Annotated in this window: 89 protein-coding genes, 4 tRNA genes and 8 pseudogenes (1 of these 101 only partly in view); 21 read left to right on the top strand and 80 right to left on the bottom strand. The window is 36.3% G+C overall.

Going from position 1 to position 115343, the window contains the following annotated elements; genetic code table 11:
* A protein-coding gene (locus BWD162_RS02190; protein ID WP_078705252.1) for a DEAD/DEAH box helicase crosses the window boundary here: on the top strand, positions 1–1242 show its 3' portion. The gene continues 162 nt to the left of window position 1, outside the view; 1242 of the gene's 1404 nt are visible here — the last part of the coding sequence; the start codon falls outside the window, past its left edge; it ends in the stop codon at positions 1240–1242.
* A 76-nt stretch (positions 1243–1318) separates the two neighbouring features.
* On the opposite strand, the gene gltX (BWD162_RS02185) is transcribed toward BWD162_RS02190, so the two are convergent.
* The 6 genes from gltX (BWD162_RS02185) to rpiA form a co-directional block, all read right to left on the bottom strand.
* On the bottom strand, positions 1319–2701 hold the full coding sequence (gltX, locus tag BWD162_RS02185; protein WP_078705251.1) for a glutamate--tRNA ligase: 1383 nt from the start codon (positions 2699–2701) through the stop codon (positions 1319–1321).
* 10 nt (positions 2702–2711) lie between these two features.
* Complete coding sequence (locus tag BWD162_RS02180) at positions 2712–4388, bottom strand: NAD+ synthase (protein WP_078705250.1); 1677 nt, start codon at positions 4386–4388, stop codon at positions 2712–2714.
* A gap of 122 nt (positions 4389–4510) precedes the next feature.
* Complete coding sequence (locus tag BWD162_RS02175; protein WP_078705249.1) at positions 4511–5890, bottom strand: class II 3-deoxy-7-phosphoheptulonate synthase; 1380 nt, start codon at positions 5888–5890, stop codon at positions 4511–4513.
* 76 nt (positions 5891–5966) lie between these two features.
* Positions 5967–7355 (bottom strand): glutathione-disulfide reductase, encoded by a 1389-nt coding sequence (gene gor, locus BWD162_RS02170; protein ID WP_078705248.1) that lies wholly within the window; start codon positions 7353–7355, stop codon positions 5967–5969.
* Positions 7356–7553: 198 nt separating this feature from the next.
* On the bottom strand, positions 7554–8108 hold the full coding sequence (locus BWD162_RS02165) for a DUF2059 domain-containing protein (RefSeq protein WP_078705247.1): 555 nt from the start codon (positions 8106–8108) through the stop codon (positions 7554–7556).
* Positions 8109–8197: 89 nt separating this feature from the next.
* Positions 8198–8902, bottom strand: coding sequence for a ribose-5-phosphate isomerase RpiA (gene rpiA / locus BWD162_RS02160; protein WP_078705246.1), 705 nt, complete (start codon positions 8900–8902; stop codon positions 8198–8200).
* Positions 8903–9419: 517 nt separating this feature from the next.
* Between rpiA and bfr the strand changes: the two genes are divergently transcribed.
* Entirely contained in the window at positions 9420–9902 is a 483-nt protein-coding gene (gene bfr / locus BWD162_RS02155; protein WP_078705245.1) for a bacterioferritin, read from the top strand.
* Between the two features lie 112 nt (positions 9903–10014).
* Here bfr and BWD162_RS02150 read toward each other — a convergent pair.
* A pseudogene (locus BWD162_RS02150) lies at positions 10015–12287 on the bottom strand (ComEC/Rec2 family competence protein).
* 111 nt (positions 12288–12398) lie between these two features.
* Between BWD162_RS02150 and gltX (BWD162_RS02145) the strand changes: the two are divergent.
* From gltX (BWD162_RS02145) to BWD162_RS02120, 6 genes are all read left to right on the top strand, one after another.
* Positions 12399–13826 (top strand): glutamate--tRNA ligase, encoded by a 1428-nt coding sequence (gene gltX / locus BWD162_RS02145; protein ID WP_078705244.1) that lies wholly within the window; start codon positions 12399–12401, stop codon positions 13824–13826.
* 256 nt (positions 13827–14082) lie between these two features.
* Positions 14083–15372, top strand: a complete 1290-nt coding sequence (gltA, locus tag BWD162_RS02140) for a citrate synthase (RefSeq protein ID WP_078705243.1) — start codon at positions 14083–14085, stop codon at positions 15370–15372.
* Between the two features lie 418 nt (positions 15373–15790).
* Positions 15791–16543, top strand: a complete 753-nt coding sequence (locus BWD162_RS02135) for a transporter substrate-binding domain-containing protein (RefSeq protein WP_078705242.1) — start codon at positions 15791–15793, stop codon at positions 16541–16543.
* Positions 16544–16614: 71 nt separating this feature from the next.
* A complete protein-coding gene (locus BWD162_RS02130; protein ID WP_078705241.1) occupies positions 16615–17334 on the top strand; it encodes an ABC transporter permease in 720 nt (239 codons plus the stop codon).
* Positions 17334–18041: an ABC transporter permease gene (locus BWD162_RS02125; RefSeq protein ID WP_078705240.1), complete on the top strand. Its 708-nt coding sequence runs from the start codon at positions 17334–17336 to the stop codon at positions 18039–18041. Before BWD162_RS02130 ends, BWD162_RS02125 begins: the two co-directional genes overlap by 1 nt.
* A gap of 79 nt (positions 18042–18120) precedes the next feature.
* The gene (locus BWD162_RS02120; protein WP_078705239.1) at positions 18121–18900 is read left to right on the top strand and encodes an amino acid ABC transporter ATP-binding protein; all 780 of its coding nucleotides are present in this window, start codon (positions 18121–18123) and stop codon (positions 18898–18900) included.
* Between the two features lie 18 nt (positions 18901–18918).
* On the opposite strand, the gene lpxB is transcribed toward BWD162_RS02120, so the two are convergent.
* The 13 genes and pseudogenes from lpxB to BWD162_RS02055 form a co-directional block, all read right to left on the bottom strand.
* The gene (gene lpxB, locus BWD162_RS02115; protein ID WP_078706117.1) at positions 18919–20103 is read right to left on the bottom strand and encodes a lipid-A-disaccharide synthase; all 1185 of its coding nucleotides are present in this window, start codon (positions 20101–20103) and stop codon (positions 18919–18921) included.
* Complete coding sequence (locus BWD162_RS02110) at positions 20096–20968, bottom strand: LpxI family protein (RefSeq protein ID WP_078705238.1); 873 nt, start codon at positions 20966–20968, stop codon at positions 20096–20098. Before BWD162_RS02110 ends, lpxB begins: the two co-directional genes overlap by 8 nt.
* 2 nt (positions 20969–20970) lie before the next feature.
* Positions 20971–21794, bottom strand: a pseudogene (lpxA, locus tag BWD162_RS02105) (acyl-ACP--UDP-N-acetylglucosamine O-acyltransferase).
* A 10-nt stretch (positions 21795–21804) separates the two neighbouring features.
* Complete coding sequence (gene fabZ, locus BWD162_RS02100; RefSeq protein ID WP_078705237.1) at positions 21805–22284, bottom strand: 3-hydroxyacyl-ACP dehydratase FabZ; 480 nt, start codon at positions 22282–22284, stop codon at positions 21805–21807.
* 1 nt (position 22285) lies between these two features.
* Complete coding sequence (gene lpxD, locus BWD162_RS02095; protein WP_236824125.1) at positions 22286–23341, bottom strand: UDP-3-O-(3-hydroxymyristoyl)glucosamine N-acyltransferase; 1056 nt, start codon at positions 23339–23341, stop codon at positions 22286–22288.
* Between the two features lie 59 nt (positions 23342–23400).
* Positions 23401–25797: an outer membrane protein assembly factor BamA gene (gene bamA / locus BWD162_RS02090; RefSeq protein ID WP_078705236.1), complete on the bottom strand. Its 2397-nt coding sequence runs from the start codon at positions 25795–25797 to the stop codon at positions 23401–23403.
* Between the two features lie 225 nt (positions 25798–26022).
* Entirely contained in the window at positions 26023–27177 is a 1155-nt protein-coding gene (rseP, locus tag BWD162_RS02085) for an RIP metalloprotease RseP (protein WP_078706115.1), read from the bottom strand.
* Positions 27178–27193: 16 nt separating this feature from the next.
* Positions 27194–28008 (bottom strand): annotated as a pseudogene (locus BWD162_RS02080) (phosphatidate cytidylyltransferase).
* An 820-nt stretch (positions 28009–28828) separates the two neighbouring features.
* Positions 28829–29389, bottom strand: coding sequence for a ribosome recycling factor (gene frr / locus BWD162_RS02075; protein WP_078705235.1), 561 nt, complete (start codon positions 29387–29389; stop codon positions 28829–28831).
* A gap of 36 nt (positions 29390–29425) precedes the next feature.
* Entirely contained in the window at positions 29426–30145 is a 720-nt protein-coding gene (pyrH, locus tag BWD162_RS02070) for a UMP kinase (RefSeq protein WP_078705234.1), read from the bottom strand.
* 149 nt (positions 30146–30294) lie between these two features.
* Positions 30295–31218 (bottom strand): translation elongation factor Ts, encoded by a 924-nt coding sequence (tsf, locus tag BWD162_RS02065; RefSeq protein WP_078705233.1) that lies wholly within the window; start codon positions 31216–31218, stop codon positions 30295–30297.
* A 107-nt stretch (positions 31219–31325) separates the two neighbouring features.
* Positions 31326–32105 carry a 30S ribosomal protein S2 gene (gene rpsB / locus BWD162_RS02060; protein ID WP_078705232.1) on the bottom strand — a complete coding sequence of 260 codons (780 nt, stop codon included), beginning with the start codon at positions 32103–32105 and terminating at the stop codon, positions 31326–31328.
* A 161-nt stretch (positions 32106–32266) separates the two neighbouring features.
* A pseudogene (locus tag BWD162_RS02055) lies at positions 32267–33090 on the bottom strand (cell envelope integrity EipB family protein).
* Between the two features lie 140 nt (positions 33091–33230).
* Between BWD162_RS02055 and BWD162_RS02050 the strand changes: the two are divergent.
* Positions 33231–33692, top strand: coding sequence for a RidA family protein (locus tag BWD162_RS02050; protein WP_078705231.1), 462 nt, complete (start codon positions 33231–33233; stop codon positions 33690–33692).
* A 136-nt stretch (positions 33693–33828) separates the two neighbouring features.
* Complete coding sequence (locus BWD162_RS02045) at positions 33829–34251, top strand: HIT family protein (RefSeq protein WP_078705230.1); 423 nt, start codon at positions 33829–33831, stop codon at positions 34249–34251.
* A gap of 8 nt (positions 34252–34259) precedes the next feature.
* Here the strand turns inward: BWD162_RS02045 and clpA are convergent.
* The 3 genes and pseudogenes from clpA to BWD162_RS02035 form a co-directional block, all read right to left on the bottom strand.
* Positions 34260–36619, bottom strand: a pseudogene (gene clpA / locus BWD162_RS02040) (ATP-dependent Clp protease ATP-binding subunit ClpA).
* A 13-nt stretch (positions 36620–36632) separates the two neighbouring features.
* Positions 36633–36820: pseudogene (locus tag BWD162_RS07850) on the bottom strand (ATP-dependent Clp protease adaptor ClpS); the annotation flags it as partial.
* A complete protein-coding gene (locus BWD162_RS02035) occupies positions 36758–36991 on the bottom strand; it encodes an ATP-dependent Clp protease adaptor ClpS (RefSeq protein WP_236824124.1) in 234 nt (77 codons plus the stop codon). The pseudogene BWD162_RS07850 and the gene BWD162_RS02035, both read right to left, overlap by 63 nt.
* Before the next feature lie 235 nt (positions 36992–37226).
* On the opposite strand from BWD162_RS02035, the gene BWD162_RS02030 reads away from it, so the two are divergent.
* Together BWD162_RS02030 and BWD162_RS02025 are read left to right on the top strand one after the other, a co-directional pair.
* Entirely contained in the window at positions 37227–38576 is a 1350-nt protein-coding gene (locus tag BWD162_RS02030) for a D-alanyl-D-alanine carboxypeptidase (protein WP_078706114.1), read from the top strand.
* Between the two features lie 32 nt (positions 38577–38608).
* Complete coding sequence (locus BWD162_RS02025; RefSeq protein WP_078705229.1) at positions 38609–38887, top strand: hypothetical protein; 279 nt, start codon at positions 38609–38611, stop codon at positions 38885–38887.
* A 481-nt stretch (positions 38888–39368) separates the two neighbouring features.
* Here BWD162_RS02025 and BWD162_RS02020 read toward each other — a convergent pair whose 3' ends face one another.
* From BWD162_RS02020 to BWD162_RS01955, 14 genes are all read right to left on the bottom strand, one after another.
* Positions 39369–40766 (bottom strand): L-serine ammonia-lyase, encoded by a 1398-nt coding sequence (locus BWD162_RS02020; protein WP_078705228.1) that lies wholly within the window; start codon positions 40764–40766, stop codon positions 39369–39371.
* A 353-nt stretch (positions 40767–41119) separates the two neighbouring features.
* Positions 41120–41797: a nitroreductase gene (locus BWD162_RS02015; protein ID WP_078705227.1), complete on the bottom strand. Its 678-nt coding sequence runs from the start codon at positions 41795–41797 to the stop codon at positions 41120–41122.
* 618 nt (positions 41798–42415) lie between these two features.
* Positions 42416–46627, bottom strand: a complete 4212-nt coding sequence (gene rpoC, locus BWD162_RS02010) for a DNA-directed RNA polymerase subunit beta' (protein WP_078705226.1) — start codon at positions 46625–46627, stop codon at positions 42416–42418.
* A 164-nt stretch (positions 46628–46791) separates the two neighbouring features.
* Positions 46792–50940, bottom strand: coding sequence for a DNA-directed RNA polymerase subunit beta (gene rpoB, locus BWD162_RS02005; protein ID WP_078705225.1), 4149 nt, complete (start codon positions 50938–50940; stop codon positions 46792–46794).
* Positions 50941–51219: 279 nt separating this feature from the next.
* Positions 51220–51591 carry a 50S ribosomal protein L7/L12 gene (gene rplL / locus BWD162_RS02000; RefSeq protein ID WP_078705224.1) on the bottom strand — a complete coding sequence of 124 codons (372 nt, stop codon included), beginning with the start codon at positions 51589–51591 and terminating at the stop codon, positions 51220–51222.
* Positions 51592–51694: 103 nt separating this feature from the next.
* Complete coding sequence (gene rplJ / locus BWD162_RS01995) at positions 51695–52213, bottom strand: 50S ribosomal protein L10 (protein ID WP_078706113.1); 519 nt, start codon at positions 52211–52213, stop codon at positions 51695–51697.
* A 364-nt stretch (positions 52214–52577) separates the two neighbouring features.
* On the bottom strand, positions 52578–53276 hold the full coding sequence (gene rplA / locus BWD162_RS01990; protein WP_078705223.1) for a 50S ribosomal protein L1: 699 nt from the start codon (positions 53274–53276) through the stop codon (positions 52578–52580).
* Between the two features lie 4 nt (positions 53277–53280).
* Positions 53281–53709: a 50S ribosomal protein L11 gene (gene rplK, locus BWD162_RS01985; protein WP_078705222.1), complete on the bottom strand. Its 429-nt coding sequence runs from the start codon at positions 53707–53709 to the stop codon at positions 53281–53283.
* A 152-nt stretch (positions 53710–53861) separates the two neighbouring features.
* On the bottom strand, positions 53862–54392 hold the full coding sequence (gene nusG, locus BWD162_RS01980; RefSeq protein WP_078705221.1) for a transcription termination/antitermination protein NusG: 531 nt from the start codon (positions 54390–54392) through the stop codon (positions 53862–53864).
* A 17-nt stretch (positions 54393–54409) separates the two neighbouring features.
* On the bottom strand, positions 54410–54625 hold the full coding sequence (gene secE / locus BWD162_RS01975; protein WP_078705220.1) for a preprotein translocase subunit SecE: 216 nt from the start codon (positions 54623–54625) through the stop codon (positions 54410–54412).
* A gap of 217 nt (positions 54626–54842) precedes the next feature.
* Positions 54843–54918, bottom strand: a tRNA-Trp gene (locus tag BWD162_RS01970).
* A gap of 47 nt (positions 54919–54965) precedes the next feature.
* Entirely contained in the window at positions 54966–56141 is a 1176-nt protein-coding gene (tuf, locus tag BWD162_RS01965; RefSeq protein ID WP_078705219.1) for an elongation factor Tu, read from the bottom strand.
* 173 nt (positions 56142–56314) lie between these two features.
* Positions 56315–56388 (bottom strand) — tRNA-Gly (locus tag BWD162_RS01960).
* Between the two features lie 26 nt (positions 56389–56414).
* Positions 56415–56498, bottom strand: a tRNA-Tyr gene (locus BWD162_RS01955).
* Positions 56499–56698: 200 nt separating this feature from the next.
* Here BWD162_RS01955 and rlmB point away from each other — a divergent pair.
* A complete protein-coding gene (gene rlmB, locus BWD162_RS01950; protein WP_078705218.1) occupies positions 56699–57529 on the top strand; it encodes a 23S rRNA (guanosine(2251)-2'-O)-methyltransferase RlmB in 831 nt (276 codons plus the stop codon).
* Here rlmB and BWD162_RS01945 read toward each other — a convergent pair.
* The 7 genes from BWD162_RS01945 to BWD162_RS01915 form a co-directional block, all read right to left on the bottom strand.
* A complete protein-coding gene (locus BWD162_RS01945) occupies positions 57519–58256 on the bottom strand; it encodes a rhomboid family intramembrane serine protease (protein WP_078705217.1) in 738 nt (245 codons plus the stop codon). The genes rlmB and BWD162_RS01945 overlap by 11 nt on opposite strands.
* A 121-nt stretch (positions 58257–58377) precedes the next feature.
* Positions 58378–58881: a hypothetical protein gene (locus tag BWD162_RS01940; protein ID WP_078705216.1), complete on the bottom strand. Its 504-nt coding sequence runs from the start codon at positions 58879–58881 to the stop codon at positions 58378–58380.
* 90 nt (positions 58882–58971) lie between these two features.
* Positions 58972–59397: a DUF2155 domain-containing protein gene (locus BWD162_RS01935; protein WP_078705215.1), complete on the bottom strand. Its 426-nt coding sequence runs from the start codon at positions 59395–59397 to the stop codon at positions 58972–58974.
* A gap of 83 nt (positions 59398–59480) precedes the next feature.
* A complete protein-coding gene (locus BWD162_RS01930; protein ID WP_078705214.1) occupies positions 59481–59876 on the bottom strand; it encodes an NADH:ubiquinone oxidoreductase subunit NDUFA12 in 396 nt (131 codons plus the stop codon).
* 193 nt (positions 59877–60069) lie between these two features.
* On the bottom strand, positions 60070–61569 hold the full coding sequence (gene gatB / locus BWD162_RS01925) for an Asp-tRNA(Asn)/Glu-tRNA(Gln) amidotransferase subunit GatB (RefSeq protein ID WP_078705213.1): 1500 nt from the start codon (positions 61567–61569) through the stop codon (positions 60070–60072).
* Positions 61570–61696: 127 nt separating this feature from the next.
* Positions 61697–63124, bottom strand: coding sequence for a trigger factor (tig, locus tag BWD162_RS01920; RefSeq protein WP_078705212.1), 1428 nt, complete (start codon positions 63122–63124; stop codon positions 61697–61699).
* Positions 63125–63256: 132 nt separating this feature from the next.
* Positions 63257–63339 (bottom strand) — tRNA-Leu (locus BWD162_RS01915).
* A 178-nt stretch (positions 63340–63517) separates the two neighbouring features.
* On the opposite strand from BWD162_RS01915, the gene trmFO reads away from it, so the two are divergent.
* On the top strand, positions 63518–64918 hold the full coding sequence (trmFO, locus tag BWD162_RS01910) for a methylenetetrahydrofolate--tRNA-(uracil(54)-C(5))-methyltransferase (FADH(2)-oxidizing) TrmFO (RefSeq protein ID WP_078705211.1): 1401 nt from the start codon (positions 63518–63520) through the stop codon (positions 64916–64918).
* Between the two features lie 475 nt (positions 64919–65393).
* Here the strand turns inward: trmFO and BWD162_RS01905 are convergent, their stop codons facing one another.
* The 7 genes from BWD162_RS01905 to BWD162_RS01875 all read right to left on the bottom strand — a co-directional run bounded on the left by BWD162_RS01905 (position 65394) and on the right by BWD162_RS01875 (position 76533).
* The gene (locus BWD162_RS01905) at positions 65394–65672 is read right to left on the bottom strand and encodes an HU family DNA-binding protein (RefSeq protein WP_078689623.1); all 279 of its coding nucleotides are present in this window, start codon (positions 65670–65672) and stop codon (positions 65394–65396) included.
* A gap of 245 nt (positions 65673–65917) precedes the next feature.
* Positions 65918–68341: an endopeptidase La gene (gene lon / locus BWD162_RS01900; RefSeq protein ID WP_078705210.1), complete on the bottom strand. Its 2424-nt coding sequence runs from the start codon at positions 68339–68341 to the stop codon at positions 65918–65920.
* Positions 68342–68519: 178 nt separating this feature from the next.
* Positions 68520–69794, bottom strand: coding sequence for an ATP-dependent Clp protease ATP-binding subunit ClpX (clpX, locus tag BWD162_RS01895; protein WP_078705209.1), 1275 nt, complete (start codon positions 69792–69794; stop codon positions 68520–68522).
* Between the two features lie 218 nt (positions 69795–70012).
* Positions 70013–70645: an ATP-dependent Clp endopeptidase proteolytic subunit ClpP gene (gene clpP, locus BWD162_RS01890; RefSeq protein ID WP_078663128.1), complete on the bottom strand. Its 633-nt coding sequence runs from the start codon at positions 70643–70645 to the stop codon at positions 70013–70015.
* Positions 70646–71537: 892 nt separating this feature from the next.
* On the bottom strand, positions 71538–72914 hold the full coding sequence (trkA, locus tag BWD162_RS01885; protein ID WP_078705208.1) for a Trk system potassium transporter TrkA: 1377 nt from the start codon (positions 72912–72914) through the stop codon (positions 71538–71540).
* A 3-nt stretch (positions 72915–72917) separates the two neighbouring features.
* Positions 72918–74273 (bottom strand): nitrogen assimilation response regulator NtrX, encoded by a 1356-nt coding sequence (gene ntrX / locus BWD162_RS01880; RefSeq protein WP_078705207.1) that lies wholly within the window; start codon positions 74271–74273, stop codon positions 72918–72920.
* 37 nt (positions 74274–74310) lie between these two features.
* Positions 74311–76533 (bottom strand): sensor histidine kinase NtrY-like, encoded by a 2223-nt coding sequence (locus BWD162_RS01875; RefSeq protein ID WP_153300983.1) that lies wholly within the window; start codon positions 76531–76533, stop codon positions 74311–74313.
* Positions 76534–76702: 169 nt separating this feature from the next.
* Here BWD162_RS01875 and rirA point away from each other — a divergent pair, with 169 nt between their 5' ends.
* Both rirA and BWD162_RS01865 read left to right on the top strand, forming a co-directional pair.
* The gene (gene rirA, locus BWD162_RS01870; RefSeq protein ID WP_078705206.1) at positions 76703–77116 is read left to right on the top strand and encodes an iron-responsive transcriptional regulator RirA; all 414 of its coding nucleotides are present in this window, start codon (positions 76703–76705) and stop codon (positions 77114–77116) included.
* Positions 77117–77183: 67 nt separating this feature from the next.
* The gene (locus BWD162_RS01865; RefSeq protein ID WP_078705205.1) at positions 77184–78377 is read left to right on the top strand and encodes a bifunctional 2-C-methyl-D-erythritol 4-phosphate cytidylyltransferase/2-C-methyl-D-erythritol 2,4-cyclodiphosphate synthase; all 1194 of its coding nucleotides are present in this window, start codon (positions 77184–77186) and stop codon (positions 78375–78377) included.
* 445 nt (positions 78378–78822) lie between these two features.
* Here BWD162_RS01865 and BWD162_RS01860 read toward each other — a convergent pair whose 3' ends face one another.
* The 14 genes from BWD162_RS01860 to tpiA all read right to left on the bottom strand — a co-directional run bounded on the left by BWD162_RS01860 (position 78823) and on the right by tpiA (position 92196).
* A complete protein-coding gene (locus BWD162_RS01860) occupies positions 78823–79284 on the bottom strand; it encodes a type II toxin-antitoxin system RatA family toxin (protein WP_078705204.1) in 462 nt (153 codons plus the stop codon).
* A gap of 11 nt (positions 79285–79295) precedes the next feature.
* Positions 79296–80249, bottom strand: coding sequence for a lipoyl synthase (gene lipA, locus BWD162_RS01855; RefSeq protein WP_078705203.1), 954 nt, complete (start codon positions 80247–80249; stop codon positions 79296–79298).
* A gap of 76 nt (positions 80250–80325) precedes the next feature.
* Complete coding sequence (gene lpdA / locus BWD162_RS01850; RefSeq protein ID WP_078705202.1) at positions 80326–81786, bottom strand: dihydrolipoyl dehydrogenase; 1461 nt, start codon at positions 81784–81786, stop codon at positions 80326–80328.
* Positions 81787–81834: 48 nt separating this feature from the next.
* Complete coding sequence (locus BWD162_RS08050; protein WP_257787964.1) at positions 81835–81963, bottom strand: hypothetical protein; 129 nt, start codon at positions 81961–81963, stop codon at positions 81835–81837.
* Between the two features lie 58 nt (positions 81964–82021).
* Positions 82022–83356: a pyruvate dehydrogenase complex dihydrolipoamide acetyltransferase gene (locus BWD162_RS01845; RefSeq protein WP_078705201.1), complete on the bottom strand. Its 1335-nt coding sequence runs from the start codon at positions 83354–83356 to the stop codon at positions 82022–82024.
* A gap of 16 nt (positions 83357–83372) precedes the next feature.
* The gene (locus tag BWD162_RS01840) at positions 83373–84725 is read right to left on the bottom strand and encodes a pyruvate dehydrogenase complex E1 component subunit beta (protein WP_078705200.1); all 1353 of its coding nucleotides are present in this window, start codon (positions 84723–84725) and stop codon (positions 83373–83375) included.
* Positions 84726–84741: 16 nt separating this feature from the next.
* Entirely contained in the window at positions 84742–85782 is a 1041-nt protein-coding gene (gene pdhA / locus BWD162_RS01835) for a pyruvate dehydrogenase (acetyl-transferring) E1 component subunit alpha (RefSeq protein ID WP_078705199.1), read from the bottom strand.
* 130 nt (positions 85783–85912) lie between these two features.
* Positions 85913–86242, bottom strand: coding sequence for an FtsB family cell division protein (locus tag BWD162_RS01830; protein WP_078706112.1), 330 nt, complete (start codon positions 86240–86242; stop codon positions 85913–85915).
* A 155-nt stretch (positions 86243–86397) separates the two neighbouring features.
* Positions 86398–86796, bottom strand: a complete 399-nt coding sequence (locus tag BWD162_RS01825; protein WP_078705198.1) for a TM2 domain-containing protein — start codon at positions 86794–86796, stop codon at positions 86398–86400.
* Positions 86797–86916: 120 nt separating this feature from the next.
* Positions 86917–88185 carry a phosphopyruvate hydratase gene (gene eno, locus BWD162_RS01820; RefSeq protein ID WP_078705197.1) on the bottom strand — a complete coding sequence of 423 codons (1269 nt, stop codon included), beginning with the start codon at positions 88183–88185 and terminating at the stop codon, positions 86917–86919.
* Between the two features lie 65 nt (positions 88186–88250).
* On the bottom strand, positions 88251–89102 hold the full coding sequence (gene kdsA / locus BWD162_RS01815) for a 3-deoxy-8-phosphooctulonate synthase (RefSeq protein WP_078705196.1): 852 nt from the start codon (positions 89100–89102) through the stop codon (positions 88251–88253).
* 36 nt (positions 89103–89138) lie between these two features.
* Positions 89139–90767: a CTP synthase gene (locus BWD162_RS01810; RefSeq protein WP_078705195.1), complete on the bottom strand. Its 1629-nt coding sequence runs from the start codon at positions 90765–90767 to the stop codon at positions 89139–89141.
* 129 nt (positions 90768–90896) lie between these two features.
* Positions 90897–91352 carry a preprotein translocase subunit SecG gene (gene secG / locus BWD162_RS01805; RefSeq protein ID WP_078705194.1) on the bottom strand — a complete coding sequence of 152 codons (456 nt, stop codon included), beginning with the start codon at positions 91350–91352 and terminating at the stop codon, positions 90897–90899.
* 79 nt (positions 91353–91431) lie between these two features.
* On the bottom strand, positions 91432–92196 hold the full coding sequence (gene tpiA / locus BWD162_RS01800) for a triose-phosphate isomerase (protein ID WP_078705193.1): 765 nt from the start codon (positions 92194–92196) through the stop codon (positions 91432–91434).
* 153 nt (positions 92197–92349) lie between these two features.
* On the opposite strand from tpiA, the gene BWD162_RS01795 reads away from it, so the two are divergent.
* The gene (locus BWD162_RS01795) at positions 92350–94236 is read left to right on the top strand and encodes a peptidylprolyl isomerase (protein ID WP_078705192.1); all 1887 of its coding nucleotides are present in this window, start codon (positions 92350–92352) and stop codon (positions 94234–94236) included.
* Positions 94237–94340: 104 nt separating this feature from the next.
* Here BWD162_RS01795 and BWD162_RS01790 read toward each other — a convergent pair whose 3' ends face one another.
* The 9 genes and pseudogenes from BWD162_RS01790 to nagZ form a co-directional block, all read right to left on the bottom strand.
* The gene (locus BWD162_RS01790) at positions 94341–95201 is read right to left on the bottom strand and encodes a phytoene/squalene synthase family protein (protein ID WP_078705191.1); all 861 of its coding nucleotides are present in this window, start codon (positions 95199–95201) and stop codon (positions 94341–94343) included.
* Positions 95198–95584, bottom strand: a complete 387-nt coding sequence (locus tag BWD162_RS01785; protein WP_078705190.1) for an Mth938-like domain-containing protein — start codon at positions 95582–95584, stop codon at positions 95198–95200. Before BWD162_RS01785 ends, BWD162_RS01790 begins: the two co-directional genes overlap by 4 nt.
* Positions 95585–95982: 398 nt before the next feature.
* Positions 95983–96441 carry a preprotein translocase subunit YajC gene (gene yajC / locus BWD162_RS01780; protein WP_078705189.1) on the bottom strand — a complete coding sequence of 153 codons (459 nt, stop codon included), beginning with the start codon at positions 96439–96441 and terminating at the stop codon, positions 95983–95985.
* A gap of 1127 nt (positions 96442–97568) precedes the next feature.
* Positions 97569–98759: a M23 family metallopeptidase gene (locus tag BWD162_RS01775; protein WP_078705188.1), complete on the bottom strand. Its 1191-nt coding sequence runs from the start codon at positions 98757–98759 to the stop codon at positions 97569–97571.
* A 166-nt stretch (positions 98760–98925) separates the two neighbouring features.
* Positions 98926–99585, bottom strand: a complete 660-nt coding sequence (locus tag BWD162_RS01770) for a protein-L-isoaspartate(D-aspartate) O-methyltransferase (RefSeq protein ID WP_078705187.1) — start codon at positions 99583–99585, stop codon at positions 98926–98928.
* A 136-nt stretch (positions 99586–99721) separates the two neighbouring features.
* Complete coding sequence (serS, locus tag BWD162_RS01765; protein WP_078705186.1) at positions 99722–100999, bottom strand: serine--tRNA ligase; 1278 nt, start codon at positions 100997–100999, stop codon at positions 99722–99724.
* 39 nt (positions 101000–101038) lie between these two features.
* Positions 101039–101776, bottom strand: a pseudogene (gene tatC, locus BWD162_RS01760) (twin-arginine translocase subunit TatC).
* Positions 101777–102352: 576 nt separating this feature from the next.
* Positions 102353–102636, bottom strand: a pseudogene (locus BWD162_RS08125) (twin-arginine translocase TatA/TatE family subunit).
* Positions 102637–102864: 228 nt separating this feature from the next.
* Positions 102865–103899 carry a beta-N-acetylhexosaminidase gene (gene nagZ, locus BWD162_RS01745; protein WP_078705184.1) on the bottom strand — a complete coding sequence of 345 codons (1035 nt, stop codon included), beginning with the start codon at positions 103897–103899 and terminating at the stop codon, positions 102865–102867.
* A gap of 501 nt (positions 103900–104400) precedes the next feature.
* Between nagZ and BWD162_RS01740 the strand changes: the two genes are divergently transcribed.
* From BWD162_RS01740 to pgsA, 3 genes are all read left to right on the top strand, one after another.
* Complete coding sequence (locus BWD162_RS01740) at positions 104401–105252, top strand: 23S rRNA (adenine(2030)-N(6))-methyltransferase RlmJ (protein ID WP_078705183.1); 852 nt, start codon at positions 104401–104403, stop codon at positions 105250–105252.
* A gap of 436 nt (positions 105253–105688) precedes the next feature.
* Positions 105689–107674: an excinuclease ABC subunit UvrC gene (gene uvrC, locus BWD162_RS01735; protein ID WP_078705182.1), complete on the top strand. Its 1986-nt coding sequence runs from the start codon at positions 105689–105691 to the stop codon at positions 107672–107674.
* A 75-nt stretch (positions 107675–107749) separates the two neighbouring features.
* Positions 107750–108331 carry a CDP-diacylglycerol--glycerol-3-phosphate 3-phosphatidyltransferase gene (pgsA, locus tag BWD162_RS01730; protein WP_078705181.1) on the top strand — a complete coding sequence of 194 codons (582 nt, stop codon included), beginning with the start codon at positions 107750–107752 and terminating at the stop codon, positions 108329–108331.
* A gap of 316 nt (positions 108332–108647) precedes the next feature.
* Here pgsA and ndk read toward each other — a convergent pair whose 3' ends face one another.
* The 4 genes from ndk to BWD162_RS01710 form a co-directional block, all read right to left on the bottom strand.
* Entirely contained in the window at positions 108648–109070 is a 423-nt protein-coding gene (gene ndk, locus BWD162_RS01725) for a nucleoside-diphosphate kinase (RefSeq protein ID WP_078705180.1), read from the bottom strand.
* A gap of 1796 nt (positions 109071–110866) precedes the next feature.
* Entirely contained in the window at positions 110867–111040 is a 174-nt protein-coding gene (locus tag BWD162_RS07655; protein ID WP_153300982.1) for an autotransporter domain-containing protein, read from the bottom strand.
* A 1059-nt stretch (positions 111041–112099) separates the two neighbouring features.
* Positions 112100–112258, bottom strand: a complete 159-nt coding sequence (locus tag BWD162_RS07650) for a hypothetical protein (protein ID WP_153300981.1) — start codon at positions 112256–112258, stop codon at positions 112100–112102.
* A gap of 222 nt (positions 112259–112480) precedes the next feature.
* Positions 112481–112696, bottom strand: a complete 216-nt coding sequence (locus BWD162_RS01710) for a hypothetical protein (RefSeq protein WP_078705177.1) — start codon at positions 112694–112696, stop codon at positions 112481–112483.
* A gap of 471 nt (positions 112697–113167) precedes the next feature.
* Between BWD162_RS01710 and BWD162_RS01705 the strand changes: the two genes are divergently transcribed.
* Complete coding sequence (locus tag BWD162_RS01705) at positions 113168–114457, top strand: MFS transporter (protein WP_078705176.1); 1290 nt, start codon at positions 113168–113170, stop codon at positions 114455–114457.
* Here BWD162_RS01705 and BWD162_RS01700 read toward each other — a convergent pair.
* Entirely contained in the window at positions 114454–114678 is a 225-nt protein-coding gene (locus BWD162_RS01700) for a hypothetical protein (RefSeq protein ID WP_078706111.1), read from the bottom strand. The genes BWD162_RS01705 and BWD162_RS01700 overlap by 4 nt on opposite strands.
* A 211-nt stretch (positions 114679–114889) precedes the next feature.
* Positions 114890–115336, bottom strand: a complete 447-nt coding sequence (locus tag BWD162_RS01695; protein ID WP_078705175.1) for a DNA polymerase III subunit chi — start codon at positions 115334–115336, stop codon at positions 114890–114892.
* Positions 115337–115343 lie beyond the last annotated feature (7 nt).

Below are 115343 nucleotides of genomic sequence, written 5' to 3'. Positions count from 1 at the left end.
GGTAAAACAGCTTCATTCGTACTCCCTATGCTTACATTACTCGAAAAAGGCCGTGCAAGGGCAAGAATGCCCCGTACTCTTATATTAGAACCAACACGAGAACTTGCAGCCCAAGTTCAAGAAAATTTCGATAAATATGGAGTGAATCATCATTTAAATGTTGTTCTTTTAATTGGTGGGGTTTCTTTTGAAGATCAAAATCGCAAACTTGAACAGGGTGCCGATGTTCTTATAGCAACACCAGGACGTCTTCTTGATCATTTTGAACGTGGTAAATTACTTTTGATAGGCACTGAAATTCTTGTTATTGATGAAGCCGATCGTATGTTAGACATGGGCTTTATCCCTGATATTGAACGTATCTGTAAACTAACCCCGTTTACCCGCCAAACTTTGTTTTTCTCAGCAACAATGGCACCAGAAATTACAAAATTGACAAAACAATTTTTACATTCTCCCATCTGTGTTGAAGTTACAAAAGCATCATCAACAGCTACAACAATTACACAACGTCTTGTCAAATCTGGAAGCAAAGCGTGGGATAAAAGAGCTGTTTTGCGAGAACTTATTTATAATGAAGGTGATGAACTTAAAAATGCTATTATTTTCTGCAATCGGAAAAAAGATATTTCTGAGCTTTTTAGGTCACTTACCAAATACAATTTTAGTGTAGGTGCACTTCATGGCGATATGGATCAACACTCACGCATGAATACATTAGCTGATTTTAAAGACAATAAACTCACACTTCTTGTTGCTTCTGACGTTGCCGCCCGTGGGCTTGATATCCCAGATGTCAGTCATGTTTTCAACTATGATGTACCAACACATGCCGAAGATTATATTCATCGGATTGGCCGTACAGGACGTGCAAAGCGTAGCGGAAAAGCTTTTACGATTGTTACAAAAGATGATCAAAAATATATCAGTGCCATTGAAAAAATAAGTAAAGAAAAAATTGAATGGCTTAATGGGGATCTTTCTACTTTATCTATCAGTGATCAGACAAATGACTCTATTGTAAAAACAAAATCTGCAAAACTTTCAAAGAAATCCACCCCTAAAAAACACACTGATCACACTAAAAAAGCATCAAAAAAAGATAAAACATTTCATAGTGAAACTACAAAAAATAAAGTAAATTCATCCGAGCTATCCTATTCAGAGAAAGATCAAAATCATATTCCCCTTGGGTTTGGTGCTGATATCCCAGCATTTATGCTCATAAAAACCCGTTCTTAAATCGCAAATTTGATTATTGAGAATAACGATAAGATCGATAAAATATTTTTAAATTGTTCTGTACTGAGTAATTTTCTTAAACAGTCAGTCTATTTACGACTTTTTCACGCCCTAAAAGCTGTAAAAGTTTACCCATTTCAGGACCATATTCCATTCCAGTAAGTGCCTGACGCAATGGCATAAATAAAGCTTTCCCTTTACGGCCTGTTTTCTCTTTTAATGCCGTTGCCCAAACTTGCCAGCTTTCATTATTTAATACACCTTTCGGTAGCAAATCAATAGATTGGCGTACAAATGCGTGATCTTCAGGAGAAATCGCCTTGAAATTTTGACCATCATGCATATCACCATGAATAATTGTCCACCATAAAGCTGCATCATTCACTTTATCAATATTATTTCTTATCGCATTCCAAAACTCTTCTACCTTTTCTCCATCAATAGAAAGCTTCTCAAGCCGCTCTTTAACATCCTCATACGTCAACTCATGAACAAAATGACTATTTAAAGAAAGAAGATCAACAGAATCAAATTTTGCAGCTGATTTTGATGTATTTTGGAGGTCAAAATGCTCTAAAAGAGCAGCTTGATTAGGATAAATTTGCACATTTTGTGATGTTCCAGTCAAAACAGAAAGACATTGAACAACCATCGATTCATACCCTTCTTGTCGTAAAGAACGAACAGAAAGGTCATTGTTACGTTTTGAAAGCCCTTTTCCTGAAATCGTAGTCAACAAATTAATATGCCCTAAAGTCGGTGGCTTTACACCGAGAGCTTTAAAAATAGCAATCTGTGCACCTGTATTGGTAATATGATCATCACCACGAATAACATGTGTAATAGCCATATCTATATCATCCACTACAGAAGGCAGTGTATAAAGATAACTCCCATCCTCACGAATTAAAACGGGATCTGAGATAGAAGCTAAATCAATCAGCTGCTTTCCCTTTACAAGATCATCCCAATGAATTTCTGTCCGTTTTGTTTGAAATGGATCATTTTCAAAATTAGGTAAAAGAAAACGCCAATGGGGTTTACGGCCTTGAGATTCAAAGTTTCTTTTATCTTCTTGGGTCAATTTTAACGCATCACGATTATAAACAGGAGGTAGCTTGCGCGAAAGTTGGATTTTGCGGCGCCGATTTAATTCTTCCGCCGTTTCATAACAGGGGTAAAGAAGACCACGTTGTTTAAGAGTTTCTGTAACCTCATTATATCGACTAAATCGTTTAGATTGATAATGAATTTCATCTGGCCTAATACTAAGCCACTCAAGATCAACCATAATACCATCAATATATTCTTGTTTAGAACGTTCAACATCTGTATCGTCATAGCGTAAAACAAATGTGCCATTACATGCTTGCGCATAAAGCCAGTTAAATAAAGCAATACGGGCATTGCCAATATGAATATAACCTGTTGGAGATGGGGCAAAACGAACTTTTATCATTAAACAATGCTCAACTTTTATCGCGAAAACGATTGATAATAGGATAACGACGGTCACGTCCGAAGCTTTTACAACTGATTTTTACACCAGGTGCAGACTGTCGCCTTTTATATTCAGCTAAATAAAGCAAGTATTCAACTTTCTCAACCGTTTCTCGTAAATACCCACATTGAACAATTTCACTAACACTCATGTCATCTTCTACAAGAGATTGTAAAATATCATCTAAAATAGGATAAGGAGGAAGAGAATCCTCATCTTTTTGATTTTCCCGTAATTCCGCGGAAGGTGCTTTCATGATAATATTAGATGGAATAACAACTCCTTTTGCCCCCAATAAATTCTGCAAGTGATTTTTATTACGCCATTTCGCTAATGCATAGACCTGCATTTTATAAATATCTTTAATAGGGTTAAAACCACCATTCATATCCCCATAAAGTGTTGCATACCCAACGGCCATTTCTGATTTATTACCTGTTGTAACCACCATTGAACCAAATTTATTCGAAAGGGCCATTAAAATAGTTCCACGTGTACGACTTTGAAGATTTTCTTCTGTAACGTCAGGCTTCAACTCTAAAAAAACAGGTGCTAATGCATTCAAAAAGCTCTCAACAGGTTGAATAATCGGTATGACCTCGTAATGGCACCCTAAAAAACGCGCGCAATCTTCAGCATCCCTCAACGATTCCTGTGAAGTATAATGATAAGGCATCATTACAGCGCGAACTCTTTTAGCTCCAAGAGCATCTACTGCCATTGTTGCGCAAAGTGCTGAATCAATCCCCCCCGAAAGGCCAAGAATAACATCTTGAAAACAATTTTTGTTAACGTAATCTCTTAAACCTAAAACACAAGCCTGATAATCCGCAGCTAATCCACTGAAAAGCTCTTCATTAGGACCAGAAATACATTGCCATCCGGTAGATTGTCGTTGCCAGTGACTTAAAGCAATATGGCTCTCAAAATGTTTCATCTGAAATGCTATTTTGCCTTGTCCATTCAATGCAAAAGATCCTCCATCAAAAACTAACTCATCTTGACCACCAACTTGATTAGCATAAATAATAGGCACACCCGATTGAATAGCTTGCGCTCGAACAATATCTAAACGTTTGAGCGTTTTATGACGCTTATAAGGAGACCCATTAGGAACAAGAATAATCTCAGCTCCTTTATTGCTAAGCTGCTCACAAATAGAGGAATCACTCCAAATATCCTCACAGATCACAATCCCGAGTGTTACTCCACGGTAAACAATAGGCTCAAGACATGCATCAGAAGAAAATACACGCTTTTCATCAAATTCAGCGTAATTAGGCAAATCAAACTTTAAACGTTCAGCAACTATTTGCCCATCGTTAAGAAGCATAACGCCATTATAAGTAGCATCATCACGTCTTAGTGGAACACCAATAACAATACCTGGTCCATTTTTTGTTATTTTTGCTAATTTCTGCACAGCATTTTCACATGCCTTTATAAAAGCAGGCTTAAGCACAAGGTCTTCCGGTGGATAAGCACTTATAAAAAGCTCAGTTAATAATACAAGATCAGCGCCTTGTTCCTGAGCTTCCTGATGTGCCATTACTGCGAGAGTAAAATTTCCTTCAATATCACCGATAACAGGATTTAATTGGGCAACCGCAACCCGAAAATCATTCTCTATAAGTTGTTGTGTCATTAAATCAATTTAGTGTGACTATAGCTTAGTTTCAATCACCAAAGCATTCCTTTTATTAAAAAGCGCTTAATTCTACAAACAGAAAAGTATTAATTATAAATCATGCTAGGTGATTTCCCTCTTTACGTATTTGACTCAACAGTTAATGAATTAGCATCACGATTCTTTTTAAGAAGCTCAGCAACGAGAAAAGCTAATTCTAATGCCTGATTCGCATTCAATCGTGGATCACAATGAGTATGATAGCGATCAGAAAGATCTTCTGCTGAAATAGCATGTGCACCACCTGTACATTCAGTCACATTACGACCAGTCATTTCAATATGAATGCCACCTGGATAAGTTCCTTCCCTCTGATGTATCGAAAAAAAACTTTCGACTTCTTTTAAAATACAATCAAAGGGACGAGTTTTATAACCATTTGCCATAATTGTATTGCCATGCATTGGATCACAAGACCATAGAACATTGCGTCTCTCACGCTCAACTACACGAATTAGTCTAGGAAGATAATTCTCAATCTTATCATAACCAAAACGCACAATGAGAGTAAGCCTACCTGGTTCATTCTTAGGATTAAGAATATCAACTAATCTCAAAAGCTCATCAGGATCAATAGAAGGACCACATTTTAATCCAATAGGATTTTTAATACCGCGGCAGTATTCAACATGCGCATGATCAAGTTGGCGCGTACGATCACCTATCCATAACATATGACCAGATGTCGCATACCAATTTCCAGAATTTAAATCAATTCGCGTTAAAGGTTCTTCATAATTCAGCAAAAGCGCTTCGTGGCTTGTATAAAAAGATGTTGTATATAATGAAGAATTTTTTTTGGCCGTAATTCCTATTGAACGCATAAAATCTATTGTTTCAGAAATACGTTTTGCTAACAACTCATAACGTTCACCTTGCGGGCTATTGGCAACAAAACTCAACATCCATTTATGAACATTTTCTAAGTTAGCATAACCACATTGTGAAAAAACACGCAACAAATTGAGCGTTGCAGCCGATTGACGATAAACCATCAACATTCGTCGCGGATCAGGAATACGAGAATCTTTGTCAAATTCAATGCTATTAATAATATCACCCCGATAAGCAGGGAGCTTATCTTTACCTTTGCTTTCTATATCAGAAGAACGTGGCTTGGCAAATTGACCTGCAATACGACCAACTTTAACAACTGGCTTAGAATTACCAAAAGTTAAAACAATCGCCATCTGTAAAAACACACGAAAAAAATCACGGATATTATTAGCTGCATATTCTGCAAAGCTCTCTGCACAATCACCACCTTGTAACAAAAAGGCCTGACCTCTAGCAACTGCTGCTAATTTATCTTTCAAATCACGAATTTCACCAGCAAAAACTAAAGGGGTATATCCACGCAGTTCATTTTCGATATTAGCTAATAGAGATTGATCTGGATAAGTTGGAACTTGCTTAATTGGCCTTTCTCTCCAAGATTCAGGTGCCCATTTCTTTACCATCGTAACTCTCTCTAAAGCCCCTCCATGCAGATTATAGGATAAAAGCCTTAAGCCAGTTCACCACAGTACCCAACGTTTAATTTTCCAACTTTTTTCCATTTTCATAAATATAATTTGGTTCATACATCGTTACCAGTTCTTCTACTGCCGTTGGATGCACTGCCATAGTTTCATCAAATATATCTTTTGTTAGTCTTCCTTTGAGAGAAATTCCAATAAGCTGTGCTATCTCACCAGCGCCCTCGCCTAAAATATGTGCACCAACAACGATACGGCTTTCACCATCAACAACAAGTTTCATAAACATCTTTTCTGGATTGCCGGAAAGAGTATTGCGCATAGGACGAAATAACGTACGATAAACTTCAACACGTTTATAACAGTGTATTGCATCCTCTTCTGAAAGACCAACTGTTCCGACCTCCGGTTGCGAAAAAACAGCTGTCGCAATTAAATCATAATCAGGTATAGTTGGAGTGTCCTTAAATGCAGTTTTAATAAAACACATTGCCTCATGGATAGCGACAGGTGTTAATTGACAACGGTCAGTCACATCACCAACAGCCCAAATATGGGGTATATTGGTGGTCATTTTTTCATCAACAATAACTGCACCAATTTCATTAAACTTAACCCCCGCCCTCTGAAGCCCTAAACTTACAGTATTCGGTACACGTCCCGTAGCAAACATAACCTGATCAACGCTAATAGTTTGCTCATCCGACAAAATAGCATCATAGCCATTACCGTTGGTTTTAACTTGAGAGACTGTTGCCCCATAAACAACAGAAATCCCCTTTTCAATCATTGCATCACTTAATAACTGCCGCAAATCATAATCGAAATTACGAAGAATTAAATCACCATGATGGAGCAATGTTGTTTTTACGCCTAATCCATGAAAAATATTAGCAAATTCAACACCAATATACCCCCCACCAATGATTACTATTGATTTTGGTAATTCTTTAAGGTCAAAAATCTCATTAGAAGTAAGACATAAATCGCTACCTATTATAGTATTTGATAAAGTCTTTGCCCCTGTTGCGATTAAAATCTTTTCTGCTGTTACTCGTTCACCTGTCGCAGAAAGTTCTAAGGTGTGATCGTCAACAAAAACAGCACGACTTTCATAAATATGAACGTTATTATTTTTTAATTGTTTTCGATAAAGCTCTTCTAGTCTTGATATTTCTTTGTTTTTAGCTGCAACTAATTTTTCCCAGTTAAAAATTGGATCAATACATTGCCAACCAAAACCAACACTATCACTGAATTCTTGTGCATACTTTGACGCATAAACAAATAATTTTTTTGGAACACAACCACGAATAACACAAGTACCCCCTATGCGGTATTCCTCCGCTATAGCTACACGCTTACCAAGCCCTCCCGCAAGACGAGCAGCACGTACACCGCCAGAACCGCTCCCAATAACAAATAAATCAAAATCGAAAGATGCCACAAATTATTCCTTCCCATACACCATTATTATACCATCCAGGTTATTAATCTTTATCACTGAATGAAAGTCTTTTTTGTCTTTAATAAAATTTTTGTATAGATACGATACTTAAAAAGCATTTATTTTCGTTAAAAACGAGGGTAAAATTGTTACTTTTGTAAGATAAAAAACATTGATAATTATATATTACCAATAAAACTATTTTGAATCCGTTGAGGAATCAGGCTTTGAAGTAACAGATTTATTCAAACCGAGTACCTCAACCATTTCTTTTTCTACATTTTTTACAAGATCCTGCATAACAGTAGAACGCCACTTATCAAAGACAGAATAAGAATCACGTGCAACATTTGGAACTTCTGTTAAAAACTTTTTACCAGCAGCAGAATTATAAAATGCTGCAATTGTATCTAGTTCTTCCTGACTAAAATGTTTTACATATACATGAGCAATTTCTTCTTCCAAATCAGCACGTCGTTTAGCCAAAGTAAGTGCTTGCTTATCGACAATTTCAGAAATAATTGTTGCTAAATTTGGATCGTCATTTATTAGCTCACTTTTAAGGTTATATGCAGCACTTGGCAAAAAATTATTAAATTGATCGGTTGCTTGAATGACTTTGATCATCTTTCTTGCGGAATCTAAATGCTGGGCTTTCACATCTTGCGCATAAACCATCCCGATATTCATAATAAAAACAGCAACTATGCTAAGCAATATCACAAAACGTTGCAGAAAAAATGTAGTTCTCATTCAATTATTACTCCATAATTATATTATTTCTATTCAAAATTTTAATAGTCTTTTATTATAACCAATACATCAACATTAACTTATTTCATTCAAAAATCACATGGCTCTAAAATTTTTATTGTACCGTCTGCCATCGCTATAATTGAACGCGAAGCCAACCCCAAAAAAAGACCGTGCTCAACAACACCAGGAATTTCAAATAATGCATCTGATAATATTTTGGGCTGCATAATGCATCCCCAAAATGCATCAAGAATAAAATGACCTTCATCTGTTTCAAAAGGAACATCTCCATTCATCCGCAACCTAATTTGCCCCGAAAACCCTAGATCATCAGCTACTTTTTCAATTGCTTTACGTGTAGCGCTCATACCAAATTGATTAACTTCAATTGGCAGTGCAAAAGAACCCAGCGTTTTTACCACTTTTGTTTCATCTGCAATAACAAGCATTATACGAGATGCTGCTGCTACAATTTTTTCACGTAACAATGCTCCACCCCCTCCTTTAATTAAGGCCATATTAGGACCAATTTCATCAGCCCCATCAATATCAAGATCAAGTTCAGATATTTGTTCTAAAGTAGTGATAGGCACTCCGTATTTAATACATAATTGTTCAGAATAACGTGAAGCGGCAACACCAACCACACGCAGACCATCTGCAACACGTTCACCAAGTAGACGAATAAATTCATTGACTGTAGAACCAGCTCCTATACCAAGCCGCATATCATCTTGAACAAATTCAAGTGCTTTAGTAGCCGCCATCTTTTTTAATTTTTGAGAATCCATGAACACTTTTCCTGTTACCGATTATTTTTAATCATTACGAATTAATAACAAAAAAGCACTCTGTTTCCTCAATTCCCGCAGACTTATTTGCCATTTTCCGTTGAAAAATATCAGTTATTATAGCAAAATATATCACTCTATAGAATACAATGATTAACTACACCTTCTTTGAAGTTTGTTTATATTTTCTTCATTTAGTAAACAATTTTAGCATAAATCTTCATTATTAAAATTTATAGTCATACATTCCTGCAAAACTATTAGTCAGTTAGATAATGAAAAATCGTCTCTTTTCTTTCTGAAAAAATGTTGGTCATTGATTACAGCTCATAAAAAATTATATAATTTAATGAGGTAATATAAGAAATGTTGAGGTTATTTTTCTAATATTGTAGAAATTATCATTAAGGTAATAGAAAATTATTCTCGTAAACATAATTAGGCAGGATAATACATCACTCTCTTATTTTAGTTATGTCCATCCATTAAATAAACCAATATAGGGAAATTAAATACCATGAAAGGTCATCCAGAAATCATAAAGCAGCTCAATGAAGCCCTTGCTCTTGAGATTAGCGCCGTTAATCAATATCAGTTACATTCTTGCCTGACAGAAAGTTGGGGTTACACAAAATTAGCTGAAATAGAACGTAAAGAAGCCACAGAAGAAATGAAACATGTAGATAGAATTGTTAAGCGTATAACTTTTCTTGAAGGGTACCCTAACCTCGAATTTCCTGCACCGTTGCGTATTGGAAAAAACCTTAGAGAAGTTTTAGAATGCGATCTTAAAAGTGAGTATGGTGCTCGAGAATCCTATCTTAAGTCGTGGGAAATTTGTTCTAAGCTCTCTGACCATGTTTCAAAGAAGTTATTTGATGAATTGCTTGAAGATGAAGAGAATCATATTGATTTTCTTGAAACTCAGATTCAACTTCTTAACACTATTGGAGAAGAAAGATACAGTCAACTCAGTGTGAGTTTTTCTGAATTAGAGTAAAATTTGCTTCAATGTATTTTTCATAAAACTAGCTGTTACGTTAGAATGTTTTTGAAATATAACTTTATTTTAGAGTTTCTAAAATAGAGTTATATTTTTTGATATGATCACTCTATGATCGTTGAAAATTTTGTCTATGTATATTCCAAGGTCTATGAAACCCGTTAGAAGACCAAATAATACTCCCGCTTTTAGTCATCATAACACTTCCTCGTGATAGTAATTGTTGAAATGTAAATGTTATCGGTGCAATCTTGTCACATGTTTGGTTGCTTATTGTAGATGCTTCAATTATGATATCTGTGTTTATACACTGATCTGTTTTTCCATGTAAAACAGAAACTTTTAATCCGTTTTCTAATAAAGCTGTACAAACATTATTATTACAAATAAATTGTCCGTTGAGCGATGGACCATTTTTCGTTGGTTTAATAGCATTTTGTGCAGAGAATGAATTTGCCCACACAGATAATGTAAACTTAGAGGCATCGTAACGATCAATATATAATTTTCTTTCATTAATGATCCCCACAAGGCTTATATTATTCGCTATGATTAGTTGCACGGGGGAGGACACCATACAAACAAAAATACCTATAAGAATAAAAATACTAAAAAAGAATCTGATAGGTGTTTTGAAAAAAGTAAGGCCAACTAAGCCTAAGCTTAATAAAACCAATGCAGATAATGGCATAAATCCAGGGTGAAAAGCAGGAGAAATAGCTGTTACAGCATAAGCAATTTTTGTTACAAGAGAGATACCAAAACCCATAATCTGTAGTGGCAACCATTCAAGCCCTACAAGCATTGCAAATGCCGCTATTAACCCAAACGGCATAACAAAAATGAAGACAATAGGTAAGGCTAAAATATTACTGATCATGCCAAGTGGCGCCACATTTGCAAAGTGATAAGCAGCGTAAATTCCACTACTAGAACCTGCTACAAGTGAAGACACACAGATTGAAACAAGTGGTGAGAAAACAAAACGAAGTACTCCACCTCCAACATAAGAAGGTGTCGTTCTTCCTGTATAAGCGGATCGTCTTTCACTCCACCAACCAAAAGCAGCAATTAAAGCTGCAGTTGCAGAAAATGACATTTGAAAACTAGGACTTAATATTGCATGGGGAATAGTAGCTACAGTTACCAAACCAGCAATAGCGAAATTGCGCGTTGTCACAACAGAACGATTACATAACACAGCAATCAACAGAACAGAAACCATCACAAAGCTTCTTTGCGCCGCTATATTCATGCCAGATAACACCAAATAAAAAGCTGTTATCATTAATGCAACGACAGCAGCAAATTTCTTAACTGAATAATAAGATGAAAAAATAGGAAAAAGGGCTAAAAAACTCCGAATAATGGTAAGAACCATACCGCTAAGAAGAGCCATATGCAAACCTGATATTGACAAAATATGAGCTAACCCAGCTATACGCAATGCTTTATTAGTATCCTTTGAAATACCACCCCTTTGCCCAGTTATCAAAGCAGCAGCAATTTGTCCTTCCTCTCCACCAACTGCTGCATTGATTTGTTGAGTCATTGTTATCCGTAAATTTTCAATTTTTTGTAAGACTCTATCTAATATTGTATTGGGCTGTGTAACTGATGTCTTAATTGGTTTTCCCAGATAAATTCCGTAAGCACCAATTCTTTTAAAATAATTATGGAAACTAAAATCATAACTTCCTGGGCGTACAGGTCCAGACAAAGCACGAAGTCTTACTTTCCCATACAATCCATCACCGGAAGCTAATCCATATGGCAAATATTTTGCTATTAAACGAACACGATCAGGTGCATGACGTAACATTGGTTTTTCTGTGTTTAAGACATCTACATTTAAACGGAATCCTCCTTTTTCTATTGGTTCTATAGAAACAATTCTCCCTGTTAATGTGGTAGAAACATCGCTGTCTAACATTGTTGTAGACATACGCCAGGTTTCTATCTTTGCCGCTAAAGCACCCAATATAATACAAAATAAAAAACCAGTTATGAGCCACATTCCTCGATAACGGCGTAAGATACACAACGCTCCAAGAAATGTACTAATCAATATAATAAATTGCTTCCAACTTGGTTCTCGATCCAAATTGAAATAAAAAATAACACCTGTGGAAAAAATATTAAAATTAATAAGAAAAACAGTCCAAAAGAAATTTCCTTTTGTATGCAGTCTGTCAACCACCTCCAGAAGATATTTATATTTTCTTTTAAAAATGTGAGTAAATAAACGCTTTGCCTAGTACAAATGATACTATCTATACTATTACGAATAGAAAAATCGTCCTGCTGTATTAGATCCAAACTTTTCTCTTTCGATAAGTTTCTCCTTGAAAAACCATCATTAACTTTGTTTGAACCTAACATCCGCAAATCCCCACTTTACTCGCAATGCGGCTATTGCACACCCTATTGGCTATGCTAACATAATCTTTTTATAAAATCCTAAAAATAACATCTTAATTAAAGGATATATCCGTGCCTGTTATTACCCGTTTTGCACCCTCACCCACAGGTTTTCTTCATATTGGTAGCGCCCGCACTGCTCTGTTTAACTGGCTTTATGCAAAACATAACGGTGGCAAAATGCTTCTACGTATTGAAGATACAGATCGAGAACGTTCAACAGAAGCAGCAGTTAAAGCTATTATAGATGGTTTGAACTGGATGGGACTCAATTATGATGGGGTTCCTATCTCACAATTTGAACGAGCAGAACGCCATCGTCAAATTGCTGAACAATTAGTCAAAGATGGCAAAGCTTATTATTGTTATGCTTCACCCGAAGAATTAACTGAAATGCGTGAAATTGCTCGTGCAGAAGGCCGCCCACCACGTTATGATGGACGTTGGCGCAACCGTGATGTATCTGAAGCTCCCAAAGGGATTAAGCCTGTTATTCGCATTAAAGCACCACAAGATGGTGAAACAATTTTACACGATCGCGTTCAAGGAGATATTCGTTTTCCTAACAAAGATCTGGATGACTTTATCATTTTACGTTCTGACGGTACCCCAACTTACATGCATGCTGTTGTTGTTGATGATCATGATATGGAAATAACACATATCATTCGTGGGGACGATCATCTCACAAATGCAGCCCGTCAAACAATTATCTACAATGCAATGGGATGGGATATCCCCATTATGGCGCATATCCCACTTATTCATGGTGAAAATGGTGCAAAATTGTCAAAAAGACATGGTGCATTAGGTGTCGATGCCTATCGAACAATGGGATATCTTCCTGACGCTTTACGCAATTATCTTGTCCGTTTAGGCTGGAGCCACGGCAATGATGAACTTATCTCTACTGAAGATATGATTTCTTGGTTTGATATTAATGATATTAACAAAGGTGCTGCTCGTTTTGATTTCAAAAAACTAGATGCCATTAATGGGCATTACATTCGTATGAGCAACGATCAAAGTCTTTTTGATGCTGCTCTTAGTATTTTGCCAGAAATTGAAGGCGGTTTAGAAATCATGAAAAAACTTGATGAACAAAAATGCGCCCAATTTCTAACTGCAATACCAAATTTGAAACAACGTTCGAAAACACTGCTTGAGCTCATTAATGGTGCCTCCTTTATCTTTACACAAAGACCATTACCTCTCGACGAAAAAGCTAAAACACTTTTAAATGGAAATGGTAGAACCATCTTAAAAGGAGTCTATCTTGCCTTAAAAACATGCTCCAATTGGAATTCAGAAACGCTGAATGAAATTCTTCGAAACTATGCACAAACACAACAGCTTAAATTTGGAGATATTGCCCAACCATTGCGAGCAGCTCTCACAGGGTGTGCATCATCCCCTGGAGTTTTTGATGTTCTTACTTTATTGGGACGAGATGAATCTCTGAATCGCATCAATGACCAAATTATTTTATCCGAATGTTAATTATATGGATATAGTGAATATTATAAAAATCGAAAGTACAAACATCTTAATGCAAATTGAAATTATTTTTTAACTTAAAAAATTGAAATACATATTTATTAAAACTGAAAATAAAAAATATTTTTAGATTGCATAAACTAACTTTTAGAGTAAATCTATTCTTAATATAAGTAGGGAAATCTTTAACTATACACCTCCTTATCCGACAAAGCGGCGTCTCGACTTTAAGAGATGAAGGATCTGAAAGGAATATTTAATGTCTGAGAATAAAGCATATATTATCGTAAATGATAAAAAAATAGAATTGCCAGTGCATAAAGGAACCATTGGGCCTGATGTAATTGAAATTACTTCTCTTTATAAAGAAACTGATAGTTTTACTTATGATCCTGGGTTTACCTCAACCGCTTCTTGTGAATCAAAAATCACTTATATTGATGGTGATGAAGGAGTATTACTTTATCATGGTTATTCTATCGACCAATTAGCTGAAAACGGAGATTTCCTCGAAGTATGTTATCTTTTGCTTTACGGTGAATTACCAACTAAACAAGAAAAAGCTGATTTTGACCGCCGGATTATGCACCATACAATGGTGCATGAACAATTTTCACGCTTTTTCCACGGATTCCGTCGTGATTCTCATCCTATGGCAGTTATGGTCGCTTGTCTTGGAGCCATGTCTGCATTTTATCATGACTCCATTGATATTACAGACGCAAAACAAAGAATGATCGCTTCTATTCGTCTTATCGCAAAAGTTCCAACTCTTGCTGCTATGGCTTACAAATATAGCATTGGACAACCTTTCATTTACCCACGTAATGATCTTGGTTATGCTGCAAATTTCCTTCACATGTGTTTTGCTGTTCCTTGCGAAGAATACAAAGTTAATCCAGTTCTTGCACGAGCTATGGATCGAATCTTTACTCTACATGCAGATCATGAACAAAACGCATCCACATCAACCGTACGTCTTGCAGGTTCATCAGGAGCTAATCCGTTTGCGTGTATTGCAGCAGGTGTTGCATGCCTTTGGGGACCAGCTCATGGTGGTGCTAACGAAGCATGCCTAAAAATGTTACAAGAAATAGGTTCTATTGAAAAAATTCCTGAATTTATCGCACGTGCAAAAGATAAAAATGATCCTTTTCGCCTTATGGGCTTTGGCCACCGAGTCTATAAAAATTATGATCCTCGTGCAAAACTTATGCAAAAAACCTGTCATGAAGTTTTAAAAGAATTAAACATTCAAGATGATCCACTGCTTGATATTGCTATGGAACTTGAAAAAATTGCTCTGAATGATGAATACTTTATTGAAAAAAAGCTTTATCCTAATGTTGATTTCTATTCCGGAATTACATTAAAAGCTTTAGGCTTCCCTACCGAAATGTTTACTGTTCTTTTTGCATTAGCACGTAGTGTCGGTTGGGTTGCGCAATGGAAAGAAATGATTGAAGATCCAGCGCAAAAAATTGGCCGTCCGCGTCAACTTTATACAGGTTGTGCCGCACGTAAATATGTTGCTCTAAACAATCGATAAACTTAAAAAAATAAAAAAAACCAATCACTAAGGCCTCAATTCATTGAGGCTTTATTTTTGAATATTTAAAGATTTTATAATTGCTTAAACAGCATTAAGGCCAAAACATTTAACAAATTTTGCTTAAAAAGCTTTTTGCAAAAGCATAATACCGCTGTTGAAATCACATCCGCTCTGCGTCATAAAATAATAGAGTTTAACTACTTCAGATTAATAATTTGTACCACAGTAGATTTATTATAATAAGTATTTTATCATACTGATATTTAAAAGAGAAAATAAAAACTCTCATGAAAAATATTTTATACTCTTAGCAAAGTAAATATCAATAAATTTTTGCATTGCTCTCAATAGAGTTTACAGATTATAAAAATATGTGATGATTTGACATCTTGCTGGTACTCAACAGGAGAACATAATGAAATTATTAGCAATAATTCTTATGGCAAGTGTAACGCTATTTACTCAATTAGTAAACGCTAAAATACTGAAAATTGCAACTGAAGGCTCTTATCCCCCCTTTAGTTATATTGATTCAAACAATAAACTCCAGGGTTTTGATATTGATATATCTTATGCACTTTGTGAAAAAATGGAAGTTGAATGTTCAATCATTCTTCAAGATTTTGATGGAATCATTCCCGGTCTTCTTGCAAAAAAATATGATGCTATCATTGCATCCCTAGCTCCTACACAAGAGCGATTACAAAAAATTGACTTCACAGATTCTTACTATAGAACAGCATTGGCTGTAATTATTCCTAAAGATTCACACATTAAAGAAATCTCAGTGGAAGCATTTAAAGGCAAAAATCTTGGTGTACAATCAAATACGACACAATCTATGTATGCAGAAGATAATTATGCCTCTAAAGGAGTGAATATTAAACTTTATCCTACAGCAATAGAAGTAAATCGTGACCTTTTAAGTCATCGCCTTGATGTTGTTATTCTTGACAAACTACAAATACTAAGCTGGCTTGAAAATGAAGGTAAAGAATGTTGCCGACTTTTGGGAAGCATTGAAGAAACACAATTGCCTATTGCTATTGGCATACGTCAGAATAATGATGACCTTAAAAACAAGTTCAATGAAGCTATAAAGAAAATCCGTATGGATGGAACATATGACAAAATTAGAAAAAAATATTTTGAGGTTGATATTTATTAAAAACTGGAAATTGAATCCGCTATTTATACTTCTAGAAAATAATTATCCATACCTTTATTAGGAGCACGAAAATGATCGAAAATTTGGCATTGCTATCACTTAGCAATGGGGGGTGGGGTGTGGTTATACTTTCTAGTGCAGGAATAACACTGTCATTAGCCTTATGTAGTGTACTTTTAGGCCTTCCTTTAGGTCTTCTAAATGCAGTAATGATTCAATCTAATATCAAGATACTAAAAGTTATAGCTACTCTATTTTCATCAGTATTCCGTGGATTACCAGAACTTTTAACCTTATTTCTTGTGTACCACGGCTTACAAAATCTGATTCAAGCTATATTAGACTATTTTAATATCGAAACAACATTTAGCATTAACGCTTTTACTGCCGGTGTTCTTGCACTTAGTATGGTTTTTGCAGCTTTTTCTTGTGAAGTTTGGCTTGGAGCATTCAAAATTGTTGATAAAGGTCAATATGAAGCAGCTAAAGCTCTAGGTTTTTCGTGTTCTACTACATTTTTTCGGATTGTCTTTCCTCAGCTTATTCGCAATGCCTTACCAGGGCTTTCTAACACTTGGCTTACTTTGCTCAAAGATACATCTCTTGTTTCAACCATTTCACTGGTCGACCTAATGCGGCAAACTAATTTAGCAGTTGCTGCAACTAACAAACCCATGTTTTTTTATTTTGTGGCGTGTTTACTCTATTTATTATTTTCAGCAATTTCTTCTACATTCTTACGTTACTTAGAAACACACACTCAAACAGCCTATCTAAAAGGTCTAATCTGATGATTCCTGAGTGGCTCCATTTTCTTTTCAATCCTAAACTCTTAAGCTATTATAGCCCAAGACTTATTGATGGTCTTATTGTTACTCTTGAGCTGACTTTTATTTCCTGCTTTATTGGTTTTTTTCTCGGAATACTTATTACGCTTGCACATTTATCAAGCAACAAGCCCTTACAATATTTATCACGTGCTTATACCTATTTTTTCCGTGGTTCTCCTTTATTAGCGCAATTATTCCTCTTTTATTATGGTCTTGGATCAATGAGCGACTTTTGGCAAAAAATCGGTTTATGGTGGTTTTTTCAAAATGCATGGTATTGCTGTCTTTTCATTTTTGCACTCAATTCAGCTGCCTATCAGGCTAAAATCTTTATAGGAAGTTTTCAATCTGTAGCAACTGGACAACATGAAGCATCAAAAGCTTTAGGGTTGAGTAACTCTACAACATTTTTTAGAATTCTTATTCCTCAAGCAATGATTCTAGCATTGCGCCCTTTAGGAAATGAGTTTATTTTAATAATTAAATCCAGTGCTATAGCTTCATTAATAACTATTTATGATTTAATGGGTATTGCTAAGCTGATTTATGCACGCACATTTGATTTTCAAGTTTACGTTTGGGTTGCTATTATTTATCTTTTTATCGTTGAGCTCATTTATGGTTTTATTGTTCTTATCGAACGCCGTCTAACCCGACATTTACGTTAAATGAGACATGGCACAAAATTTTCACCTAACTAAGATGCTAAATGAATTGATTAATTCATCAATAAGAGAACACAACAAAATGAATCTGGAAAATAAAAATAATAAGCCTGTAAATACCGCTAAAAATCCAATTATTTCTATTCAGCATTTAAATAAATGGTATGGAACCTTTCAGGTATTACATGACATCAATCTCCATGTAGAGATTGGTGAACGTATTGTTATTTGTGGCCCTTCTGGATCAGGAAAATCAACTTTAATCCGTTGTATTAATCAATTGGAAAAGGCACAAGAAGGGTCAATCCACATTCATGATGTTGATATTCATACTGCTCCCATACAACAACAAAAAGCTGTCCTACGTATAATAGGAATGGTCTTTCAAAACTTTAACTTGTTTCCTCATATGACTGTCATACAAAATTGTATTTTAGCACCTATGACAGTTCAAGGACTCTCAAAAAAACAAGCAAAAGAACGAGCAATTCGTTACCTTACAGACGTTGGTATTGAAAAGCATTGTGACAAATATCCTTTACAATTATCTGGTGGGCAACAGCAACGCGTTGCTATTGCCCGTGCACTTTGTATGGAACCTAAAGTGATGCTCTTCGATGAGCCAACGTCAGCTCTTGATCCAGAAAGTGTCGGAGAAATTTTAGAAGTTATGGCTCAACTAGCAAATACAGGGATAACGATGCTCTGTGTTACCCATGAAATGAATTTCGCTCGTGAAGTTTCAGAAAGAATACTTTTTTTAGAAAACGGGAAAATTATTGAAGATACAGCATCTAATATATTTTTTACTAATCCTAAAAGCCAACGTGCTCGTGAATTTCTTGCTAAAATTAAACATTAATTATTAGCATTATTTTATCTATACTTCTAAATGCTCCGATTTTTTCTTGAGAAAGTTTATGATCACTTGAGCCGCGATAACTCCTGATGGCAACTCGGTTTTCATTCTCTCTTCTATCATATCAAAAGCATCTAACTGCGCTTGTCGTAATAAACGATTATACAAAAGTTGCTCTATCTGTCTTGCTAACGTACCAGGTCGTAAAAATTCATTGAAATATTCTGGAACAACAGGTTTATCAGCAATAATATTTGGAAGAGCAGCACTCCATAATGTTATTTTTGGAAAAATGAATAATTTAGATAAATAGTCAAGTTTATAACAAAGTACCATTGGAATTCTTGCTAAAGCTAATTCAAGGGACACCGTCCCAAGTGCTGCAAGTGCAACACTAGCATCCGTAAAAGCATGCCATTTTGCATTCTCACCAGCAACAATCTCGACCTCGTTTTTCCAATCTTGCACTAAAAAACGAATTTCATCCATCAAACATGGTAAAGTCAATATAACAATCCGTAAATTAGGGACACGTTGTTTAATAATTTCCACTGTTCTTCCAAAAATAGGCATTAAATGACGAATTTCAGAACTACGTGATCCCGGCAAAACAATCATTGTAGGTAATGATACTTGTTCAAAAGGCAAACGTTTTTTTTCTAATTGAACAGTCAAGAGCGGTGGATAAGTTAAAAGGCGATGTCCAACATAGGTAGTAGGTGGCCCTTCTAAATCCCTCATAATCTTTTTTTCAAAAGGAAAAATTGCTAAAATATGATCAACAAATTTGCGCATAGCTTTCGCACGTTCCGGTCGCCATGCCCAAACAGTTGGTGCAACATATTTAATAATAGGAATAGAAGGCGCTAAAGTGCGCACTTTTTTTGCAACACGATGAGTAAAATCAGGGCTATCAATAATAATTAAACAATCAGGTTGTTCTTGTGCAATAAATTCGGATAAATTGCGAATATGCATTAGTAATACTGGCAATTTTTTTAATACTGCCCCCAAACCTATTAAAGCAAGATCATCAGAATTAAAAACACTTTTTAAGCCTAGTGCCTTTAAATGCCTCCCTCCCACACCAATCAAATGAATATTACGCCCTATCTTATGAGATAAAGAAGAAATCAAATCTGCTCCGAGTAAATCACCAGATTCTTCGCCTGCAATAATAGCAATTTTAAAAGAACGATCATTCATCATCAAACTTTTCAAATGTTTCTATAAACAACGAATGTTTGTTAGCTTCTTCTATTGTTTCTCTTAAAGACAATATCAGACTTCTATTTGCCTCTACTGCAATGCCAACCAATCCACTTTTTGCAACATTAATTACTGTCGTAGGCCCGATTGATGGCAAATCAACCCGGTGATCTTGTTGTGGTTTTGCTGATTTGACAAGAACACCACCTTTCAACGGAATTTGATTTCTTTCTCGCATTTCATAGACTCGCCGTAACATATTATCGGTTCCTTCTGCACCCTCTAATGCAACAACTCGACCATTAATAGCTACAGCTCCTTGTCCGACATCTAGTTGACCTAAAAGCCTTGTTGCCTTAGCCGCTAATCGAATATCCATACTTTCGTTTTGAGTAGCACGCCGCGATGTTAAATTAAATTCTATCGGAGCTAATAGATCCGGTAGCACTTCATGAACACCAATAACTTGAAAACCACGCGCTTCAATAACTCGTATACAGGCTTTCAATAATGAATCATCCCCACTCCCTAATACCTTTAACAACTTAGGTAAAGCCAATAAAATCGTCCAATCAGGTCGTAATTGTAAAAGAGTCGGCCGCTTTTTTACACCACCTGCCAAAATAACATTGCAAATCGCAGCTTTTTTTAAAGCCTTAAACAACCGCGCTAACTCTCCAATCGATAGTTCGCAATGTTCATAGTTATATAATGTAGCGTCTGCTTCACCACGCAAAAGTACAAGAAAAGGCTTTTGTCCACTTTCTTCAAGTGCCCGAGCAACAGTAACGGGTAAAATACCATTTCCCGCTATAATGGCAACTCTACCGGAAAGAAAACTTCTGTTACCGGAAAAAGACATTTTTAACTCTTATCTGAGCGCATTGTATCACTTTCAAATCGAGGTGTACAATAAAAGCGCTTTCCTCCTTCTTGAATAAAATTAACTATATCAACTACAGATTGAAATGTAGAATAAGAAGAAAAAACATCATTTACGCGTTCTTTAAGCGGTTTATAATGATCAAAAAGCATATTAACTGCATGACGTAATGTATGAATTTCTTTACGTTTAAAACCAGCGCGTTTCATACCGATAATATTTAACCCCGAAAATTTTGCTTGCACGCCAACAGCCATCCCATAGGGAATTAGATCACCAACCAATGCAGATACACCACCAATAAATGCATGATGCCCAATACGAACAAATTGATGAACACCAGAACCACCACCGATAATAACATAATCGCCAACTGTAACGTGACCACCAATCATTGCATTATTTGCAAATGTTACACAATTTCCTACATGACAATCATGTGCAACATGCGCATAAGCAAAAATTGACAATCATTACCAACAATCGTGGTACCTATACTTGAATCGGACCCCCTGTGCATTGTTACACCTTCACGAATCGTGCAATTTCTACCAATAGAAAGCGTTGTATCACCACCTTTATGTTTATTATTTTGTGGATCTGCACCTAAAATTGCATGTGGAAATACTTTACTATTGGCCCCCAACGTTGTTTTTCCCATTACTACAACGTGACTCATTAAATTGCATCCATCGCCGATAACAGCTTTGGGACCAATATGACAAAATGGTCCAATTAACACATTCTCACCAAGCTGTGCTCCCTCCTCTACAAAGGCAGTCGGATGAATTTTTGTACCAGACATTTTTAAATTCCTATTTCACTGTTTGCTCTGATTCGACAATCATTGCAGAAACTTCCGCTTCAGAAACGCAAATACCCTCTACTTCTGCAACACATGAAAAACGTCTAACACCGGATCGCTTTTTTAACAGTTGAACATGAAGCTTTAATTGATCACCAGGTACAACTGGTTTACGAAATTTTGCATTATCAACAGTCATAAGGTAAACTAAGCCTGTTTTTTTATCATCTAATTTTAAAAGTGAAATAGCTCCTGCTGTCTGCGCCATAGCTTCTAAAATTAACACACCAGGCATAACTGGTTTTTCAGGAAAATGCCCCATAAAATAGGGTTCATTAATTGTCACATTTTTAATACCAATAGCTTTTTGATCGCCATCAATTTCAATGATACGATCAATCAACAGAAACGGATAACGATGCGGTAGTATTGACAATAATTTATCAATATCTACAGTTTCTAGACTTTTGATCTCTCCCGTGTTGATCATATCAACGTTTCTCCCTTTTGACTTTACCAATACTACGCAGTGCCGCCACTTCACGAAACCACTGTTTAAATGGTCGTGCTGGAATGCCACCCCATTTTTCACCATCTGGAATATCATTCATAACGCCACTGCCAGCAGCAATTTGAACACATTCACCTATCGCAATATGATCTGCGACTCCAACACTTCCACCAAGCCGAGACATATCACCTATAGATGTACTTCCAGCAATTCCACATTGAGCAGCAATAAGGCAATAACGACCAATTTTTACATTATGAGCAATTTGTACTAGATTATCGATTTTGCTTCCCTCACCGATAATTGTATCTTCGAGTGTTCCGCGATCAATCGTCGTATTTGCACCAATTTCTACACCATCTTGAATGATCACACGACCAAGATGTGGAATTTTTTCAATTCCAGCAACACCATTAACATAGCCAAAACCATCCTGCCCAACACAAACACCAGGATAAAGATAAACTCTATCACCTATTAAAGAGTATTGAACTGTAACTTTAGGAGCAATATAACATTCACGTCCAATACAGCAATTTTCTCCAATAACAGCAGTTGATGAAACAAGTGTACCTGAACCAATTTCAACATTTTTACCAATAACAGCCCCCGCTTCAATACACACATCATGTTCAAGTTTAGCACTTGGATGAATATGTGCATGTGGTGAAATTTCTTTTTTGCCAAACCAAGGTACTGGCTTAACAGAATCAGGAAATAAAATGCGTCCAATCTGAGCAAAATCACGTTGCGGCGTTGATGTCACCAAAACTGCAATAGATTTAGGAATTTTAAAAGCAATATCATTTGTACAAAAAACAGCAACTGCAGAACTTCTTAATAAAGTATCAGAAAATTTTTGATTCTCTATAAAAACAAGAGAACCTTCCTCAGCACTTTCAATAGAAGAAAGGGTATTTATAACTGTATTAGAAAACTCTGGATTAAGAAGTTTTGCACCTGTCAGCTCTGCAACATCAGCGACTGTCAACCGCCGAGAGGGCGTAAAAAAAATGCACCCGCCATCTACAAACACTCTTTCCTAGCCTATTTATTTTTTACTGAAATTTCCCCTCCTCCCAGAGAAAATTCAAATTAGAACTTAGTAGAAATACCAAACTCAAATTTCTGCACTTGATCACCTTTTTGCTGAGTTATTGGCCAAGCATAATTAACACGAAGAGGACCAAATGGAGATTCCCACATCAAACTAACACCCGCAGACGTACGCCATGCACTCCCTGTATCTGTAACCGGCATTTCATTTTGAAGAACAGGTTTATAATTATGGCCATAGAGCGTTGCAGCATCTGCAAATACAGCACCACGAAAGCCTAAACTTTCAGGTACAATAGGTATAGGAAACTGTAATTCAGCAGTTGCATTCATATATGTTTTACCACCTAAGAAATATGCTTCACCACTATTAGAAACCTGACGAGGACCAATTCCGTTATATTTGAACCCTCGAATCATATCAGTACCGCTTTTAAACATATCAAAGATACGGACACCATCTTTACCTATTGCGTGGATATAACCACTACCAACAGAAAGCAAACTAACAAGATCCATCTCATCAGAAAGTGTCTTGTACATCATTGCCTTACCAGTCGTTTTTAAGAATTGAGCGTTTCCACCCAGCCCTGCATATTCCTGCGTAGCACGAATGTATAAACCATCATGCGGATTATTCATATCATCAATAGAATTATAGGTCAGACCATAAACAATGGACGAGCGCCTCCAAGGGCTATGTTTTGCAGCTTGAACAATCGCACCAGAATATTTTCCATATAATTCTCTTATGACATCATCATTAGTTAAATCATAACCTTTACCAAAATCATATTCTTCCTGCACATAAGAATAACCTAAATTGGCAGATAATTGTTCAAAAATTGATACACCAAACCGGAGCGATCCCCCTGTTTGTCGTACATCGTATGCATTATCAGCACGATAAGTACTGCGGAAAATATCAACACCAGCAGACAAACGATAGCCTAAGAAATGAGGCTCAACAAACGAAAAATTATAATTACGAGACTTCTCTTGTCCAGCGCCCAAACTCAATCGAACATATTGACCACGTCCACCAAGGTTACGCTCGGTAACAGAAACCTCAAGAGACATACCTGGAGTATTACCCCCTGTTGTATAACCACCTGAGAAAGAAAGATCTCCTGTCGGAACCTCTAAGACATCTACAATCAATACAACCTGATCAGATTCATCAGTTGGAACCATCGAAATATTAACCGCTTTGAAAAAGCCTAAATTTTCTAGTCGACGCTTTGCCCGTTGCACTAATGTTTGATTATAGGCATCCCCCTCATTTAAATCAATTTCACGACGAATAACATAATCTCGAGTTTTTTCATTACCACGTATTTCAATTCGCTGAACATAAACCCGCGGCCCCTGTTCAATATTATAAACAATTGAGATTGTACGATTTGTAAAATCACGATTTCCTCGTGGATCAACTTTAGCAAACGCATACCCAGAATCAGCAACTTTATTATTAATAATTGCAACAGATTTTTCAACATATGCTGCACTATAAATAATACCTGGACGGGTTTTAAGTGCTTCTTTTATGAATTGGGTATTAATTCCCTCAATATCACTTTCAACCTGAACATCACCAATTTTATAACGTTCCCCTTCATCAAGAACGAAATTAATTTTATAACTATTACTCTTTTCATCAAAAACTACTTTAGATGAAACAATCCGAAAATCTGCATAACCACGATTATAATAAAAACGACGTAATGCCTCTTCATCTGCAGCCAAACGCTCTTCATTATAAACATCACCTCTCATCAATAATGAGAATATTCCTGAAGGTCTTGTTGAAATAACATCGCGTAAGCGGCGCGTTGCAAATGCATTATTCCCTTCAAATGTAATATCGGCAATTTTCGTTTTCTGACCTTCAACAACGTTGAAAACTACATTCACACGCCCTTTCCCTAAATCAATAGTCTGAGCTGTGACAGCAACATTTTTTCGACCAACAGTACTATAAGCTTCCCGAATTATCCTTATATCAGCTGAAAGCTTAGCAGAACTAAAAGTTTCATTCGGTTTCAAAGAAATAAAACGTTTAAGATCAGAATCTTTGAGTGTTCTATTCCCTTGAAACAATACCTGATTAACTACTTCATATTCTTTAACTGTAACAATCAGCTTATTGCCTACCTGATTTATTTTAATATCATAGAACAAACCTAACGCAAAAAGACGTTTCACTGCAGCATCAATATCGTCACTCGCTAAACTTCTTCCAATTACAATTTGTATGTTATCCCGAATTATCTGAGCATCCACAAATTTATTACCATGAACTTCAATAGAATGAATGACAGATGCTTGTGCTTTTTCAACCACCAAAATTGACGTAACGGCTACTGTTGAAGCAACTAAAACTATAGCTAACACCAACATAGATGCTGCGCTAAGAAGTTTCGAATTTGTAGTCATTAGTTTCTTTACCTTAATCTTTTTCTTTAAACATGATATCTCAAAAAATATGTATAAAACAATTTTTTATTCAACGAGACTCTCATGTTCCATCCATTTATTTTTTTCTGACTATAGCATATAATGCCATAATATTTCGCAGATATAGTAAATCTATGGATATGGCAAACAGCTTTTAATCTCCATTTTTTCACCATTATCTAATTTACAAAGCATTTTCTATAATTAATAACCAAACCAACAAAAATAATCATTAAATAGTGCAAAAATCATAAACAGGAAAACAACAAAGAAACCTATATGGAAAATAATTTCCTGAATTTTAATTGGCACTTGCCTTCCGGCAACAGTCTCAATTACATAAAATAATAAATGCCCACCATCAAGTGGAGGAATTGGAAAAAGGTTAATTAGGCCAATGCCAATTGATAGAAAAGCTGCAAAATTCAAAAGAGAGATAAATCCTGAATCACTAATCTGCCAAGCAATCTTAACAGTCTTAGAAGGGCCACTTAACTGGCAACGATCTTCTCGCCCCTCCATTAAACGACTAACAAAAAAAACTGTTTGAGTAATAATAAATGCCGCGCGCTTTGATGCCTCTCTTACTGCTCCCAAAAGATTATAACGAATATGTTTCTCATAAGCTTGATCCAAACGCGTAGGATTAACTGGATCAATAGGTGCTCCCACACCGATCATGCCAACCCGGATCCGATTACCAAATCCATCATCCCTTTCAGTTACCGTTGGTGTAATAACTGTCTTAAACACCTGCCCCATACGTTCTAATTTAAACTCTATGGGATCTTCACTATGAAAAGTCACATAAGTTATTAAATCTTCAAAACTTTCAACCCGCTGACCATCCATTTCAATAAAACGATCACCTAATACCAAACCCGCTTGAATAGCGGGAGCATTTTCCACCAATGAACCAACAATAGGTTCAATAACGACGCGCCCATAAGAAAAGAAAAAAAATGTTAAAACAATAATACTAAAAAGAATATTAAATAAGGGACCTGCAAAAACAGTTGCTGCTCTTTTCCATGCATGAGCACTCGCAAATGAACCATGTACTTGTGGAAACGATTGTGATGATAGCACACTTGTCCCATCTTTATCCCCTACAAATTTCACATATCCTCCCAAGAGAATAAGTGCTAAACGCCACTGTGTGCCATGTTTATCTGTATAACTGAATATTTGTGGCCCAAACCCAAGCGAAAAAATTGATACCCTAATACCGCACCATCGTCCAATAAGATAATGTCCTATTTCATGTACAAAAATGATAACTACAATAACGAAAACAATACCTACCCCCCTTAAAAACAAATCACCTACACTAGATATAATATGATGAAAAAATTCCAAAATACCCTCCCCCAATTTAAATTATACAAAAGAAATTAAAAGGTGTGTTCATACCAGACATAAATGAACCAATGATATACAGAAAAAAAGCGGCACCAACTAAACCATCCATACGATCCATAAATCCACCATGTCCAGGTAATAAAGAACTAGAGTCTTTAATAGAAAATCGCCTTTTCAGCCATGATTGCCCTAAATCACTTATTTGTGAAACAATTGATAAAATTAAAGCAAGTAATGGTATAAAAAAAATTATTGGGCTTTTGTCAAAGGCCCAAAAAGCAACTAATATACCCCCCAAAATTCCGGCAAGCGTACCACTAACCGCTCCTGACCATGTTTTATTAGGTGAAAACCGCGACGCTAATTTCGGACCACGAAACGCACGACCTCCAAAATACGCAATAATATCTGTTCCCCATACGACCACAAATAAAAAAATAACTACCCAAAATCCTAATGCTTCATAACCTCGTAAAAAGGATAGAGCCACCACAGGAACAGATGCATACAAAAAACCACAAAAAACCCAACAAATACTCTTAAGAGATCCAATACTTAACAGCGCTGCAAAAACTACCAAAACGCCAAAAATCAATAAAGCAGGTGCACTTAAAATTAAAAATAAACCAAAAACCAAATAAAAAAAACCGGCTAATATTTTTTGTGAAGTGCTCCATTTTTCTTCAGTAATATTAACCCATTCATAAAGAATGAAGCCTCCAATTCCCCACACAAATAAAAAAATACCGCCCCTCCAAACCATGTTAAGCACAAAGCAATAGTGCCAAAAACAAAAGCTGTCAGAATACGAGAAACAAGATTAGACAAAACGATCTCCAAAGAATCCAAAAAAGGTATAAAACAAAAACCAACATGAGCAAAAATTCTACCCATGCGATATGTATATATTCATATTTTTTTAAGTTTTACCGACACTGATTACAAATTATTTAAAAGTAGTGCCCACGAAACTAATAATCTTAAGTTACAGTCGCCTCAAAAGTTTGTTTATTAAAACAAAACTAAAAATAAAAATACAATTCAGAACGTACTGCCTGATACAAAAAATTAGAAAATTGCTATTCACTACTTTTGCAAATAATTAATCAGGACCCAACATCTGTTTCGTATCCAGATCATTTTTCTGCCGAAACCATCTGTACTTACTCAGAAGATAGAAAAACATCAGAAACTAATCTAGACGAGATAACAGAGTGTTTAACTCATTTATTGTACTCCCCGTTTAAAAGTAACGATAAGATTTAGATCTTTAATCTTGTGTTGTATACTCTGTATTCACAAGCACTTCTAAAATACCTTACGAAAAACTTAATCGATTACCCACAATATAAGCACGAACATTTCTTATTATGCAGATCAATAAGATCATACTTAATAAAAATCTTTAATAATCCCATTCAGAATTTAGTTAGCAAAAAATCGCCTTAGTTAATTTTCAGATAAAAACACAAAAACTACCAACGATTTCAAACCCACTCTTCTTGCATGGCATACAATACAATAAAGAACGTCTATTTTTGATGTTTTGTTATCAAAGTTAATTGTTATACGTGCCCATCAATCCTTTTCCATTCACAATAATGACAGTATAATACAAATATAACATTATTTTTTAAACAAAAATAAATTAAACTTGCATAATATCTGTTTCTTTCACACTCAAAATCTTATCGATATCTGTAATGGTTTCATCTGTAAGTTTTTGAACTTTTTCAGATAAATTACGGGATTCATCTTGGCTAATTTCACCTTCCTTTTCTAATTTTTTCAAATTATCCATACCGTCACGACGAATATGACGAGTGGCAACACGAGCTTGTTCTGCATATTGATGTGCAATTTTTACTAGCTCCTTACGGCGTTCTTCATTTAATTCAGGTATAGGAATACGCAAATTCACACCATCTGTAATGGGATTGAAACCAAAGCCAGAATCGCGAATAGCGCGCTCCACAGCCCCTACCATCGTTTTATCCCATACAGAAACTGAAAGCATACGTGGCTCTGGAACAGAAATATTGGCAACCTGTTGTATAGGTACAGTAGAACCATAAGCTTCAACTGTTAATGGCTCCAATAAACTAGCTGAAGCTCGCCCAGTTCGCAAACCGCTCAATTCGTGTTTAAAAGCTGAAACTGCACCATCCATGCGACGCTTCAGATCATCCATCATCGATGTAACATTCATATTTCTATCTCCTTTAATTACGCCCTGAAAATTATTTTATTCCGATACTATTGTAAATCGACCCGTTCCATTCAATACCTTAACCAAACCACCTTCTTCATGAATAGAATAAACAATAATCGGTACATTATTTTCACGCGCTAAAGTTACCGCTGTCGTATCCATAACAGACAATCCCCATTGTAAAATTTCAACGTATGTTAATTGATCAAAACGCTTAGCCGTAGGATCTATCTTTGGATCAGCAGCATAAATGCCATCCACTTGCGTTCCTTTCAATAAGACATCTGCCCCAATTTCTGCCGCGCGCAAAGTAGCAGCAGAATCAGTAGTAAAAAATGGATTACCTGTACCACCAGCAAAAATAACGACTTTCCCCTGATTCATATAGCTTATTGCCTTACGCTGCGAAAAACTTTCACAAATTTGCGGCATCGCAATCGCAGACAGTACAACCGTTTCGACCCCCAATTTCGTTAATGATGTACGTAAAGCTAAAGAATTAATAGCTGTAGCAAGCATTCCCATATGGTCTCCAGTTACACGATCCCCACCCCGCGAAGCAACAGCAACCCCACGAAAAATATTACCACCACCTATAACAATAGCGACTTCCACACCCATTGCCCGTACTTCAGCAATATCGGAAGCAATACGATCCGCAACTGATACATCAATTCCAAAACTTTGCCCCCCCATAAGTGCTTCACCAGACACTTTTAATAGAATACGTTTATATCGAAAAGCTAACGTCATCCATGATCTCCTAAAGAGCACATTTATTTTCTCTACTTTCGATACACTAAGGGCACCACCTTGTCACGTGATGCCCTTTAAATTAGCTATACTTTTTCATATTAATAGTATAAATTTTTGGCTTTTGCCCAACAATTTTACAAAAACAATTAGCTCTTTGCTGCAGCCGCAACTTCCGCAGCAAAATCAGTTTCTTCTTTTTCCACACCATCACCTAATGCAAAACGAATAAAACCAGTGATCGCTGCTGGTGCCCCAATTGATTTTTCAGCATCCCTCAAAGCAGCTTCAACAGTAACATCAGGATTCATAACAAAGGCTTGAGAAAGCAAAACAACCTCTTCGTAAAATTTACGCATACGCCCTTCTACCATTTTTTCAATAATATTTTCAGGCTTTCCAGATTGACGTGCTTGATCTGAAAAAATTGCTTTTTCACGCTCAATAGCGTTAACATCAACATCCTTTGCTGTTAACGCTAATGGACTGGTTGCAGCAATATGCATTGCAACCTGACGACCAAAAGCAACAGCAGCATCTTTATCTCCAGAAGTTTCAATAGCAACGATAACTCCAAGTTTGCCAAGACCATCAGCCACACTATTATGAATATAAGTAGCAACAACACCATCTTTAACAGACAGTTTAACCGAACGACGCAACGTCATATTCTCACCAATTGTGCCGATTGCATCTTTAATTGTTGCATCTATAGTCTTTTCAGAGCCTGGATAAATAGATGCAGACACAGATTCAACACTACCCTGAGTATCCAAAGCAGCAACTGCTACATTACGCACAATTTCCTGAAAAGCATCATTACGCGCAACAAAATCTGTCTCAGAATTCACTTCAACCAAAACAGCACTTAACCCCTTAGATATCGCACCGATCAACCCCTCAGCTGCTGTACGCCCAGCTTTCTTATCTGCTTTAGCTATTCCCTTTTTACGGAGCCAATCAACCGCAGCCTCCATATCACCATTAGTTTCCGCCAGAGCTGTTTTGCAATCCATCATACCAGCCCCTGATAGTTCGCGAAGTTCTTTTACTTGTAAAGCAGTAATGCTCATATTAAGCCTCTTTATCTTATAACGGCAAAAGCGCGCATAGACAAAACCCTCTGCACGCTTCAACCTCTTTCGTTTAGAAAATAAATGCCTCAACAGGCATTTTCAAATCAAGATTCCACAACCGAAGAAACCGCATCTTCCAAAACAGGCTCCACAGGCATATCAGCCTGAGCTCCTATATCAATATTCATCGCACCTTGCTGACGAGCAATACCATCAAGAGCAGCACGTGCAACAAGATCACAGTAAAGAGAAATTGCACGCGAAGCATCATCATTACCTGGAATCGGATAATCAATACCATCAGGATCACAATTTGTATCAATAATAGCAATCACAGGAACACCTAAACGCTTTGCTTCTTGAATAGCAATATTTTCTTTATTTGTATCAATAATAAACATAAGATCCGGAACAGACCCCATATCCTTAATACCGCCCAGCGCACGATTCAATTTCTCACAATCACGTTCAAGATTTAACCGTTCTTTTTTAGTAAAGCCTTGCGCTTCAGCGGTCAGAATTTTATCAAGTTTACGTAAACGGTGTATTGAATTAGAAATTGTTTTCCAATTTGTTAGCATACCGCCAAGCCAACGCGCGTTAACATAATATTGGGCTGACCGACTAGCTGCATCAGCAATAATATCAGATGCCTGTCGTTTGGTGCCAACAAATAAAACACGACCCCCGTGTGCAACCGTATCTGAAACAAGTTTAAGCGCCTGATACAAGAGCGGAACAGTCTGAGCAAGATCAATAATATGAATATTATTACGCTCCCCATAAATATAGGGAGCCATTTTCGGATTCCAGCGCTGTGTCTGGTGCCCAAAATGCACACCTGCTTCTAAAAGCTGGCGCATTGTAAAATCTGGTAATGCCACAATTTTATCCTTTCCGGTTTAACCTCCGCGAAAAAAGTAAAAAGATTTACTACCGGTGGACACTTGAATAATTTTTTCTACAAGTACCCGAATTCCGCGTGTGGAATAAAAATATCATACTAACATTTGACTTTTTTTCAAGTCATTTTCTGCACAATCATTTAATGCTTGCAAATATCAGAATTCTTTTCAAAATCGAGTAGTTTAAAATTTTTCAATTTTGCGCGTATCGAAAAATCCCCATAATCTATAAGCAGGTCTCGCATAACACCATTTTCATATAAAAGAAAGCTGGTACGATAAAGAGGTAAACCATCTTTATTTTTTGTATCATCAAAATAAGAAATTGTAACAGGCCAATGACTCTCCTCACTTAATTTTCCTAATTTTTTCGTTTCAGAATCAGATATTAACCTCTTTTTGTCTCCAATAACTATACTTTCTTTTATCACTTCATTTGCATTGTCTGTTCCATCAAATACAGCTGTGTGATAAAAATGACGAGCTGCTTTTGCCTGCTGAATAATAGTTTTCAATTGCATAATTGGAAATTCAGCTGTCGTAAGTTTATAAACATCCTCTTTTGGCTTTTTTAATTTAACTATAATTCCATCTTTAGTACGCTCAGCCACCCCTTCGATATTATCTGAAACCTCTTCTCCAATTTTATTTTGAACATTAAAATGGAATTCATGACTATTACCTGTTTCATAACTAGTTATTTGTTGATCCGTTAAACGTATTGGTGCATCTTTCATATAAATACGGTTCACAAAGCGGGACCTTGTGGTATAACCCTGACATGTTGAGCCTGTAAGCTCATAAACCATCCGCCCAGAAACTCCTAGGATCGACATTTCATTAGAAACACTTTCAAGCTGGAAATCATAAACAGCTCGATGAGGCACTAAAAAATAGGCTCTTCAGCTCCTGCGGAACATAGGAGAACATTGTATAAACCTATCATAAATAATAGCTTGATTATTTTTGACTTCCAATTTTTTATTCTGCACACAATCATATAAAAAATTAAAAAACTCCCCTTAAATCATTTCAATACATTTCTTTAAACTAGAAAATAGTTTATGAGATACACTATATCATAGAAAACAGGGAAGTTAAAATATGACCAACTCAATTGAAAGTCGTTTAAAAAAGTTTGGTATTGTTATTCCTGAAGCAACACAACCCATTGCAAATTACATACCAACATCACAAATTGGTAATCAACTTTTCATTTCTGGTCAGTTACCACTGTCTTGTGGAAAACCAGTAACAATCGGAAAAGTTGGTGCAACTGTCAGTGCTGAACAAGCAAAAAAATCAGCAGAAGTATGTGCTCTTAATATCCTTGCACAAATAAAATTAACCCTTGGTGATTTAACTAAAATAAAACGTATAATAAAAATCACCGTCTTTGTTGCAGCAGATCCTAATTTTACTGATATACCTCTTGTCGCTAATGGAGCTTCTGATCTATTTGTCAATATTCTCGGTGAAGTGGGTAAACATGCTCGTTCTGCTGTCGGGGTCTGCACTCTCCCTATGGGAGTTCCTGTAGAAGTAGAAGCTATTATAGAAATCTAGCATTTTCATAAATATCAATATCTGCGCAAAAATCGAATATTACAAATTGCTTATTGCAGTTTATATTTTTTAATCTTAAAAAAACAATGTAAATTAATTCTATTTCTAGATAAATACTACTGAAAGAAAATGCTTTATGAAACAAGTGTATGATAATAATAATATTTTTGCTAAGTTGATTCGTAACGAAATTCCTTCCGTTCGTGTCTATGAAGATAATGATGTTATTGCGTTTATGGATATCATGCCCCAAGCTCCAGGACATACATTAGTTATTCCCCGAAAAAGCTGTAGAAATTTATTAGATGCAGATACGGAAATATTGTTTTCAGTCATTAAAGTTGTTCAAAAAATTGCTAATGCTGTTAAAATAGCTTTTCAAGCGGATGGTATCACAGTCATGCAATTTAATGAAGCAGCTAGTCAACAAACCGTTTATCATCTTCATTTCCATATTATACCGCGGATGGAAGGAGTAGAACTTAAACTCCATAATGATGTCATAACGCCTACAGAAATACTCAAAGAACATGCACAAAAAATCCGATCAGTTCTTTAAAAATGGCTTTAAGTCGTAGAACTCTTTTTTCTCACATATCTTGCAGAATTCAATAAACCCTTGTGAGCTTTATTACCATTTGAGCCAACAGAAGGGTCAGAAGATAAAATTTCTAATTCTAATTTTTCTCTATCACCACTTAATTTATGCGTAAATACGCGAACCATACCACCAGTACGCAACTTTCCAAATAAAATTTCATCAGCTAACGGCTTTTTAATATGTTCTTGTATGATACGACTCAACGGACGTGCTCCCATTTGAGTATCATACCCTTTACGAGCAAGCCATACCATTGCAGACTCGCTGAATTCAAAAGTGATTTCTTTATCAACCAATTGTGCTTCAAGTTGGAAAATAAACTTCTGCACAATTTGACTGATTGCTAATCGAGATAAAGGTGCAAATGGAACAATAGCATCTAACCGATTACGAAATTCTGGTGTAAATAATCGGTTGATAGCTTCTATATCATCACCATCACGGTGTACTTTACCAAATCCAACAGCTGATTTTGCCATATCCGAAGCGCCAGCATTGGTTGTCATAATTAAAATGACATTGCGGAAATCAATTTTTCTACCGTTATGGTCTGTTAATTTACCATAATCCATCACCTGCAATAAAATATTAAATAATTCTGGATGAGCCTTTTCGATCTCATCTAACAATACAACAGCATAAGGATTCTGATCAACAGCATCTGTGAGAAGACCACCTTGATCAAACCCTACATAGCCCGGAGGAGCTCCTATCAAACGTGCTACTGTATGCCGTTCCATATATTCCGACATATCAAAACGCAACAACTTAATCCCTAAAGAAGATGCCAGTTGTTTCGCAATTTCAGTTTTCCCAACACCTGTTGGTCCCGAAAATAAATAACTTCCTATCGGTTTTTCTGATTCACGCAATCCTGCTCGTGCTAGCTTTATGGACGATACAAGCATTCCAATCGCTTGATCTTGTCCGTAAACAACATGCTTGAGTTCTTTCTCAAGCTTTTCAAGGATTTTACGATCATCATTAGAAACTGTTTTTGACGGAATTTTTGCTATAGCTGCAACTGTAGATTCAATTTCTTTAACACCTACGCTTTTTCTTCTTTGTTTTTTTGGCAAAAGCATCTGTACAGCACCACTTTCATCAATAACATCAATTGCTTTATCCGGCAATCGACGGTCAGCTATATAACGTGAAGATAACTCTACTGATGCTACCATTGCTGCATCAGTATATTTAATTTGGTGAAATTCTTCAAAATAAGGTTTTAGTCCTTGCAAAATTTTAATCGCATCAGCGACAGATGGCTCATTAACACTAATTTTCTGAAAACGACGCGTCAAAGCTCGATCGAGTTCAAAAATTTTTCGATATTCTCTATAAGTTGTCGAACCAATACATCGAATCATACCTGAAGATAATGCAGGTTTTAAAAGATTTGCTGCATCCATATACCCCCAGACGTAGCTCCTGCACCAACCAATGTATGAATTTCATCAATAAATAAAATAGCACCCGGATACTGTGCTAATTCTTTAACAATTCTCTTTAACCGCTCTTCAAAATCACCACGATAGCGTGTGCCAGCAACAAGCCCCCCCATATCAAGAGAAAATATTGTTGCATTCAACAAAATCTCGGGCACTTTTTCATCAACGATGCGTCTAGCCAACCCCTCAACTATGGCCGTTTTTCCAACACCAGGTTCACCAACTAACAGTGGATTATTTTTTGACCTTCGACATAAAACCTGCATTATTCGTGAAATCTCTGTGTCACGACCAATTAATAAATCAATTTTTCCATTGCGCGCTTTACAATTCAAATTAACACAATAAGTAGCAAGTGCACTTGCTACTTTGTCATTGTTTTCCAAAACATGCTGATCTAACTGTTCTTCAAGATCCTCAAGTAATAGAGACAACTCATCATCACGTATAGCACCATGTGAAATGAAACGCACAGCATCATAGCGCGTCATTCCCATTTCTTGAAGAAAATATGCTGCATGACTTTCACGTTCAGAAAAAATTGCAACAAGAACATTTGCCCCCGACACTTCATCTTTTCCCGCTGATTGAGCATGAATCACCGCGCGTTGAATAACACGCTGAAAAAATGCTGTTGGTTTTGTATCTTTATTGGTTTTGATTTGTACATCCAACTCCGATTGGATATAATTAGTCAAACGCTCCCGTAACTTTTCTAAATCGACCTGACACGCATGGATCACTGAACTTGCATCAACATCATCTAATAAAGCAAGTAAAAGATGCTCTAATGTTGCATATTCATGCTGCGCTTGAGCAGCAATTGTTAATGCACGATGCAAAACCTCTTCAAGGCTGGGTGTAAAAGATGGCATAACCCTCTCACTTCTATTCCATTACACATTGTAATGGATGTTCATTTTGACGTGCACATTCCATAACTTGCACAACTTTCATTTCAGCCACTTCATAGGTATAAGTACCGCATTCACCTATCCCATTTTGGTGAACATTTAACATAATACGTGTTGCTTCCTCAAAACTTTTTTTAAAAAATTCTTTAAAATAAAAACAACAAAATCCATAGGTGTGTAATCATCATTCAGTAAAAGAACACGGTATAATTTAGGTTTTTGAAATTTTGATTTAATTTGAGGTATGATAATAGTATCATATTTATCTTCACTCCAGCTCTTGCTCTTTCTATTTTGCATAGTATAAAATATGAGTTTTTTAGTTAATATCATTATCATTTTCCATGTAGTATGCTTTTTATTAATTTAAAATCCTTTCATAACCATTGTAATACTTAAGTGTATGAAAAATAAAACTTTCTTTTAAGATCAGATTTAAGTCAAATAGAGAGACTCACAAAATAACCTTTATAAACAAATTAGTAACATCATTCATTTAAATTGTGTTAAGCTAACTGCAACAAAAAAGATCTTGATGCGATTATTTGGCATAAATAAGGTATTACAAGTGTATATTAACTGGCGAAAAATTGCACCTTTCTACAAAAGAATAGTTGCTGTTTTTATTGTTTTAGCTATTTCTTATTCTTCAGTGAAAGCTACTCCTAAAGAAGCTTACCCTGATAAATACGCGGCTATTGTTATAGATGCACATACAGGAAAGACCTTATTTCAAGCCAACGCGACTTTAAAACGTTATCCTGCCTCTTTAACAAAAATGATGACGTTGTACATGCTCTTTGAAGCTATGGAAGTACGTCGCGTAACACCAAATACGCCCATCCCTGTCTCAGCTTACGCAGCAGCACGCCCACCAACGAAAATAGGCTTTAAAGCAGGTCAAACAATTTCTGTAGAAGAGGCCGCCAAAGCTCTCATTACAAAATCAGCAAATGATGTTGCTACTGCTGTAGGGGAATATCTTGGTGGCAGTGAACCAAAATTTGCTCGAATGATGACAGTAAAAGCCCGTAAACTTGGTATGACGAATACTCGTTTTGCAAATGCTTCAGGTCTTCCAGATGCCCGCAATTATTCTACAGCAAAAGATATGGCCACTCTAGCATTAGCTTTGCGCAAACATTTTCCCCAGCAGTACAAACTGTTTAAAACAACGAGTTTCTCTTTTCGTGGCAAAACAATTAACAACCATAATAAATTAATAAAAACAATAAAAGGCGTTGACGGAATTAAAACAGGCTATACACAAATGTCAGGTTCTAATTTAGCCACATCAATGCATATTGAAGGACGCTCCATTGTTGCTGTGGTAATGGGAGGAAAATCATCTACAGAGCGTGATATTCATATGACTAACTTGTTGAACCGGTATTTGTCAAAAGCAAGTCGTAAGAAAGCGAATGAATATTTAGTAGCTATGGTATCCTATAATTTACCCACTGGAGCAGCCATCCCTATACCTGTCGCTAAAACAAATCAAACTGACTTAGATGATGATGTCTCCGCACTTCTAACAGCACTTGCAGCGCAACCTAATGAGTTAAACACAGCTATAGCTGCTGTAAATCAGGTGATTATACCAACTCCTAATCCTCACAAAACCACATCTGTAGAGATAGATAAAATCATCACTGCTTCTTTATCTACAAGTGGTGGATGGGCCATTCAAATTGGTTCTCTTCCCAGTAAAGAACAGGCAAATACTCTGCTTTCAAAAGCCAAGAATACAGCTTATTCAGCTTTAAAACATACATCTGCACATATGCAACTATTTGAAAAAAGTGGACATCGTTATTATCGTGCCCGGTTTGTTGGTTTTCAATCAAAAAAAGCTGCGCATGATGCTTGTTCTACTTTAAAGAAAGCAAATTTTAACTGCTATACTGTAATCTATTAAAAGTTTTTGAATTCTGCATTAAGGATAGTGCCATGACACATAACGTTATTTCCCCATCTCTTAAAAAGGGAAAACAGTTGAAGCAATCACCCCTCCTCTCACTACGTTCTCTTCACGATGCCGCAACTAAACTTGCTAATTTAAAGCACACCCCAACGGTGTCAAACACGCATTCTCTTGTTAGTCTTCTTATTTGTCAAATAAATCGAAATCGTCGTTTAGCTACACCTCCTGTACGCATTCACTTACGGGTTGCGAGTCACACAGGAAATATACCTGTCAAACTCCGTTTAGGAGCAACAAATACTTAATTCTATTACCTATTTCTTATAGGAAAAATACTTGATCAATAATAAAGTATTTATTCACCATGTGAGATTTTAAAAAAATTTAAAGTGCACGGTTTTTATTTTTAATTTACAAAGATTCCAGCATGAATTTCTGTTTTTACTGTTTAACATTTTATCTTTAGTGTTTGAATAACACTCTTCTTAGAAGACGCAAAAATATCAAAACTATCCTACCAATACAGAATCTAACATCAAGCGGTATATTGTTTACCTTTATTATATAAATAAGAAAACATCTATGAAACGATAATAACAACAACACCGAATGTTGGTGCTAATGATTTACTAAAAAGAAATTCCTCTGATCATTTGCTGCTTCACTTAAACGATATCCCCTTATCAAAGTCATGCTCTTTCAATACATAAAGTACTCTTAAAAAAGTACTATTTTTTGATGCATAAATAACTAATCATTTTACCAAATGAAGCACCCTTATATAGCCTAACATGATGTAACATTGCGTGCAAGGCCACCTTTACTTGTCTCTTTATAGCGCTCACTCATATCATAGCCTGTTTGGCGCATTGTTTCAATACAAGCATCAAGAGAAACAAAATGTGCTCCATTACCATGTAAAGCAAGAGAAGAAGCTGTTACGGCCTTAACAGCACCCATAGCGTTGCGTTCAATACATGGAACTTGTACAAGGCCAGCGACTGGATCACATGTCATTCCTAAATGATGTTCAAGAGCAATTTCAGCAGCATTTTCAACTTGAGCGGGTGTACCACCCAATGCTGCTGTCAATCCTGCTGCTGCCATTGAAGATGCTGTCCCCACTTCACCCTGACAACCAACTTCTGCACCAGAAATAGAAGCATTATGCTTAATGATACCGCCAATAGCTGCTGCTGTTAACAAAAAATTATGCATCCCTTCTCGATTGGAACTATTATTAAATTGCAGATAACAACGTAGAACAGAAGGTACAACACCAGCTGCACCATTCGTCGGTGCAGTGACAATACGGCCACCAGCTGCATTTTCTTCATTTACTGCTATAGCGTATACAGAAAGCCAATCATTGATCCAAAGTGAGTAGTTACGATTTTTTTTCTGATCTTCTAAAAGCTCTTGATATAGTTTTTTGGCACGTCTTGGAATGCGTAACCCACCCGGTAACTCACCTTCTTGTGAAAGCCCCCTATCAATACAATCTGACATAGCTGAACAAATCTCATCGAGTGCAGTATCAAAAACAGCATGCTCCATCCTTGTTTCTTCATTGATACGCTTCATTTCAGCAATCGAAAGGCCTGAATTTTCTGCCATTAGTAACATTTCACTCGCCGAATCAAAAGGATATGGCACCTGAGATGTCTCTAATTTTGTATTATAATTCACATCATTTAATTCATTTTCGGTTACCACAAAACCGCCACCAATAGAATAATAAATCCGCCGTAAGAGGATATTCCCATCAGAATCAAGCCCTTCAAATGCAAGACCATTAGTATGCCCAGATAAAACTTTTTTTCGTTCAAAAATAAGATCATTCTGCAAATCAAAATGATAAGCAGGGTGGCCTGTTGGTTGCACCTGTTTTTCCTGTTTAACTTTTTCTAAAAGAATCCCCATATTATTAGGATCAACAGTAGACACTTTTTCTCCCAACAATCCTAATATAATAGCTTTATCTGTAGCGTGACCAACACCAGTAAAAGCCAAAGAACCGTGAAGATAAACACGAATTCGAGAAATCCTCACATGAGATGAACAAGATAAACTCTCTGCTAGAATTTCTTGCAAAAACATATTAGCAGCCGTCATTGGCCCCATTGTATGAGAGCTAGAAGGGCCAATACCAATTTTAAAAAGTTCAAAAACAGATAGAAACATCACTTACCCCAAAACAAAATGCAGATTTTGAGTATAAGCTTTTTTATTATTTTTGTCTCATTTAAAATCAAATTGTAAGATAAGCTAAAAAAATGACAGCAATAAATATTAACGTTGCGCGCCTTGCCACCATCCAACAGTTTTTCTCTATATTATCTTCCATCTTCGACCTTTGAGAAATTAATTAGTTATCCAAAATACCACTATTTTAATGCGAAAAGTTTAATAAAATAAGTGCTAATATGCAATATTAAAGTAAAATGGAAGCTATAAATTTCATTGAAATATTCCTTATAATGCCTCAAATTTTTAAATTAATCACCCAATACATAAAAACGTTGTATTAAAAAAAATCAAACAAAACGTACAAAATTTTTGATCGGTTCGCGTTCAGTTTCAAAATTGTTTTCTGGAGCGTTGACATCGCGATAACCAAGCGCCATACCACATATAAGACGCCGCTCAGAAGACACTGATAAAAGTGTACAAATTTGTTTATGGTAATCGGCAAAAGCTGCTTGAGGGCATGTGTCTAATCCAAATCCACGCGCTACTAACATAATTGTCTGCATAAACATACCTAAATCAAGCCAACTACCAAGTTCCATATCCTGATCCATTGTAAACAAGAGTCCAACAGGTGCACCAAAAAATGAAAAATTTCGCGCATGTTGGCGAAGCATTTTTTCTTGTTCACCTTTCTGGATTTCAAGACTTTTATAAAGATCCAAACCAACCTTTCGACGCCGAGAAAGATAAGGCTCTCGCCATTGGCGAGGATAATAACGATATTCACGCTCTCCTTTTACACCTGATAGTACAAGCCGTGAAAGTTCTTGCCCTACTTTTTGCAACATATCCCCTGTTATAACAATTACTTGCCAAGGCTGAAGGTTTGCTCCAGATGGTGCTCGCGCTGCGAGTTTTAAAATTTTCTTGACTGTTTCCTGCTCAACAGGTTGGTTAGTAAAAGCTCTAATTGATTTTCGTGACAAAATAGATTGAAAAATATCAAAAGTAGAATTGGTCATTGCTTTTACTTCCCCCCCCCCGACAAGAAAATAAATTGAAATACCATTGCTGTCTAATAAAAAAATTTTCTATAACAAAGAAACAATATAATGCACTTAAATAAAACATACTCGCTTCTAAAAATTTGAGTTATGTTTCACATATTTTTCTATTATATCAACTCACGAAAATCTACAAATTCTTACGTATAATGACACATCTTATTTTTTTATTGCTAGCTTTAACTTCTAACTTTTTCACCACTAACACTTCTCTGGAAAAAGACAATACAGAAAGTTTAACTAATTATTTTCGTAAATGCATACCTAAAATCAATTTTTTAGATCATACGAGACAATTTTATCGTTTTTTAATCCCCCTATCTCATAACCTTTCATAGAAAATACTAGTCGATATGGATTTTCTATTTGATTGCACAACAATTGAAACTTTATAGCTAAACAATAAGCATTACTGATATTATTATCAATTAATATAAAAAAACTAAACTATAATTGCTTATAATTTTACAGTCATATATTATTAAGAATAATCTACTATTTCTGCATTTCAAAACTAAAGAAATACCTGAAAACTCAGGCATTTTCCTATTACCCTTTGGCATATATTAATCAAAATTATTCAACAGCGGCATTAGTCGTCATATCCGTTAACATAACTTTGCTCTCTTCACTATGATTAGATTTGCGCTGTTCATCTACGATTAAATCATCACGAATCGCGGCAATACGACGAATTTGAGCAATTGTGCCACCTGTACCTGCAGGAATAAGCCGACCAACAATAACATTCTCCTTCAACCCTTGCAAAGTATCAATCTTTCCAGAAACTGCTGCTTCAGTAAGTACCCGAGTTGTCTCCTGAAACGACGCCGCTGAGATAAAGGATGGCGTCTGAAGAGATGCTTTCGTAATTCCAAGAAGTATAGGGTTACCAGATGCAGGCTTTTTACCTTCCGCAATTAGATTATCATTGATTTCATCTAATTCAATACGATCAACATTATCACCTGGAATATAACTAGAATCACCAGATTCCGTAATTTCAACCTTTTGCAACATTTGACGAACAATCACTTCAATGTGCTTATCATTAATCAAAACACCCTGTAAACGATAAACTTCTTGAATTTCATTAACAAGGTAAGACGCCAAAGCCTCAACACCCTTAATTGCTAAAATATCATGAGGTGCTGGGTTGCCATCAAGAATATAATCACCTTTTTCAATCTGATCGCCTTCTTGTAAATGAAATAGCTTACCCTTTGGAATTAAATATTCTACTGGCTCAAGATTTGTATCATTTGGTTCAATAATAATACGGCGTTTATTTTTATAACCACGACCAAACCGAACTGTACCACTGACCTCAGCAATAATAGCGTGATCTTTTGGACGCCGCGCTTCAAAAAGCTCAGCCACACGTGGCAAACCACCCGTAATATCTTTGGTCTTAGCACTTTCCATTGGCAAACGAGCAATAACATCTCCCGCCTTAACGTAAGAACCAAGCTCAACAGAAAGGATAGTATCCACTGACATCATGTAACGAGCTTCACCCCCTTTGTGCAACTTAGCAATACGCTCACCTTTTTTATCTGCGTGAATGATAATTGCTGGTTTTAATTCAGCACTGCGTGGATTAGCACGCCAATCAATCACCAAACGCTTTGTAATCCCTGTAGATTCATCAGCTGTTTCAGTTACTGATAAACCATCAATCATATCTTCAAAACCTATATAGCCATCAACTTCAGTAAGAATCGGTCGAGTGTAAGGATCCCACTCTGCTATACGTTGTCCACGTTTAACAACATCACCATCATCAACAAAAATGCGTGAACCATAGCTAACACGATGCACAACACGCTCTTTACCAGTTTCATCCTTGACAATAACAGCCATATTGCGCCCCATAACCACCAAATGGCCTTCAGAATTGCGAACTACATTACGATTACGTAGTTCTACTGTACCTTCATAAGACGCTTCAAAATAAGATGAATCAACAACCTGCGCCGTTCCCCCTAAGTGGAATGTACGCATGGTAAGCTGCGTTCCTGGTTCACCGATTGACTGAGCCGCAATCACACCAACTGCTTCACCCTGATTGACCGGCGTTCCACGTGCCAAATCACGACCATAACATTTAGCACAAACACCAAGACGTGTTTCACAAGTCAAAGCAGAACGAATCTGAACAGACTGAATTCCAGCTTCTTCAATCCTAGCGACATCAGCCTCTTCAATCATCGCACCACCTTGAAGAATAACTTCACCAGAAACTGGGTGTAAAATATCAAAAAGTGCTGTACGACCGAGGATTCTTTGGCCAAGCGATGCAACAACTTGTCCTGCATCGACGATTGGCTGCATAGTAAGACCTTTTACAGTACCACAATCAACTGCTGAAATAATAGCATCTTGCGCAACATCAACAAGACGTCGTGTTAAATAACCAGAGTTAGCAGTTTTCAATGCAGTATCAGCAAGCCCTTTACGAGCACCATGGGTCGAATTAAAATATTCGTTAACAGTTAAACCCTCTTTAAAATTAGAAATGATCGGTGTTTCGATAATTTCACCGGATGGTTTTGCCATTAATCCACGCATACCAGCTAATTGCCTCATCTGATTAGCAGATCCACGCGCACCCGAATGTGACATCATGTAGATTGAATTCATTTGCCGCTGAGAACCTGTCTTTGGATCAAATGCAACAGCCTGAATACGCTTCATCATTTCATCCGCAATGCGATCAGTACATTTACCCCAAGCATCCACAACTTTGTTATATTTTTCACCCTGTGTAATTAAACCATCATTATATTGTTGCTCATATTCCTTAGCCAAAGCTTCCGTTTCTGCAACCAAACGTGACTTGCTATCGGGGATAACCATATCATCTTTACCAAAAGAAATACCAGCACGACAAGCATGAGAAAAACCAAGCTGCATAATACGATCACAGAAAATAACCGTTTCTTTTTGTCCACAATGCCGATAAACTTGATCAATTATTTTAGAAATGTTCTTTTTAGTCATCTCCCGATTAACAATATCAAATGAGATATTTGGATTTTTAGGTAAAAGCTCACCAATAACCAAACGACCTGGCGTTGTGTCGTAGAGTTTGGCAACCTCTTTACCATTTTCATCTATATTTTTAAAACGGCCTTTTATCTTCGTATGAAGAGTCACAACCTTGTTCTCTAAAGCATGATATAATTCCCCCATATCAGCAAACGCCATCCCTTCACCTGGTTCTTTTTCAGAAACAATTGAAAGATAATAAAGACCAAGAACCATATCTTGTGATGGAACAATAATTGGCGCACCATTGGCTGGATGTAGAATATTATTAGTCGACATCATTAAAACACGAGCTTCAAGCTGAGCTTCGAGTGAAAGAGGAACATGCACTGCCATTTGATCGCCATCAAAATCCGCGTTAAAAGCCGTACATACCAATGGGTGAAGTTGTATTGCTTTCCCTTCAATCAAAACAGGCTCAAAAGCTTGAATCCCTAAACGATGAAGTGTTGGTGCACGATTTAGCAAAACAGGATGTTCACGAATAACTTCATCCAAAATATCCCAAACTTCCGGATGTTCTTTTTCAACAAGCTTTTTGGCTTGTTTTACAGTCGATGAATAGCCTTTTGCATCAAGTCGCGCATAAATGAATGGCTTAAATAATTCGAGAGCCATTTTTTTGGGAAGACCACATTGATGCAATTTTAATTCAGGCCCTGTCACAATAACAGAACGGCCTGAATAATCAACACGCTTCCCAAGTAAGTTTTGACGGAAACGCCCTTGCTTACCTTTTAGCATATCTGAAAGTGACTTTAACGGACGTTTATTTGCCCCAGTAATCACGCGTCCACGGCGACCATTGTCAAATAATGCATCAACCGCTTCTTGTACCATACGTTTTTCATTGCGTACAATAATTCCAGGAGCACGTAGCTCAATCAACCGTTTCAAACGATTGTTACGATTTATAACACGTCGATAAAGATCATTTAAATCCGACGTTGCAAAACGACCGCCATCAAGCGGAACCAATGGACGTAAATCTGGTGGAATCACCGGAATTGTTTTCATAATCATCCATTCTGGTTTATTACCAGATTCAAGGAAGCTTTCAACAATCTTGAGACGCTTAATCAGTTTTTTTTGCTTTAATTCCGAAGTCGTGTCAGCCAATTCGACGCGTAAATCATTCGCTATTTTATCCAACTCCATTGCAGCAAGAAGCTCATAAATAGCTTCTGCACCAATCATAGCAGTAAATTGGTCCTCTCCAAATTCATCAATAGCCAACATATACTCTTCTTCGGAAAGAAGCTGGTGTAACTTGAGCGATGTTAGACCTGGTTCGGTAACAATATAATTTTCAAAATAAAGAATTCTTTCGATATCCTTTAAAGTCAAATCTAAAAGAGTAGAAATACGACCTGGTAATGACTTAAGAAACCAAATATGGGCGACCGGAGCTGCAAGTTCAATATGCCCCATACGTTCACGACGTACACGCGAAAGAGTAACTTCTACACCACACTTTTCACAGATAATACCTTTATATTTCATACGTTTATACTTGCCACATAGACACTCATAGTCTTTAATAGGACCAAATATACGCGCACAAAAAAGACCATCACGCTCTGGCTTAAATGTCCGATAATTAATAGTCTCTGGCTTTTTTATTTCGCCGTATGACCAGGACAGAATCTTCTCAGGACTCGCAATTGAAATACGAATAGAGTCAAATGTCTGCGTTGGTACCTGAGGATTGAAAAGATTCATGACCTCGTGGCTCATGCTGTTCTCCTTCAAAGATTTTTAGAATCCGCTGTGATGGCTCTTTCTTTTATCATCACAGTCTTATTTAAAACCTATTTCGACTTTTAAAATCAGCTATTTACTACCTTAACAGTCCTTCAAACTGATTAGAGCGCATTGTTTCCTGTGCGCCCTCAAATCTATTACTCTGTTGCATTAGACAACGGCTGGTGTGCTACAAACCCGCGTGCATCATCAAGTTCTACATTAAGACCAAGTGAACGCATTTCTTTTACCAACACATTAAAACTTTCAGGTATACCTGCCTCAAATGTATCATCACCGCGAACAATTGCTTCATAAACTTTTGTCCGACCAGCCACATCATCTGATTTAACTGTCAACATCTCCTGCAAAGTGTATGCAGCACCATAAGCTTCAAGAGCCCATACTTCCATTTCTCCAAAACGCTGACCACCGAATTGCGCTTTACCACCTAATGGTTGCTGAGTAACAAGCGAATAAGGCCCAATTGAACGTGCATGAATTTTGTCATCAACAAGATGATGTAATTTAAGCATGTAAATATAACCTACCGTTACCGGACGATCAAAAGGCTCTCCTGTACGACCATCGTAAAGCGTCACTTGTCCTGAACTATCCAAACCTGCATCTTCCAACATCATATTGATATCAGCTTCATGAGCACCATCAAAAACAGGTGTCGCAATTGAAACACCCTTTCTCATCTGAAGCGCCAATTTAAAAAGACTTTCATTATTATACTTACGCACTGATTCATTACGGTCATTATCAGGAATGAGATTTTCAATACATTGACGTAAAGGAAGTATATCCCCAGTTCCCTGATAAAGCTCTACCAAATCACCAATTTTTTTGCCCATCCCTGCACACGCCCAACCAAGATGTGTTTCAAGAATTTGACCAACATTCATACGACTAGGCACACCCAGTGGGTTTAACACGATATCAGCATGCGTCCCATCTTCAAGAAAAGGCATATCCTCTATAGGAAGAATGCGCGATACAACACCCTTATTACCATGACGCCCTGCCATTTTATCTCCTGGTTGGATTTTGCGCTTTACAGCTACAAAAACCTTCACCATTTTCATAACACCAGGAGGCATCTCGTCGCCTCTTTGAACTTTTTCAACCTTATCCATAAAGCAACGTTGCAACGTTTCCTTTGATTCATCATACTGCTTACGTAAAGCTTCAATTTCATTTTGAAGCTTTTCATCATCAACAGCAAATTGCCACCATTGCGATCGTGAATAAGAATCCATTATTGTGCTATCAAGCTTCTTGCCTTTTGAAAAACCTTTCGGACCTTCTATTGCAACTTTATCTTTCAACATATCCGCAAGACGTGCATAAACGTTTCGATCAAGAATCGACTGCTCATCATCACGATCTTTGGCTAAACGCTCAATTTCCTCACGTTCAATCGCCATCGCACGTTCATCTTTCTCCACACCATGACGATTAAAAACACGCACTTCAACAACAGTACCAAAAGTTCCAGGAGGCATCCGCATAGAGGTATCACGGACATCTGAAGCTTTTTCACCAAAAATCGCACGCAAAAGCTTTTCTTCTGGTGTCATTGGACTTTCACCTTTTGGCGTAATTTTACCAACTAAAATATCGCCAGGTTGAACTTCAGCACCAATATAAATAATACCAGCCTCATCAAGATTCCTTAATGCCTCTTCTGCAACATTAGGAATATCACGGGTAATTTCTTCTGGTCCAAGTTTAGTATCACGTGCAGCAACTTCAAACTCTTCAATATGAATTGAAGTGAATACATCATCAGCAACAATGCGCTCAGAAAGCAGAATAGAATCTTCATAATTATAACCATTCCAAGGCATAAACGCTACAAGAACATTTCGCCCAAGAGCTAAATCACCAAGATCAGTTGATGGACCATCAGCAATGATATCACCTTTTTCTACTCGATCACCAACATGCACAAGAGGACGTTGATTAATACAAGTAGACTGATTGGAACGCTGAAATTTCTGCAAACGATAAATATCAACACCAGACTTTGAAGGATCCAAATCCTCCGTTGCACGAATAACAATACGTGTTGCATCAACCTGATCAACAATACCACCACGTTTTGCACCAATAGCAGCACCAGAATCACGGGCAACTATCGATTCCATACCTGTACCGACAAATGGCGCCTCAGCGCGTATAAGTGGAACTGCTTGACGCTGCATGTTTGACCCCATCAACGCACGGTTTGCATCATCATTTTCCAAAAATGGAATAAGAGCAGCAGCCACTGAAACCAACTGTTTTGGTGAAACATCCATCAAATCCACATGATCACGTGGAGCCATTAACACTTCACCTGCGTGACGACAAACTACAAATTCTTCTGTAAAACGTCCCTCTGAATCTAATGAAGAATTAGCTTGAGCCACATAATGTTTTGACTCTTCCATTGCAGAAAGGTAAATCACCTCTGTTGTCACTTTACCGTCAATAATCTTGCGATACGGACTTTCAATAAAACCATATTTATTAACTCGTGCAAATGTTGCTAAAGAATTAATAAGACCAATATTGGGACCTTCAGGTGTTTCAATTGGGCAAATACGACCATAATGCGTAGGATGCACATCACGCACTTCAAAACCTGCACGCTCACGTGTTAAACCACCCGGCCCAAGAGCAGAAAGACGACGTTTATGGGTAATCTCTGATAATGGGTTAGTTTGATCCATAAACTGCGACAATTGTGAAGATCCAAAAAATTCACGAACCGCTGCTGCTGCCGGCTTTGCGTTAATCAAATCCTGTGGCATAACAGTATCAATTTCAACGGATGACATACGCTCTTTTATTGCACGTTCCATACGAAGCAAGCCAATCCGATATTGATTTTCCATCAACTCCCCAACTGATCGAACACGACGATTGCCGAGATTATCAATATCATCAATCTCACCATGGCCATCACGTAATTCAACCAACATCTTAACAACACCAAGAATATCTTCCTGACGCAGGATACGAACCGTATCGGGACAATCAAGACCCATACGCAAATTCATTTTAACACGGCCAACAGCTGAAAGATCATATCGTTCAGGATCAAAAAACAACGAAAGAAACATAGCTTCCGCCGTATCTATTGTCGGAGGCTCACCTGGACGCATTACTCGATAGATATCAAATAGTGCATCTTGCCGACTTTCATTTTTATCCACCTTTAAAGTATTGCGGATATACGCACCAACATTCATATGATCAATATCAAGAACATCAATTTTATCAGCATTAATATCAAACAAAATCTTCAATGCTTTGTCGTCAATTTCATCGCCGGCTTCAAGATAAATCTCACCTGTTTGATAATTAACAATATCTTCTGCTAGATAAGAGCCTAATAAATCATCTTCACTAACTCTAATCGCTTTCAGACCTTCTTCTGCCAAAATTTTTGCAGTACGAACTGTGAGCTTTTTACCCGCTTCAGCAACCACCTCACCACTATCTGCATCAACAAGATCAGAAACCAGTTTCATCCCCTTAAAGCGATCAATTGAATAAGGAACACGCCAACCATTTTCGACTCGCTCATAAGTAATTTTATTATAAAATGTCGATAAAATATCTGACGCATCCATCCCCAATGCCATCAAAAGGCTCGTAACCGGAATCTTACGCCGCCGATCAATACGGGCATAAATAATATCTTTAGAATCGAACTCAATATCAAGCCAAGAACCACGATAGGGAATTACACGAGCTGCAAAAAGTAATTTTCCTGATGAATGCGATTTCCCCTTATCATGATCAAAAAACACCCCTGGAGAACGATGCATCTGCGAAACAATAACACGCTCTGTACCGTTAATGACAAAAGTACCATTACTTGTCATTAAAGGCATATCGCCCATATAAACGCCCTGTTCTTTAATATCTTTGATATCTTTCGAGCCTGTGTCTTCATCAATATCAAATACGATTAAACGCAATATCACCTTTAATGGAGCCGCGTAAGTTAAATCACGCTGACGACACTCTTCAACATCAAATTTGGGTAAATCAAATTCGTAACGAACAAATTCAAGCATAGCTGTACCAGAAAAATCCGAAATAGGAAATACTGATTTAAAAACAGCTTGTAAGCCTTCATCTGGACGCCCATCTTCTGGCTCCTCAATCATGAGGAATTGATCATATGATGCTTTTTGAACTTCAATAAGATTCGGCATTTCTGCTACTTCAGGAATCTTACCAAAAAACTTGCGTACGCGCTTACGACCATTGAATTGAGACATCATCGCTAGGGTCTGAGCCATCATCGTTCCTCGATCTTTACTATTCAAGGCAGACTAACCTTGAAAGCTCCATACCATTAGCCTGCATACACAGACCAGTTTATTTGATACCCTGTGAGCACCGCTTACTTTCATACACCTAACCAAATATTCATTTATTTAGTTCTGTTATTAAGTTCTCACAGATTAAACCTACCTCTTTACAGCCACTAAACTGTTAGGAAAAAAGCTGTATCAATTAAACCTTTTCCCTAGAAAGAGGAAATCGGTGGACATAAACATCCACCGACACAATTAAAATCACTTAAGCTCAACCTTAGCACCTGCTGCCTCAAGTTGAGTTTTAATTTTTTCTGCCTCGTCTTTTGAAACACCTTCTTTAATAGGCTTAGGCGCCCCTTCAACCAAGTCCTTCGCTTCCTTAAGACCAAGACCAGTAAGGGCACGAACTTCTTTAATGACATTAATTTTTTGAGCACCACCATCAACAAGAATAACATTAAAATCTGTTTTTTCTTCAGCAGCCGAAGCAGCCGCACCACCAACAGCAGCAACCGCTACAGGAGCAGAAGCGGAAACACCCCATTTTTCCTCAAGTAGTTTCGAGAGCTCAGCAGCCTCTAAGACAGTAAGGTTAGAAAGATCTTCTACGATCTTTGTTAGATCAGCCATTTTTAAATTCCTTCAATTAAGAGGTTTGAATCATTGTTTAAAATTTATCTCAAAAACAGAAAAACATTAAAATCTTTCTGTAATTACAAAACACAAAACAGTACTAAGCCGCTTGACCCTCCTGAGCATATGCACCAACAACACGCGCAATTTGACTCGCAGGAGCATTGACAACCTGAGCAACACGAGTTGCAGGAGTGGAAATTATACCTACAAGCTTTGCCCGCAATTCGCTCAATGAAGGCAATGAAGCTAATGATTTCACAGCATCAACACTCAAACTTGTTGCACCCATTGAACCACCAAGGATGACAAATTGTTCATTTGTTTTTGCAAAATCAACAGCAACTTTTGGTGCTGTAATTGGATCTTCTGAATAAGCAATAAGCGTCTGCCCAATAAACAGATCTCTCATTGATTCAGACCCCGTGCCTTGAAGGGCAATTTTGGCAAGGCGGTTTTTGGCAACTTTAACAGCACCACCTGCTTCGCTCATTTTTGAACGAAGATCGTTCATTTGCGAAACCGTTAAACCAGAATAATGCGCAACAATGACACAACCAGACTTTTGAAAAGCCTCGTTAAGCCATGTGACAAATTCGCGTTTTTCCGCTCTATTCACTGTTTCTCTCCATTTAACAGGCCCATTTAAAACAAACCTGCTGGTTACCTTTGATAACATAAAATCATTCTTCTATGCTACCGACGAGGATCCTGCCCCCTTTTCACGCATAAACGATCAAAGGCAACCTTGGTTCAAACCCTTTAAGTCTCCTAACCTAAAGCTTTTACCCCAGTCTCATGCAGGCTTTCTTTCGATTAAGATACCCAAAGTATCACCCACAATCTCGGACAGGACATCCCGAAATTTCTTCCGGTATGACCCAAGCTTAAAAAAAGCCTAGATAATTGGATGCCAGATAAAACCGACAACCTAAAAAAAAACTACAACAATTATCTACAGTAAAATCATAAGTTTGCCCAACCTATTCTGTACAAACCGTTGCAGGATCAATTTTAACCCCAACTCCCATTGTTGAAGAAACCGCAACTCGCTTAATATATTCACCTTTTGCACCTTGCGGCTTAGCTTTAGTAACTGTGTCAGCAAAAGCTTTAATATTTTCCACAATTTGATCAACTCCAAAAGAAGCCTTACCAATACCAGCGTGCACAATACCAGCTTTTTCAACACGAAATTCAACAGCACCACCTTTAGAAGCTTCAACAGCAGCAACAACATCAAGCGTCACAGTACCAACCTTTGGATTCGGCATCAAACCCCGCGGACCAAGAACCTTACCAAGACGACCAACAAGAGGCATCATATCCGGCGTTGCAATACAACGATCAAAATCAATAACCCCAGCATTAACAGTCTCAAATAAATCTTCAGCACCTACAACATCAGCACCAGCAGCCTTAGCTTCTTCAGCCTTGTCACCCCGCGCAAAAACAGCAACACGAATATTTCTTCCTGTCCCATTAGGTAAATGAGCAACACCCCTAACCATTTGATCTGCATGACGAGGATCAACACCTAAATTCATCGAAATTTCAATTGTTTCATCGAACTTAGCAACCGCACGCTCTTTAACCATTGAAACAGCATCTGTTAAGGTATAAAGTTTATTAAAATCAATACCTTCACAAATTTTCTTTATTCTCTTTGCTACTTTTACCATAACATTAGCCTACAACTTCTAAACCCATCGAGCGAGCAGAACCTTCAACCATACGCATCGCCGCTTCAATGTCATTTGTATTAAGATCTTTCATTTTTGCTTCTGCAATCAAGTGAATCTTATCGCGAGAAATAGTCCCTGCAGATACCTTACCAGGCTCTTTTGATCCAGATTTCAAATTTGCCTCCTTCTTTAAGAAAAATGATACAGGAGGAGTCTTCAGAGAAAATGTAAAAGACTTATCTTGATAATAAGTAATAATTACTGGAATCGGAGCCCCCTTTTCCATTTCTTGCGTAGCCGCATTAAACGCCTTACAGAATTCCATAATATTGATACCACGCTGACCAAGAGCGGGACCAATTGGAGGAGAAGGAGTAGCCGACCCCGCTGGAACTTGCAATTTTAGCTGCCCTACATTTTTTTTTGCCATAACAATCTGCCTTAATTTAAATTGGTAAACTGGCAACTCATTACACAGAATACCCACTGCAGTTGGGTAGTTCGGATCATTAAAGCCGGCAAAAACCAAAAATCACCTTCTACCTATTATTTTTAAGCGACCAAACATCACTTTAAATTCAATCAGAGCTTTTCAACCTGACTAAATTCCAAATCAACAGGTGTAGGACGCCCAAAAATTACAACCTCAACCTTAAGGCGAGAGCGTTCTTCCTCAACCTCTTGAACAATACCATTAAACGAAACAAAAGGCCCATCAGCTACCCGGACCTGTTCACCAACCTCAAACAAAATAGAAGATTTAGGAGACTTAACACCTTCTTGCACCTGTTTAAGAATATGCTCAATCTCCCGATCAGAAATAGGAACAGGCCGTGCATCCGAACCCAAAAAACCTGTTACTTTAGGAGTATTTTTAATGAGATGATAAACTTCATCTGTTAATTCAGCACAAACTAAAACATAACCAGGAAAAAATTTACGCTCAGAATCGACCCTACGACCCCGACGAACTTCAACAACACGCTCAGTTGGAACAAAAATCTTTTCAAATAAATGATCAAGCCCTTTTTGTTTTGCTTCTTTTTCAATAGCTTCCGCTACTTTTTTTTCAAAGTTTGAATATGCTTGAACAATATACCAACGAGCAGCCACAGTCACACTTCCTTGCACTATCGACCAAAAAGGTACTTCAGGAGATCAATACCTTGCCACACACCAAAATTTATAATTTGATCTACAACAAAAAAGAAAATCGAAGCAAACACCGCTAACACCAATACCATAACAGTAGAAACTACTGTTTCACGCCGTGTAGGCCATTTTACTTTAGCTGTTTCCACAAGAACCTGCTTAAAAAAAGTAATGGGATTGGTTCTAGATGCCATAAGTTACACTATATTCTTTCTAACTCACCGTAAATCATACAACAAAATACACATAATAAAAACCTGAAAAGTCATAATCAACTTTACGCAGTTTTCTTTGATCTATTTACTCAATACCGATTCATACACAAAAAAACAAGTCCTGTATAAAAAAAAGCAAGAAGGAAGCTCAAAAAGACCTCTTTCACTAACAATATGATTAAAAACTATAACTCCATGGCAGGGGCAGCAGGATTCGAACCCGCGACCTGCGGTTTTGGAGACCGCTGCTCTACCAACTGAGCTATACCCCTAATCTTTGAAGCCCCTTTCTTCAAAGCCTTCACACTAATTATTAATATTATTCAATAATCTTAGAAACGATACCAGCTCCGACAGTACGCCCTCCTTCACGGATAGCGAAACGAAGCTTCTCTTCCATTGCAATTGGAACAATCAAAGAAACATCCATTGCAACATTATCACCTGGCATAACCATTTCCGTACCTTCTGGAAGTGTAACAATTCCTGTCACATCCGTCGTGCGGAAATAAAACTGTGGACGATAATTTGTAAAAAACGGTGTATGACGACCACCCTCATCTTTCGTCAAAATATAAGCCTCAGCTTTAAACTTGGTATGTGGTGTAACAGAACCAGGCTTCGCCAAAACTTGTCCACGTTCAATCCCCTCACGATCAATACCACGAAGCAATGCACCTATATTATCACCTGCCTGACCTTGATCTAAAAGCTTACGGAACATTTCAACACCCGTAACCGTCGTCTTAGAAGTCGGACGAATACCTATAATCTCGATTTCTTCACCAACTTTAATAATTCCACGCTCAACACGACCCGTTACAACCGTTCCACGCCCAGATATTGAAAAAACATCCTCTATAGGCATCAAAAACGGCTGATCAATTGGACGCTCAGGCGTTGGAATATAATTATCAACTTCGCTCATCAAACGACGAACTGCATCCTCACCTATACTTTTATCTGAATCCTCAAGAGCCGCTAACGCAGAACCTTTAACTATCGGTATATCATCACCAGGGAAGTCATATTTCGAAAGAAGTTCCCGAACTTCAAGCTCAACAAGCTCTAAAAGCTCAGCATCATCAACCTGATCAACCTTATTTAGAAAAACCACAATCGCAGGAACACCAACCTGACGTGCTAGCAAAATATGCTCACGTGTCTGAGGCATCGGTCCATCAGCTGCTGAAACAACCAAAATCGCTCCATCCATCTGTGCTGCACCTGTGATCATGTTCTTCACATAATCCGCGTGACCTGGACAATCAACATGCGCATAGTGACGTTGTTCTGTTTCGTACTCAACATGCGCTGTTGAAATGGTAATTCCACGGGCACGCTCCTCAGGCGCCGCATCAATTTGGTCATACGCTTTAAATTCACCAAAATATTTCGTAATCGCCGCTGTCAAGGACGTCTTCCCATGGTCAACGTGACCTATCGTTCCTATATTAACATGCGGCTTCGTACGTTCAAATTTGCTCTTTGCCATCGCCGTCGTTCTCTTGTCTTTTCCGTACCTAAAAAACAGGTCTTTAGAAGTGAATCTCACCGACCTGATTATTAGGTCGATTATTATAACTCTAAGACGAAAACATTCGCCTCATTCATTATGATGAAAGTATACTTTCATCATATTCATTCGCCTAACCACTAACAACTATTTGGAGCGGGTAGCGGGAATCGAACCCGCATATTCAGCTTGGAAGGCTGCTGCTCTACCATTGAGCTATACCCGCCCATGCACCGACTTTACTTCAATGAATGGTGGAGGGGGTTGGATTCGAACCAACGTAGCATACGCAACGGATTTACAGTCCGCCCCCTTTAACCACTCGGGCACCCCTCCATTCCATCGGTAAAGTTGTGCGATCAGGCATTATAGCAACCAATTTTATTTTATTCAATTTAAACTGGCCGCGGGGCGGTTATGACGATTAGTAGCGTATCTGTCAACAGAATAAATATGGTTCTGTACAAATTTCCTACTAAATTTTAAAATTTTATGTTTTTTCTACTACATTCACTTTAAACACGCTATAAGAAAATATGAAAGAAAAAGTATCTAAAAATTCTTATTTTCCTCACCCTCGTCGCCAATATCGCAACACAAAAAGCTTCAATCGTATGCCTTCAATACACCTAAAGCATCGGTCTACTTCATCAATACAAAATATAGTTTACCTTTATGGCATCCATTCAGTCAAGGAAGCACTTAAAAACCCCAAGAGAGTTTTCAATCATCTCTATGCTACACCCAATGCCTTACAACGGTTAAATATAACCAAATCAGACCTACCTTGCTCTTTAAAACTATACCCACCTAAAAAACTTGATGAACTTGTTGGAAAAGACGCAGTTCATCAAGGTGTTGTCTTAGAAACTGAAACTCTTAAACCACGACATTTATCTGAACTTACAAATACTAACCTTATCATTGTAATGGATCAAATTACCGATCCGCATAACGTTGGTGCTATTATGCGTTCTGCCGTCGCATTTAAAGCTGGAGCAATTATCACCACTTATCGCCACTCACCACAAGAGAGTGGTGTGCTTGCCAAAGCAGCTTCTGGAGCTTTAGAGCTTATTGACTACATCACTGTACGAAACCTTGCTGAAGCGCTTACAGAGATTCATCAAGCCGGTTTTAATAGCCTCGGACTTGATTCAGAAAGCGAATTACCTTTAGAAACAGCATTAACAGGTAAGAAAATTGCTCTTATCCTAGGATCAGAAGGTAAAGGTTTGCGCAAAAAAACACGCGAAACTGTTCACTCATTAGCACGTCTTAATATACCTGGAGATATTAAATCATTAAATGTTTCGAATGCAGCAGCAATAGCGCTTTATGCGGCTCATAATTATCTTAAACATTAATTTTTGATCTTTTCCATGAGCTATCAAAAAAACTAATCAATATAAAACCTGAAATAAGTCCACCAACATGAGCTTCCCATGCTATTAAAATATCACTGTCTCCAAATAAATATGGAAATATACCTGTGAGACAGTTAACTATAAGCCATACACCAATATAAATAAGAACAGTCTTGGAACGAAGTGCTTTCTTGATAGTCCAAACAGGACCTAAAAATCTCTTATTGCACATGTTGGAATTAAAAACAGAAAAAAAACCATAACGCGTAATAGCCCCCATCATTCCAGAAATTGTGCCCGACGCTCCAACAAGTGGTATCATGCTATCTCGATGAAAAATAAAATAGGTTAACGCAGAAATACCTGCTGTTAACGTCCAAAAAAACAAAAAACGTAAATTACCAAAATGCTTTGCTAAAGGAGATCCAAAAACTAAAAGCCAAACCATGTTCATAGCAATATGTCCAAAACTGCCATGCATAAATGAGTAACTAACAATGGTGTAGCAAAACATTAGAGGCTCAGTTTGGAAAAAAACCGGTATAAATGAAAAAAGAATAAGACTTCTAATATATAACTGATCAGAAAGGAAATATTGAGGAATAATATAACTGAAAAAACAAAACACTATCAAAAAAATTATAATAAATGGAACATTGAATAACGGTTCTTTAAGTTGTTTTGATAATAACGGAGAGTGATTATGTTGAGAAACAAAATCCCACATTTTTTTAAAATCTCCATCTTATTTATGAATCAATAGTACTTTGTAAAACCCAAATATATCAACTATTATAAAATGAAAAATAATCTTTGTATTCTTCCAGTATGCATTTAAATGCTAAATATTATCTACGTGGTAATGTTTGCATCTTATATAAAACACGTTGAAAAGCACGAGCATTAAGAAAACCATCTACAGAATTGCTCCGTCCTATTAATTTAAATGTGAAGCCTGTATGTGCATATGTACGAAATTCATCTTCAGGAATAAATAAACGCCCCTTTTCAGACACCGTACAACCAACAACGCACACTAGTGCTGATTTTCCACCTGAAACATACCTATAATTGCGATTTTGAGACCATGCTAAATTTAAATTAAGATCATCTGAAGCAATCGAAGTTGTTACGATATCAATAACGTAACCTTGATTGCTTATCCATTTAGCTCGCATTTCAAGTAGAATTAAAGGATTATTGGTATAATAAAAAACTTCAGAACTGATCTCTGTAACCCGAGTATAATCATTATGCTTGGTCATTGGTTGACTTGAAAACTGACATCCTACTAGCACAATTATAAACACAACAGCAAATAATCTGCTTATTAAACGCAAGGACGAGAGCATGAGAGAACCTTTAATTTTACAATCTGATTATTATAGCTTAAAAAACTATTCTTGCGCCAAGCTTATATAAAAAATAAAAAACTATTTGAATTATTGAATTGAAAGAGTATCAGAATTTTGTTTGCAATCTTTTAGCCATATATCATAAATAGGATGCTCTACAGCATTCAAACCAGGGCTATCTGCAAACATCCATCCTGTAAAAATACGTCGCGTTTCTTTGTTTAATGTTATTTCATCTACTTCAACAAAACCGTTAGTACGGGTTGGCTCACTTTCAGAACTTGTATAGCACACCCGCGGCGTTACTCGTAAAGCACCATATTGATAAACTTGACCAATAGAGACTTCAAAACGAATAGTCCGACCAGTAATCTTATCAAGACCTGCAAAAACGACAACTGCATTACTAACACGTTCAGCCTGCACATCGTTAACGGAGAACAAAACTACTATAATTCCTATTAAATAAGAACAAAAAAAATGTCTTACTTTTAACTGTAGGAAAAACTTCATAAAACTAAATCAACTGCATTTAACAAAACTAACTCTAAGATAGTGTAACATAAAAAAAACAGCACCCCATACCAAAAAATATTTCACTTTTTAGGTGACCATGCGTGATAATCTTTACGAACAACATGCTCATCATTATAGACGATAGAACCTTTTGGCCGATAAGCTTTATTTGTCCCTGTCATATTTGAAATATGAGGCTTTTCCCATTCACGCGATTGATAATTTTCTTCCGTAGGTGGTGTATTACAACGATGATGAATCCAACCATGCCATCCCGGAGGAATGCTAGAAGCCTCAGAATAATCTTTATAAATCACCCAACGCCGTAGATAACCATCCTTATGGTAACCACCTTCATAATAAACATTTCCTAACTGATCCTCCCCTACACGCTTACCTTTGAGCCACGTAAAAAAGCGCGTGTTTATAGTATTGCCATTCCACCATGTAAAGGTTTGTTTTAAAAAATCAGCCATTTCCAATTCCACTTCTCTAACGCACCCACAGCCTTGCCTGCTTAAAATAAATTGTTACGATACCTGAAATCACAAAAAAATAAAAATTATTGTAAAATTCAATCGTAACCCCTTTTGAAGAGTGAACTCTCATCCGTATACTTCATATTACAAATAAATATCATATCGATAAACATTCCTCTACCTTATAATATCAATCTATTTTTAGTTTTGTTTTAACTAATTCATTCACAGTCTGAGGATTTGCTTTGCCCCCTGTTGCTTTCATAACTTGTCCAACAAACCAACCAACTAAAGCAGGTTTTTCTCTTGCTTGAGCAACCTTATCAGAGTTATTGGCAATAATTTCATCAACAACACCCTTAATAACTTCTGTATCCGTCACCTGTTTCATGCCACGTTCTTCTACAATTTGACGTGGATCCCCACCTTCATTCCAGATAATCTCAAATAAATCTTTGGCAATTTTTCCAGAAATAGTCCCCTCTTTAATAAGATCAATAATCGCCCCTAACTGATCTGGAGTAACTGGCGTATCCTCAATTTCACGATTATTTTTATTCAAAGCACCTAAAAGATCATTGATCACCCAATTGGCAACTATTTTTCCATCGCGCCCATGCGCTACTTCTTCAAAATAATCAGCAATTGCTTTTTCTGTCACAAGAATGGACGCATCATATGCAGTCAACCCCATCTCATTGATAAAACGTAGTTTTATATCATCAGGAAATTCCGGCAATTCTGCAGCTAAAGCATCTACAAATGCTTGATCAAACTCCAACGGTAAAAGATCAGGATCAGGAAAATAACGATAATCATGCGCTTCTTCTTTTAAACGCATAGATCGTGTTTCACCTTTAGCAGCATCAAAAAGTCGAGTTTCCTGATCTACTACACCACCATCTTCTAAAATCGCAATCTGACGACGTGCTTCATATTCAATCGCCTGACCAATAAAGCGAATGGAATTAACATTCTTAATTTCACAACGAGTTCCAAAAGCCTCACCAGGACGACGAACTGATACATTCACATCCGCACGCATGGAACCCTCATCCATATTACCATCACAAGTACCCAAATAACGAACAATAGTGCGTAATTTCGTCATATAGGCTTTGGCCTCATCTGATGAACGCATATCCGGTTTGGAAACAATTTCCATAAGAGCTACACCAGAGCGATTAAGATCCACAAAAGACATTGTTGGATGCTGATCATGCATGGATTTTCCTGCATCCTGCTCAAGATGCAACCTCTCAATTCCAATTTCAATATCTTCAAATTGACCATTCGAATCTGGCCCAACAGAGATAACGACTTTCCCTTCCCCTACAATCGGATATTGAAATTGCGAAATTTGGTACCCTTGAGGCAAATCCGGGTAAAAATAGTTTTTACGATCAAAAACAGATTTTAGATTAATTTTAGCCTTTAACCCCAAACCAGTCCGGATAGCTTGGCGAACACATTCTTGATTAATAACAGGCAACATACCAGGCATAGCCGCATCAACAAACGACACATGATTGTTTGGCTCAGCACCAAATTTAGTTGACGCACCCGAAAAAAGTTTTGAATCTGATGTGACCTGCGCATGAACCTCCATGCCAATAACAACTTCCCAATCGCCTGTAGCTCCAGAAATAAAACGCCTAGGATCAGGGGTACGAGTATCAACAATTTCCATTACTAATCCACTATCAATATTGAAAACACACTACCATGGCTAAATCTAAAATTACCATAAATATAAGCTTAAGAATATAAGTCTAATAAAACAAAAGTTTTAATTAGACTACTTTCATTGCATATAATCAATTCTTTTTAGGTGTTTTCTTTTTGGCTGAAACTTTTTTCCCACTTTTTTCTTTCACTATGGATTTTTTCTCAGTTAAACTCCTCTTAGTTAAATCTAATTCGTCATCCTCTTTCATTAACTCTTCAACAGTCACTTTTTTATCTGTAACTTTTATCTGTGCCAACAAATAATCAATGACTTTTTCTTCAAAAATCGGTGCACGTAGACTCGCTACAGCTTCCGGTGTATTCCGGAAAAAATTCATAATTTCCTTTTCTTGCCCAGGATACTGACGAACCTGATCAAAGATTGCTGCTTGTAACTCATCTTCGCTTACTTTAACATCGGCTCGTACTCCAATCTCAGAAAGCACTAAACCAAGACGAACACGACGCTGAGCAAGCATATGATACTCTTGCCGTGCCTGTTCTTCTGTAGTACCCTCATCTTCAAAGCTGCTTCCAGCTTTTTGTAAATCGTTATTAACCTGACCCCATATATTATTAAACTCAACTTCCAAAAGGCATTCAGGAATTTCGAAACTATAATCAGCATCTAACGCATCAAGAATTTGACGCTTAACTTTTTGACGTGTCATTAAGCCATATTTACTCTCAACTTGTCCACGCACAATTTCACGCAAACGATCAAGAGACTCTACACCAAGCTTTTGGGCTGATTCATCACTAATCTCCAATTCATCTGGTTTGAACACAGCTTTAACAGTGATATCAAACACAGCATCTCTACCAGCTAAGTGTGCAACACTATAATCATCAGGAAATTTAACAGAAATTGTTGTTGTATCGCCTGCCTTTACACCAACCAATTGCTCCTCAAAATCAGGAATAAATTGTTTCGAACCAAGGACCAATTGCGCATCATTACCTGCTCCATTATCAAATGGAATATCATCAAGTTTACCAATATAATCGATTGTAACGCGATCACCTTCTACTGCAGGAGCATTTTTTTCGGAATAATTACGAGTAGAAGAAAGAACATTCTTTACCTGTTCATCAATCTCCTTCTCAGGAATATCAGCAAGTTCACGGGTAATTTCTATATTCTTAAAGTCTTTAATGTCAAACTTTGGTAAAACTTCATATTTCAAATTAAAAATAAAATCAGCCTTACCATCCAGAACTTCTTTATCTTCATTTATATCAATGTGCGGCTGTGTTGCAGAACGTTCATTGCGATCAGCCAAAATGGAACTTGGAGCATTCTTAATAATCTCATTAAGAACATCAGCCATAAAAGATTTACCGTACATTTTCCGCAAATGACTAGCGGGCACTTTACCGGGACGAAAACCATTAAGCTTAATTTTATCTTTGGTTTCATCTAACCGTTTATTTAATTTTATTTCCAAATCTTTCGCAGGAACCACGATTTTAATTTCGCGCTTCAGTCCTTCATTAAGCGTTTCGGTAACTTGCATCGAACAACTTTCATATCTCTGAGGAATGGATAGATCCACTCCAGTAACAATTACACCCCAACACTGTAGTGTTAGATTTACATGAAGCTGATTTTCACATACGCAAAACCCCGTGGTATGTAAGGATTATTTTGGTGCGGATGGAGGGACTCGAACCCCCACGGTCTCCCGCCAGAACCTAAATCTGGTGCGTCTACCAATTTCGCCACATCCGCTTAAACCTGTCAAATCAACAACTTCATATAAGCGGCGTTTCTATACCACTCAATCCAAACCAATTAAAGCAAAAAAGAAAGTAAATACATTTAAAAACTTAAATATATATACTTCTTATAAATTACAGAAGTAAAATCTATACTTTTCAGATAACACTACTTTCATTAAAAGGAAACTATGTCAAATAAATTTAACATCCCAATTCACATCATCGGTGGTGGTCTTGCTGGCAGTGAAGCAAGTTGGCAAATTGCTCAATCAGGAATCCCTGTCATTTTACATGAAATGCGACCAAAAAGAAAATCCGATGCTCATAAAACAGACAAACTCGCAGAACTTGTTTGTTCAAATTCATTCCGTTCAGATGATTCATCCACAAATGCCGTTGGTCTTTTACATGCTGAAATGCGATTAGCCAAATCCCTAATTATGAAGGCTGCAGATGCTAATAAAGTGCCAGCAGGAAGCGCGCTTGCTGTTGACCGCGATGGATTTTCCCAAGCTGTTACAGAAGCACTTGAAAATCACCCCCTTATAACCATAGAACGTGAAGAAATTTACAACCTTCCTGAAAACTGGCATAATATTATTATTGCAACAGGTCCCCTTACTTCACCAGCACTTGCACAAACAATACAAGCAATAACAGGAACAGAAGCACTTTCTTTCTTTGATGCTATTGCACCTATCGTTTATACTGATAGCATTAATATGGACATCTGTTGGTATCAATCTCGCTATGACAAAATTGGTCCTGAAAAAACTGAAAAAGATTATCTTAACTGCCCCCTTAATAGAGAACAATATGAAACATTTGTTCAAACACTGAAAAATGCAGAAAAAATAGAATTTCGTCAATTTGAAAAGACACCCTATTTTGATGGATGCCTACCAATCGAAGTGATGGCTAAACGTGGCCTTGAAACCCTCAGATATGGGCCCATGAAACCTATAGGACTAACAAACGCTCATAATCCTACAGTTAAACCCTATGCCGTTGTTCAACTACGTCAAGACAACATATTTGGTACTCTTTACAATATGGTTGGCTTTCAAACAAAACTAAAATATAGTGAACAAATTCGCATTTTTAGAACAATACCTGGACTTGAAAACGCGGAATTTGCACGCCTTGGTGGTCTTCATCGCAATACTTATCTCAATTCACCAACCATTCTTGATAACAGTCTTCGTTTAAAACAAAGGCCTCAATTACGTTTTGCTGGACAAATCACAGGTTGTGAAGGTTATGTAGAATCATCTGCAATTGGGCTTTTAGCTGGGCGTTTTGCTGTTGCTGAATATAATCATACTTATCCTTCTTTACCGCCAAAAACTACAGCATTTGGAGCTCTTTTAAACCACATTACTGGTGGACACATTGCAACTCAAGAAACAGGAAAACAATCTTTCCAACCAATGAATATCAATTTTGGTCTTTTTCCACCTATTAACTGCACTCATTACTTAGAACAACATTTATCTAGCAAAGAAAAAAAATTAGCAAAAAAACAAGCTATAATTACACGAGCCCTAAATGATTGTATTCACTGGTTAACACATGAAGAATCAAAATAATCTCTAAACAAATCATTATCCTTTTAATCTTAATAAAACATTCATTGCTTCTGTATTTTAGCCTACTAAGTAAATTTTAAGTAATTTAAAATAGCAGCGTCATTTAATACGTTGCAATGCTTAAATAGAGTCGTCAGAAAGCTATTCTAGCTCTGCCTACAACTTTAATATTTAAGTACTTCAATAGACTTAGTTTGTAATAAATAAACTTGCGATAGTTATTAACCCAACTTGAATTATCAACTATTATTCACAACAGATATCTAACTTATAATCAAATGCTTTATTTTAAAAATGGGATAAATATATTTTTGAATACATAGCTATTACCCCATCTCAGCTATTTCAAAGTGCCTTTTTAATAAATACCCCTAATAACACCCCCCCTGCTCCTGCAAAGTCTTGCGCAAAAGCATTTAAAAAATTTTTTAAAAAACCCGATTATAAATAAATCGGGTTTTTTCACGTAGCTCAATTATTTTTTATTAACGGCCTCTTTAAGGCTTTTACCTGCGGAAAATTTAGGTACAGAACGCGCTGGAATATGAATTTCAACACCCGTTGAAGGGTTGCGTCCTTTTGTAGCAGCACGTTTAGAAACTTCAAAAGAACCAAAACCTGGAAGACGAACATCACCTCCTGAAGCTAAAGCTTCTGTTACAGAAGCGATAAAAGCATCGAGAATTGAGCCAGCTTGTGCTTTTGAAACACCTGCTTTTTCAGCAATAGAATTAACCAATTCACTTTTATTCATTAAATATTTCCTTTCCCTAATTAGTCGGATAATATAATTCATCCGATCATCAATAAGTTTATTGAAAAGTGTAGCAAACAGAAGTTTTATTTTCTTTGAAAATATTGTTTTTTAGCATTAATCACAGTTATTCACGGGATTTTTCATTTTTTTTCTAAAATAAATAAAGTAATAACCCCGAAAACGGATTTTACCGTCTTTAAAATTTGCAAATTATAGAACAAAATAAGAATCAATAATAAGAATCAGTGTGCTATTGGTATACTTTCATTATCGCTTTCCGTTCTGATAGACGCAGACACTGTGGAAGGTTCTGTCCATTCAATTGCTTCAGGAAAACGAACTAAAGCGTGTTTAAGAACTTCACTCACATGACTTACTGGAATAATCTCCATATTATTTTTGACGTCATCAGGAATATCAATCAAATCTTTTGCATTTTCTTCAGGAATAAGTACTTTTTTAATACCTCCTCGAAGAGCCGCAAGCAATTTCTCTTTCAATCCACCAATCGGTAAAACGCGCCCACGTAAGGTAATCTCACCAGTCATAGCAATATCTTTATGAACAGGGATCTCTGTTAGTACTGAAACAATCGCTGTTACCATAGCAATTCCAGCTGATGGACCATCTTTTGGTGTAGCGCCTTCTGGAACATGAACATGGATATCACGCTTATCAAAAAGAGGTGGCTCGATACCAAAATCAGCAGCACGGAAACGTACATAAGATGCTGCCGCAGAAATTGATTCTTTCATGATATCACGTAAATTCCCAGTAACAGTCATTTTGCCTTTACCTGGCATCATAACACCTTCAATAGTCAACAGTTCTCCACCGACTTCAGTCCATGCAAGCCCAGTAACAACACCAATCTGATTCTCACTCTCAATCTGACCAAAGCGATAACGCTTCGTTCCCAAAAAATCATTAATATTATCTTCTGTAATTTCTATAGACTTTTGGTTCGTTTTAAGAATTTTTGTAACCGATTTACGCGCCATCTTCATTAATTCACGCTCAAGACTACGAACACCGGCTTCACGTGTGTAAAATTGGATAACCGATTTTATAGCACCATCAGAAACACTAAACTCTTTTTTAGATAAAGAATGATCTTTTAATGCTTTTGGTAAGAGATGCCGTTTAACAATCTCCACCTTTTCACACTCAGTATAACCAGCAATACGAATAATCTCCATTCGATCCATTAGCGGCCCTGGAATATTAAGCGTATTTGCAGTTGCAATAAACATCACATCAGAAAGATCATATTCCACTTCTAAATAATGATCAATAAATGTGCTATTTTGCTCAGGATCAAGTACTTCCAATAAAGCTGAAGCAGGATCTCCACGAAAATCCTGACCCATCTTATCAATTTCATCAAGTAAAAAAAGAGGGTTAATTTTTTTAGATTTTTTCATAGATTGAATAATTTTTCCAGGCATAGAACCAATATAAGTTCGGCGATGCCCGCGAATTTCTGCCTCGTCTCGAACACCCCCTAATGAGATACGGACATATTCACGGCCTGTTGCCTTTGCAATAGAACGCGCAAGTGATGTCTTTCCAACACCAGGAGGACCTAAAAGACAAATAATAGGGCCTTTTATTTTTGACGATCGACTTTGTACTGCTAAATATTCAACGATTCGTTCTTTAATTTTTTCAAGACCAAAATGCTCATTGTCCATGACTTTTTCAGCAAAACTCAAATCGTTCTTAATTTTCGACTTCTTACCCCAAGGTATAGTTAAAAGCCAATCAAGATAGTTACGTACAACTGTCGCTTCCGCAGACATGGGAGACATATTACGTAATTTTCTAAGCTCTGCTCCAGCTTTTAAACGTGCCTCTTTTGAAAGCTTTGTTTTTTTGATACGATCTTCTAATTCAGACAACTCATCACGGCTATCATCACCTGCTCCCAACTCTTTTTGAATAGCTTTCATTTGTTCATTGAGATAATATTCCCGTTGAGTTTTTTCCATCTGCCGCTTAACATGTGAACGAATACGTTTCTCAACTTGTAAAACAGAAATTTCTCCTTCCATGAAGAAAAGTATACGTTCAAGACGATCACGAACAGATAACAATGCCAAAATTTCTTGTTTTTCTGAAAGTTTAATCACCAAATGTGAAGCAATAGTATCAGCAAGCTTAGAAGGATCATCAATCTGGCCGATAGCACTTACAACTTCAGGAGAGATTTTCTTATTAAGTTTTACATAATTTTCAAAATAAACAATCGCTGATCGAGAAAGAGCTTCAATCTCAACTTCATTCTCTTCAGACTCTTCTATAACAGTTGCATAAGCTTGATGATAATTTTCATTCTCAGTAAATTGGTTAATTTTTGCACGTGTAGTCCCCTCAACCAAAACTTTTACAGTTCCATCAGGAAGCTTTAAAAGTTGAAGAACATTGGCAAAAGTACCAATATCATAAATATCTTCCGATTTTGGATCATCGTCAGAAGCATTTTTTTGTGTGGCTAATAATATCTGCTTATCTACTATCATCGTCTCTTCAAGAGCGCGAATTGATTTCTCTCGACCAACAAAAAGTGGAACAATCATATGTGGAAAAACAACAATATCACGAAGTGGTAAAACAGCGTAAAGCTCTTCTGTTACCCTTTTTATCTTCTCATCAATATATTGCATATTTTTCCTTTCTGGAGCCTATAATTCACCCCCACATAAGCTTATCTTTAGAAAATAGCAGCTTCTCTATAATAAATGAAGTAGTAATTACAAATAAATAAATCAAGCACCATGACGCTATAATACTTCAGAAGATTTATTTTTAAATAGTACTCATTAACGATATTTTACTATAACGTCATGCTGATACGTTTTCTTTATCTTCTGCACACTCCGAATAAATATAAAGAGGGCGAGCTTTTCCTTCAACTACGTCACTTGAAATCACTACTTTTTGGACCCCTTCAAGAGTTGGTAATTCAAACATAGTATCAAGAAGAATTTTTTCCATAATGGAACGTAAACCACGTGCTCCAGTCTTACGTTCAATTGCTTTATTAGCAATAACGCGTAAAGCATCTTCATGAAATGTTAATTCAACATTTTCCATTTCAAAAAGACGTTTATACTGTTTAACCAGTGCATTTTTGGGTTGTGATAAAATTTGAACAAGCGCATTAATATCTAAATCTTCTAAAGTAGCGATAATAGGAAGACGGCCAATAAATTCTGGTATTAAACCAAACTTTACAAGATCTTCAGGCTCTAAATCATGAAAAATTTCACCAACCCGACGCTCATCGGGAGCCTTTACAGCAGCAGAAAAACCTATTGAAGTTTTTTCACCCCGCCCTGAAATAATCCGTTCTAAACCAGCAAAAGCACCTCCACAAATAAACAAAATGTTTGTTGTATCAACCTGAAGAAACTCTTGCTGTGGATGTTTACGCCCACCTTGGGGAGGAACAGAAGCCACTGTTCCTTCCATAATTTTTAACAATGCTTGCTGAACACCTTCACCCGAAACATCTCTTGTAATAGAAGGATTGTCAGCTTTACGAGAAATTTTATCAACTTCATCAATATAAACAATACCACGTTGTGCACGCTCAACATTATAATCTGCAGATTGTAGAAGTTTTAAAATAATATTTTCAACATCCTCACCCACATAACCCGCTTCAGTCAAAGTGGTCGCATCTGCCATAGTAAAAGGCACATCAATAATGCGTGCCAATGTTTGTGCAAGATAAGTTTTACCACATCCCGTTGGGCCAACAAGAAGAATATTCGATTTAGATAATTCAATGTCACTATTCTTAGATTGATGCGCAAGGCGCTTATAATGATTATGCACAGCAACAGAAAGGACACGTTTTGCATACCGCTGACCAATAACATAGTCATCAAGAACTGTTAAAATTTCTTGTGGTGTAGGAACACCATCACGTGCTTTGATCCCTGAAGATTTACTTTCTTCACGAATAATATCTGTACAAAGTTCTACACATTCATCACAAATAAATACAGTAGGCCCTGCAATGAGTTTACGCACTTCATGCTGACTTTTGCCGCAGAATGAGCAATAGAGAGTATTTTTTGATTCGCCCCCACTATTGCCAACTTTGCTCATCTCACTTTCCTTTCGCCTCAATATCTGAATACTTTATCTTCTCAAAGAGGTTTTTTATAATGACAATCCCAAATATATAGAAAACTATGATTATCACAATATTTTTGATATTTTCCTATTATTTTATGACAAGTTTTGTAAAAATTATATTTTAAAATAGCTATTTTAAAGGCAATTTTTATGTATTTCACAATTAGTTACTTTTTCTATAAAAATTCTTAATCTGTTTCTTCTTTTTCAGTTACCGTGCGATATTGTATAACATCGTCAATTAAACCGAATTTTTTAGATTCTTCTGCTGTCATAAAATGATCGCGATCAAGAGTTTTTTCAATAATTTCATAATCCTGACCTGTATGTTGAACATAAATTTCATTTAAACGTTGTTTCATCTTTATAATATCTTGCGCATGCCGTTCAATATCAGAGACCTGCCCCTGAAAACCACCAGAAGGTTGATGTACCATGATACGTGCATTTGGCAACGAGAAACGGTGACCTTTTGCTCCAGCTGTTAAAAGTAATGACCCCATAGACGCTGCTTGCCCCATGCATAAAGTAGAAACAGGAGGACGAATAAACTGCATAGTGTCATAAATCGCCATTCCAGATGTTACCACACCACCTGGTGAATTAATATAAAGGCTGATTTCCTTTTTAGGATTTTCCGCCTCTAAAAAAAGCAATTGAGCACACACAAGCATTGCCATACCATCTTCAACAGGACCATTAATGAAAATGATTCGTTCTTTCAGGAGCCGGGAAAAAATATCATAAGCACGTTCACCACGATTAGTCTGTTCGACAACCATAGGAACCAGATTCAGTGCTGTTTTTATTGGATCACTCATATTTTTATTCCATTAAATAAAATTGCTATTGACGCAATATAATTGTATTAGTAATAGGCTATAGCAATACTTTCTGATGCAAGTCACAATCAATCATGATTAAATAGCATTAAAAATTCCAATAGTTAAAATAGTTATAAGAACTCTACTCCAAAAAATCCTGAGCAGTGAACATGCGCAATTTTGCCTAATGCTAAAACTTTCTTCTTGAATGAGATATTTTGGGCATTTTGTATAATAAAACTCTATACAAAGTAGCTTATTCATTATTTCAAAATTAAAAGCTAAATTAAAAATCCTTTCAGTTTTGCACCTTCTTTAATAATAAAATTTTTTTGTTCATGATTATATTGTTTAGTTAATCATACAATATCATCATTGCTAAATATCATTACCCCAAGCCTTCTTATTAGAATTCAGCAATTTTCCTTTTTTATTAATTATGGTTTTCAAATACAGTGTTAAAAAACTCTAATTAATATCAGAAATAACTTTTGACTTGTAAAATAATCTTCAAACATTTTTATCATTGGGATTACCCATGAACAATAAAATACTAAAATTTTACTCTTTTAGCATTGTTCTTGTTAACCACATTTGATTTGCTATCAGATGAAATTATCTTCAAAATAAATATTTAGATCTAATCAAACGCTTTATTGATTTGACATTAATAAACACAAAAAAAAATCTGAAAATTGAAGTGAAAGTGGTAATGTACTAAATATAGTAGAATTGATTCGGCCTTATATGATTAATACCAACAAGTAAAAATGCATTTTTTCATCACTCAAATTTAAGGCACTAACCAATCTCAATCTTTAGTGCTTAACAAAAGCCAATTAACCAGCTTTATTATGCTCACACCAAAAAATACAAATATCCTAGATAATTAAAAATATTCTAAGCTTACACGAAATAATTGCTCAACATCACGAACACTATCAGCAAGAGCAAACATTACTACTCGATCACCAGGTAAAATACGCGTATCTGCTAAAAGCTGTATAATTGTATTATTGCGATAAATTGCACCAATCCTTAAACCATCTGATAACTTGAGTTCCGATAACGATTTACCAATTAGTGAAGAAGTCTGCATTGCTTCAGCTTCAATAATTTCTGCAGCACCATTAAAAACCGAATGGACAGCACGAATGCGCCCACGACGCATTTGCTGTAAAATTTTTGATACAGTAACACTACGAGGATTTAAGTGCGCATCTACACCAACTGTACGGCTAAATTCCTGATAAGTGACATTATTAATCAAAACCATGTTGGCTTTGCATCCCAGTCTTTTAGCTATAATAGCACTTAAAAGATTAACCTGATCTTGATTTGTTAATGTAATCATTAAATCAGCTTGGTCAATTCCAGCTTCTTGAAGAATTACCGGATCTAATACATTACCATATAAAATAGTTGTTTTTTCGAGTTGATCGGCAATTGTTAGTGCCCTTTCTTTGTCCGCCTCTATAATTTTCAATTTTAACTTATGCAGGCGTTTTTCAATAGCCTGAGCAACATATAGACCAATATGACCACCCCCTGCAATAATTATGCGATGTGCCTCCTGCTCTTTATGACCAAAAAGTCCAACTGCACGACGTACCTGATCACGAGCTGCAATAAGATAAGTAACGTCACCAACGCGTAATTGTGTATCTGAATGCGCTATCAGTAATTCTGAACTACGCTTAATAGCAGTAACTGTTGTTCGAAGATCGGGAAAAAGCTCCGTTAACTGGCGCAAAGGTGTATTAATTACTGGACAATCCTCCATACATTCCAAAGCAAATGCAACAATATCATCATTACAAAAATAGAGAACATCTATCGCCCCAGGCAAAGCAATACGTCGTAGAACCATTTCTCCAACTTCAACTTCTGGAGAAATAACTACATCAATAGGAATATTCTCCCTCGCAAATAGAGTTTTATAACATGGCTCTAAATACGATTGTGAGCGAATACGAGCTATTTTAGTTGGAACATTAAATAATGAATGTGCCACCTGACAAGCCACCATATTGACTTCATCAAATAAAGTCACTGCAATCAACATATCAGCTTCATCAGCACCTGCAGCCAAAAGAACTTCAGGATGTGAACCATGACCAACAAAACTTCTAACATCTAATGCATCGCGAATTTTTTCAACCAATCTCGCTTCAACATCTATAACAGTTATATCATGATTCTCAGCAGCAAGACGCTCTGCTATCCCATAACCAACCTGCCCTGCCCCACAAATAATAACACGCATAATTTATGAAACTCCAAGCGCTTTAAGTTTACGATGTAAAGCTGAGCGTTCCATACCTATAAATTCAGCAGTACGAGATATATTTCCACCCAAACGTCCGATCTGTGCCACTAAATATCTTTTTTCAAATAATTCACGTGCTTCACGCAATGGTAAATCCATTATATTCTCATCTGTATCTATTTTAACACGTGGAAAAGAATCACTTACTTCAACAGGAAGTAACTCTGTTGTTATTGGTTCATCATCACGTACAAGAATGAGAAGGCGCTCAATATTATTACGTAATTGGCGCACATTACCTGGCCACGTATGCGCTTGCAAAACAGCTATAACATCATCACTGATTTCACGTGGTTTAATACCAAGTTGATATGATATTGTTCTAACAAAATGCCGAACAAGCTCCGGAATATCTTCACGACGTGCAGAAAGCGGTGGAACAGTAATGGGAACAACTGCAAGGCGATGAAAAAGATCTTCTCTAAATCGCCCATCAGAAATTAAATTTTCGATATTTTGTGCTGTTGAAGAAATTACACGAACATCCACTTTGACACGCTTTGTACCACCGACCCTTTCAAATGTTTGTGTTGTTAACACCTGAAGAATCTTACCCTGAGTTTCACGTGGCATATCAGAAATTTCATCAATATATAATATCCCGCCGTGTGCCTCTTCTAATGCACCAATCTTACGTTCACTGCCTTCTATTTCATTGCCAAATAATTCTATTTCCATTCTTTCGGGAACAATCGTTGCAGCATTTATTGTAACAAATGGTCCATTAGAACGTGTTGAAAGTGCATGAATAGTACGTGCCACCATTTCTTTCCCTGCACCTGAGGGACCTGTAATCATAATACGACTATTAGTTGGCGCCACTTTTTCTATAATTTGGCGCAAATGCTTCATAACAGTCGATGTTCCAAGCAATTCTTGTACCTCACTTGAGCGTTGTCGTAATTCTAAAAGCTCACGTTTTAATTTTGAGTTTTCAAGAGTTCGTTCAGCAACTAAGATAAGGCGATCGGTTTTAAAAGGCTTTTCAATGAAATCATATGCACCTCGTTTTATAGCAGAAACAGCTGTCTCAATATTACCATGACCAGAAATCATCACTACTGGAAGAGAGGGATGTCGAGCTTTGATTTCATCAAGCAATGCTAAACCATCCAGACGACTTCCTTGTAACCAAATATCTAAAAAAATTAGCTTTGGAACACGCTCATTAATTTGTGCTAACGCTTCATCAGCATGACACGCAACACGCGTTTCATAGCCTTCATCATTCAAAATACCAGCAATAAGCTCACGAATATCTGCTTCATCATCAACAATTAAGATATCTGCTACCATCTCATTCCCTTACTTATGATTTGTGGTTTGTGCCATACTATCTTGCTCGACCAGCCGGAAATACCATACGAATCATCGCACCACGACCTTCATAAAAACTATCTAATGCATCATGCAATTCCATGTACCCACCATGATCTTCAATAATTTTACGGACAATAGCTAAGCCCAGTCCTGTCCCTTTTTCTCGCGTTGTTATATAAGGTTCTAATAATTTTTGCCTTTGTTCTTTAGGAAGCCCTTTACCATTATCAATAACATCCACAACCAAGTGCTCTCTTTGACGATAAGAACGTATCAGAATATGACCATGAATACCTTTTTCTCGTGCAACAGAATCAATCGCTTCGCTTGCGTTTTTAATAACATTACTGAATGCCTGAACAATAAGACGATTATCAAACTCACCTATAAGTGGTACATTTCCCAAATCTTGCTCAAAATGGATATCATGTCGTGTAACCTCTATCAAAAAACACGCTTCACGCAATAACCCACGTATATCTGAAAAACCCATGTGTGGTTTGGGCATACGCGCAAAAGAAGAAAATTCATTAACCATACGCCCAATATCCCCGACTTGTCGAATAATTGTATTAATACACCGATTAAAAATTTCTTGATCTTGCGTAATGATTGTACCGTAGCGCCTACGAATACGTTCAGCTGACAATTGAATGGGTGTAAGTGGGTTTTTGATTTCATGCGCAATACGGCGTGCAATATCTGCCCATGCTGATGAACGTTGTGCTTCTACAAGGTCTGTAATATCATCAATTGTTAAAACCCAAGATTGCCCTTGCCCATCATCTTCCTCCATCGTAATTTGTACATTACAGACCCGCTCTTGCTCTGCAACGCTTAAAGTCACCTGTTCACGGTGGTTTTTACGCCCTGACGAACAAACAGACTCAAAAACTTTCCCGATTTCAGCGCTTAATGATAAAAGGCTGTATCCTATAACTTGTTCAGAATTAATACCAAACATTGTCTCAATAGACCTATTAATAATTGTAATATTCCCATTATTATCAATTCCAGCCACACCTGCTGTCACACCAGATAAAACAGCTTCAGAAAAACGCCGTCTTTCGTCGATTTGATCACGAACTGCTATCAACTCATTACGTCGACTTTTAAGTTCACTGACCATGTAATTAAAAGTTTTTGATAACTGCCCAATATCCCCATCCCTCGCACGTACCGGCACAAAAACCTCCATATTTCCAGAAGCCACATCATCAGCCGCACCTATAAGAAGCCGAATAGGACGTACCAAACGGTCAGCAACAGCAATACCAGCCCAAATAGCTGACAAAAATAAACTTAAAAAAAGACATAAATAAAGCATACCAAACGCAATTTGCGTTGGCAGGCGATTTTCATTCAAACCACGATAACGATCTGTATTAATTTCCGTTAAACGTAAAGCAGACAACACATTTTTATCAACATCACGCACCAAGTATAAAAATGTATTTGAGATATTCGTAAATTTCAAAACAATACCAAAATAATCATGAACTCCCGGCTGAAAAGAAAAAGGCCTTTCACTAGTTGCTTGAGCAATAAGATGAGATGGTGGAATAGGCAATTTATCTTCATCACCAAGATCGCTTGAAGCAAAAATAGTCCCTGTCGAACTTAACAAAAACGCACCACGAAGATTACGACCTGCAGCATGACGTGTTAATTGTAATCGATATTCAACTGGATTGTGTGCTAGGAGCTTTTTATTATCAAGCGCAAATGCCATAGCATAAGATAAATTTTTCAAATTTTGGAGCATTTCATCCGCATAAGCGTTAGCTAAATCGATAGAAGAGCCAACAATTTGTCGAGTTGTTGTATCAAACCACCGGTCAAGCCCTAAATTAAGAGCAGGCCCTGAAACGAGAGCAACAGCAACAGCCGGCAATGTCGCAACAAGTGCAAATAACGAAATAAGACGCACATGAAGACGTGAAGCAGCACGCCTTGACCGCCACGCACGCATAATAGGAATTATTTCATATAAAACAATGACTACCAGCCCCAAAACCCAAATACTATTAATTCCTATAAGGACTAGTGTCACGCCTCTATCAGGTACAATAGAGGTTAACCCAACAAGAATAATAAATGAAACAGACGCTGTTAGCAAAGCTAATACAATAATTGTGATACCCCAAAATGTATATACATTACTTAAACGACGTGATTCATCGTTATAAGTATTTTGATTTATATTCTGGAGATTTGTCACAGATGTTGTATTCATGATGATCTTACGCTACTTATCTCCTTGTTCTCACACAACCCTTTGTGATAAAAATTGATAATACTATGTTTACAATATAACTAATTCAAAAAATTAAGAAAGAATTTCTACATTTTTGAAACAGTTTTAAAATAAAGTATGTTTGATTAATACTTTTCAAGGAGATGCCATGCGATTAACAAAAAAAACAAATTATGCTCTCCGAATACTCATGTACTGCGCATCTAATCAAGATAGTTTAAGTTCTATCCCTGAAATTGCTAAAACATATGCCATTTCTGAGCTTTTTTTATTTAAAATCCTTCAACCATTAGTGGAGGCAGGTTTTTTGCAAACAGTACGTGGACGTAACGGTGGTATCAAATTGGCTAAACCAGCAACAGAGATCTCAGTGGCTGATGTTGTGAAAATAATAGAAGATAATTTTTCCATGGCAGAATGTTTTGATACAAAAGAAGTTAATTGCCCACTGGTTAATTCCTGTAACCTAAATATCGTACTCAAAAATGCATTAAATGCTTTTTTCGATGTATTATCAACAACATCCATTTCTGATCTACAACAACCATTATTACAACGTTAATCAAGAATTGATCGTAGAAAAAATAATAAATAATTAGCTTAAACTAAACTTTAAAAAGGAATTAAGTATTTCTATTGCAGCTATAATATTAGCCGCTGGACGTGGCGAAAGAGTGGGGTCTTTACAAAATAGTCCAAAACAATACCGACTTTTAGGACACAAGCCGGTTATTTACCATACTGTGCGTTGTTTTTTGCAACATCCAGCCATCACAACCATTATTTTGGTTATCCGCCCAGATGACCACCAAATATGTGAAAATGCTATAGCCGATTTTAATAAAGATCTCATCATTGTGGAAGGAGGTGCTACACGCCAACTATCCGCTTTATGCGGGCTCCATGCACTCAAAGAAATCAAACCAGACTATGTTCATATCCATGATGGTGCACGCCCTTTTGTCGAAAGCAAGCTCCTTGAAAAAATTCATACTACTGTCAACCACCAAGAAGGTGTTCTACCTGTCCTTCCCATTTCTGACACTCCAAAACGTGTAAATAATGCACATTATGTTGTAGAAACAATTTCGCGTACCAATTTCTATAGTGCACAAACTCCGCAGTGTTTTCCATTTAAACTTATTTTAGCAGCTCATGAAAAAGCAATACAATCTTGCAAACAAAATTTCACCGATGATTCATCAATCGCCGAATGGTTTGGTATTCCTATGCGAATCATTCCTGGAAATCCTAATAATATAAAAATTACATGGCCGGAAGATCTCGAAACTGCACATTTATATCTCCAGAAAAGAGCACCTATGTTCCCTGATATTCGTACTGGAAATGGTTATGATGTCCATTCTTTTATAGATGGTGATTATATTACATTATGTGGCGTAAAAATTCCTTTTACAAAGAAATTAAATGGACATTCAGACTCCGACGTCGCTCTCCACGCACTAACAGACGCTCTTTTAGCTACTCAAGGCGCTGGAGATATAGGCACCCATTTTCCTCCTTCTGATCCCCAATGGAAAAATGCATCATCAGAAATTTTCCTACGCCACGCTGTTAATATTATTAAGCAAGCAGGCGGTCGTATTGCTAATGTTGATATCACACTCATTGCCGAAAAACCTAAAATCAGTCCTTATCGTCATAGGATGGTAACACACCTTATGAATATACTCACAATTTCAGCCGATCGTATTTCTATTAAAGCAACAACTAATGAAAAACTAGGATTCATTGGCCGTGAAGAAGGCATTGCCTCTCTTGCAACGGCTACTGTCATTTACCCAGGAGAAATTTTTAAATGATATGCATTTGTGAAATACAGACTCATGTAGTTCTAACGACTTGTCGTTCAAAAGATCTGTTACTCACAATCGTAGATCTTTATAAAAAAATCACCGTTGCAAATCCTACCGATATTGTAAAATCATTGGATAGATCCGATTGGTAAATTCATTGTTTATTCAAAGAAAGTAAAATAAATCTGGTAGCTATATACACTAAATTTATAAACGCATTATGTCATTTCCAAAAATTTGTTCTTACAATAGCTAAGAGTGAAAAAATACTCAAAAGACTATAATCTCAATTTCTCTTATAAACATGAAAAATTTTTAAAATAGCACCCCACTAAGATATATGAGATTTGTGTATTTCATAATATTTCTGCATCCAATTTTCAGTTTTTGATCTTGTTATAATGCAGCTCGCAAATGCAGTATTCATTACGCATCCAAGCAGATTTAACTATTATATCTCTAAAACACCGTAAATCTGATGAGCGCGTTTCTCAAAAGCATTTGTAAATTTATGAAAAGCAATATCAAACATTGATCCTGTCAATAATTCTAACATTTTGCTCTTAAATTCATAAGTAATAAAAAACTCTACATTACATGCATTCACATTTTGAATTTGGTGAAACGCCCAATGATTTTCGAGATATTTAAATGGACCATCAATATATTTAACCTCAATAAGATTTTTCTTAGGCTGAAGAAGCACTTGTGTCGTAAACATTTCTCGAATCATTTTATAACCAACTGTCATATCAGCAATGAGCAATGTCTTTTCCTCATACTCCTTCCGAGAACGTATTATTAAAGCCTCACACATCGGTAAAAATTCAGGATAAGATTCAATATCTGCAACAAGATTAAACATTTCATGAGCAGTATGGGCAATTTGCCGATGTGTTGTAAAAGTTGGCATAACTCTCTCTATCAGGCAAATTTTTCAGCACGTGCTTTTTGTAAAGCTTTAAAGTCATCTCCAGCGTGATGAGATGAACGTGTCAGAGGATTGGAAGCCATATGTAAAAAACCTTTCGCCTTACCAACCTTGGCAAAAGATTCAAATTCATCAGGAGTTACAAAACGAATGACAGGATGATGCTTTCGCGTAGGCTGCAAATACTGTCCAATTGTCATAAAATCTACATCAGCAGAACGCAAATCATCCATTAATTGAAAAATTTCATTCCGCTCTTCCCCAAGACCAACCATAATTCCTGATTTTGTAAAAATTGTTGGATCAAGTTCCTTAACGCGTTGTAATAACCGAATTGAATGAAAATAACGTGCTCCTGGACGCACCTTTAAATATTTAGATGGAACTGTTTCCAAATTATGATTAAAAACATCAGGCTTAGCAGCAACTACAATTTCTAACGCATTATCCTTATGGCGAAAATCAGGTGTAAGGACTTCAATTGTTGTTGTAGGAGTCTTTCGACGAATAGCATGAATAACTTTTGCAAAATGCTGTGCACCACCATCAACCAAATCATCACGATCAACAGATGTAATGACAACATGCTTTAACGCCATCTGTGCAACAGCATCTGCCACACGCTCTGGCTCATCATCATCAACTGCAAGCGGAATACCTGTCGTAACATTGCAAAAAGCACAAGCTCGCGTACATATTTCACCTAAAATCATAAAGCTAGCATGTCGTTGGCTCCAACATTCACCAATATTTGGACAACCAGCTTCCTCACATACTGTCACCAATTTATTGAAACGTACAATATTATGGGTTTCCTTATAGATCTGTGATGTTGGTGCTTTTACACGAATCCAATCTGGTTTTTTCTGAATAACCGTATCTGGACGGTGCGCCTTTTCAGGATGACGAACACGTCTATTCGTAACTCTATCAACCACCGTAACCATCTAAGATCTCTGCCTTCTCAATAGCGAATACTTATGAAAAATCACAAAATGCAAAATTTTTCATATAACCTAATTATCAAGCATTTAAAACCTGATCGTACGCATCTAATACACTTTCTTTCATCATCTCCGATAATGTCGGATGTGGAAAAACAGTACTCATTAATTCTTCTTCAGTTGTTTCAAGATTCATAGCAATAACAAAACCTTGAATAAGTTCTGTTACCTCTGCTCCTACCATATGGGCACCAAGAAGCTGCCCTGTTTTTTTATCAAAAATAGTCTTAACTAACCCTTGATCTTCACCTAAAGCAATTGCCTTACCGTTAGCTGAAAAAGAATAACGACCAACACGTATATCGTAGCCAGCCTCTTTTGCTGCTTTCTCTGAAAGCCCTACAGAGGCAACCTGTGGTGTACAATAGGTACATCCAGGAATTTTCCTTTTATCAAGTGCATGAGCACTTTTCAGGCCTGCAATACGCTCAACACAGATTACACCTTCTTCTTCCGCTTTATGAGCCAACATAGGGGGACCAGCAACATCACCAATAGCATATATCCCTTCCACACCTGTCCAGCTCCATTCATCAGTTACAATGCATCCACGATCAATTCTGATACCTAATGCTTCTAAACCAAGGTTCTCAATGTTACCTTGAACTCCAACAGCGGAAATTAATCGATCAGCTGTTATTGTTTCTGTTTTACCTTTAACATCGATATGCGCTATAATAGAATCAACAGTTTTTTCAACTTTTGTCACTTTTGCATCAGTCAAAATACGTATGCCTTTTTTCTCTAACTGCTTACGCGCAAATGTTGAAATTTCAACATCCTCAACCGGCATAATTTGAGGCGTCATTTCAACGACAGTCACCTGAGAACCCATATCATGATAAAAAGAAGCAAATTCAATACCTATCGCTCCAGACCCCATCACCAAAAGTGACTTTGGTAGTGTATGTGGTACCATTGCTTCAAAATAAGTCCAAATGAGCTTCCCATCTGGTTCAATACCGGGAATAGAACGTGGGCGAGCTCCAGTCGCAACAATTATATGTTTTGCCTGATAAGTCCCCTCACCTAATGTTCCCTTAGGTACTGGATTTTGGGGCTGCATAATTGCTTTGGATGATGGAGAAACCACAATTTCTGCAAGTTGGCTACCTTTAGATGCCTTAGTTAGCTTTGCTTCACCCCAAATAACATCAATCTTGTTTTTCTTCATCAGAAAACCAATACCAGCATTCAAACGTGCTGACACCCCACGCGAACGCGCTACAACATCTTTAATATTTACTTCAATTGAACCGTTAAGTTTTAACCCATAATCATTTGCATGCTCAGCAAAATGCTTCATTTCCGCTGAACGTAAAAGAGCTTTTGTTGGGATACAACCCCAATTTAAGCAAATACCACCTAAATGTTCACGTTCAACAATTGCAGTCTTGAAACCACATTGTGCCGCGCGAATTGCAGTTACATATCCGCCCGGTCCTGAACCAATCACAATTATATCATAAAGATTTGCCACAGTAATCCCTCCATGGATATATACAAAACGGATCCAGACTATCCGAGCTTAAAGCAGAAAGGTAATAGGATAAATCTCTTTTGCATATCCTATTCTAAAAATCCACATGAATACCTTCATGAAATCAAAAGAAGCCGCAAAACTATCATTAAGGCTATTCAAATCTACTTTTTCCATATCACTACTCTTGCCTCATACACAATTTACATAAATTATGTGAGATACTTAACAATCACTACATTAACATTGCTAGTGGATTTTCAATCAGTCTTTTAAAGGCCTGAGCAAGTTCTGCTGCTAATGCACCATCAACAGCACGGTGATCGGTGGAAAGTGTAACTGACATCATAGTAGCAATCGCTAATGCACCATCCTTAACAACTGCTCGCTTCTCACCCGCACCAACTGCAAAAATTGTTGCATGCGGTGAATTAATAATGGCAGAAAACTCTTTTACACCATACATACCCATATTCGATACTGCTGTTGTTCCCCCCTGATATTCTTCTGGTTTCAACTTACGTTCACGAGCACGCGTTACAAAATCTTTCATCTCATTAGAAATAATAGGCAAAGATTTCTCTTCTGCATGGCGAATAACTGGTGTAATTAACCCATTTGGAATAGAAACAGCAACACCAACATCACAGTGTTTGTGATAAAGCATTCCACCTTCAAGCCATGACACATTGGCATCAGGTACAGCTTTCAAAGACAGCGCAATAGCCTTAATAACCATATCGTTTATGGATAATTTATAAGTAGGTTTACCACCCTCTTGCGTTTTGACCATTGGAGCAGCAGCATTAAGTTGCGCACGCAACGCCAGCAACGCATCAAGCTCACAGTCTACTGTTACGTAAAAATGCGGTACCATTTGTTTTGATTCAGTCAAACGCTTAGCGATTGTTTTACGCATACTATTATGAGGTGTAAGTGTATATTCACCTTCTCTAAATAGTTTTATTATTTGCTCGTCCGCAACGCCAGTTGCCATTGACTGATCAACTTGTAATGAACAAGAAGCTTTAAGAGCACCATCACTTAGAACTTTCTCCACATCACGATTAATAATCCTCCCATGAGGACCTGTACCAGAAATAAGTGATAAATTGAGACCTTCTTGAGCCGCTAACCTCCGAGCCAAAGGTGATGCAAAAAGACGTATATTATTTTCATGTTTCTGCACTGATAGCTGAGCTTTTGGTGCATTAGAAACCTGTATATCCACATCCTTTGATACCACCTGTTTTTCATCAACTGGTGCTCTCTCTAAAACAAAAGAAGACTTATCTTCCGCAATTTTAGCTACTTCACTTAAATCTTCATCTTCTTCTGCCAAAATCACGATTAAAGTATTAACTTTAACTCCCTGCGTTCCAGCAGGAACAACAATTTTTGCAACCGTTCCTTCATCAACAGCTTCTACTTCCATCGTTGCTTTATCTGTTTCAATTTCAGCAATAACATCACCCGTAGAGACCTTATCGCCTTCCTTGACATTCCATTTTAGCAAATTTCCTTCTTCCATTGTGGGAGAAAGCGCAGGCATTGTAATCTTAATAGGCATAGTGCTTTTTCCTTCGTTATGCTCGATAAGTCACAGCCTTAACAGCTTCGACAATTTCAGTAATACTCGGTAAAGCCAATTTTTCAAGATTGGCAGCATAAGGCATAGGAACATCTTTGCCAGCAATTGTAGAAACTGGCGCATCAAGATAATCAAAAGCCTGCTGCATAACACGTGTTGCTATTTCAGTACCAATAGATGATTGAGGATACCCTTCTTCAACCGTTACTAAACGACCAGTTTTTTTAACTGAAGCAAGAATTGTCGGAAGATCCATTGGGCGAATAGTACGCAAATTAATTAATTCAATATCAATACCAAGCTTTTCAATTTCCGGCAACGCCTGAACTGCGTAATGCATTCCAATTCCATAAGCAACAATCGTCACATCCTGGCCAGATTTATAAATATGCGCCTTACCAATAGGTAAAACAAAATCGTCTATTTTAGGAACTTCAAACTGATGACCATAAAGAATTTCGTTTTCAAGAAAAACAATAGGATTATCATCACGAATAGCGGCTTTTAGCAAACCTTTTGCATCCGCTGCACTGTAAGGCATAACAACTTTGAGACCCGGAATATGACTATACCATGCAGCATAACACTGTGAATGCTGAGCCCCAACACGTGCTGCAGCACCATTGGGACCACGAAAAACTATAGGAGTAGACATTTGTCCACCAGACATATAACGAGTTTTTGCAGCTGAATTAATAATTTGATCAATCGCCTGCATAGCAAAATTAAATGTCATAAATTCAACAATAGGACGCAAACCTCCAAATGCAGCACCAATACCCAACCCCGCAAAACCGTGTTCTGTAATTGGTGTATCAATAACTCGGCGCGTACCAAATTCTTCCAATAAACCTTGGCTAACTTTATAAGCACCTTGATATTGCGCTACTTCCTCACCCATTAAAAAAACTGTCTCATCGCGTCGCATTTCTTCAGCCATAGCTTGATTAAGTGCTTCACGTACTGTCATCGTAACCATTTCAACATCCGCAGGGATATCAGGATCACTTCCACTATCAAAAATAGGACGAACCGGTATTGATAAAGAAGAAGAAACTCTCTCTATTTTTTTAGTTGTGGTTTGTGAAATGTTTGCAGCATTTTCACCTTCTTCCAACAATACAGCAATAGCAGTATTAACCTTCACGCCCTCAGTACCTTCAGGAACTAAAATTTTACCAATAATACCCTCATCAACAGCTTCTACTTCCATTGTTGCTTTATCAGTTTCAATTTCAGCAATCACATCACCGGAACTGACGTTATCACCCTCTTTCTTGAGCCATTTAGACAATTTACCTTCTTCCATCGTTGGTGAAAGCGCTGGCATTAAAATCTCAATAGACATATTCACGTTCCCCACTTTAAACTAGAATATCAGTATAGAGCTCAGAAACATCTGGCTCTTGATCATTTTGTGCAAAATCTGCTGCATCAGCGACAATTGCACGGACTTCTTTATCAATAGACTTCAAATCGTCTTCACTAACCCAACCTTGTTTAATAACGTGTTGTTTTACTTGATCAATCGGATCTTGTTCTTCTTTTATTTTCTGCACTTCCTCTTTTGATCTATATTTTGCTGGATCAGACATGGAATGACCACGATAACGATAAGTCTGCATATCAAGAATGATCGGCCCCTTCCCCGAACGTGCCCAAGAAATTGCCTCATCAGAAGCCCCTTTTACTGCATGAACATCCATACCATCAACGACAATACCTGGAATTTCAAAAGAAAGGCCACGACGAGAAAAATCCGTTTCCGCAGATGCACGAGAAACTGATGTCCCCATAGCGTACTGATTATTTTCAATAATATAGACAACAGGAAGCTTCCAAAGTGAGGCCATATTAAAACTTTCATAAACTTGCCCCTGATTTGCAGCACCATCACCAAAATAAACCAATGTCACATTATCTTTACCAAGATACTGATTCGAAAAAGCCAAACCTGTACCAATTGGAACCTGCGCACCAACAATGCCATGCCCACCATAAAAATTCTTTTCTTTGGAAAACATATGCATTGAGCCACCTTTTCCTTTGGAAAAGCCACCTTGACGTCCTGTTAATTCCGCCATAACACCACGCGGACTCATACCTGCCGCTAACATATGTCCATGATCACGATAAGATGTGATGATCTGATCACCTTCTTTTGCTGCTTTTAATGTGCCAACAACAACGGCTTCTTGTCCGATATAAAGGTGACAAAACCCACCAATTAAACCCATACCATAAAGTTGACCTGCTTTTTCTTCAAAACGACGAATCAAAAGCATTTCGCGATAAGCAGCAATTGTTTCATCTTTTGTAAAATTAGCTTTCTTTGCTGCCTTAGTAACATTTGATAATGTGGCTTGCACTACCGGCGCAGATTTTTTTTTAGCCCGTTCTGCCATATTAAACTCCCTTCGATGATTATCTAGAAATAACCTCTACGAACAAAAGTTACAAGTATTATAAAATCACTTCACATTTTACCATAAGTGACTGTTTTTAAATTGCTTTTTTAGATTAATCGATTTCTAATTAATTTTTAATCTCGTCAGGAGAAATTAAAATGGTCAATTCATTTGGTTTGGAAAAGTTTAAATTCTTTCTCACATATTCATCCAACATATCTTTTTCAATATACCCATCACGTAAAAGAGAAATACGTTTTTCAACAAACGTTCGCTCAACTTCTACTTTATGAAGCTCCTCCTCCAATTCAGCAATATGCTGAATAATTTTGCTGCGTGCAGAAAGCCCGTAATCACCATGATAAATATGATAACCAAAATAGCCTAAAACCCCAACCACCATAATCGGTAGAATGAAACGCGCTGTAACTGATCTACGTTTTTGTTTCGTCCACATAACAGTCATGATCTTTTTAAAATGCTCTACCCAATTTATGCATGACTTTGATTAACAGCTTATTATCAAAACAATCGTACGTAGCTCTTTTTTATACTTTATATTACTAGCCAAAACAAAAATATTATACTTTATACCTAAACATAAAACATCCGTTAACTTCTGATTTTATTTCCATCTTTGTCAGTAAACCCCCCTACTAAAATGACGATAAAATCAATAAATGCCCAAATTCCAGAAATAGGTAACCCCAAAATAGATAAAGATAGAATAAGCATAAAAACACCAGTTCCAGTTTTACCAACTATAAAACGATGAATACCAAAAGTACCTATAAAGAAACAAACAAGTGCGAGAACTAATTTTGAATATTGTTGTTTCACCAACGGAAAAACAGAAGTAGCAGCACCATCTTTACTGACAAAGTCAAGATAATCACCAACTTTTGGTGAGCTTTTTCCTAACCAATCACAAAGCGCAAATTGATAACGTTCACCATCATCACCTGAAATAAGGTATGTCCCCTGTTCTTGACTAATAATTCTTCCTCTCATTACCATCACCTATAAACTTATTATTTACTTGTTATTAATAAAACGATAAAATTATTAATAGAATAGTAAAATTTAAAAATCCTGTTAATATAAAGACATAGTAATTTTTCCTAACAGCTATTAACGATACGGGTTGCCCGTATAATGGGCTTGTTTTCCTAGCATTTCTTCAATACGAATAAGTTGATTATATTTTGCCAATCTATCTGAACGTGCAAGTGAACCGGTTTTAATTTGTCCACAATTTGTTGCAACTGCAAGGTCAGCAATAAAAGAATCTTCCGTTTCGCCTGAACGATGAGATATAATAGCACGATAACCTGCTTTATGTGCTGTTTCTATAGCATCAAGCGTTTCACTCAATGTACCAATTTGATTGACTTTAATAAGAATAGAATTGGCAACACCCTTCCTAATACCATCACGCAAACGTGCTGAATTTGTTACAAATAAATCATCACCAACAAGCTGGCATTTTTTGCCGATCGAATCAGTAAGAAGCTTCCAGCCTTCCCAATCATCCTCAGCCATTCCATCTTCAATTGTTATTATAGGATAAGCATCAACAAGCTGAGCTAAATACTCCACCTGTTGGTGTGCATCACGACACTTACCTTCGCCTTCATAAAAATATGAACCATTTTTATACAATTCTGTTGAAGCACAATCTAAACCAATAGCAATTTGTTCACCTGGTTTATACCCAGATGCAACAATAGATTCTATAATAAAATCAATTGCTTGCTCAGAACTTTTAAAATGAGGTGCAAAACCACCTTCATCACCAACATTGGTATTATAACCTGCATCCTGTAAGCGTTTTTTTAGTGTATGAAAAATTTCAGCACCATAGCGAACCGCTTCTTTCAGTGTTGGCGCTCCCACTGGAACAATCATAAACTCTTGAAAATCAATTGGATTATCAGCGTGAACACCACCATTAATAATATTCATCATTGGTGTAGGAAGAAGATGCGCTTGCGTCCCACCAATATAACGATACAAAGGTAGACCTAATGATTTTGCTGCCGCTTTTGCAACTGCCAATGAAACACCTAAAATAGCATTGGCACCAAGGCGTGCTTTATTAGGCGTTCCATCCAACGAAATCATTGCTTGATCAATTGCTATTTGATTTTTTACATCTCGTCCACCAAGTTCTTGAAGAATTTCACCATTAATTGCAGCAACAGCATTTTGAACACCTTTACTTTGATAGCGCACACCACCATCACGAAGTTCCACTGCCTCATGCGTACCAGTTGACGCTCCTGAAGGAACCATGGCACGCCCAAAAACTCCATCTTCCAAATAAACATCAACCTCTACAGTCGGATTACCACGGCTATCAAGCACTTCACGCCCAATGATATTTACAATTACAGTCATACAAATTCTCTTATACAATGAATATTTTGATTCACATTATTCATAACGTCACTCATAGAAATTATCTACACTCGAATATTCAATTTCTTTTTTTTTGCCAAACAATCAAAATCCATTAAAATTTCAAGTAACCTTTGTAAATTATCAATTTTAATCATATTAGGCCCATCAGATGGCGCATTATCTGGATCTTGATGTGTTTCTAAAAAAACACCTGCAACACCAACAGCAACAGCTGCACGTGCTAATGCTTCAACAAACTGCCGCTGTCCACTAGATGAATCGCCCTTACCACCTGGTTCTTGAACAGAATGTGTTGCATCAAAAATAACAGGCGCTCCAAATGAACGCATAATTGGCAATGAGCGCATATCAGAAACAAGACGATTATAACCAAATGAAGCACCACGTTCACAAAGCATAACATTAGGATTACCGCTCTGAGTTACTTTTTTTAAGACATTTTCCATATCCCAAGGAGCTAAAAACTGCCCTTTCTTAATATTGATTACACGCCCCGTTTTAGCTGCCGCAACTAAAAGATCTGTTTGACGACATAAAAAAGCTGGTATTTGCAAAATATCCACTGTTGAAGCGATAGCTTTACATTGTTCTTCTGTATGCACATCAGTCAATATTGGAAAACCAAATTCTTTTTTAAGATCAGAAAAAATAATCATTGCTTTTTCAAGACCAATACCACGCGCCGCATTAAGAGACGTTCTATTAGCTTTATCGTAACTAGATTTATAAACAAACCCAATACCAATTTGATCAGTAATTTCTTTAAGCCGACCCGCCATTTCAAAAGCGTGATCTCGACTTTCCATCTGGCAAGGACCTGCAATTAAAGACAGAGGTGCATCATTGGAAAAAACAATATTTCCAACTTTAACAGAAACATTTGGTTTAGACATTGTATTCCTCAAAAAGTGAGCATGTAATTTATAAAGCTAAACCAACCTGCTCTGTTCCACAGTAGCCTCAATAAAAGAAGAAAAAAGTGGATGCGGATCAAATGGACGTGACTTTAACTCTGGATGATATTGAACACCAATAAACCATGGATGATCTATATATTCTATTGTTTCTAGTAAAATACCGTCTGGACACATACCAGAAAAAATAAATCCAAATTGTTCTAGCTTTTCTTTATAATGAATATTGACTTCATAACGATGGCGATGTCGCTCGAAAATATTTGTTGTTCCATAAATTTTGGAAATATGGCTACCTTCTTTTAATTGAGCTGCAAAAGAACCAAGACGCATCGTTCCACCAAGATTTCCAGACGCTATACGTTTCTCAAGCAAATCTCCCTTAAGCCATTCCGTCATTAAACCTACAACTGCATCCTTTGTCTCACAAAATTCACTTGATGAAGCATTTGCAATATTTGCAATATTGCGAGCAGCTTCAATACAAGCTAATTGCATTCCAAAACAAATGCCAAAAAATGGAATTTTACGTTCTCGTGCAAATTGAATTGCTCGGATTTTACCTTCTGCACCCCGTCCACCAAAAGCACCAGGAACCAAAATCCCATGAACTTTTTGTAAATAAGGTGTAGGATCTTCTTTTTCAAAAAGCTCCGCTTCAATCCATTCAATATTAACCTTCACTCTATTAGCTAACCCACCGTGCGCAATTGCTTCAATAAGAGATTTATAAGCATCCTTCAGGCCTATATATTTTCCAACAATTGCGACCGTTACTTCCCCTTCAGGATGGTGAATGCGATATGTAATATCTTCCCAACGATCCATATCGGGTTGAGGTGCTGAACTAATTCCAAAAGAAAAAAGAACTTCTGAATCTAAACCCTCTTTATGATATGCTACGGGAACATCATAAATAGTTAGAACATCTAACGCCTGAATAACTGCACTTGGACGAACATTACAAAAAAGTGACAATTTGCGCCGTTCTGATTCCGGAATAGGTCGATCTGTACGCACTAATAAGATATCAGGAGCTATACCAACTGATTGCAACTCTTTAACGGAATGTTGTGTTGGTTTAGTTTTTAATTCACCTGCAGAAGCAATATAAGGCATTAACGTAAGGTGCATATAAACAGCGCCTTGCCTTGGCAACTCATTACGTAGTTGACGAATTGCTTCCAAAAAAGGCATTGCCTCAATATCACCAACCGTTCCACCTATTTCACATAAGACAAAATCAAATTCTTCATTTCCTGTAGTAATGAATGCCTTAATTTCATCTGTAACATGAGGAATAACTTGAACTGTTTCTCCTAAATAATCACCGCGGCGTTCTCTTTCAATGATATTACGATAAATACGCCCTGCCGTGATACTGTCCTGGTTATTAGCACAACGCCCAGTAAAGCGTTCATAATGACCAAGATCAAGATCTGTTTCTGCGCCATCATCGGTAACAAATACTTCACCATGTTGATAAGGCGACATCGTACCTGGATCAACATTCAAATAAGGATCGAGCTTACGGATCCGTACACGATATCCTCGTGCCTGTAATATCGCAGCTAAAGCTGCCGCAGCAATGCCTTTTCCAAGAGAAGAAACCACACCACCAGTAATAAAAACATAACGTGCCATGGGCTTACGATAATAAGCAGTTTATTATAATTTTTCTAGTCAAAAAAGTACTAAAAAGGAATTTTTATTTTCGCAAAGTAAAAAAGGGCAAAAACAACTTTTTTAAAAACCCATATTTGATTTTAAAAATTATTTGACACCATTATCATTTGGATTTTCAACTGGTGATGGAATTGGATTTTCAACTGCAGGAGCAGCAGGCTTACTTTGTTTTTGAGAAGGTGTCGAAGCACCACCTAATTGTTCGAAAATAGAAGGCTTGGAACTTTTATTAGATGATGGTTTACCTTCCTCTGATGTATTTTTGTTTGTCGGATTTTGTTCTGAATTAATCGGAATGCGATTAAGAATATCAGAATCAGAGTTTGATATATTTCCGACTACAACAAGTATAATGGATACCGTAAAAAAACAAATTGCCAAAATAGTCGTTAAACGTGTCAACATGTTTTTGGCCCCACGAGCACTCATAAACCCTGAACCACTACTCGTACCAAGTCCACCACCTTCCGAGGGCTGAATTAACACAACGCCAATCAAAGTGATAACAATCAAAAAGTGAATTACAATTAGTACTGTTTGCATAAACTCTGCTCTTTATAAACACTTATAGTTATTTATATACAAATTGCGCATAATCCAAGAGATAATTATGAATTCTTTTCTATAATAGACGATAAACATCGCAAATAGTTAAAAAATCAACCGCTTTTAAACTTGCTCCGCCAATTAAAGCACCATTAACATGAATAGTACTCAAAAATTCAAGTGCATTTGATGAATTGACAGATCCACCATAAAGCAAACGCATGTTACACCCTTCGTTACCAAAACGATAACTGATCTTATCACGAATAAAACTATGCACTTGTGCAACATCTCCTGAAGTAGGAGTTTTACCCGTACCTATAGCCCATATAGGTTCATAAGCGATAATTATATTCTGTGCTGTCGCGTTATCTGGTATAGAACCCTCAAGCTGGCGTGCGATTACATCTAATACTTTGCCATTTTCACGCTCTTCCAATGTCTCACCGATACAAACAAGAGCAACAAGATTTGCCCTCCATGCAGCTTGTACTTTAGCACAAACAATCGCATTATTTTCATGGTAAGCTGTACGACGTTCTGAATGCCCAATAATAACATGACTGGCTCCTGCCTCTTTAAGCATAGCAGCTGAAATATCCCCAGTATAAGGACCACTATCACTGAAATGACAATCCTGCCCCCCTAAAAGCAACCTTTCACCACTCAATGTATCAGAAGCACGCGATAAAAGCGTTGCTGGAACACAAATAAGTGCTTCAAATAAACAATCTGAATCAGAGAGAACACCAGTAGCGATGGCATGTAACTCCTTAAGAGATTCACCCATTCCATTCATTTTCCAATTTCCGGCAATTAAAGGCCGAATATTTGGAGTCATATCTTTACCTCAAAAGCTTTTTAACAAAATTTTATCGCTTTAAGTACCAAATTATAAAACGAAAGCAAGTCTTTAAGCTTGCATCTTGTGCATCTTTATTGCAAATTCGATCATTGCTTTGATAATCATTGTGCATATAAATGGAATTAAACAATGCTTGATACCCTGAGAAACACTAAAAATTCTTGGTTTGCTAAGCTTTTTTTTGTTATTTTACTTCTATGTTTCATTTTTTTATGGGGTGTACCACAATTATACACACAAAGCGAGAGAGATTTACTCACCTCTGGCAAGTCGATAACAACTGTCGATACTTACCGCCTTGCACTTGCTGATCAAAGTTTACGTTTAGCACTCAATTCCCACCTTGGACGAATGCTTACTCCAGAGGAAATACAGCAATATAGAATCCCCGCTTTTGTCTTTAACCAGTTACAACAGGATGTACTTTTTAATGAGCAAGCACGTAAAATGAAAATTAACCTTTCAAAAGACATGATAGCCCATGCCATTAGTGCTGATAATATTTTTCAGGAAAATGGAGCTTTCAGTCGAGATTTATTTCTCAACTTTCTTCAGCAATTACGTATCAACCAAAGTGATTTTTTTGATTATTACACTCAAAAAGAAAAACGCAATCAGCTCACTCTAGCTTTATTTTCTGGTATGAAAGTACCAGATATTTTCTATAAAGCCTTTGCTATTTATCAGGAAGAAACGCGTATCGCTGATTATCTCATTGTCGATTTAAAAGAAAAAGAGATAACTGCCGATCCAGATCAAGAAACATTGCAAAAATGGTTTGACACACACAAAAACGTATTTCGCGCCCCAGAATACCGCGCTGTTTCTCTATTGTCTATAACACCAGAAAAGTTTATACAATTAGAAGATATTTCTAAAGATGAAGCTAAAATTTATTACACTCAAAATATCTCACGTTTTACAACTCCTGAGAAACGCGTAATTGAAGAATTACGCTTCCCTACACGTAAAACAGCTGATGAAGCTGCAAAAAAAATAGCTGATGGCTTAAGTTTTGAAGACCTGGTTAAAGCTGAAAAAAAGACTCTCAATAACATTAAAAAAGGACCCTTAGTAAAAAGTGAACATCCTAATTACCTAGAATCTGAGATTTTTGAACTCAAAAAAGGACAAGTTAGTACTGTCATTGATGATCTACAAGGCCCTGTAATTATTCGTGTTATAGATATTATACTTTCAAGTCCTATTCCTTTTGAAACTGTAGAAAAGAATATTCGCCAAATACTTGCACAAAACCGGGCTGCTACTGATATGCATAACAAGTATACAGAAATTGAAAATGCCCGTTTTGAAGGAGCCTCTCTTAAAGAAATTGCCGACCAATATAACTTACCTCTGCGTAAAGTCACTATAGATAAAAAAGGAACAACAATTGAAGGGATAGCACTAACAGATTTACCTGAAAAAGACATCTTGTTAGAGGCTATCTATCAAGCAAATGTAGAAACTGAGCCTGACCTGCTCTCTCTTCAAGAAGGAGGGTATCTCTGGTATCAAGTAGATACGATCATCCCTGCCCGTGACAGAACACTTGAAGAAGTAAAACAAGACGCCATTGCTCAATGGAAAAGTGAAGAAATCCAACGCCTTCTCGATGAAAAAGCTGAAAATGCTCTCAAACAGCTCAATAAAGGAAAAAGCCTTGATTCTCTTGCTGCTGAATTTGGCGTTAAAAAACAAACGACTCAAGCTTTACGGCGCCAAGATTCATCAGAAGTTTTTGGATCTGAAGACATTAAAGCGTTATTTTCTAATCCTAAAGGTCATTATGGCATCGCAAAAGGTACACTCACAACAAACCGTATCGTCTATAAAATAACGGCCTCAGCGATACCTGACAATATCACTGCTCAAACCATTTCATCTGATGTGCGTACTAATCTGGATATGATGATAAGAGAAGATTTAAAGCTAGAAATACTCCAAGTTGCGAATAAAGAACATCCAGTGAAAATTAACAATTCTAACTACAACCGCATCTTCAATACTTTTTAGTGAAAATTTTACGAATAATTTTAGTTATCCAAGATAAAAATGTAATAAGCATTTTGTTTGACAATGGAAAAAGTTAAATAAACTGCTTCCTGGATAACATTGATTTATAATAATTTTGGAAAACGGCCACTTACCACTGCTTTTGTTATCAACCAATAACGATGAAGCTGCGATAAAGTTATATTCTCTTGAAAAACTGTCGCTCCTAATTGTATCGTTCTTTGAAGAGATGCTGGTGTAATTGCCAATGGAAGAAATGCTGGTTTGAGTGTTTTAGGTAAAGTGATAGAATGTTCGTAAAACTTGAGATAATGGTCTTTTGATAACGCTACCATAGCTTTAATGATCTCATGTTTTTGTTCATTATTGATGCGATTGAACTCCAACTCCTCCCTTTCCATCCCCATAGCTTTTAACATATCAGAAGGAAAATAGCATTGATATCGTGATTGCATAAGCGACAAAAGACGCAATATGCCACTCAATGCCTGAGCAATTCCTCCGTGTTCATATGCTTTTGTGAAATTTTGCGCTGCATCAAAATCTAATATCTGGCATGCAAGCTGTAAAATTGTACTTGCTGTCTTATTACAATAAGTTTCAAGAACATGAATGGTTGTTATTGGATCATTATAAAGATCAAAAACTCGCGCATCGCAATAACGTAAAAAAGCTGTCTTAGGTAAATTAAATAAAGCAATTGTTGTCAATAAATCATTTAAAATTGGATTGTATTTATTATTCTTTATTTCACCATTGGCAATAGAATCATACCACCAACGTAATCGTATCTCACCAATAAGTGGATCATGCACACTTTCACGAATACGAGCAATTTCCGCATTAAAAGCGTAAAGAGCAGCTAATGCCCTGCGCTTTTTTTTAGGTGCAAATAAAACTGATATATAGCGGTCACGATCTGTAGCACGTAAAATATCAAGACAATAAGGGAGAAAATTGGTCATTCTACCGCAAACAACACTGCAGCAACTGCACGATTTTCAGCTAAAAGAACATTAAATGTGCGCACTGCTGCCCCTGTACTCATAGTATCTGTTGAAATATGCTTTTCTCGTAAAAGTGCTCGTAATGTTTCAGGTAATCGCAATAATTCGACTCCAGTACCCACTAATAGAACTTCAATCTGATCTGCTTCTTCTAAAATACGAGAAATATCATCCTGAGTAGGTATAGGCTCTACCATATTAATGCCGTAAACACCCGATGGTACACACATAATAGAACCACGATGTGACATATCAGCAAAACGAAAACCACCATTTCCATAAGCATCAATAGGTGCACGTCCCGGAAAATGTGCTTCACGAATTTGAATTGTGTGAGACATAATAAGCGCCTTTTAAAAAAACAACTGTCTCTTTTCCTCCCCCAAAAACTAAAAAAAGACCAATAACAAATTAGACCGCTATAACAGCTCCTATACAAAACTGACGCAAAAAACATTACAAACGACATTTAAATAACCATGTCCCAAAAAGGAAGACTTCTCTTAATCTATTTGCTCAAAAACAAGTCATTTCAATCACATAATAATTATATTAACAGCTAAAACTATTCTAACCCTTTATTAATCCAATAACAATTACTCAAATAAATATACCCTCATAGAATGACAAACAAAGATACAATCTTTATTTATTGATTATAAATACCCCTAAATAAAATGGCTTTTCTACGAAAAGCCTATTTTTACCTCTATAAGGGTGAAAAATTCTACAAATGCAATTACAGTTTTGGTTTACTCTCTTTGGGTACAGCTTTTTCTTTCTTCGTTATTACCGTATTTACTTTCTTTGCGGTTTTGGTGGCAGGCTTTTTTGATGCCTTCATTTTAGCAATAGATTTTGGCTTTTCTTCCGAAAGTGGCTCGCCTTTAATACGAACATCAGCCAAAGTTGAACGAACAACACGAATACGTACACTGTCATTAATTTCAACCTCTAACTCACCCTGCTCATCATAAACCTTTGTAACTTTACCGATAATACCACCACCAGTTACAACTGTATCACCACGGCGTACAGCATTAAGCATTTCCTGCCGCTTTTTCATTTGCGTACGCTGTGGGCGGATAATCAAAAAATACATAATAGCAAAAATCAGAATGAAAGGAACAAAGGTAATAAGCGACGACCCACCAGAAACGCCGCCTGCAGCCTGAGCATAAGCGTTAGTAATAAACATTTTGATCTCCTATAGATTAAACTCCATGTATTTCTCCTCTACTAAAATAAGCTTTTGGCTTAGAGAAAGAAAAATTTCTTAGATACTATATATCCTAATCACTACATCATACAGTTTTAGCTTTTCTAAAGGAAATAAAACCTTAAAAGCTAAAAGACAATAAGTAAATACTTCTAAACAACGATTTCATTCTATGAATTACATATAATAAATATGAAATTTCTCATAAATTGAAAAAATAACTAATGTAAAATAATTTTTTGTTTCCCAAATTAGCTCAACTGATCGCCAACCTTAATTGTATAATAATATTTTTTGCTTAAATGCTATATGAGCTGATTATTTTCTATAATTCCAGTAAATTATACTTTGGATTTTTTATATCAATTGAGTTGATATAAACTTTATTTGCAAGCTTTAATATAAAGAACATCTCGCAAAAACATGTAATAATCTGTTAAAGAATAACCTACTTATTATGCCGTCTGCGGAATATATGCAACATAGACCAGTCATTAGTGACTCAATCAATTATATAATGCAATCAAATATACTAAACATCGAAAAAAACTCTCAAACTTATTGAAAATCCTATTAATAATTCTGCCCTTCTTACTTTAATTAATTCCCTTTAAAATGAAGAATATCACCTTATCATCTTTTGTAATAATTTTTATTTATTATAATAATCCATCAGCTAAAGCTTTAAAAACTAACTTTGATAATAGTATCAAAAATACTTCCAAAACATCATGTTTTGCATAGCATTAAAAAGCATCATCCACCAGATACATAATATAACTGACAATAAGTACTCTATAGTTATTACTATTCCTGTAAGGCTATAAAAAGGCCACTCTTTAATCATTTTAGTCTTTAGCTGTTTTATAAATTGTAGTAAAAAATTACATTATAATATGATTGGGTACTTATGTTATTGTTTTTATAATGAACATAAAATAATTTAAAAGGTTTATAATAACATCTTTAAATGAGCACGAAAATCATTCATGTAAATTACTAAAAGACAAGAACCTGAAAAATAGCCTAATAAGCTTTTACTTTAATATACAATACAAAAACAATCCCGAAGATTTTGAGCTTTATATTAATAAAATGATTCTTCGTTAATTTTCTAAATATTTGATAGGATCGACAGGTACAGTGTCCTTACGGACCTCAAAATAAACGCGCGGTGTTGTAATATCTCCTGAAATACCAGATTTAGCAATCTCATCACCACGCCGCACCTTTTGTCCTCTGCTAACAACAAGTTTATTATTATGTCCATAAATAGTGATAATATTGTCTTCATGCCGAATCATGACAACATTGCCAAGCTCTTTCAATCCATCACTTGCATAGATAACGACACCATTTTCCGCTGCCTTTACTGATGAACCTTCAGGTACAGTAATTTCTATTCCTCGGCTAACTACTGTTCCTTTCTTTTGACCAAAGTGGCTTAACAAACGTCCTCGTACCGGCCAACGCATTTTAGAAATCCCTGTTGCTTGTGGAGCAACAACATCATCTGAATCAGTCACTGTACTTGATAAAGCAGTTGCAGGCTTTTGCTGAGAAGAATCCTGCTTAACATTTGATGGATCAGTCTTCGTCGCAGATGTAGTTGTTACAGAAGTTCCATATACAGATGATGAATCCTTTCTACTTTCAACAGAGGATACAACTTTAGATTGAGTTGGAGATGGAGTTTGTGATGTTACTTGAGTATTATTGAGAGCATTCGAAGATACACTTGTGCGTTCATCTGGAACAATGAGCATCTGACCAACATGGATAGAATGATTATTCATACCATTTGCTAATTTTAAAGCCTCAACACTAACTCCTATTTGCTGTGCAATACTTAACAGAGTATCTCCACTTTGTACAATATAAGATCCCCGTCTAGAAACAGGAAAATCATTCACTTGTGAATGGGAGAGTGTTCCAAGATTTTTCGGTGGAGATCCCATAATTCGTCCATCAGGCGAAAACTCTCTGTGCCCATCAGAATAAGATGTGGCTTCCTGTTCTAGAGGATCATATGAACTATCATCGTTAACTCCTGTATCATAAGGCGACTCCACAGGTGGCAGTTCACTACTTTGTATTACTCCACCTTGTGATAACATTCTTGGATTACCAGACATCGCTGTGACCGTAGTTGACTGAGTAGGAGTTGCACTCTTATAAAAACCATCATAAAAACGCTGAGTACCAGAACTACAACCCGTTATTATGGTTGCTGCCACCCAAAGAGCTATCCCCTGAAGACTATACCGCATAATGTTACTCAAAAATTTCAAATATATGGTTTATTTATTGGCCAATACTCAACTCATTCTATTAAATCTTGCTAATATTACCTAAGAGTTAAAGATTGAACATTTTACTTATAAAAATTTCAAAAAATATCAAAATGAAATTCATTATTAAATAGAGCACATAAGGTTGCTTCATAACTCTTAACCTTAAAAATCAAAGTATTTCTGCAACGTTTTCAATAAAGGGTTGATAACGCACTTGAAACATTTCCGAACATTCAAATTGACTACCAATTTTCGTATAACGCATAACAGTTTGTACCCCTTCATCTGCCCCAATAGCTTGAATGAGAATTCCATTTCCAGCTAAAATTTCTAAAAACTCTTCCGGTTCATTAGAACGTGATGGCCAAATAAGAATACGATCAAATGATCCAAAACCCGTAACACCTTTACTTGCGTCAGCCTGCTGTACAACAATATTGTCAAGCCCTAAAGTCTGAAATCTTTGTCGTGCTAACTCAACGAGTGTTTTATAACGATCAATCGTTATCACTCGATCACTAAGACATGCCATAAGAGCAGTACAAAAACCAGAACCTGTACCAACTTCTAAAACACGATGTTTTTTTTCCAACAACAACGCAGCGAGAATTAAAAGTTGTTCTTCTAAACGCTCAATATATTCACCACACTCAATTGGAATAATTTTATTATCATATGCACTCTTAAGCCAAGGAACAGCAACAAAATGGTGACGTGGAATTTTCTCAAACGCAGCAAAAAGGCGCAGATCATCGACCCCCTTACTACGCATTTTCAGTACAAGGTTTGCCAATTCCTCACGAAATTGTAAATTTCTCTTCTGCTCCATAATATCATTCGATTTTTAACGTAACGATTACCCTATTCACACGTGTATTATTTTTAAAAAAGCATTAAAATTTTTCTGATAAATACTATTATCATTTATCAGTAATAAACGTGTATCGGTGCTCATCTCACAAAAGCTAAATAGTGAGACGATTTATTCCCTTCATATAAGGCTGCAAAACATCTGGGACAATAACTGATCCATCAGCCTGCTGATAATTTTCAAGAATAGCGATAAGACAACGACCAACAGCTGTACCAGAACCATTCAGAGTATGTACAAAGTGTAATGTTTTTTCACCTTTTGTACGATACCGAGCATTCATACGTCGCCCTTGAAAATCTCCACAAACTGAACAACTTGAAATTTCACGATAACACCCCTGACCTGGAAGCCAAACTTCAATATCATAAGTTTTGCGGGCAGCAAACCCCATATCACCAGTAGAAAGAAGCACAGTACGAAAAGGCAACCCAAGTCGTTTCAATACACTTTCCGCACACTCTGTCATACGCTCTAATTCACTTAAGGATTGTTCCTCGGTAGTAATTGATACCATTTCTACCTTCCAAAACTGGTGCTGACGCAGCATCCCACGTGTATCACGCCCAGCTGCCCCTGCTTCTGAACGGAAACAAGGTGTAAGAGAAGAAAACCGCAAAGGTAAATCTGATATATCAAAAACCTCACTATTTACTAAATTAACTAATGGCACTTCTGCTGTGGAAATAAGCCATTTGCCATCTGTAGTCTGAAAAAGATCGTCAGAAAATTTTGGTAATTGCCCTGCTCCATAAACAATTTCATCACGTACAAGAAGAGGTACTGAAACTTCTGTATAACCATGTTCATCCACATGCATATCAAGCATAAATTGACCTAATGCACGCTCAAGCCGTGCCAATGCCCCTGAAAGTATTGTAAAGCGTGCACCAGACAAACGACTTGCCTGCTCAAAATCCATCTGTTTAAGATTCTGACCAAGATCAAAATGTTCCTTCGGTGTAAAATCAAATGTCGTAGGTGCACCAAAGTGCCGAACGACAACGTTAGCACTTTCATCTTTGCCTTTTGGAACATCATTTAATGGAATATTTGGTATAGCTGAAAGAGTCTTTTCAAGATTCTCCGTCAGTTGCTTTTCTTCTATTGAAGCAGAAGAAAGAAAATCTTTAATTTCTTCAACCTCAGCTTTAATACGTTCAGCATTTTTCTGATCACCCGCAGCTAAAGCTTGCCCTATTTCTTTTGAAGCTACGTTGCGACGTTCTTGTGCACATTGTATTTTTGCAACGTGCGATCGACGTTCAAGATCAAGTTTTATCAACCTTTGAGCTTGTGGTTCAATACCCCTATTTTCTAGAGCTGCATCTAATTTTTCAGGATTTTCACGGATCCATTTAATATCGAGCATTAGAACTCCTTATTTGCATCATTTCTATTTGATTACTTATTATACAAAATATAAACTTCTATTAAGAGGATTTCTTTTCCATTCAGCGAGCAATCAAAATAGATATTTCTAAAGAACTATCGTTGATAAAACTATCGCAAACATGGTAAAAAAAATCCGACAGTGTTACCATAGCCGCAACTATAAAAGAAATCAGGATGATCCACTTTCATTTGGATGACAACATATGAGATGTCAACAATTTAACTTTCGTTAACAAACTAACAATAAGAAGTAATTGAAAAATCAAACTAAAAATCCAGATAAATAGTGTCATAAAGCTCAGATAATTAGAGATACGTGTTATAAACTCTATCCTTTAAATAAAGATCCAGTAGAAATTGCTAAGAAAGGCTAAACTAAAGCATTATAAGTACTAACAAACCAATAAATAAATGCGCCCCCAACTAAAAATAAAATTAGCGCACCAATAAGAACGGCAAAAAAGCTATACACTCATTTTATAACCCCCTGTTTCTATAAATTACAAAGCTGAAAGCCATATTAGGGAATGATAAAATGACTACGCAAAAAGCAGAAAATTTTATTTTTGTTAAAAAATTTTCCTATACTTGCATTGATTGAAAACAAATATTTTTAGGACCATCATCCGATATCTTCATCGACCATTGATAAAACTATATCAAAAAACACAAAAATAATCATTGATGAGAAAACACATTAAAAAATTATAAAAAATGCAATTAGAGATGCAATAATTTGCTAATGCAATTCAATTAAGTGCTCTAAAAGGTGCTACATTTGGTATTAATTGCACTTTTTTTAGAATTCACAATGCGTTTTCACTATTTTTCTACCCTTAAGAAGTTATACTAATAACTTCATGATTATGAACAACAGGTACCATTAATTTTTTATCCGATGTATTTTTATCGTATGCAAAAACGTCTTTATCTTTTTCCAATTTATGAAATGTCGTATTTATATAAAGATTATCCTGAACATCCTTCACTATATCATGAATTGAATCAAAAAATTTTGTTAATCCCTTGTAAGAAATAAGATTTTTGCTATCCGATAATGTCTTTTGCAAATCATTCAATTTAGTTTATTTTATTGCATCATCAAACTGATGTCGAAATGCATTTCATTGGCTGTCGAACAGATGTATGCCATTAACCTTTACTATTACCTTTAGCACTTTAGGACAATCTTTTGGTCCAACTTCAATAATGAAAACAAGTAAGATAACTAAAAATCTATTCCATTAATCTCAAACATTGTTTATACTCGGTTTCTTTATTTAAAGTGATTCATGCTAAAATTGTGATTTCGTCTTTGTAACTTCACATATTACTTCTTAGAAACAGACTTTTTTCTTGTTCTAGTGAAAGAAGATTTTTTGGTACTTAACTTGTAAGTTTTACTGATAACAATTGAAATTGTTGAGACAAACATCAATTATTGTGAACAATTAACCACCTCAAGCTTACTCTCAACATTGTCCTCTTCTTTCTTCATGTTTTAAAAACCTTGATACCATTAGCAATATCACCCATTAATTCAGAAATCTTACTACACCCAAAAAGTACGAGGATAATTAGTAAAATGACAATCAAATGTGTTGGTAAAAATATTTACCCATCATTTTTTCTACGCTTTTTAAATTTTATTTATTCATTCATATTCATAGCATGAACACTCACTATATAAGCGGCATTTCAAATATAATTATATCTTACTTGTATATTTCTTTTCTGAATGAAAGGTAACAAAACACCAATTATCTTAAACTAATATTGCTACGCCATTTTCACTCTTATTCAGCATATTTAATAAATCAAACTAACGTCAAAATCACGCATTTATTTAATAAAAGCTAAGAGACTTGAAAATTCTTCTCTTAAAGCAACTTCATCTGATGCATCAGGCTTCCCAACCATAGCATGGGCACTATAAGCACGCTCTAAGGCTTTTCCTGATAAAAACGGAGTAGCATGAGCAATGACAAGCATTTCTTCCAAATTACCATTACAATGAAGAACAATATCACAACCTGCTGCAAAAATTTTATGTGTTAAATCTGACAGATCGTTCGAACACGTACTCTCTGAAAGACCTTTCATTGACACATCATCTGTCATTAAAAGACCATCAAAACCAATCTTTTTACGAATAATATCCTCTACAACTTTCTTAGACAGTGTTGCGGGCACTTTATCGTCAATTGCCTCATAAACAATATGAGCAGTCATTGCAGCTGGAAAATCTGCTAAATTTTTAAAAGGCATAAAATCATACTGTTCTAAAATATCAAGGGTTGCATCTACGCGTGTCATCTTTAAATGCGTATCGCACAATGCCCGACCATGTCCTGGGATATGTTTCATTACTGGCAAAACACCACCATCTAAAAGCCCCCTAGCAGCTGCGCGCCCCAAAGCAGTAACCGTTTCTGGTTCCTGAGCATAAGCGCGCGTTCCAATAACATCATGAGCCCCTACCACTGCTACATCTAATAGCGGAAGACAATTTGCATTAATGCCAAGCTTTATCAAATCAAAAGCGTGAAGCCGTGACATAATCCAAGCAGCACGAAGCCCTGCTTCCTGATCTTTTTTATAAATAGCTCCTAAAGTTGCAGCCGTTGGATAATTAGGTGCTAAAGGTTGGTGCAAGCGTTGCACCCTTCCCCCTTCCTGATCAATGAAAATAAAAATATCATCACGTCCACTAACTTCACATAAAGATGCAGTAAGTGCTTTGATATCGTCTGCGGTACTAATATTACGCGCAAATAAAATAAAAGCCCAAGGCTTATGCTCAGTAATAAATGCCTTTTCATCATTTGTCAGAACCGAACCTGAAATACCGGTAATCATAGCTTTCATTTCTAACATGATTATGAAACCTTAATGTTTATTTGACAATGATTCATCAATAAATTTTGAACGAATTGAGCTGCTTTCAAAAAACATGCCAATTTTAAAAGTAATACTTTGACAAATATTATATACAATCATCTTATTATTTTAGCACAAGATAATCATGTTAATAAAATAGAGATTTTTCCCAGTATGATCCTGTAATTTTAAAAAGTTCTGACAAAATAACTGTATTTGCTTTACAAATATTAATTTTTCATTAGGTTGGTCAATGATCTAAATACTAACGATAAATTTTGTTTATATAAATCACATCGATGTAAAGAATAATATAATGGATAAATGCCAATACATAAACTAATAACTTTCCAAATGCATCAGCCTTCCCAACCAATATATTGCTTTTATAATAAAGCTCTCATTGATACATAAATTTGTTATTTTACATCAAAAAAAGCTTTAAAAAGAAATAAAAGAATCTTGGTCAGTCAGTTATATATATGATAAAATTTGATTATGAATTATCGGCATATTTATCATGCTGGCAATTTTGCTGATGTTTTTAAACACATTATTGTCACGCGCATTGTAGAGTATCTCAAACGTAAAGAAAAAGCTTTTCGTGTTATAGATACACATGCAGGAATTGGACTTTATAATCTTTCTTCCTTAGAAGCACATAAAACAGGAGAATGGCGCGATGGCGTGGGAAGGCTTTTGTCAACACCTATCCCGGAAGACGTGAAAACACTCTTACATCCATGGTGTAATGTCATTGATACAATAAATAAAGGAAACAAAAAGTTTAAATTCTATCCTGGATCACCTATCTTTATCCGTCAACTATTGCGTAAACAAGACCGGCTCACTGCAATTGAATTACACAAGGAAGATTACCAAACCTTAGCAAACAACTTTGTTGGCGATTATCAAACAAAAGTTTTACATTTAAATGGTTGGCTCTCTTTAAATTCTCACTTACCACCAAAAGAAAAACGTGGATTTATTCTTGTAGATCCACCTTTTGAAAAAACTGGTGAATTTTCTCGTCTCATTGATGGAGTGGTAAAAGCATATCGACGTTTTTCTGGGGGTACTTACGCTTTATGGTATCCTGTTAAATACAATAAAGAAATTGAGAATTTTCTTCATGCTCTACATAAAACGGGAATTCCAAAAATTCTCCAGCTTGAAATGCATATTCGAAAAAAAATAACACCAACTACAATGAATGGAAGCGGTATGATTCTTATCAATCCTCCTTATCTTCTTGAAGAAGAAATACAAAAACTTAGTCCTTTTCTTATCAACCGCCTTGGACAAGATAAGAGTGCGCAAATTACCTATAAATGGCTTCATAAAGAATAGTTATAATATGAAAGCATTTTACTTTTAAAAAAGTACTCTTCATCATGAAGCTAAATCTATCAAATTGATTAGAAAGAAAACTTATTCCACTACAGATTCCTCAACTTTTAAAAATGGCTATAAAATAGAAATGATTATGACGGCTAATAGTATAAATTTGATTTTCTTTTTAACAAAACCATTCTAAAAATTTCTGGTAATTAGACTGTAATTAGATTTACTCTTTCAATAAATTTATAAGTAGGATAGATCAGTTCATCAATTTTTTTATGGAGTTAGCTTAGTGATTTTTGGTTTAAAATGATAACTAAAAATCATAGAATTAATACTATAATGCGTCCTTTATTGGTAGATAAAACTTCAAACAAACAAAAATAATACCTGACAGAAAATAACATTTCATGTGGTAAACGGAAAATCTTGTTGAAAAAATTGAATGACCCTGAAAAATGACACATCCTGTCTTCCAAATAAAGAAAAAAAACTATCTTTTCTGTCTAACATCATATGGGACAACGCTCATCAAAGAAATGATAACCATAAACTCAAAGGAGCTACACTTATACAAGAATTTGTTAAACATCTTCCTCATAAACCAGGAGTTTATCGGATGTTTAATGAAAATGGTGACGTCCTCTATGTTGGTAAAGCACGGAATTTAAAAAAACGCGTTTCAAGCTATACCCGTGAACAAGGACACAATAACCGCATTATCCGTATGATTAATGCAACATGTCATATGGAATTTGTTGTTACTCATACAGAGACAGAAGCATTACTTTTAGAAGCTAATCTCATCAAAAGATTACATCCACGTTTTAATGTATTACTGCGCGATGATAAAAGTTTTCCCTATATCATTATTACTGATGATCATCGAGCACCTGCACTTTATAAACATCGTGGTGCTCGAACACGAAAAGCTCATTATTTTGGTCCTTTTGCCTCTTCCGGTGCTGTTGCACAAACAATCAACGCTTTGCAACGCGCTTTTTTATTAAGGACTTGTGCTGATTCAGTTTTTAACAATCGTACACGACCTTGCTTACTCTATCAAATTAAGCGATGTTCAGCTCCTTGTACACATGAAATCAATGATAGCGATTATATAAAACTGGTTCAAAAAGCAAAAGCTTTCCTTTCTGGAAAAAGCCAATCAGTAAAAAAAGATATGGCTCAAGCTATGCATAAAGCTTCAGAAAACCTTGATTTTGAACAAGCTATTGCTTATCGTGATCGTTTATCAGCCCTTTCTCATATACAAAGCCATCAAGGCATTAATCCTCAAACGGTAAAAGAAGCTGATGTATTCGCAATTGCACAACAAGGAGGAATGACCTGTATTCAAGTATTTTTTTTCCGCATGGGACAAAATTGGGGAAATCGAGCTTACTTTCCAAAAGCCGATTCATCTTTTTCTAATGCTGAAATTTTAACGAGTTTTATTACCCAATTTTATGATGATAAACCAATTCCAAAACTCATCCTTTTATCAGAAAAAATTGAAGAAGAAGCACTTCTTACAGAAGCACTAAATCTGAAAGCAAATCACAAAATATCTCTATCCTTACCACAAAAAGGTGAACGCAAATCTCTTGTTAATCACGCTTATACCAATGCTTATGAAGCTTTGGGACGCAAACTTGCTGAAACAGCAACACATACAAAACTCCTTCAAGGTGTTGCTGAAACATTTCAACTACCTTATACTCCACGCCGCATAGAAATCTATGACAATTCACATATCATGGGTACCAATGCAGTAGGTGCGATGGTTGTTTTTGATCAAACAGGATTTATTAAAAATCAATATCGCAAATTCAACATTCGTTCGACTGATATTACACCTGGTGATGATTTTGGTATGATGAAAGAAGTTATTGAACGAAGATTTTCCCGCCTTATTAAAGAACATGGCTTGCCCAATAACAACAAAGATACAAAAAATGATACTGATAATTCTTTTCCCATTTGGCCTGATCTTATCTTGATTGATGGTGGTGAAGGGCAAATAAATATTGTTCGTACATTATTATCTCAATTGGGATTAGATGACTTTATCACAGCAATCGGTATAGCTAAAGGTGCTGACCGTAACGCTGGTTGTGAACGATTTTTTATAAAAGGAAAACCCCCTTTCACATTGCCCCCACACGACCCTATTCTTTATTTTTTGCAACGTTTACGCGATGAAGCACACCGTTTCGCACTCGAAACCCATAGAACAAAACGAAAAAAAGAAACATTCAAAAATCTACTTGATGAAATTGAAAATATAGGTCCCACAAGAAAATACGCTTTGCTTAACCATTTTGGAAGCACCAAAGCCATTGCTAATGCTTCTGTTGAAGATTTAAACAAAGTAGCAGGTATTTCTACCGCAATGGCACAAAAAATCTATAACCATTTTAATGAAAAATAAGGACTTGCTTCATATTCATTGCCTTGTTACGTTTATAAAATATGCTGTACTTCATAAAGGATTGAAAACGGCTCAATGGAAAATCACACTTTTTCTTTTCCAAATATTCTGACTTACGCACGAATTGTCGCGGTTCCATTAGTTGTTGCGTGTTTTTTTTTAGAAGGACGGCTACAATCAAGTGATATTGGACGCTGGATTGCTGTTTTTATTTTTGTGATTGCGTCTATTACAGATTTTTTAGATGGCTATCTTGCCCGTATTTGGAAACAAACATCCAATATCGGTCGTATGTTAGATCCAATTGCAGATAAATTGCTTGTTTCATCCTGTTTGCTGTTGCTTGCTGCAGATAGTACTATCGCTGGGTGGACACTTTGGGCAGCCATTATCATTCTTTGTAGGGAAATTCTCGTATCAGGATTACGTGAATATTTGGTTGAATTAAAAGTCAGTGTTCCTGTCTCTCGTCTTGCAAAATGGAAAACTTCTGTACAAATGGTAGCCATTGTCTTCCTCTTAGCAGGTCCAGCTGGTAATAAAATTTTCTCTTATACAATGGAATTTGGCATAATTATGCTATGGATTGCAGCTCTTCTTACATTGTGGACAGGATGGGATTATTTCCGTGCAGGCTTAAAACATGTTATTACATAAATTAAGTGATAAAATTGCAATTTAATTAGCAGTTAGAAAAATATCCGACATATCTGTATTGAAATGCATGTTTTTTATATTAAAGATAAAATTAGAACACTATGTGCAAATAATAAAGTTATCGATTATAATTATACATTTCTGAGCTTTTATCGCGACAAAAATACTCCATTGCATATATTTGAAATTGAGTATTGTCTTAAAATAATTGAAAAATTTATATGATATTTATAAACTTTTGAATAAAAGTTATCACTTAGGAAGAAAAAATCCCGAATACTATTTCAGGATTTTCTACTTTTCGCACATGCTTTTATTAACCAACGATTTCAATATCGGAAAACCAATAAGCTATTTCTATTTTTGCAGATTCAGCACTATCTGAACCATGAACAGAATTCTCACCAATCGACAAAGCATATACTTTACGAATTGTCCCTTCCTGTGCATCCGCAGGATTTGTAGCCCCCATAACTTCACGGTTTTTCGCGATTGCATCTTCACCTTCCAAAACCTGAACAACAGTTGGACCAGAAGACATAAATTGTACTAACTCTCCAAAGAATGGACGTTCTTTATGAACCGCATAAAACCCTTCAGCTTCATGTTGACTCATCCATACACGTTTAGATGCAATAACACGTAAACCTGCATCTTCAAGCATTTTAGTAATTGCTCCTGTCAAATTACGACGCGTTGCATCGGGTTTAATCATCGAAAAAGTACGTTCTACAGCCATTTGATTACCTTATTGTTTCATAAAAAATTATCTTGTTATTCTATAAGGAGCCTTTTGCCAAGTAACTGTTAGTGAATTTACATCAATTTTAAAATTACATATTTTTATAAAGCTTATCTCCATAAAATAGAAATGCTATTGGTCAATGACTTCACATCTATAAAATCATCTTCTATTTTCTACAGATCAAATCTAATCGTGTTGATTAAAAATCTATACAAAAAAGAAGATTCTTATTCCATTAACATCTAATGATATTGCAATACGGATGGCTAGAGATTTTTGATTGACCATCGCTCCAACATTGCTTTCCCATCCCATTGGTTCAAAAACTGAATCTACCATCACAGTAATTGAAAACTAATCTTTCTCACACTATCACAAGCGACCTCCCACCATAAAGTGGTAATATTATCTATGTCTCAAAATAGTGAATTGGGTAAATTATCTAAGAAGTACAAACAACTAAACAACCTTTGCTTGAAATTGTTCTAGCTATGACAAAAATATGCTAATCTTTTTCTTAAAATAAAAAGAAATTAATTTTATATGTATTATTGCTATTCATACATTGTTTAATAGAAGTTCTTAAACTTTTTTAAGAAAACGATGTTGCTTTACTAAGAACAATCAACAAAATAACACCGTTAAAAACATTCCAATCTTGTATTATCACACACATAAATAGCCAGAACCAAAGCATAGATAAGCATTTTTAATGAATAAACTGCATAGTTCAATGAAGAATGAGCTTTTACCTATTTTCATAACCCTACTTCTTTAAAAAATTATAAAATATGTACAAGAATAAAAAAATAAAAGAATTTTAAATGCACTAATTTATATTGTTTTATCAACACGAAATACAAAAGACGTAAGAATTAAAGCTACTGTTATTTTATCTCTACTTGTAAAAGAGATACTTTTTTACATCATCAATTTTCTTGATCAATTAATTAAGTTAAATCACTCATATGTTTCAAAAGAAAGCAAAACAAAGACTTTTTTTCATCCCATAAAATTTGTTTGACTTAAAAAATATAGAATAACATCCCGTTCATTCTAAAATATACCCCTAAAATCAAGGATTAAACAGGAGGACAAAATACAAAAAGCACAATACATACTATTACATTAAAACATACTATTACATTAAAGTTTATTATAACAAAGTACACTTTTTCAAAAATGGATTTTAATTTTTTTAAAGCATTTATTTGCAATAAGCAGATACATATCTAAAGTTGAATAGAGAATAAATAATTGCATACACTTAAAAATATAGCGTATACTTAAAATTTCCTGAAGTGACTGCGTCATTTTATGATCTTTAAGTATATTGAACTTCTGTATACAATATTAAGTTTTTGCTGACAAAACTATTAAAACCTATTGCCAATTTACCTGCACTGCCAGACAAGTCAGTGATAAATTTATGCCGTTTATTAATCATTGTATGATTATTATCTATATACTCACACAACCAAGCGGCCGTCACATAACCTATTAAAGAAGAAACATTTGTATTAAAGTTAAATGCATGCCTAATAGATAATCCAACTTCACTATGTAATTATGTAATGAAGTAGATAAACTTATATCACCTATCATACCATTGGAAAACTGTATTTCTTTACCTTTAACCTGTAATCACGTGAATTGGCTATAAGATCGCACCCAAGTGCTTTGCCCTGTTTGAAAACGACAACCTCCCTCCAAGGATGTACCTATCGCCCCATTGGTTATAGTCTCCTTGAATAGCTAAACCACTTGTAGAAACCTGCTTTAAGATGATTTTAGTAACGATTATATTGCAAAATAACTATCAAATACCAACCATATTCATTTAAATAGGTTGCATAAGTTCCAAAGCTACAAGTATCCATACTACTGACACAACGACGAGCATAACTAACACGTGTTTGATCATAACTGCCAAAGCCACCAGTGTAGAGCTTTCCGTATAGCAACTATGTTACCCCGATTAGTACCCAACATTATTCTTGTTCGATTTAGCTTAAAATGTGTATGACCCGTAGAAATTCACTCTTTATTCTTGATCACATATGTTCAGAGACCCGCATTTTCCCTACTCTTATCTAAATCCCTTTCCAGCACACAAACTTTGTAATTCATTGTTAAAAAACAAGTTCAGGAGTAACCTCTAGAGGACAGTACTGCATCAGTTGAAGGAATAGTTTAAAAATTAGAAGCTTTCGGTTTTTCTAGATCAAGAACTGAAAAGTTTGATTGATATTGATTCAAATACCGAGGAGAATGTCTTCAAGGTTTTGGCTTAGTGACCTGATTTTTTAAAGATGAAGTAGCTGAAAGATCAGAATTTAGAGATTCCTGGCCTCATATGCCGACGGAATCGATTCTGGTATTTTAATTCAGAAATTTTTGTACTCAAATACTAAATTTTCTTATTTTTTTACCTTTCATATTTTTCTGAATCGCAAACTATACATGTAAACTCCCCCATCAAAAGCACTAATATCTTAACCAGATTGGCCTACTAAAAATAATTATCTTTCTCACTTTTATTGGTAATTAAATTAAGTTCGGTAATTACATCGTACGCTCTTGAAAAAGTTTAATGATTTCTACGCCAGAATAAAGAACACTTATTTTGTGATTACCTACACCATTATCAATTAGCAGATAATCATTACCACCCCCTATATTACGCAAATTAAATTAGAAATATAAACTACCTGAAAGATCTTTAACATGAAGATGTAAATGGTGATGACCATACCTAACAGAATCAAAACTAACAGTTCGATTTCTACTCAAATTGTCAATATCAATCTGAGAGTTATTTTTATCATTCCACGAATCAATAAATGGTATACTTTGTTGTTTATTTATAGTAATATTTTTTGTAATATGGTTTTTAGAATCAGCCATCGTGAAGATGAAGATACCGACCATCAATTAACTATTGTTTTTCATTTTAATGTTGTATTAGTATGCGCCCATGAATTGGCAGAACTGTTAATTGTTAGATCTTTTATAACCCAACCCTAATATATTATTTGAGTAGCTTGTTCTTTTAAAATAACATCATTAACTTCGCCTCCTGTTAAAATGTTTTTCCTACCATTTTTAGAGGCTTCAGTATTTGATGCAGTATCACCCTTTTCTATTTGCACTTTATAAATATTTTGTTCCCCTTTTTGCATAACCTTTGTAGCCCAAGCTTGCCCATTATCATATACATTCTGTTGCCTTCAAACTTCATTTTACCAGAAATTACAGAACTATAAGCACTATTACCTCTACTTTGCAAATCACTATTCCCTAACACAAACTGCTTGCTACCTTCGACTTTAGTATTCATTGCAACTACTCCACCTATAATTACGTGTTTTCTCCTTTCATTAACAATAGCATTCATTGAATTTCTAATGATTAACAATCTTAACATTACCCCTTTCAATCTTAGTATTCTGGCCGATACCCCAAGTAGCACATACAGTCCTCTGTACCCTTCCTTTATCAATCACTAAACTTTTCAACAGTTCATTCATATTTTCAGTAATCTTTTCACGTGCATCTGCATTTTGTATGAGAAAACTACTCATTAATAATACTGAAACAGTTAGTTTACTGTGCTGCATAATCTACACTCCATTATCAATAATAAATAAACACTCCTCCTTCTTAACAGACTGCTCTATTTATATCATAATATGTTTTATTTGCAGCAATAATAAATTTTTATCAGAAACTGCTAAAGTGCTTTTCACAGGCTTTCTTCGGTTTGCAAAAGCAGATCAGTATGGAAAAAGTGAGAATAATACCCTCATTAAAAAACACAAAATGAAATAATTGATTTATATAGCATGATATACCTCTATCCCCTAAAGCTTTAAAGAAAAGATCTCTTATCACATTTAATTTAACGCTAAATTAATAAATAGCATGATTGGTATTAACAATACACATTCCCTCACTCTTATCATGCCCTATTATTATCCTGATACACTTTAATAGTAATAATACTGACTCGACACTAATATGAAATTCTTATAACTATTAAAATCTTACCTTAATATTTTAATTATCTGTATAAAAGGAATATCCTATTCATGTCTATGAGCGTAGAAAGACAGCGCGTAAATCAAACGAATTCGCCTATTCGAATTTTGTTAGCAAGCCTTGTTGGCACAACAATTGAGTATTTTGACTTTTACATTTTTGCAACTGCTGCAGCTCTTGTATTTCCTTATTTGTTTTTTCCACCACAAAATAATCAACTTGCTATTCTACAATCTTTCCTTGTTTTCGGTGTTGCTTTTTTTGCCCGTCCTCTCGGATCTATTATTTTTGGACATTTTGGTGATAAAATCGGACGGAAAGCAACACTTGTTGCTGCTCTCCTCACAATGGGTATTTCAACAGTTATTATTGGCATTCTTCCCACTTATGAAACAGTCGGTTGGTGGGCACCTTTTCTTTTAACTATGTGCCGTCTTGGTCAAGGAATTGGACTAGGAGGAGAATGGGGTGGAGCTGTTCTACTTGCAACAGAAAATGCTCCACCAGAAAAACGTGGTTGGTATGCAATGTTTCCTCAATTAGGATCTCCAGCAGGTTTACTTTTATCTATTGCAGTTTATTTTGGGCTGTGGAACATTCTTGACTCTGACCAGCTTTTTACGTGGGGATGGCGTATCCCATTCATTGCTTCAGCTTTTCTCATCATCTTAGGATTATGGATGCGTACTTCAATTGGTGAAACACTTGAATTTAAAAAAGCACTTGATCACAAAGAGCGTGTAAAAGTACCCGTCATCAATGTATTCTTCAAACATCCACGGATTGTGCTTCTTGGTACATTTGCCAGTATGACAGCATTTGTCTTATTTTATTTGGTCACTGCCTATTTATTAAGTTATTCAAAAAATCATCTGCAATTGCCATTTAATCAAACACTGCAAATAGAAATGATTGGAGCTATTGTTTTTGGCCTTTCTATTGTACTCACTGGAAAATTTGCCGACCGTATTAAACGCAGAACTTTAATGATTTGGGTAACAATAGGTACTGGTATTTATTCTTTTGCAATTCCTTACTTTCTACATTCTGGAATTGTAGGTGTTTTTGCAATGTCTATCATTGGCTTAATGCTTTTAGGGATTACATATAGCCCGTTGGGTACCATTCTTGCATCACCATTCCCAACAGCCATTCGGTACACTGGTGTATCTCTAACCTTCAACTTAGCTGGCATTGTTGGCGGATCTTTTGCACCTTATATTGCAGAATCTTTGGTGCAGTATTTTGATGTGACTTACGTTGGCTATTATCTTCTTTTTTCTGCTTTTATTTCGCTTATCTGTTTTATTTGCTTTACAGATAAAGAGATATCTTACTAACATACAATGAAGTATAATAAAATTAACGCTGGCGGCAGAAATGCCGCCAATTTTATTTTTAAAGACATTGGTCTAGGCACACTCCACCATAATATCCCAGCAAACAGTATACAAAGAAAAAAGAATAAAATATCTGCAATATACTCAATATGAATGATAGAAAATTTTTGTGATAGAATATGCGTTGTACCCAACCATGAAACACATAAAAAAGCCAGCATTACTGCCCATAAAGCAAGTAAAATCCGATCAACCACCGCTCTTATTCCATTTAAATATTGTGATTACAGACAACATTTTTATTGCTCCCCTCCCCAAAAAAATAACAATAAAAACCTAACAACTTTCTTTTTAATTTTTTCTAATATTAAAAAGTTCTTTATTAATTATTCAGACAATACCAATAAATTAGAATAATAAATGCTATGCATATCAAATTTGTTTCTCCCAACCGCGATTTTTAGTCTGCTTCCAGTAAGTTAAATTATGGTTTTCTGTTCCATACTTTTTCCACTGTGCACGAGCAAAATTTAACTGCTCGTCGTTACGACCATCAAATATCACTACAAGCCGTTGATAAATATTAATATCCGAACAAACTGCTCCTTCTACAAGAAAGCGTATTTTTGAATCATTTGGATTCTCATGACCCGTAGTGAGAAATACAGGTTGAAAATTTGGATATTTATCGCATTCAGTTCCATGCCCAATAAATGCCCCTTCAGCGTAAACCCATAAACGAGTATCTATGGCATCAAGCTGCTCTTCACTTATACATTGTATTGTTACTCTGTCAAAACGTGCAACCGCACGTTCTACCAACACTGGCAAGATATCTTCTAATGTTGACTGCGTTAAATGATAGAACAAAATATCCATCTCTTAA

This window comes from Bartonella sp. WD16.2, assembly GCF_002022505.1.
Classification (GTDB): domain Bacteria; phylum Pseudomonadota; class Alphaproteobacteria; order Rhizobiales; family Rhizobiaceae; genus Bartonella.
This window is presented reverse-complemented; position numbering and strand designations above follow the sequence as displayed.

Coding starts and splice junctions, on each gene's coding strand:
- gltX (WP_078705251.1), bottom strand. CDS start 2,701: ATGATAAAAGTTCGTTTTGCCCCATCTCCAACAGGTTATATTCATATT.
- BWD162_RS02180 (WP_078705250.1), bottom strand. CDS start 4,388: ATGACACAACAACTTATAGAGAATGATTTTCGGGTTGCGGTTGCCCAA.
- BWD162_RS02175 (WP_078705249.1), bottom strand. CDS start 5,890: ATGGTAAAGAAATGGGCACCTGAATCTTGGAGAGAAAGGCCAATTAAG.
- BWD162_RS02165 (WP_078705247.1), bottom strand. CDS start 8,108: ATGAGAACTACATTTTTTCTGCAACGTTTTGTGATATTGCTTAGCATA.
- rpiA (WP_078705246.1), bottom strand. CDS start 8,902: ATGGATTCTCAAAAATTAAAAAAGATGGCGGCTACTAAAGCACTTGAA.
- bfr (WP_078705245.1), top strand. CDS start 9,420: ATGAAAGGTCATCCAGAAATCATAAAGCAGCTCAATGAAGCCCTTGCT.
- gltA (WP_078705243.1), top strand. CDS start 14,083: ATGTCTGAGAATAAAGCATATATTATCGTAAATGATAAAAAAATAGAA.
- BWD162_RS02135 (WP_078705242.1), top strand. CDS start 15,791: ATGAAATTATTAGCAATAATTCTTATGGCAAGTGTAACGCTATTTACT.
- BWD162_RS02130 (WP_078705241.1), top strand. CDS start 16,615: ATGATCGAAAATTTGGCATTGCTATCACTTAGCAATGGGGGGTGGGGT.
- BWD162_RS02125 (WP_078705240.1), top strand. CDS start 17,334: ATGATTCCTGAGTGGCTCCATTTTCTTTTCAATCCTAAACTCTTAAGC.
- BWD162_RS02120 (WP_078705239.1), top strand. CDS start 18,121: ATGAATCTGGAAAATAAAAATAATAAGCCTGTAAATACCGCTAAAAAT.
- lpxB (WP_078706117.1), bottom strand. CDS start 20,103: ATGAATGATCGTTCTTTTAAAATTGCTATTATTGCAGGCGAAGAATCT.
- BWD162_RS02110 (WP_078705238.1), bottom strand. CDS start 20,968: ATGTCTTTTTCCGGTAACAGAAGTTTTCTTTCCGGTAGAGTTGCCATT.
- fabZ (WP_078705237.1), bottom strand. CDS start 22,284: ATGATCAACACGGGAGAGATCAAAAGTCTAGAAACTGTAGATATTGAT.
- bamA (WP_078705236.1), bottom strand. CDS start 25,797: ATGACTACAAATTCGAAACTTCTTAGCGCAGCATCTATGTTGGTGTTA.
- frr (WP_078705235.1), bottom strand. CDS start 29,389: ATGAATGTTACATCGATGATGGATGATCTGAAGCGTCGCATGGATGGT.
- pyrH (WP_078705234.1), bottom strand. CDS start 30,145: ATGACGTTAGCTTTTCGATATAAACGTATTCTATTAAAAGTGTCTGGT.
- tsf (WP_078705233.1), bottom strand. CDS start 31,218: ATGAGCATTACTGCTTTACAAGTAAAAGAACTTCGCGAACTATCAGGG.
- BWD162_RS02050 (WP_078705231.1), top strand. CDS start 33,231: ATGACCAACTCAATTGAAAGTCGTTTAAAAAAGTTTGGTATTGTTATT.
- BWD162_RS02045 (WP_078705230.1), top strand. CDS start 33,829: ATGAAACAAGTGTATGATAATAATAATATTTTTGCTAAGTTGATTCGT.
- BWD162_RS02035 (WP_236824124.1), bottom strand. CDS start 36,991: ATGATATTAACTAAAAAACTCATATTTTATACTATGCAAAATAGAAAG.
- BWD162_RS02025 (WP_078705229.1), top strand. CDS start 38,609: ATGACACATAACGTTATTTCCCCATCTCTTAAAAAGGGAAAACAGTTG.
- BWD162_RS02020 (WP_078705228.1), bottom strand. CDS start 40,766: ATGTTTCTATCTGTTTTTGAACTTTTTAAAATTGGTATTGGCCCTTCT.
- BWD162_RS02015 (WP_078705227.1), bottom strand. CDS start 41,797: ATGACCAATTCTACTTTTGATATTTTTCAATCTATTTTGTCACGAAAA.
- rpoC (WP_078705226.1), bottom strand. CDS start 46,627: ATGAGCCACGAGGTCATGAATCTTTTCAATCCTCAGGTACCAACGCAG.
- rpoB (WP_078705225.1), bottom strand. CDS start 50,940: ATGGCTCAGACCCTAGCGATGATGTCTCAATTCAATGGTCGTAAGCGC.
- rplL (WP_078705224.1), bottom strand. CDS start 51,591: ATGGCTGATCTAACAAAGATCGTAGAAGATCTTTCTAACCTTACTGTC.
- rplA (WP_078705223.1), bottom strand. CDS start 53,276: ATGGTAAAAGTAGCAAAGAGAATAAAGAAAATTTGTGAAGGTATTGAT.
- rplK (WP_078705222.1), bottom strand. CDS start 53,709: ATGGCAAAAAAAAATGTAGGGCAGCTAAAATTGCAAGTTCCAGCGGGG.
- secE (WP_078705220.1), bottom strand. CDS start 54,625: ATGGCATCTAGAACCAATCCCATTACTTTTTTTAAGCAGGTTCTTGTG.
- tuf (WP_078705219.1), bottom strand. CDS start 56,141: ATGGCAAAGAGCAAATTTGAACGTACGAAGCCGCATGTTAATATAGGA.
- rlmB (WP_078705218.1), top strand. CDS start 56,699: ATGAAAGAAAAAGTATCTAAAAATTCTTATTTTCCTCACCCTCGTCGC.
- BWD162_RS01945 (WP_078705217.1), bottom strand. CDS start 58,256: ATGTGGGATTTTGTTTCTCAACATAATCACTCTCCGTTATTATCAAAA.
- BWD162_RS01940 (WP_078705216.1), bottom strand. CDS start 58,881: ATGCTCTCGTCCTTGCGTTTAATAAGCAGATTATTTGCTGTTGTGTTT.
- BWD162_RS01935 (WP_078705215.1), bottom strand. CDS start 59,397: ATGAAGTTTTTCCTACAGTTAAAAGTAAGACATTTTTTTTGTTCTTAT.
- BWD162_RS01930 (WP_078705214.1), bottom strand. CDS start 59,876: ATGGCTGATTTTTTAAAACAAACCTTTACATGGTGGAATGGCAATACT.
- gatB (WP_078705213.1), bottom strand. CDS start 61,569: ATGGAAATTGTTGATACTCGTACCCCTGATCCTAGGCGTTTTATTTCT.
- tig (WP_078705212.1), bottom strand. CDS start 63,124: ATGCAAGTTACCGAAACGCTTAATGAAGGACTGAAGCGCGAAATTAAA.
- trmFO (WP_078705211.1), top strand. CDS start 63,518: ATGTCAAATAAATTTAACATCCCAATTCACATCATCGGTGGTGGTCTT.
- BWD162_RS01905 (WP_078689623.1), bottom strand. CDS start 65,672: ATGAATAAAAGTGAATTGGTTAATTCTATTGCTGAAAAAGCAGGTGTT.
- lon (WP_078705210.1), bottom strand. CDS start 68,341: ATGCAATATATTGATGAGAAGATAAAAAGGGTAACAGAAGAGCTTTAC.
- clpX (WP_078705209.1), bottom strand. CDS start 69,794: ATGAGCAAAGTTGGCAATAGTGGGGGCGAATCAAAAAATACTCTCTAT.
- clpP (WP_078663128.1), bottom strand. CDS start 70,645: ATGAGTGATCCAATAAAAACAGCACTGAATCTGGTTCCTATGGTTGTC.
- trkA (WP_078705208.1), bottom strand. CDS start 72,914: ATGCGTGTTATTATTTGTGGGGCAGGGCAGGTTGGTTATGGGATAGCA.
- ntrX (WP_078705207.1), bottom strand. CDS start 74,273: ATGGTAGCAGATATCTTAATTGTTGATGATGAAGCAGATATTCGTGAG.
- BWD162_RS01875 (WP_153300983.1), bottom strand. CDS start 76,533: ATGAATACAACATCTGTGACAAATCTCCAGAATATAAATCAAAATACT.
- rirA (WP_078705206.1), top strand. CDS start 76,703: ATGCGATTAACAAAAAAAACAAATTATGCTCTCCGAATACTCATGTAC.
- BWD162_RS01860 (WP_078705204.1), bottom strand. CDS start 79,284: ATGCCAACTTTTACAACACATCGGCAAATTGCCCATACTGCTCATGAA.
- lipA (WP_078705203.1), bottom strand. CDS start 80,249: ATGGTTACGGTGGTTGATAGAGTTACGAATAGACGTGTTCGTCATCCT.
- BWD162_RS08050 (WP_257787964.1), bottom strand. CDS start 81,963: ATGGAAAAAGTAGATTTGAATAGCCTTAATGATAGTTTTGCGGCTTCT.
- BWD162_RS01845 (WP_078705201.1), bottom strand. CDS start 83,356: ATGCCTATTAAGATTACAATGCCTGCGCTTTCTCCCACAATGGAAGAA.
- BWD162_RS01840 (WP_078705200.1), bottom strand. CDS start 84,725: ATGTCTATTGAGATTTTAATGCCAGCGCTTTCACCAACGATGGAAGAA.
- pdhA (WP_078705199.1), bottom strand. CDS start 85,782: ATGGCAGAACGGGCTAAAAAAAAATCTGCGCCGGTAGTGCAAGCCACA.
- BWD162_RS01830 (WP_078706112.1), bottom strand. CDS start 86,242: ATGTGGACGAAACAAAAACGTAGATCAGTTACAGCGCGTTTCATTCTA.
- BWD162_RS01825 (WP_078705198.1), bottom strand. CDS start 86,796: ATGAGAGGAAGAATTATTAGTCAAGAACAGGGGACATACCTTATTTCA.
- eno (WP_078705197.1), bottom strand. CDS start 88,185: ATGACTGTAATTGTAAATATCATTGGGCGTGAAGTGCTTGATAGCCGT.
- kdsA (WP_078705196.1), bottom strand. CDS start 89,102: ATGTCTAAACCAAATGTTTCTGTTAAAGTTGGAAATATTGTTTTTTCC.
- BWD162_RS01810 (WP_078705195.1), bottom strand. CDS start 90,767: ATGGCACGTTATGTTTTTATTACTGGTGGTGTGGTTTCTTCTCTTGGA.
- secG (WP_078705194.1), bottom strand. CDS start 91,352: ATGCAAACAGTACTAATTGTAATTCACTTTTTGATTGTTATCACTTTG.
- tpiA (WP_078705193.1), bottom strand. CDS start 92,196: ATGACTCCAAATATTCGGCCTTTAATTGCCGGAAATTGGAAAATGAAT.
- BWD162_RS01795 (WP_078705192.1), top strand. CDS start 92,350: ATGCTTGATACCCTGAGAAACACTAAAAATTCTTGGTTTGCTAAGCTT.
- BWD162_RS01790 (WP_078705191.1), bottom strand. CDS start 95,201: ATGACCAATTTTCTCCCTTATTGTCTTGATATTTTACGTGCTACAGAT.
- BWD162_RS01785 (WP_078705190.1), bottom strand. CDS start 95,584: ATGTCTCACACAATTCAAATTCGTGAAGCACATTTTCCGGGACGTGCA.
- yajC (WP_078705189.1), bottom strand. CDS start 96,441: ATGTTTATTACTAACGCTTATGCTCAGGCTGCAGGCGGCGTTTCTGGT.
- BWD162_RS01770 (WP_078705187.1), bottom strand. CDS start 99,585: ATGGAGCAGAAGAGAAATTTACAATTTCGTGAGGAATTGGCAAACCTT.
- serS (WP_078705186.1), bottom strand. CDS start 100,999: ATGCTCGATATTAAATGGATCCGTGAAAATCCTGAAAAATTAGATGCA.
- nagZ (WP_078705184.1), bottom strand. CDS start 103,899: ATGTTAGAAATGAAAGCTATGATTACCGGTATTTCAGGTTCGGTTCTG.
- BWD162_RS01740 (WP_078705183.1), top strand. CDS start 104,401: ATGAATTATCGGCATATTTATCATGCTGGCAATTTTGCTGATGTTTTT.
- uvrC (WP_078705182.1), top strand. CDS start 105,689: ATGACCCTGAAAAATGACACATCCTGTCTTCCAAATAAAGAAAAAAAA.
- pgsA (WP_078705181.1), top strand. CDS start 107,750: ATGGAAAATCACACTTTTTCTTTTCCAAATATTCTGACTTACGCACGA.
- ndk (WP_078705180.1), bottom strand. CDS start 109,070: ATGGCTGTAGAACGTACTTTTTCGATGATTAAACCCGATGCAACGCGT.
- BWD162_RS07650 (WP_153300981.1), bottom strand. CDS start 112,258: ATGCAAAAAGGGGAACAAAATATTTATAAAGTGCAAATAGAAAAGGGT.
- BWD162_RS01710 (WP_078705177.1), bottom strand. CDS start 112,696: ATGCAGCACAGTAAACTAACTGTTTCAGTATTATTAATGAGTAGTTTT.
- BWD162_RS01705 (WP_078705176.1), top strand. CDS start 113,168: ATGTCTATGAGCGTAGAAAGACAGCGCGTAAATCAAACGAATTCGCCT.
- BWD162_RS01700 (WP_078706111.1), bottom strand. CDS start 114,678: ATGCTGGCTTTTTTATGTGTTTCATGGTTGGGTACAACGCATATTCTA.
- BWD162_RS01695 (WP_078705175.1), bottom strand. CDS start 115,336: ATGGATATTTTGTTCTATCATTTAACGCAGTCAACATTAGAAGATATC.